At 42.8% G+C, this 115,343-nt stretch carries 98 protein-coding genes and 1 pseudogene (2 of these 99 cut by a window edge); 44 read left to right on the top strand and 55 right to left on the bottom strand.

Translation table 11 applies throughout. From position 1 onward, the window contains the following. From R8P61_19010 to R8P61_19110, 21 genes and pseudogenes are all read right to left on the bottom strand, one after another. On the bottom strand, positions 1–361 hold the 5' portion of the coding sequence (locus R8P61_19010; protein MDW3649166.1) for a pentapeptide repeat-containing protein. The gene continues 209 nt to the left of window position 1, outside the view; 361 of the gene's 570 nt are visible here — the first part of the coding sequence; the start codon lies at positions 359–361; its stop codon lies beyond the left edge, outside the window. Between the two features lie 85 nt (positions 362–446). Then, positions 447–1,919 (bottom strand): Gfo/Idh/MocA family oxidoreductase, encoded by a 1,473-nt coding sequence (locus tag R8P61_19015; protein ID MDW3649167.1) that lies wholly within the window; start codon positions 1,917–1,919, stop codon positions 447–449. 271 nt (positions 1,920–2,190) lie between these two features. After that, a complete protein-coding gene (locus R8P61_19020) occupies positions 2,191–3,426 on the bottom strand; it encodes a DEAD/DEAH box helicase (GenBank protein ID MDW3649168.1) in 1,236 nt (411 codons plus the stop codon). Positions 3,427–3,444: 18 nt separating this feature from the next. After that, positions 3,445–5,445 (bottom strand): thioredoxin domain-containing protein, encoded by a 2,001-nt coding sequence (locus tag R8P61_19025; GenBank protein ID MDW3649169.1) that lies wholly within the window; start codon positions 5,443–5,445, stop codon positions 3,445–3,447. A gap of 44 nt (positions 5,446–5,489) precedes the next feature. Beyond that, a complete protein-coding gene (locus R8P61_19030; protein ID MDW3649170.1) occupies positions 5,490–6,326 on the bottom strand; it encodes a hypothetical protein in 837 nt (278 codons plus the stop codon). Positions 6,327–6,428: 102 nt separating this feature from the next. Next, the gene (locus R8P61_19035) at positions 6,429–7,004 is read right to left on the bottom strand and encodes an OmpH family outer membrane protein (GenBank protein MDW3649171.1); all 576 of its coding nucleotides are present in this window, start codon (positions 7,002–7,004) and stop codon (positions 6,429–6,431) included. Positions 7,005–7,106: 102 nt separating this feature from the next. Next, a complete protein-coding gene (locus R8P61_19040) occupies positions 7,107–7,646 on the bottom strand; it encodes an OmpH family outer membrane protein (GenBank protein ID MDW3649172.1) in 540 nt (179 codons plus the stop codon). A 75-nt stretch (positions 7,647–7,721) separates the two neighbouring features. Continuing rightward, on the bottom strand, positions 7,722–8,246 hold the full coding sequence (locus tag R8P61_19045) for an OmpH family outer membrane protein (GenBank protein MDW3649173.1): 525 nt from the start codon (positions 8,244–8,246) through the stop codon (positions 7,722–7,724). Positions 8,247–8,474: 228 nt separating this feature from the next. Further along, positions 8,475–10,973 (bottom strand): outer membrane protein assembly factor BamA, encoded by a 2,499-nt coding sequence (bamA, locus tag R8P61_19050; protein MDW3649174.1) that lies wholly within the window; start codon positions 10,971–10,973, stop codon positions 8,475–8,477. A gap of 1 nt (position 10,974) precedes the next feature. Beyond that, positions 10,975–11,715 carry an isoprenyl transferase gene (locus R8P61_19055; GenBank protein ID MDW3649175.1) on the bottom strand — a complete coding sequence of 247 codons (741 nt, stop codon included), beginning with the start codon at positions 11,713–11,715 and terminating at the stop codon, positions 10,975–10,977. A gap of 214 nt (positions 11,716–11,929) precedes the next feature. Continuing rightward, on the bottom strand, positions 11,930–12,778 hold the full coding sequence (locus R8P61_19060; protein MDW3649176.1) for a DUF6089 family protein: 849 nt from the start codon (positions 12,776–12,778) through the stop codon (positions 11,930–11,932). Positions 12,779–13,094: 316 nt separating this feature from the next. Beyond that, positions 13,095–13,982 carry an NAD kinase gene (locus R8P61_19065; GenBank protein MDW3649177.1) on the bottom strand — a complete coding sequence of 296 codons (888 nt, stop codon included), beginning with the start codon at positions 13,980–13,982 and terminating at the stop codon, positions 13,095–13,097. After that, positions 13,979–15,427 (bottom strand): BamA/TamA family outer membrane protein, encoded by a 1,449-nt coding sequence (locus R8P61_19070; GenBank protein MDW3649178.1) that lies wholly within the window; start codon positions 15,425–15,427, stop codon positions 13,979–13,981. Before R8P61_19070 ends, R8P61_19065 begins: the two co-directional genes overlap by 4 nt. A gap of 56 nt (positions 15,428–15,483) precedes the next feature. Next, a complete protein-coding gene (locus R8P61_19075; protein ID MDW3649179.1) occupies positions 15,484–16,149 on the bottom strand; it encodes a CBS domain-containing protein in 666 nt (221 codons plus the stop codon). Next, entirely contained in the window at positions 16,149–16,919 is a 771-nt protein-coding gene (locus tag R8P61_19080; protein ID MDW3649180.1) for an alpha/beta fold hydrolase, read from the bottom strand. Before R8P61_19080 ends, R8P61_19075 begins: the two co-directional genes overlap by 1 nt. Before the next feature lie 334 nt (positions 16,920–17,253). Beyond that, positions 17,254–18,402 carry a DUF2855 family protein gene (locus R8P61_19085; protein ID MDW3649181.1) on the bottom strand — a complete coding sequence of 383 codons (1,149 nt, stop codon included), beginning with the start codon at positions 18,400–18,402 and terminating at the stop codon, positions 17,254–17,256. After that, positions 18,382–19,761, bottom strand: a pseudogene (locus R8P61_19090) (NAD(P)/FAD-dependent oxidoreductase). Before R8P61_19090 ends, R8P61_19085 begins: the two are co-directional and overlap by 21 nt. 118 nt (positions 19,762–19,879) lie before the next feature. Then, entirely contained in the window at positions 19,880–20,464 is a 585-nt protein-coding gene (locus tag R8P61_19095; GenBank protein ID MDW3649182.1) for a Crp/Fnr family transcriptional regulator, read from the bottom strand. A gap of 31 nt (positions 20,465–20,495) precedes the next feature. After that, positions 20,496–21,104, bottom strand: coding sequence for a CvpA family protein (locus R8P61_19100; protein ID MDW3649183.1), 609 nt, complete (start codon positions 21,102–21,104; stop codon positions 20,496–20,498). A gap of 8 nt (positions 21,105–21,112) precedes the next feature. After that, positions 21,113–21,565, bottom strand: coding sequence for a GatB/YqeY domain-containing protein (locus R8P61_19105; protein MDW3649184.1), 453 nt, complete (start codon positions 21,563–21,565; stop codon positions 21,113–21,115). 24 nt (positions 21,566–21,589) lie between these two features. Continuing rightward, complete coding sequence (locus tag R8P61_19110) at positions 21,590–22,060, bottom strand: hypothetical protein (GenBank protein ID MDW3649185.1); 471 nt, start codon at positions 22,058–22,060, stop codon at positions 21,590–21,592. Positions 22,061–22,295: 235 nt separating this feature from the next. On the opposite strand from R8P61_19110, the gene R8P61_19115 reads away from it, so the two are divergent. After that, positions 22,296–23,966, top strand: coding sequence for a family 10 glycosylhydrolase (locus R8P61_19115; protein MDW3649186.1), 1,671 nt, complete (start codon positions 22,296–22,298; stop codon positions 23,964–23,966). 147 nt (positions 23,967–24,113) lie between these two features. Here R8P61_19115 and R8P61_19120 read toward each other — a convergent pair whose 3' ends face one another. The 9 genes from R8P61_19120 to R8P61_19160 form a co-directional block, all read right to left on the bottom strand. Next, positions 24,114–24,479 carry a hypothetical protein gene (locus R8P61_19120; protein MDW3649187.1) on the bottom strand — a complete coding sequence of 122 codons (366 nt, stop codon included), beginning with the start codon at positions 24,477–24,479 and terminating at the stop codon, positions 24,114–24,116. Between the two features lie 17 nt (positions 24,480–24,496). Further along, on the bottom strand, positions 24,497–24,850 hold the full coding sequence (locus tag R8P61_19125) for a hypothetical protein (protein MDW3649188.1): 354 nt from the start codon (positions 24,848–24,850) through the stop codon (positions 24,497–24,499). A gap of 18 nt (positions 24,851–24,868) precedes the next feature. Beyond that, positions 24,869–25,210, bottom strand: a complete 342-nt coding sequence (locus R8P61_19130; protein MDW3649189.1) for a hypothetical protein — start codon at positions 25,208–25,210, stop codon at positions 24,869–24,871. Positions 25,211–25,226: 16 nt separating this feature from the next. Next, on the bottom strand, positions 25,227–25,568 hold the full coding sequence (locus tag R8P61_19135) for a hypothetical protein (protein MDW3649190.1): 342 nt from the start codon (positions 25,566–25,568) through the stop codon (positions 25,227–25,229). A gap of 13 nt (positions 25,569–25,581) precedes the next feature. Further along, positions 25,582–25,923 (bottom strand): hypothetical protein, encoded by a 342-nt coding sequence (locus R8P61_19140; protein ID MDW3649191.1) that lies wholly within the window; start codon positions 25,921–25,923, stop codon positions 25,582–25,584. Between the two features lie 114 nt (positions 25,924–26,037). Next, positions 26,038–26,655 carry a uridine kinase gene (gene udk, locus R8P61_19145; protein MDW3649192.1) on the bottom strand — a complete coding sequence of 206 codons (618 nt, stop codon included), beginning with the start codon at positions 26,653–26,655 and terminating at the stop codon, positions 26,038–26,040. After that, positions 26,648–27,238, bottom strand: coding sequence for an RdgB/HAM1 family non-canonical purine NTP pyrophosphatase (gene rdgB, locus R8P61_19150; GenBank protein ID MDW3649193.1), 591 nt, complete (start codon positions 27,236–27,238; stop codon positions 26,648–26,650). The genes udk and rdgB overlap by 8 nt, the downstream gene beginning before the upstream one ends. A gap of 137 nt (positions 27,239–27,375) precedes the next feature. Further along, a complete protein-coding gene (locus tag R8P61_19155; GenBank protein ID MDW3649194.1) occupies positions 27,376–27,945 on the bottom strand; it encodes a hypothetical protein in 570 nt (189 codons plus the stop codon). 122 nt (positions 27,946–28,067) lie between these two features. Further along, entirely contained in the window at positions 28,068–29,786 is a 1,719-nt protein-coding gene (locus R8P61_19160) for a 2Fe-2S iron-sulfur cluster-binding protein (GenBank protein MDW3649195.1), read from the bottom strand. Between the two features lie 112 nt (positions 29,787–29,898). Here R8P61_19160 and R8P61_19165 point away from each other — a divergent pair, with 112 nt between their 5' ends. Beyond that, positions 29,899–31,011: a hypothetical protein gene (locus R8P61_19165; GenBank protein ID MDW3649196.1), complete on the top strand. Its 1,113-nt coding sequence runs from the start codon at positions 29,899–29,901 to the stop codon at positions 31,009–31,011. Between the two features lie 15 nt (positions 31,012–31,026). After that, a complete protein-coding gene (locus tag R8P61_19170) occupies positions 31,027–31,632 on the top strand; it encodes an HAD family phosphatase (GenBank protein ID MDW3649197.1) in 606 nt (201 codons plus the stop codon). Between the two features lie 56 nt (positions 31,633–31,688). Here R8P61_19170 and R8P61_19175 read toward each other — a convergent pair whose 3' ends face one another. After that, positions 31,689–32,429 carry a tetratricopeptide repeat protein gene (locus R8P61_19175; GenBank protein MDW3649198.1) on the bottom strand — a complete coding sequence of 247 codons (741 nt, stop codon included), beginning with the start codon at positions 32,427–32,429 and terminating at the stop codon, positions 31,689–31,691. 224 nt (positions 32,430–32,653) lie between these two features. Here R8P61_19175 and R8P61_19180 point away from each other — a divergent pair, with 224 nt between their 5' ends. The 3 genes from R8P61_19180 to proC all read left to right on the top strand — a co-directional run bounded on the left by R8P61_19180 (position 32,654) and on the right by proC (position 35,563). Continuing rightward, positions 32,654–33,415 (top strand): FkbM family methyltransferase, encoded by a 762-nt coding sequence (locus tag R8P61_19180; GenBank protein ID MDW3649199.1) that lies wholly within the window; start codon positions 32,654–32,656, stop codon positions 33,413–33,415. A 34-nt stretch (positions 33,416–33,449) separates the two neighbouring features. Continuing rightward, positions 33,450–34,676 (top strand): 3-phosphoshikimate 1-carboxyvinyltransferase, encoded by a 1,227-nt coding sequence (aroA, locus tag R8P61_19185; protein MDW3649200.1) that lies wholly within the window; start codon positions 33,450–33,452, stop codon positions 34,674–34,676. A gap of 83 nt (positions 34,677–34,759) precedes the next feature. After that, positions 34,760–35,563: a pyrroline-5-carboxylate reductase gene (gene proC / locus R8P61_19190; protein MDW3649201.1), complete on the top strand. Its 804-nt coding sequence runs from the start codon at positions 34,760–34,762 to the stop codon at positions 35,561–35,563. A gap of 78 nt (positions 35,564–35,641) precedes the next feature. Here proC and R8P61_19195 read toward each other — a convergent pair whose 3' ends face one another. From R8P61_19195 to smc, 4 genes are all read right to left on the bottom strand, one after another. Next, positions 35,642–36,487: an FKBP-type peptidyl-prolyl cis-trans isomerase gene (locus tag R8P61_19195; GenBank protein MDW3649202.1), complete on the bottom strand. Its 846-nt coding sequence runs from the start codon at positions 36,485–36,487 to the stop codon at positions 35,642–35,644. Positions 36,488–36,572: 85 nt separating this feature from the next. Further along, positions 36,573–37,241: a DNA alkylation repair protein gene (locus R8P61_19200; protein MDW3649203.1), complete on the bottom strand. Its 669-nt coding sequence runs from the start codon at positions 37,239–37,241 to the stop codon at positions 36,573–36,575. Positions 37,242–37,399: 158 nt separating this feature from the next. Further along, the gene (locus R8P61_19205) at positions 37,400–38,017 is read right to left on the bottom strand and encodes a GNAT family N-acetyltransferase (protein ID MDW3649204.1); all 618 of its coding nucleotides are present in this window, start codon (positions 38,015–38,017) and stop codon (positions 37,400–37,402) included. Positions 38,018–38,225: 208 nt separating this feature from the next. Continuing rightward, entirely contained in the window at positions 38,226–41,771 is a 3,546-nt protein-coding gene (smc, locus tag R8P61_19210; GenBank protein MDW3649205.1) for a chromosome segregation protein SMC, read from the bottom strand. A gap of 29 nt (positions 41,772–41,800) precedes the next feature. On the opposite strand from smc, the gene R8P61_19215 reads away from it, so the two are divergent. From R8P61_19215 to R8P61_19225, 3 genes are all read left to right on the top strand, one after another. Next, the gene (locus R8P61_19215) at positions 41,801–42,169 is read left to right on the top strand and encodes a hypothetical protein (protein ID MDW3649206.1); all 369 of its coding nucleotides are present in this window, start codon (positions 41,801–41,803) and stop codon (positions 42,167–42,169) included. A gap of 101 nt (positions 42,170–42,270) precedes the next feature. Continuing rightward, the gene (locus R8P61_19220; protein ID MDW3649207.1) at positions 42,271–42,486 is read left to right on the top strand and encodes a hypothetical protein; all 216 of its coding nucleotides are present in this window, start codon (positions 42,271–42,273) and stop codon (positions 42,484–42,486) included. Positions 42,487–42,555: 69 nt separating this feature from the next. Then, positions 42,556–44,058 carry a S8 family serine peptidase gene (locus R8P61_19225; protein ID MDW3649208.1) on the top strand — a complete coding sequence of 501 codons (1,503 nt, stop codon included), beginning with the start codon at positions 42,556–42,558 and terminating at the stop codon, positions 44,056–44,058. 64 nt (positions 44,059–44,122) lie between these two features. On the opposite strand, the gene R8P61_19230 is transcribed toward R8P61_19225, so the two are convergent. Beyond that, on the bottom strand, positions 44,123–44,650 hold the full coding sequence (locus R8P61_19230; GenBank protein ID MDW3649209.1) for a cytochrome c oxidase subunit 3: 528 nt from the start codon (positions 44,648–44,650) through the stop codon (positions 44,123–44,125). A 264-nt stretch (positions 44,651–44,914) separates the two neighbouring features. Between R8P61_19230 and R8P61_19235 the strand changes: the two genes are divergently transcribed. From R8P61_19235 to R8P61_19265, 7 genes are all read left to right on the top strand, one after another. Further along, positions 44,915–45,760, top strand: a complete 846-nt coding sequence (locus R8P61_19235) for a transglutaminase family protein (GenBank protein MDW3649210.1) — start codon at positions 44,915–44,917, stop codon at positions 45,758–45,760. Positions 45,761–45,882: 122 nt separating this feature from the next. After that, positions 45,883–49,179 (top strand): DUF1553 domain-containing protein, encoded by a 3,297-nt coding sequence (locus tag R8P61_19240; protein ID MDW3649211.1) that lies wholly within the window; start codon positions 45,883–45,885, stop codon positions 49,177–49,179. A gap of 9 nt (positions 49,180–49,188) precedes the next feature. Next, positions 49,189–50,646, top strand: a complete 1,458-nt coding sequence (locus R8P61_19245) for a DUF1501 domain-containing protein (protein ID MDW3649212.1) — start codon at positions 49,189–49,191, stop codon at positions 50,644–50,646. 186 nt (positions 50,647–50,832) lie between these two features. Beyond that, a complete protein-coding gene (locus R8P61_19250; protein MDW3649213.1) occupies positions 50,833–51,933 on the top strand; it encodes a serine hydrolase domain-containing protein in 1,101 nt (366 codons plus the stop codon). A gap of 9 nt (positions 51,934–51,942) precedes the next feature. Next, positions 51,943–52,272 (top strand): hypothetical protein, encoded by a 330-nt coding sequence (locus R8P61_19255; protein ID MDW3649214.1) that lies wholly within the window; start codon positions 51,943–51,945, stop codon positions 52,270–52,272. Then, positions 52,262–52,837, top strand: a complete 576-nt coding sequence (locus tag R8P61_19260) for an RNA polymerase sigma factor (protein ID MDW3649215.1) — start codon at positions 52,262–52,264, stop codon at positions 52,835–52,837. Before R8P61_19255 ends, R8P61_19260 begins: the two co-directional genes overlap by 11 nt. Then, positions 52,834–53,142, top strand: coding sequence for a hypothetical protein (locus R8P61_19265; GenBank protein MDW3649216.1), 309 nt, complete (start codon positions 52,834–52,836; stop codon positions 53,140–53,142). The genes R8P61_19260 and R8P61_19265 overlap by 4 nt, the downstream gene beginning before the upstream one ends. A 16-nt stretch (positions 53,143–53,158) precedes the next feature. Here the strand turns inward: R8P61_19265 and R8P61_19270 are convergent, their stop codons facing one another. Beyond that, complete coding sequence (locus R8P61_19270) at positions 53,159–53,914, bottom strand: glycosyltransferase (GenBank protein MDW3649217.1); 756 nt, start codon at positions 53,912–53,914, stop codon at positions 53,159–53,161. Positions 53,915–53,988: 74 nt separating this feature from the next. On the opposite strand from R8P61_19270, the gene R8P61_19275 reads away from it, so the two are divergent. Next, positions 53,989–54,882, top strand: coding sequence for a Nif3-like dinuclear metal center hexameric protein (locus R8P61_19275; GenBank protein ID MDW3649218.1), 894 nt, complete (start codon positions 53,989–53,991; stop codon positions 54,880–54,882). Positions 54,883–54,956: 74 nt separating this feature from the next. Here the strand turns inward: R8P61_19275 and R8P61_19280 are convergent, their stop codons facing one another. Continuing rightward, positions 54,957–55,532, bottom strand: coding sequence for a DUF4136 domain-containing protein (locus R8P61_19280; protein ID MDW3649219.1), 576 nt, complete (start codon positions 55,530–55,532; stop codon positions 54,957–54,959). Between the two features lie 139 nt (positions 55,533–55,671). On the opposite strand from R8P61_19280, the gene R8P61_19285 reads away from it, so the two are divergent. Beyond that, positions 55,672–56,625 (top strand): sugar phosphate isomerase/epimerase, encoded by a 954-nt coding sequence (locus R8P61_19285; GenBank protein MDW3649220.1) that lies wholly within the window; start codon positions 55,672–55,674, stop codon positions 56,623–56,625. A 144-nt stretch (positions 56,626–56,769) separates the two neighbouring features. Then, positions 56,770–57,669: a DUF1080 domain-containing protein gene (locus R8P61_19290; protein MDW3649221.1), complete on the top strand. Its 900-nt coding sequence runs from the start codon at positions 56,770–56,772 to the stop codon at positions 57,667–57,669. Between the two features lie 148 nt (positions 57,670–57,817). Here R8P61_19290 and R8P61_19295 read toward each other — a convergent pair whose 3' ends face one another. Both R8P61_19295 and R8P61_19300 read right to left on the bottom strand, forming a co-directional pair. After that, on the bottom strand, positions 57,818–59,146 hold the full coding sequence (locus tag R8P61_19295; protein ID MDW3649222.1) for an AGE family epimerase/isomerase: 1,329 nt from the start codon (positions 59,144–59,146) through the stop codon (positions 57,818–57,820). A 168-nt stretch (positions 59,147–59,314) separates the two neighbouring features. Beyond that, complete coding sequence (locus R8P61_19300) at positions 59,315–61,522, bottom strand: transferrin receptor-like dimerization domain-containing protein (protein ID MDW3649223.1); 2,208 nt, start codon at positions 61,520–61,522, stop codon at positions 59,315–59,317. Between the two features lie 57 nt (positions 61,523–61,579). On the opposite strand from R8P61_19300, the gene R8P61_19305 reads away from it, so the two are divergent. Further along, the gene (locus R8P61_19305; protein ID MDW3649224.1) at positions 61,580–63,079 is read left to right on the top strand and encodes a BCCT family transporter; all 1,500 of its coding nucleotides are present in this window, start codon (positions 61,580–61,582) and stop codon (positions 63,077–63,079) included. On the opposite strand, the gene R8P61_19310 is transcribed toward R8P61_19305, so the two are convergent. Further along, positions 63,076–64,485: a sulfatase gene (locus R8P61_19310; protein ID MDW3649225.1), complete on the bottom strand. Its 1,410-nt coding sequence runs from the start codon at positions 64,483–64,485 to the stop codon at positions 63,076–63,078. The two genes, R8P61_19305 and R8P61_19310, sit on opposite strands and share 4 nt — an antisense overlap. Before the next feature lie 174 nt (positions 64,486–64,659). Continuing rightward, positions 64,660–66,330, bottom strand: a complete 1,671-nt coding sequence (locus R8P61_19315) for an L-lactate permease (protein MDW3649226.1) — start codon at positions 66,328–66,330, stop codon at positions 64,660–64,662. Positions 66,331–66,560: 230 nt separating this feature from the next. Here R8P61_19315 and R8P61_19320 point away from each other — a divergent pair, with 230 nt between their 5' ends. The 5 genes from R8P61_19320 to R8P61_19340 all read left to right on the top strand — a co-directional run bounded on the left by R8P61_19320 (position 66,561) and on the right by R8P61_19340 (position 74,269). Further along, positions 66,561–68,234: a glycosyltransferase family 39 protein gene (locus R8P61_19320; GenBank protein MDW3649227.1), complete on the top strand. Its 1,674-nt coding sequence runs from the start codon at positions 66,561–66,563 to the stop codon at positions 68,232–68,234. Positions 68,235–68,322: 88 nt separating this feature from the next. Further along, positions 68,323–69,405: a lysylphosphatidylglycerol synthase transmembrane domain-containing protein gene (locus R8P61_19325; GenBank protein ID MDW3649228.1), complete on the top strand. Its 1,083-nt coding sequence runs from the start codon at positions 68,323–68,325 to the stop codon at positions 69,403–69,405. Positions 69,406–69,548: 143 nt separating this feature from the next. Further along, positions 69,549–71,195, top strand: a complete 1,647-nt coding sequence (locus tag R8P61_19330) for a carboxyl transferase domain-containing protein (GenBank protein MDW3649229.1) — start codon at positions 69,549–69,551, stop codon at positions 71,193–71,195. Between the two features lie 113 nt (positions 71,196–71,308). Then, positions 71,309–72,145 (top strand): transglutaminase-like domain-containing protein, encoded by an 837-nt coding sequence (locus tag R8P61_19335; GenBank protein ID MDW3649230.1) that lies wholly within the window; start codon positions 71,309–71,311, stop codon positions 72,143–72,145. Between the two features lie 117 nt (positions 72,146–72,262). Continuing rightward, positions 72,263–74,269, top strand: a complete 2,007-nt coding sequence (locus R8P61_19340) for a CRTAC1 family protein (GenBank protein MDW3649231.1) — start codon at positions 72,263–72,265, stop codon at positions 74,267–74,269. 377 nt (positions 74,270–74,646) lie between these two features. Here R8P61_19340 and R8P61_19345 read toward each other — a convergent pair whose 3' ends face one another. Continuing rightward, a complete protein-coding gene (locus R8P61_19345) occupies positions 74,647–75,615 on the bottom strand; it encodes a peptidoglycan-binding domain-containing protein (GenBank protein ID MDW3649232.1) in 969 nt (322 codons plus the stop codon). Positions 75,616–75,904: 289 nt separating this feature from the next. Between R8P61_19345 and R8P61_19350 the strand changes: the two genes are divergently transcribed. The 4 genes from R8P61_19350 to R8P61_19365 all read left to right on the top strand — a co-directional run bounded on the left by R8P61_19350 (position 75,905) and on the right by R8P61_19365 (position 78,872). Next, a complete protein-coding gene (locus R8P61_19350) occupies positions 75,905–76,561 on the top strand; it encodes a DUF2959 family protein (GenBank protein ID MDW3649233.1) in 657 nt (218 codons plus the stop codon). A gap of 194 nt (positions 76,562–76,755) precedes the next feature. Then, positions 76,756–77,139, top strand: coding sequence for a hypothetical protein (locus R8P61_19355; protein ID MDW3649234.1), 384 nt, complete (start codon positions 76,756–76,758; stop codon positions 77,137–77,139). 48 nt (positions 77,140–77,187) lie between these two features. Continuing rightward, positions 77,188–77,862 (top strand): futalosine hydrolase, encoded by a 675-nt coding sequence (gene mqnB / locus R8P61_19360; GenBank protein MDW3649235.1) that lies wholly within the window; start codon positions 77,188–77,190, stop codon positions 77,860–77,862. An 86-nt stretch (positions 77,863–77,948) separates the two neighbouring features. Then, entirely contained in the window at positions 77,949–78,872 is a 924-nt protein-coding gene (locus R8P61_19365; protein ID MDW3649236.1) for a hypothetical protein, read from the top strand. A 93-nt stretch (positions 78,873–78,965) separates the two neighbouring features. On the opposite strand, the gene R8P61_19370 is transcribed toward R8P61_19365, so the two are convergent. The 3 genes from R8P61_19370 to R8P61_19380 all read right to left on the bottom strand — a co-directional run bounded on the left by R8P61_19370 (position 78,966) and on the right by R8P61_19380 (position 81,952). Then, positions 78,966–80,519, bottom strand: coding sequence for an Rne/Rng family ribonuclease (locus R8P61_19370; protein ID MDW3649237.1), 1,554 nt, complete (start codon positions 80,517–80,519; stop codon positions 78,966–78,968). Between the two features lie 270 nt (positions 80,520–80,789). Further along, positions 80,790–81,638, bottom strand: a complete 849-nt coding sequence (locus R8P61_19375; protein MDW3649238.1) for a tetratricopeptide repeat protein — start codon at positions 81,636–81,638, stop codon at positions 80,790–80,792. Positions 81,639–81,667: 29 nt separating this feature from the next. Continuing rightward, positions 81,668–81,952 (bottom strand): HU family DNA-binding protein, encoded by a 285-nt coding sequence (locus R8P61_19380; protein ID MDW3649239.1) that lies wholly within the window; start codon positions 81,950–81,952, stop codon positions 81,668–81,670. A gap of 227 nt (positions 81,953–82,179) precedes the next feature. Here R8P61_19380 and mutY point away from each other — a divergent pair, with 227 nt between their 5' ends. Genes mutY through R8P61_19400 form a run of 4 tightly spaced genes read left to right on the top strand, consistent with a single transcriptional unit; the run spans position 82,180 to position 85,685 of the window. Further along, complete coding sequence (gene mutY / locus R8P61_19385) at positions 82,180–83,184, top strand: A/G-specific adenine glycosylase (GenBank protein ID MDW3649240.1); 1,005 nt, start codon at positions 82,180–82,182, stop codon at positions 83,182–83,184. Beyond that, entirely contained in the window at positions 83,184–83,687 is a 504-nt protein-coding gene (gene ssb, locus R8P61_19390) for a single-stranded DNA-binding protein (protein ID MDW3649241.1), read from the top strand. Before mutY ends, ssb begins: the two co-directional genes overlap by 1 nt. Before the next feature lie 34 nt (positions 83,688–83,721). Further along, on the top strand, positions 83,722–85,092 hold the full coding sequence (gene gldE / locus R8P61_19395; protein MDW3649242.1) for a gliding motility-associated protein GldE: 1,371 nt from the start codon (positions 83,722–83,724) through the stop codon (positions 85,090–85,092). Then, positions 85,089–85,685, top strand: a complete 597-nt coding sequence (locus tag R8P61_19400) for a hypothetical protein (protein MDW3649243.1) — start codon at positions 85,089–85,091, stop codon at positions 85,683–85,685. The genes gldE and R8P61_19400 overlap by 4 nt, the downstream gene beginning before the upstream one ends. Positions 85,686–85,775: 90 nt before the next feature. On the opposite strand, the gene R8P61_19405 is transcribed toward R8P61_19400, so the two are convergent. Next, the gene (locus R8P61_19405; protein ID MDW3649244.1) at positions 85,776–85,949 is read right to left on the bottom strand and encodes a hypothetical protein; all 174 of its coding nucleotides are present in this window, start codon (positions 85,947–85,949) and stop codon (positions 85,776–85,778) included. 414 nt (positions 85,950–86,363) lie between these two features. Here R8P61_19405 and R8P61_19410 point away from each other — a divergent pair, with 414 nt between their 5' ends. The 5 genes from R8P61_19410 to R8P61_19430 all read left to right on the top strand — a co-directional run bounded on the left by R8P61_19410 (position 86,364) and on the right by R8P61_19430 (position 96,167). Beyond that, positions 86,364–89,411: a T9SS type A sorting domain-containing protein gene (locus R8P61_19410; GenBank protein MDW3649245.1), complete on the top strand. Its 3,048-nt coding sequence runs from the start codon at positions 86,364–86,366 to the stop codon at positions 89,409–89,411. Positions 89,412–89,738: 327 nt separating this feature from the next. Next, a complete protein-coding gene (gene dnaE, locus R8P61_19415; GenBank protein ID MDW3649246.1) occupies positions 89,739–93,257 on the top strand; it encodes a DNA polymerase III subunit alpha in 3,519 nt (1,172 codons plus the stop codon). 110 nt (positions 93,258–93,367) lie between these two features. Beyond that, positions 93,368–94,447 (top strand): phosphotransferase family protein, encoded by a 1,080-nt coding sequence (locus R8P61_19420; protein ID MDW3649247.1) that lies wholly within the window; start codon positions 93,368–93,370, stop codon positions 94,445–94,447. Between the two features lie 150 nt (positions 94,448–94,597). Continuing rightward, positions 94,598–95,908 (top strand): hypothetical protein, encoded by a 1,311-nt coding sequence (locus R8P61_19425; protein ID MDW3649248.1) that lies wholly within the window; start codon positions 94,598–94,600, stop codon positions 95,906–95,908. A 4-nt stretch (positions 95,909–95,912) separates the two neighbouring features. After that, positions 95,913–96,167, top strand: coding sequence for a DUF3820 family protein (locus tag R8P61_19430; protein MDW3649249.1), 255 nt, complete (start codon positions 95,913–95,915; stop codon positions 96,165–96,167). A 2-nt stretch (positions 96,168–96,169) separates the two neighbouring features. Here R8P61_19430 and arfB read toward each other — a convergent pair whose 3' ends face one another. Further along, entirely contained in the window at positions 96,170–96,583 is a 414-nt protein-coding gene (gene arfB / locus R8P61_19435) for an alternative ribosome rescue aminoacyl-tRNA hydrolase ArfB (GenBank protein MDW3649250.1), read from the bottom strand. Between the two features lie 99 nt (positions 96,584–96,682). Between arfB and R8P61_19440 the strand changes: the two genes are divergently transcribed. The 4 genes from R8P61_19440 (at position 96,683) to R8P61_19455 (ending at position 101,841) form a co-directional block, all read left to right on the top strand. Next, positions 96,683–97,324 carry a hypothetical protein gene (locus R8P61_19440; GenBank protein MDW3649251.1) on the top strand — a complete coding sequence of 214 codons (642 nt, stop codon included), beginning with the start codon at positions 96,683–96,685 and terminating at the stop codon, positions 97,322–97,324. A gap of 19 nt (positions 97,325–97,343) precedes the next feature. Continuing rightward, positions 97,344–98,639, top strand: coding sequence for a serine hydrolase domain-containing protein (locus tag R8P61_19445; GenBank protein MDW3649252.1), 1,296 nt, complete (start codon positions 97,344–97,346; stop codon positions 98,637–98,639). Between the two features lie 113 nt (positions 98,640–98,752). Continuing rightward, on the top strand, positions 98,753–99,976 hold the full coding sequence (locus R8P61_19450; protein MDW3649253.1) for an amidohydrolase family protein: 1,224 nt from the start codon (positions 98,753–98,755) through the stop codon (positions 99,974–99,976). Positions 99,977–99,990: 14 nt separating this feature from the next. Further along, on the top strand, positions 99,991–101,841 hold the full coding sequence (locus R8P61_19455; GenBank protein ID MDW3649254.1) for a gamma-glutamyltransferase: 1,851 nt from the start codon (positions 99,991–99,993) through the stop codon (positions 101,839–101,841). A gap of 182 nt (positions 101,842–102,023) precedes the next feature. On the opposite strand, the gene R8P61_19460 is transcribed toward R8P61_19455, so the two are convergent. The 4 genes from R8P61_19460 to R8P61_19475 all read right to left on the bottom strand — a co-directional run bounded on the left by R8P61_19460 (position 102,024) and on the right by R8P61_19475 (position 105,522). After that, positions 102,024–103,400 (bottom strand): M43 family zinc metalloprotease, encoded by a 1,377-nt coding sequence (locus R8P61_19460; protein MDW3649255.1) that lies wholly within the window; start codon positions 103,398–103,400, stop codon positions 102,024–102,026. A gap of 74 nt (positions 103,401–103,474) precedes the next feature. Next, positions 103,475–104,101, bottom strand: coding sequence for an outer membrane beta-barrel protein (locus tag R8P61_19465; protein MDW3649256.1), 627 nt, complete (start codon positions 104,099–104,101; stop codon positions 103,475–103,477). Between the two features lie 309 nt (positions 104,102–104,410). After that, positions 104,411–105,022, bottom strand: a complete 612-nt coding sequence (locus tag R8P61_19470) for a hypothetical protein (protein MDW3649257.1) — start codon at positions 105,020–105,022, stop codon at positions 104,411–104,413. A gap of 5 nt (positions 105,023–105,027) precedes the next feature. Then, complete coding sequence (locus R8P61_19475; protein ID MDW3649258.1) at positions 105,028–105,522, bottom strand: sigma-70 family RNA polymerase sigma factor; 495 nt, start codon at positions 105,520–105,522, stop codon at positions 105,028–105,030. Between the two features lie 245 nt (positions 105,523–105,767). On the opposite strand from R8P61_19475, the gene R8P61_19480 reads away from it, so the two are divergent. Beyond that, positions 105,768–111,305, top strand: a complete 5,538-nt coding sequence (locus R8P61_19480) for a hypothetical protein (GenBank protein MDW3649259.1) — start codon at positions 105,768–105,770, stop codon at positions 111,303–111,305. Positions 111,306–111,343: 38 nt separating this feature from the next. Beyond that, on the top strand, positions 111,344–112,135 hold the full coding sequence (locus tag R8P61_19485) for a DUF2520 domain-containing protein (GenBank protein ID MDW3649260.1): 792 nt from the start codon (positions 111,344–111,346) through the stop codon (positions 112,133–112,135). 345 nt (positions 112,136–112,480) lie between these two features. Here R8P61_19485 and R8P61_19490 read toward each other — a convergent pair whose 3' ends face one another. The 3 genes from R8P61_19490 to R8P61_19500 form a co-directional block, all read right to left on the bottom strand. After that, positions 112,481–113,470 (bottom strand): hypothetical protein, encoded by a 990-nt coding sequence (locus R8P61_19490; GenBank protein MDW3649261.1) that lies wholly within the window; start codon positions 113,468–113,470, stop codon positions 112,481–112,483. Then, a complete protein-coding gene (locus R8P61_19495) occupies positions 113,470–114,990 on the bottom strand; it encodes an MBOAT family O-acyltransferase (protein ID MDW3649262.1) in 1,521 nt (506 codons plus the stop codon). Before R8P61_19495 ends, R8P61_19490 begins: the two co-directional genes overlap by 1 nt. A 170-nt stretch (positions 114,991–115,160) precedes the next feature. Then, positions 115,161–115,343, bottom strand: the 3' portion of a protein-coding gene (locus R8P61_19500; GenBank protein ID MDW3649263.1) for an FG-GAP-like repeat-containing protein. Its footprint extends 4,962 nt past the window's final position; only the last 183 of its 5,145 coding nucleotides appear in the window; its start codon lies off the right edge, out of view; it ends in the stop codon at positions 115,161–115,163.

Here is a 115,343-nt window from a genome sequence, read left to right on the forward strand (position 1 = left end):
CTGCTTCTTCAATCAGGCAATCATAAAATGTAGAATCTCTCAGGTCCAATTTAAAAAAGGAGGCGAAGCTTAATTGAGACTTCTCAAAGCGAATGGCCATCCGAAAACTATTGCATTCATTGAAATGAACGCCCAGCATTTTGCAGTTCACCAATTCCACCTGACGAAAAGCCGTTTCGTCCAAGCGGATATTGCTAAAGTCACAATCTTCAAATCGACATTCCTCAAAACTGATTCCCGAGATATTCGCATCTACAAAATTACAGTTCAAAAAACTACAGTCATTGTATTCTTTGACTTCAATTTCCTGATTGGAAAAATCTTCTTTTTCGAAGGTTTGATCGTCAATGAATTTGGCCATGGGATATTTAATATGGTAGGGGCAGCTCATGAGGTAGGGGCAGCTCATGAGCTGCCCCTACATGAAATTCATTTAATCGGTATTTCTATATCAATTTCCATCCATCTCTGTACGGACGGCTAACAAACTGATTAGCATCATCAAAATTGGTGATTTTGGTATTCTCTCCATCCCATATCAGTTTCTTTCTTCCGTAGAAATTGCGCCCATTGCCTTCCTTTTTGGTGAGGGAATAGCTACGGATGGCGAGGTTACCCATCAGAACTGTTTCGGTCAAGGGTCCTGAGTAATCAAAGGAAGAAGTCAGGCCTTTATGTTCAGGGCTATCGAAACCAGCTTTACAAGCTTCTGTCCAGGAAACCTGATGGCCAAATTCTCTCATGCCCGAATTAGGAAGAAGATCGGTTTTGAAATTTTTAGGCATTTCGATGACTTCTCCGTCTGGCAGATACACCTTGGGTGAATTTCCATAGACATCACAAGTCATGATGCCTTTTTCTCCGATCATGATCACGCCATTGCTACTATTGTTTCCTCCCAAGGGATGATCAGCAGGAATAAGGTCTGGATGGAAAGGACGAATACCTCCATCGGACCAGATCATTTTGAGTGGAATTTTATTTTTTTCAGATGGACCAAAGGAAAGTTGCACTTGGGAAGAAGGAGGACATCCTTCTGGATTATGCTCAGGCACCCAGTCCCTTTTATATACCTGTCCTACACTACATTCAACCTCAGTTGGATATCCGAGGCCCAATACACGGAAGGGAGGATCAATAATATGGCAGCCCATATCGCCCAATGCTCCGGTTCCGAAGTTCCACCAACCTCTCCATTTGAAGGGATGGAAAAGGGGATGATATTCTACCGGCTCAGCAGGCCCTATAAAAAGATCCCAGTCTTCTTTAGATAGCTGTTCGGGCATTTTCACCTTATCAGTAGGAAATGGCTGTCCTTGCGGCCATACAGGACGGTCGGTCCAGCAATAGAGGGTATGAACATTGCCAATCATACCTTCGTCAAACCACTGCATCATTTGGACCTGTGCAGGATTGGAAGCGCCCTGATTTCCCATTTGGCTAACGACCTTGTATTTACGTGCTCCTTCGGTCAGTTGGCGAGCTTCATAAATATTGTGGGTCAGGGGTTTCTGGACGTATACGTGCATGCCCAATTGCATTGCACTCATGGCTGCGATACCATGCAGATGATCAGGAGTCGAAATGGTAACTGCATCAATTTCGTCCTTCATTTCTTCCAGCATGATGCGCCAATCTTTGTAGAATTTGGCCTTATTAAAGCTTTTCATAGAAGCTTTTGCCAGATTGGTATCAACATCGGCCAGAGCCACAACATTGTTTTTTCCACCATTGGCGGCATTGGCAATGTCGCTTCTTCCTTTTCCTCCCGCGCCAATAGCAGCCAGGTTGAGCTTATCACTCGGAGCCGTATATCCTCTGCCCAGGACATGGCGCGGAACAATCATAAATCCGGCGCCTGCCAGGGCTGAATTCTTGAGAAATTCCCGGCGTTTCTTTTGGTTTTTATTCTTTTGCATAGGGATTTTAGTAGTAAGTTCTTGGATTGAAACTTAAGTTAAGGATTTCGGGGAAAATCTATGAGGAGAGAAGGAATATTTCTGCGATTTAGGAGGGCGACTCGATAAAACCCACCGCCTCAGGCTCTCACTCCCTTATTCGCACGGAATAATGGCACGCGCGCAAAGCCATGTAGGGATAAGTGATTTACAGTAAGAGCAGCTTACAATTTGCCCCAAAAAGGATCAAACAGGAAACGGGGCCTGCAACGGAAGGGTTCCAGAGGAAGACTCACTTCTTCTTTCGTTTCTTACGCTTCTTGTCCTCTTGCTCGATTTCTTGCATCACCGTTCGCCAGTCCTGACTAGCATCAAGGCTCATTTCTTTGGTTTCAAGCTGATCTCCTTTGCCATATTCCAGAACCTTGATCCTATGGCCAAGAAATTCTTCAATCTTTACAAGCAATTCTTTTTCATGTTCGGAACAGAAGGATAGGGCCTGTCCCCTCTCTCGCCCACGACCGGTTCGTCCTACGCGGTGAACGTAGTTTTCGGCTTGCTCCGGGAGGTCATAATTGATAACATAAGCGATACCAGATATATCAATTCCCCGTGCACTTACATCGGTTGCAATTAAAACTCTTGTGCCGCCACCCTGGAAGGTTTTCATCACCTTCATCCGATCCTTCTGGTCTTTATCCCCATGCAAAGTCAGGGATTTAATGCCTACTCGTTCCATGGCTTTCATAACCCTTTCTGCCCGAACTTTGGTCCTGACAAAAACGAGAATCTTGCTACTTTCATGCTCTTTTACTATGCGCTCCAGGATAAAGCGTTTTTCATCCATATCCACATAGATCATCGCATGGTCTATATTTTTGGCAACCGGATTTTTAGGGGAAATCTGAATCCTGATCGCATTTTTCACCAATGAATACGCCAGCTTCTTGATCTTTTCATTGATAGTTGCTGAAAAGAAGAGTGTTTGTCTTTTTCGGGGTAAAAAACGGAGCAAGTCCTGGATGTCTTTGTAAAAGCCCAGATCCAGCATATGATCTGCCTCATCCAGCACCAGAATTTCTACTTTACCCAAATTCAGGTACCTCTGGCTCACCAGGTCAAACAAGCGGCCGGGAGTGGCAATCAAAACATCCAGCCCCGCCTGCAATTTTTGAATCTGTCGGTCCTGCTCAACCCCGCCAAAAATTGCATAGGTTTTTACAAGGGTATGCTGTCCAATCTCCTCAAATACCTCTTTGATTTGAATCGCCAGTTCATGGGTTGGAACCATAACTACACATTTCAGCCCCTCTGATCTTTTGGAGGTCTTATTCTCCTGGATCATGTCAATGATCGGAATGGCAAAAGCAGCCGTTTTACCGGTACCTGTTTGCGCAATAGCCAACACATCCTCTCCTTTTTGAATGGCAGGAATAGCCTTATACTGAATATCCGTAGGCTTTTTAAAATTCAGCTTCTCAAGGCTCCGAATGATCTCCGGTTGTATGCGAAATTTCTCGAATTTCATATTTCTATATGCCGCAATTTAGGCTTTCATTTGTTCCAATGCAGCTTCAACTTCAGAAACAGGCAATTGACAGCTATTTTGTTGACAGATATAGATCATACTTTGATCCGTAAATCTTTGATCCAGGATGGGAAGCTTACTTTCTGAAACTGCTCCTGCAAAGAGTCTATTGGGATTATAGCTTTTTCCAATTTCTTTTCTGAATGTCAGGGCTTTTTCTCCGGTTATAGCTACTTCGAAATGAGGGAAAAGATCTTTTAATGCCAACTGTCCCCAATGGGCAAACCAGGCCGGATACATCATCAAATCTTCTTTGATCGTAGCAAACATAGTTCGGGCTTTATCCTGGTAGTCCATCTTATGATAAAGCAAGCCTAAATTATAGAGGCTATGCGCTATGGCAGCATTAGAAGAAGGGATAACATCATCCTGGGTTTCGATCTTTCTATGGATTAATACCGGATCTTCGTCCGAGCTATAGAAATACAATTCGGAATCTGAATCATGAAAATGTTCCTCTACATATTCCATATGAACTTTCGCCTGCTCTAACCACTCCTCCTCAAAAGTCTGTTGATACAAACTGATATAGGCTTCGATCAGCATAGCATAGTCATCCAGGAAAGCGTTTATACTCCTCTTTCCATTCTTGTAATTTCTATATAGTTGAGGACCATCCGTCAATTTCTCCCGAATAAAGCGAGCATTTTTCAAGGCCGTTTGAAGAAAGGCTTCTTCTCCAAATACTCTATATGCATCCAGGTAGCCCTGAAGCATCAACGCATTCCAGGAACAAAGAATCTTATCATCCAATCCCGGACGGATGCGTTTGGCTCTGGCTTCAAGAAGTTTTGCTCTCCCCTCTGCCATTTTCTGACTAAAACTATCTGGGTTCAGGTTCCATCTCCTGGCAAATTCAGCTTCCGTTTCCAGGCTAAACAGGACATTGGTCTCTTCCCAATTTCCTTGTGGGATCACATTATAGAAATCAGAAAAAAGCTGGGCATCTTCTTCCAGAATTTCCTTTACTTCCTGATGAGACCATACATAAAATTTCCCTTCTACCCCCTCACTATCTGCGTCCAAAGAAGAATAGAAGCCTCCTTCTTCAGACATCAGTTCCCGCTCTATAAATTCGAGGCTACGATATACAACTTCTTTGTAAAGATCCTGAGGATCCTGTTCATAGGCTTCGGCATATAAACTCAGCAATTGCCCATTGTCGTAGAGCATCTTTTCAAAGTGGGGAATTTTCCAGTATTTGTCGACAGAATATCGGGCAAATCCTCCTCCCAATTGGTCATAAATTCCTCCGAACGCCATCCTTCTTAAGCTGACCCGAGCTGCTTCCAGCATCTCTTCATTCTGGAGGAAATGACCGGCTCTCAGCAACATGCGTAGGTTGGCAGGAACCGGAAATTTATTTTGCTCTACCTTTCTTCCTCCCCATTCAAAATCTATTCGCTCTTTCCAGGTTTCCCAGACCTTTTCCAATAAAGTCAGTGAAAAACTTCCGGGCATAGGAGGTTTAACCTGTACCATGCTCTTCATGGCCGTAACCATTTCATCAGCATAGGAGAGTACTTGTTGAGGATCATTTTGGTAAAGGCCGGCCAATTGTCTCAACACATCTATCCATTGGTCCTTGCGAAAATAGGTCCCACCATAGACGGGCCTTCCATCCGGCAAAGCGAAAGCATTTAGGGGCCAACCTCCCTGACGGGTCATCAACTGAACCGCATCCATATAAATCTTGTCTATATCCGGACGTTCTTCGCGATCGACCTTTATACAAACGAAATGTTCATTCATGATTTTGGCTACCTGCTCGTCCTCGAAAGATTCATGTTCCATCACATGACACCAATGACAAGCAGCATAGCCGATACTGACCAGGATCAACTTATTTTCCTCTTTGGCTTTCTTCAAAGCCTTCTCTCCCCAGGGATGCCAATCAACGGGATTGTTTGCATGCTGGAGTAAATAAGGACTGCTTTCATGAATCAGCTGATTGGGCATAGGGATATCTTTGGCGCAAAGATAACACCTATTTTATCATTGTTTCAGAAGGCCAGGTCAATCAGAAGTCCCAATGAGAGTAATTTGTCGCGGCTGAGACTTTGCTGGCCATCCTCCTGCCACTGCTGTCCATCCAGGAGGTCGTCGCCAAAGAAAAGGTAATTGCCTTCGAGGCCTAAACCCAGGGCATCTGTTAAGTGAAAGCGGATCCCTCCTCCGCTTTGGAAAAATGTTTTCAGGGTATAGGGTCCCAGGAAGGTACTATTGATCTGATCCTGATCGCCCATACTTTCGTAGGTATTATCCAGAAGATCATAGAGATTTTCCTGCCGAACAGAAATGCTGCTTGAATTAGCCCGGTCAAAATTATACAATTGCCCAAATTCATTGAGCGCATTGATACGGGTTTCATAACCATAAGCACCAAAACCTCCCAAAAGGTAGAGGTCCCACCTTTCTCCTCCCAGCACCGTAAATATTCGGTTAATATTTAGCTTAAAGGATACCCCAAGACTTCCATAGGTATGCTGGTAATTATGGAAATAAAGGGATGCACTATCGTATTGCACTTCCGGATTTAAGTTTCCATTGAGTGCTTGATTGTGGTAAGGAGAATTTGAAGCGAATAGATTCTGGCCAAAGGTCTGGCCAATATTGGCCTCTATTCTCACATCAATGATGCGAGATATGGTCTTTTCAAAAAAGAGGCTTCCCTGTTTCCCAAAATTTTGGGGGTCTACATCTCCGTCCAGCAGAGAGGCTGAGACTTTGATCCCCATGGACCAGGAAGAGGGAGTGGAAGTTTCTTCACCGAAATATTGAGCGTATGCAAGAGAAGGTAAGAGCAAGAAGCATAAAACTTCTGTGAGCTTACGAAGCATGAATATTTGCCTTAATTAAAATATTTACTAAAAATACATTTTGATAAGAGCAAAAAAAAAGCCCAGATTGCTCTGGGCTTTCATCGTTTGAAATATTTTTTACTATTGTCCTCCCTGACCTTCTGGAAGCTTAACTCCCAACTTAGTCATGAGTTTTTTAGTAACATCATTTTCTTCAGGTCCGTGAAGAACGATGGAGATTCCGTTTCCATCAACAGAGTTGATGATCACATCATATCCGTCTTCAGCAGCCAGTTCTTTGATAGCACCTTGCATTTTTTCAATGATAGGTTCCATCAGGGTTTGGCGTCTTTCGAGCAATTTCTGCTGAGACTCCTGCTGCTTGTTTTGAAGTTCTTTCTCAACTTCAATGATCTTCTCTTGCTTAGGCTTCAAAGTAGCCTCTTCCTGTGTTTCTGCAGCTAATTGCTGATATTCTTCAATCAGACTTTGGTAATATTGTTGACGGCTCTGAAGGTCTTGTGTCAATTTATCACTAAAAGTCTTCAGGTTCTGATTCATTGTCTGAGTTTCAGGCATATAAAGCAGAATTGCTTCAATATTAGCATATCCAATCTTCAAGTCCTGGGCCTGAATCGAAGTCAGCATTCCCAGAGAAATCACCAGGGCCAGAATTGTTGCTTTCAATTTCATAATGGTATTGTTAGTCTTTTTCATTTTAGATTGATGCGTTAAACAAAGGTAACCATATCAGGCTAGTTTTGCTTGTATTTAACGCTTTGTTAACTTTTTTGACAATTTATTATGAGTTGTCAATCCCTACTGCTTAGCCTCAGGGATTTTAACTCCTAATTTTGTCAATACGGCCTTGGTAATGTTATCTGTTTCTGTCCCGTGAAGGATGATGCTGGTACCGTTGGAGGAAGTATTGAGGATATATGTATACCCATTTGCATCCGCATATTCTTTCATCGCTGTTTCGAGCTTACCAAGGATAGGTCCCATCAATTCAGCCTGCTTGGATTGAAAGTTTTGTTGAGATTGAGATTGAGCCTGTTGAAGCTCAGCCTGCATATTACGGATTTGATCTTCCTTTGGCTTTAATTCTTCCTGAGTGATTCCCTCAGTTGCAGCAAGCTCCTGATATTCTGCAATCAGCGTTCTCAGGTAATTGTCTTTGGACTGAAGGTTTTGAGTTAATTTTTGGTTATAGGTCTGCAGATCTTGATTAGCCTTGGCCGTTTCAGGCATAAGGGCAATCGCAGCTTCCAGATCCATATAGCCAATCTTTTGGGCTTGAAGGCCGGAAAGGCTAAAGAAGAACGTAAAGAATACGAGTATAAAGGATATTTGTCTCATTGGTGGTTTGATTAAAAAGGGAGGGAGGAAAACTTAGTCATTACAGGTCCTCCCTCATTATTTTCCGCAAAGGTATTAATTTCTTTCGTCAGTTATACCCAATTCTTCCATAACATCATTAGAGAGGTCATAAACAGCATTGGTATATAACCAGGTAGTTTCTCCTGATTTATCGAATACAAAGTCGATTCTTTTTCTTTTGGCAATGGTTTCCACTGCACGGAAAACTTTGTCCTGAATAGGCTTCACTTTGTTTTCCTGCAGGTCAAACAGTTCACCGTTGTAGCCAAATTTCTTTTCACGATACTCTTTGGCTTCGCGCTCTGCCTGGAAGATTTCTTCCTGCTTTTCTTTTTTTACATCTTCAGACAACAAGACTTCACGAGCCTGGTATTCTGAATACATTTCTTCTATCTCTTGATATTTGGCCTCCAGTTCTTTTTGCCAACGCTCAGAGATCCTTTCAATATCCTCCTGGGCTTCTTTGTACTCAGGAATCTTTTCCATGATCATTTCAGTGTCTACATAACCTGTTTTTTGAGCTGTGGCAAAGCTCATGGCACTAATCAATATGATGGCGAGTGTGAATAATTTTTTCATGTTCTTGTATTTTGTCAATTATGAAGTGCTGTTCTAGCTTAGCACATGAATCTACCAATTAAACGTATTCTTTAGCTGAAATTCTGTGTATATGAAAAGCGAAGCTACACGAATATGCACAAAAATAACACCCTCAGGACTCTCCTATAAACTTTTTGGGCTTTTATTCGCCAGTTTGTCGAATAAAAGCCCAAAATATCTATGTCCTCAACTATAATCAGATTGCATCTAGAATTGCTGCCCAATTACAAAGTGGAATTGTCCAGCGCTGATCTCCTGATTATCTCCATCGAGGTCAAATCCGTAGGCCCAGTCAAGTCCGAGTAGACCTACCATTGGTAGCATTACCCGTAGACCTGCACCAGCAGCTCTTCTCAGCTTAAACGGATTGTATTCGCGGAATGTAGAATATCCATTACCCGCTTCCAGGAAGGCCTGCATCCAGATCGGTGCTGACTGATTCAAACTGATGGGGTAACGAAGCTCCATAATGAAGCGGTTATAGATCGGATATCCATTGTTGTTGTTATCAATGGTTGCGTCATCATATCCTCTTAGTGGCACGATATCACGTCCATCCAGTCCCCACAATCCATTTCCTACCATACCAGATCCACCGAGGAAGAAACGTTCGAAAGGAGAGATACCCAGGTTTTCATTATATGCACCAAGATAACCCGCTTCAATTTTCGCATTAAGAACCATATCTCCTACGATATTGAAGAACCAATTGCTATTGAATTGCCATTTGTGGAATTCAAGCAGGTTGAACTTCTCCTGTGGACTCAGGTCGGTAAAATCCTGATCACTTTTAAAGATAGACCAGGGAGGAGTTGCTTCAACAGAGAGGTTCATGATAGAACCGGAACGAGGATAGATAGGTGCATCCACACTACTACGATCCAGAGAGTAACGGAAAGAGAGTGAGTTTACATAAGCTACATCCTCTCCAATAAAGGCACGGAATACGTTTCCAGGCTGAAGGATGTCATAGTACTTATATGCGATGCTATATCTTGCAGTAAAGAAGTCATCAGGGAACTGCAATTGTTTACCAAGGTCAACAGATATGTTGAAGATGTTGTTTCGGTAATTGGTTCTAACGTTTTGGAACAAGAGATAAGAAGTACTAACTCCCAAAGAAGTTGGCTTTTTGCCTCCTAGCCATGGCTCCAGGAAGGAAACGGAGAAGTTTTTATAGCCAACTCCATTCATTTGGAATGACAGGCTCAACTTCTGTCCATCACCAGAAGGAACAGGTCTCCATGCTCCGGGTTGAAGGATACGCTTGGCGGCAAAGTTGTTGAAGGCAAGCTGTACGGTACCTACAAAACCTCCTGCAATAATCTGGTTGGTTTGTGGATCCCGAAGCTGACCTCCCCATCCTCCTTGCAATTGCAATTGGTCAGAAGGTCTTTCCTCTACGGTATATTTAATGTCTACTGTCCCTGTCGCTTGATTTGGAATGGGATCTACTCCCAGGGTTTCCTGATCAAAGTAATTCAAGGCCAGAATCTCACGTTGAGAACGAATGATGTCTCTTCTTCTGAATTTATCTCCAGGAGTAGTCCGTATCTCACGACGGATAACAAAATCACTGGTTTTGCTGTTTCCAATGATCGGAACTTTCCGTATAGTGGCCTGAGGTCCCTCAGAAATCCTCATTTCCAAATCAATAGAATCTCCTACAATGGCAACTTCTACCGGATCAAGGTTGAAGAAGAGGTATCCGTCATCCAAATAGAGAGAACTTACATCTCCTCCCTGTGGGTCTCCAAAGAGCCGACGGTCGATAGCGGCTTTGCTATAGATGTCTCCTTTTTTGATTCGGAGGAATTGTCCCAGGAGATCTGAATTATATTTAAAGTTTCCAGACCAGGATATGTTTCTATGATAGTAACGAATCCCCTCATACATATTCAGGGTAACATTCACATGCTTATCATCGACTCTATATACTGTATCTGTAAGAACAATCGCATCTCTGAAGCCATCTTCATTATAGAATTCGATTAGTCCTGCTTTAGATTCTTCAAACTGTTTTGGGAAATACTTGGATCTTGCCCAAACTCTCCACCAGGCTTTCTGGTGAATTTTCTTCAGCTTTTTGCGAAGTTTTGCATCATCAAATGCTGTATTATTTTCAAAAGTCAGCTCCTTGATTCGAATCTTGGGGCCTTTGTCAACTTTAATGTTAACGGTTACCCCGTTTTTCAGAATCTTATCAGCTTCGGAAATGATATCGACAGCTACATTGTAGTGTCCTTTTTCCACATAAAAGTTTCTGATGATCCTTTTTGCAGACTTTTCTTTTGATTCTGTAAGGATGGTACCCCGGATGAAGTTGATTTTTTCCCTCAAATCCTCTGCATGTCCTTTACTGATTCCCTCAAAGGAAAATTGAGAGATTCTTGGACGCTCTTTTACCTCAATAGTCAGGAAAATATTGGGGCCTTCAATTTTATCAACCCTAACTTTCACATCTGCGAAGAGGTTTTCTTTCCACAATCTTTTCAAAACCTCCGACACCTGCAAACCGGGCACAGTAATCTGTTCACCAACTACCAATCCACTAAGAGAGATAATTGCATTTTTGTCGCTATACTCAGAGCCTTCAACTTCCAGTCCCTTCAGTATGTAGGTTTTAGGATTTTCTCGATCGAGCTGAGCTTGAGTGATCCCAAAGCTCATGCCCAACATTAAGCAAAAAACTAGTAGTTTTTTCATTTCATTTAATTTGTTCACTAATCAGACCAAATCTACGTTCGCGTTGCTGATAGTCAAGTATGGCTTCATAGAGATCTTCCCTTCTAAAATCCGGCCACAACTTTGGTGTAAAATAGATCTCCGTATATGCGATCTCCCAGAGTAAAAAGTTACTGATCCTGTGTTCGCCCGATGTACGGATGAGCAATTCGGGATCAGGGATAGTTGCTGTGCTCAGGAAGCCGCTAATTGTTTCCTCGTTTATATCTTCTGTTTGTAATTCTCCATTTTTGATGGCATCTCCCATATTTTTCATGGCCTGCACGATATCACTTCTCGATCCATAACTCAGTGCCAATGTCAGGGTCATGCGCGTGTTATCTTGTGTAATCCTCATGGTTTCATTGAGACTTCTTACACAAGCTTTCGGCAAATCCTGGATGTTCCCAATAGCATTTAGCCTAATCTTGTTATCCATCAAGGTAGCTCGCTCCTTGGCGATTGTTTCTACCAGCAGGGTCATCAAGGCATCGACTTCCGCTTTTGGTCTTTTCCAGTTTTCGGTTGAAAAAGCATACAGGGTAAGATTCTCCACTCCTATCTCAGCAGCAGCCTCAGTCGTATCCCTTACTGCTTTGATCGCATTTCTATGTCCAAAAACCCGCATGTTCCCACGCTTGCGCGCCCATCTCCCATTTCCGTCCATAATGACCGCAATGTGTTTGGGAATCTCGTTGGGGTTTAATTGATCTGCTAGACTCATTGATGTATGCTCCGGAAAATGTAGCCTAATAACGGCACACACTTTAATTGGTTGCTTTTTAAAAGCAGCTACAAAGGTAATAAATAGCACATTGTCTAAAAAGAGAAATTTAAGCATACACCCTTCAAGATGAAAAATCTGTCAAGCAGGTTGCATAACGTAAAAAAGGCCCCCTAAAAGGCGGCCTTTTTTTATAATTCATCAGGTTTTTTACTTAGAAGGACGGACATTTCACCCAATCGATGATGAAATTGATCCTGACATTGGTATAGATATACCAGTCTTGTTGGGTATTATCTCCCCTAATTCCGTTGGTTACTGCTGCACCATCAGGAAATTGGGTGAGGTCTATTCTGTCAGATAATAGAGCGGCGACGGGATTCTGAGCCCTCAATTCATCCAGATTGGGATAAGTTCCGCTCACATCATCCAGATAATCTGTAAATATTTTTCTAAATCCGGTTTCTATTTCCAGGTCCCAGCGTTTTGCAATCGCAAAGCGAACTCCGGCTCCCATTGGGATGGCCAATTGAGTCAGGGCATAAGGCGCAGGATTGGTATCATTAGGGTCGATCAGGAATTGACCTTCTGTACCCAGGGGCTGAAGATCGATCAATTCACCACCCAGTTCGGCCTGAGGCCTAAAGGTAAATACCCCCACTCCCCCAAACACATAAGGTGTATATCGAGGTCTGTAAATATAGCTCCTGTCAGATGGCAGGAAGTCGAATGATACAGTTGCGCTAAATTCTGTAATGGGGCTCCGAAAGCTCAAGTTCCTTCTTTGACGCACTTCATTGGTCGAATTAGCATCAGTTGCGCTAATCCAGCCTTTGAAGAAACCCAGACGGGCAGTCATAAAAGGATTGAAACGGTAAGAGCCGGTAATACCTACACCCGGACGGGTGAATTTAAAGGTAAAGTCGTCATCCAGGTCACCCAAATAGTGCGTAGTACCTGCGGATACACCTACGCGGAAATAATCGTATCTGTATTGGGCAGAAAGGTCGGTGCCAAAGAAGAGAACCAATACCAAAAAGAAGAAAATCCTCAAGTCCCTCATGCTGAGTCTTATGATTAAAGCTTGACGTTAAAACTATAAACCTTTTTTCTTAACGTGCGGTAATAAAGAATAATTATATATGCAGGTTCATTATTTGCCTGCCAAAATTACCCCAAGTCAATCAAAATAAAAATTGTAAAATTTTCTTCATTCAGTTGCTATTTACGGGTATTATTTGGCTCTTCAAAGTTTCTATTTCAATCTCACTTACATCCTCAGGCCTTCTTGCATGTGAATGTAATAGTTTCGTGAATACCCTACTAAATGAAGGATAAATCCGGCATGTCAAAAGACAATTTTTCAGCCGTAAAGTTGCCTAATTGCGTACATCACTTCCCCACATCAGACTTCTCCTCAGGTTATCGACATGTTTACTTCCAGGTAGTTTTATCAATTTAACCTTGAAATTAGCCTTCCTGACCGCAATTGCAGTACCTGCTTCTACCAATTCTGTACGTGTATCCAGAGCGACCATTGCTCCTTTGGATCGGGACTCAATTTCAAAAGAAACTACCCAGTCTTCAGGGATTACTACCGGGCGCACTGTCAAGGAATGACTCGCAACAGGCGTGATCACAAAAGCGGAGGAACTTGGGAAAATAATAGGACCTCCACAGGAGAGGCTATAGGCTGTCGATCCGGTAGGGGTAGCAACGATCAAGCCATCCCCCCAATAAGAATTTAAAAACTCTCCATTGATATAAGTGTGGACCGTAATCATCTCATTGGAATAACTCTTCAGAATGGAAAGATCATTGATCCCATAAGGATTGTCCTTGAAGATACCCGGAGGATCGGAGATCACGCTAAGCAGGCTCCGTTTATCTATCCGGTACATATCTTTCATCAGCTCTTCGGTAGTAGGAATAAGCTCATGCTGAGAGATACTGGTCAGATAGCCCATTCGTCCGAAGTTTACTCCCAGAATCGGCTTTCCCAATTGGCCACAAAACCGTACCGCTTCTAATACAGTCCCATCCCCTCCAAAACAAAACAGAAATTTAGCTGATTCAACCTCCTCTTGTGTATCAAAGATTTCAGCTTTCTTCAGAGCTTTATGCGTAGGCAAATGTTTCTGTAAGGCCTCGGCATAAGGCTTATACAAACTGTACTGGATTCCTACTTCCTCCAGATAATCGAAAAAATGTACCAGGACATTTAATTCCGTATTATCTGTGATTCTTCCGAAGATTGCTATTCTCATTTTATTGGTACACTTCCGTGCAAATATACGCCTCCCTGATTTAAATGATTGCGGGCATATTCTAATCGGAGGAGAATATCGTAAAATCCTACAATATTTAAGCCGACTCCATAGCCATGAAGCAATTGATTTTTCAGAAAATCGTCGTTATTATTAAAACTATCGTCCCGTACAAAGCCCAATTCGTAAAAGGCGGTTACATATAAGGCTGAAGGAGATTGCTTCCATTTTTTGGGAAGAAAACCGACACCACTCAAATCCGCGATATGATAGGGAATGATTCCATATTTGATTTCAGCCTTGTTCATATTCACTGCAGAACCTGCAATTACAAAAGGCTGGTATCCTCTTAAATTAGTACTAATTCCCAGAAATTCTCTTCGCTTTACCCCAATAAAATTTTTCTCAAAGTAAGGAATAGAATCTCCTATAGAAAGTACCAAATGAGTTCCGTATGCAAAGTTCCATCTTTTACTCAGGGGGATATGATGGGCAAAAGTCAGGCCCAGTTTGCCAAACTGCGAAGAAGAGATTCCTTTGATCCCGGTAAATCTCCCAAAGAATTGATACTTAAATCCTTTTAACGGAAATCGCCTGATATCTCTACGATCTACAGTATACTGAAGAATAAAGGAGGGATAGGCTTCTTTTCCATCCAATTCAGTAATAAAATTGTTACGGCTGGGATCAATTTCCAGGACATACAAGCTATCGGAAAAACTCAGCCATTTATAGTTCATCTCAAAATAGAGATTTTCATAGAGGCTTATTCGCTTGCGAATTGCAATAAAAGGTTCATGGGATACTTGAAAAGGTTCTGTCTCAGTTCCTCTCCACTGAACGGCTCCTTCATTTGTACCCACAATGATTTCTTTCTCATTGATAAATCTATATCCGAACCTCAGATCCACATTGCTTTTTCTAAACATGGCCGGGCGAAGGAAGTCTATACGTAAGCGTTTTGAGAAACCCAGTTGACCAGAAAATGTCAGGGTTTCATTGCGACCCGTTATATTTCGCCAACTCACATTTAAGCCATAGACCAATCTTCTGAAATTGCGCTCCCGAATGGTGTTTACAATGTCGTAGGTATTCCTTTCTTCCAATCGTAGAATAGGCGCACCAAAAACAAACCATCTTTCTTTGACTTCAATGATTACATGCAACTGATCTCCGATCACCTGCGCCTTCATTTGTACATCATTAAAGAGCCCCAGATTGTAGATGTTTTGCCGACTCTTTTCTAATCTGGCTTCTACTTCCTCCAACTCTATCATATCCCCACGCTTGAAATTCAGCTCTCTGAGGACTACCCAGGATTTGGTTTTATCTGCCCCGATAATTGCCAGAGTCATGACTTTAACCGGATGATCGGCCATAGCAAATTCAGCCTTCATGAGGCAAAAGAGCATCAGGAGGAAAATACGAAGGTGGCTTTTAGGCATTTACACGCGAAAGAATTTGGGTTTGCTTCTTTCAGGCCAATAACAGGAATTACAGCCTACATATCAAGGTATTTTAGAAGACCTTCAAGGTTTTGGTTAAAATTGTCTCTGCTGGCTCCTCTGTGGTAGAGTTGGATGATCTTATATCCGAAACGCTCCATACTGGCGGTAATACGATCCAGGTCCTCAACATTGATCTTCAAGGTAAGCAGCATATCCTGGGTATTTCGGATCGGCGCGAGGTACATACTCAAAATAATGGCATTTTCCTCTTCCACCCTTCTGGCAATCTCCGACAAAACAAAGCTCTTGCTGGGAATTTCCATTACCATGATACTCCCCGGTTCCTGAATGGCAAATAGTTGCCCCAGATAAAGTGCCAGATCGCGCAAGGTAATTACTCCCAGGTATTTGTTTTCTTCATCAAGCACTGGCAACATCTCCAATTTGAAATTGCTCATGAGCTCGATGGCTTCATAGACATGGCTCTCCTCATAGAGGAAAGCACTTTCCATCATAGCAGATTTGATCTGTCCGACAGTCATACTCAGATCAGCAGCATCCATGATCTGATCCTCACTGATCATCCCGACATATCTTCCGGAATCTACGATGGGGAGTTGGTGTAGCTTGAACTCATTCATCCAGTTTAGGGCCCGCCCTGCCTGATCGGAGGACTTGGCCGAAGGAAAGATGTCTGATATGAGTTCTCTTGCTATCATTATGCAGTTACTTCTATGTGGGTGGCCAGAAAATTGGCCAATAATTTATTGAATTCTTCGGGCTGCTCCATCATGGGTGCATGCCCACATTTATCTATAAACCTTAACTCCGAATTGGGCAAGAGCTTGTTAAACTCATGTGCCACATGAGGAGGAGTAATATTATCGTTTAGTCCCCATATCAGTAGTACGGGTGCTTTGATTTCATGGAGGTCATCAGCCATATTATGTCTTTGAGCTGAACGAGCGACTTTTATAATTCGTAAAGTCTTGTAATTGTCCATGAATATCTCAAAGACCTCATCAACCAGCTCTTTGGTTGCAGTCTTAGGATCATAAAAGGTATATCCTACCCTTTCTTCTATAAAATCATAATTACTTCTGCGTGGAAAACCTGTACCCATGCCCGATTCAAAAAGTCCGGAACTGCCCGTTAAAACCACAGAGCTTACAATCTCAGGTCTCCGCAAAGAGAATACCAAAGCAATGTGTCCCCCCAGGGAATTACCCACAATTGAGCATTTTTTAATTCCTTTATAATCCAGGAAGTCTTCAACATAGCTGGTAAGACCATTGACAGATGCTTCTACTTCAGTTTCAGAGTAGATAGGTAAAATGGGAATCAGAACCTTATAGTCTTTGGAGAAAGTCTCAAAGAGATCTTTAAAATTGCTCAGTGCACCAAAAAGTCCGTGTAACAGCAATAATATAGGGCCTTCGCCCCTTTCTACATATTCAAATCCCTTCTCTTTTAGTATCTGTGGGTCCATTGAGACAATTTAATCATCTGTAATAGGGGATATAGGTTCGTCCGGGCAGTTATCCCCTGAAGTTTGTATAAAGAAAGATCTCTCGTAAAGAAATTAGTCTTGGCCCGCAAATTATACATTTTCAGGAGAATATCCATGCGAAATGCATACTCCCTCTATATGTTTCCTGGCTTAACAGACGATCTCTTTTGTTTTACATAGATCCCTATATAAACTAACGACCAAAAGTGGGAAATAGTTGGAAAGGGGCTTGGGAAAAATATCTACCCAAAGAGGAAGGCTATTCCTCCTCTCCGGGCAGTTTCCTTCTCAGAAAAAAATTCTCTTTCTCTGCCTATTTCAGCTTGACAATCAAGCCTTCACTAGGGGGTATCTTTCCTTCACATACAGCGGGATGTATCTTGGCCAATTCTTCCAGCCCATCTATTTCCTTAAAAGTGAGCCATTCTTTGGTTTTGGCTGCTGTCTCGCGCATAAAGCTGGAAGTCTTTGCTTCGAATCCTGCAGGACCCCATTCTTTCATGCGTTTCTGTATATGACCGGGTGCAAAAAAGAATTCGCTTCTTTCCTTTATAATGCCTTTTTGAGGGAGAGCATCCGTCCAATGGGTGAGGCCTACATTGATGGTGAATTTCATCTGATCTCCCAATAGGCTATGGAGTTTCACCAAAAGGCTGGAGTTCCCGGACATATCTACGATAACAGTAGCTTTTGTCAGGTCAAGACTTTCTACAGCATCATAACTGGTACTTTCGTCATAAATCTCCAATCCTTTCACCATCTCTAAATTGCGGGCAGAAGTCAGTCCTATGGTTTTAGGAGCTTTTTCATCAGCCTCCAAAGCATATCCCAGTCCAATACTGGTTTTACTCGAAGCACTCAAAACAAGGATCTGCTCTGCTCCATACCAGTCTTTATCCTGTAAAGCATCCCACAAGCAAAAAGAAGTCAGATGCAAAGGGGTAAGCAGCATACGCTCCCGATCATAAGCAGGATTGTATCCCTTTTCATGCTGAACACGCGTATAGTAATTATAACCGGATGGTAATTTGCTGCGGTGCTCTGAGGCGTCGAGGAATCTTTGTTCGCTAATCCTGTCCGGAAGCATTTTGAGAAAACGAGCCGGGGGAAAATATCCAAACAAACGCTCTCCTACCGGTATAGCTCCATGGCGGGATTCCGTAACTTCTGCAAATCCCCAAACCGGAATCACTCCCCATCCATCTTTATCATTTCCTTGTGGGGGAAAGAATTGCCAGTACCCAATCATATCTCCGGCTACTGCATAGGTGATATTATTAGCGGTATAGGCAAATTGATCTACTTTCAGCAAAATCTCTCCTTCCTCCAGGCTCAAGGCAGACTCATCCATTTCTACCAGGCGATTTTGGAAGAAGGCTTTCTTCTTTACCTGCAACTGAGGATTTTCCAATGAAGCTTGTTCTGATTTATCCAGTTCTTTCATGAATTGCTGGAGCTTCATGATGGCTGGAAAAGCACTGTCTCTCATTCTCTTCAGAATGGACATTTTCTTTTCGTCATGTCGATCAATTCCTGCAACCAGTTTTCCAAACCCATCCAGTCGGTTATTCCTCACCCAGCGTCGCAAAGGCTTATCCTGGGACCAGGTAAACTGATTTTGCATCTGCGCAGCTGTCATGGGTATCCAGTCTACATCATGATTGGGCAATTGAACTACCTGACAGAGTTCATTCTTCTTTTTATCATCTTCATAATTTGCCTCCACATAGGCAACCACAGAAGCACTAAATACGGGCTGATAGGCGCGTACAGTCTGTGGCGTGATCAAATCTCCCTGAAAGATCGGCTTGATTTCGAGATTGGGAATAGCACTGGCAGAACAGTCCACATGGATATAGCGATTGCTTGTAGGAACTTTGCCTTGATCCAATTCTATAAAATCCTGGCTTATGTGTGAGACTCTGCCCATCCGAATCACCTGTTTTATTTTTCTCAGCTCTTCCAGTTCCATCTCACTTACCGTCGCTCCATGAAACATTTTCGGACGTACAGATTTGTCAAGCCTCACAAAGACTCCTGCAGCTTCCAATCGGTCAAACATATTCTCTACAGAATCGGCCTGAGCAATGGCCTCCATTTGAGCTGCCTGATTATTGAAAGTTTGCTCAAAAAAATCTTCGGTCGGCTGGGTATTCTTTCGGTCAATCAACCAGGCATCGCGCGATACAATCCAGCTGATTTTATCCGGCTCCACCTGATTCTCCAATAACCAAAGACAGGCATCAATCCCGGTTTTCCCTCCTCCAATGACGACAAAGCCTTCCGGAGATTCTTTTAGTTTAGGTAAGTCATTTAGGGGCATAAAGGGAACGCCCTCTTCCACACTAAAACTGGGAGTATGAGTAGCAGGCACGCTGGTGTTTAAATAAGTGCAGTCTACCACTTTCCTATTCACCTTTACCCTATATGCTTTGCCCGTCAGAATGGAACTAAAAGAATGCTCTCCTTTATAATCATGCAAGGGGAAATATTGTACGCGGCCAGATGGGAGGAAGTGATCCCGCATGACTTCATCAAAATAAGCACTTACTTCTGCACCTGAAGCCAAATCTGAAAGGCCTTTATTCAAGCCTGTTTTATCAATCCTACCTTTGCTCAATTCTCGTGAGCTGACTCCATAAAATTGAGAAGGTTGATGCAGGCTAACGAAGGGATAGGCATGGTTCCAGTGTCCTCCGGGTTTTCCGTAGCGATCCACCATAATAATTTGGGCATCTGTTTCTTCCAATAAGGTATCTACAAAAGCCATTCCCATGGCACCACTTCCAATTACCAGGTAGTCCGTTTCGAGGGTAGTCATCGCGTTGTCTATTTTATTGAGTAAAAGGAACAGATCTGTGCTTCTATCTGTTCAGAATTTGAAAGATATACGAATTAAACATACTTATCCAAGAATACACTTGATGTAGGTTAATTAATCAGGATTCGGCGAGTTGTTTGCGAATGCGGCTCAGGGATTCTGGCTGTATGCCCAGATAGGAGGCGATGTATTTGAGGGGAATGTTTTGAATCAGTCGAGGATAGCGATCGTTCAGCTCCTTATACCTCTCCGTTGCAGAGAGGGTGAGCAGGGCGATTTCACGTTCTTCTTTCCTCCGATAAATTCGCTCGGCATTCAAGCGCCCAATTCTCTCTGCATTTTTGTAGCGATCGCAGAGATCATCCAGTCCTGTCTTGCTGATAGATATCAGGGTAGTCGAACTCAGGGCTTCTATCCCCATCAGAGAAGGACGCTGGGTCAGGAATGAATAATATGCACTTACATAATCGCCAGGGAACATGAAGGCTACAGAAATTTCTTCTCCTTTTTTCTGGTAAAAAGCACGACAAACTCCTTCGTAGATGATGGAGAGGTATTGCTCAGCCTCTCCGATCTTACAAAGGAGTTCGCCTTTCTGGAAGGTTCTTTCAATTAAACAGGATTTTGTAGCCTGCCATTCTTCCTCACTCAGAGGAACCAGCTGATTGAAAGCGTTTCGAAGGATTTCCGTTTTATCTATCAAAGCAAAGTATCATGGGCTTTGAAAGACATCGCTACCTAATAGCTTTTGGTTTTTCGCTACTGGTAGGTGGTGGGCCGGGATTAGGTGCATCGCGAGAAGCCGGAGGGGCTCCCAATCCATGCTTATTGATCTGGATATTTGCCTCTTTCAAGGCACTAGCTCCCAGGCCTACGGCATAACGGGAAAAATTTCGTACATGAGGATAGAGATATGAATCCTGCGAATGCACCCGGGAGGGGAAATTCGCATAAGACAATATGATAAAGGCTACGCTCAGACCCAATGTATAAATAAGTCCTCCCAGCACAGCTCCCAGAGCATCGTCAATATTTACATTTACCTTATCCAGGCTTTTTGTAAGAAATCCCAGTACAGAGGAAACGACGATATAAGCGATCGCGAAAGCTGTAGCAAAACCAAGGACTGCTACCACCTCTCCCGAGATATTTACATTGAGGTAATCCTGGTACATACTTTCGGCAAAAGGCCTGAACCTCCAACCCAGTATAACACCAGCTCCAATTGCTACAATACGATTGATGTTTCCGGAGAAACCTTTTTTGGCACCCCTTACCATGCCAAATATGATGATACCGGCTATGATTAGATCAAGTGGGTTGAGTACTATGGGATCTTCCATGGGAGAATTTAGCTGAGAATTTGCTTGACAATCTGGGAAATCGCTTTGCCATCGGCTTTTCCGGCCATGGCTTTACTTGCCATGCCCATGACCTTGCCCATATCTTTCATGGAACTGGCCCCGGTCTGTTCGATTATCTTTTTTACCTCAGCTTCAATTTCTTCGGTCGAAAGGGCTTTCGGCAGGTATTTTTCAATTACCTCCAATTCCTCTTTTTCCTTTTCAGCGAGGTCATCTCTTCCGTTGTCTTTGAATTGCTGCCAGGAGTCTTTTCTTTGTTTCGCCTGCTTGGCAAGCAGTTTCATCTCTTCTGCTTCTGACAAAGCTTCCTCTTTTCGTCCTCCGGCAGTTTCTGCTAATAAAATTTGAGATTTTATCGCACGCAAAGCCCTCAGACTCACCTGGTCTTTGGATCTCATTGCATCCTTAATGTCCTGATCAATAGTAGATTTAAGGCTCATACTTAAAGTGTTGGTTCAACAAATCTACAAATATTTTAATAAAACTTCAGCTTTTTGTTCACTGCCGAAATATTTTGGCTGTTTTTTCCCCGGTTTATAGAGATAAATGTTGACTGCGTCATCGGTATAGCCAAAATAGTCCTCAAATTTGAAGTTAAGATCCTGTAAGAAATGCAGGTTAGGAAGATCGACTTCACTAAAGTGTCTTTCTTTGAAGGCCTTGATGGGTTCCTTCTCTGGCTCAATGGTAATGAAGACAAATTGTATATGCTTCATTTCCTGAGCCGCTCCGGCGATCCACTCGGCCTGTTTATCACAATGATCACAATAAGGATCAAAAAGCATGATCATGGTTGGAATATCCTGAACAAGATTTGCATTGGTAAATCCTTTCCCCTCCATATCAGTGAAATAAAAAGAAGGAACATAGATCTGTGCTTGCAGACTTGCCAGACTAAGGCTAAAAAACAGTAGAATCAAAGATGATAACTTCATGTAAGGTCAATTTTTTCGTTTATTCCGCTTAATTAAACGAGAAATCTATGAATTTGATTGGTTTTTACTACCAAATTTTTATTCTAATGGTTAAATTGTTCAGCTCATAGGATCATCTCATATCGAATCTCCCCCAAAATTAGAATTTGCTTCGTTCTTTTTAACTTGTATTTTAAGAACCAAATCTATCAGCTTCTGTGTACAGGCATTTATCTTGTAAAATAAAGCCGACAAATTGGGCGTATTAACTCGACTCTTCTTACTTGCTTCACTTTGTTTCCTGCTCAGTTCATCTGTGCCGGAAAGTCCATTTGCTACTGTCAAACGCGAATTCAGAGCCGTTTGGGTAGCTACCTTCCATAATATAGACTGGCCATCTGGAAAAGGTCTCTCTGCCGATCAACAAAAACGGGAATATGAGGATTTGTTGAACAAACAACAGAGAAATGGCATGAATGCCGTCATTGTTCAAGTCAGACCCAGCGGGGATGCTTTCTATGAAAGCAAATTTGCTCCCTGGTCTGAATACCTAACAGGCACACAGGGAGAATCTCCCTATCCATATTACGATCCTTTGGGATTTATGGTAAAGGCTACCCATGATAGAAACATGGAATTTCATGCCTGGTTCAATCCTTTTCGGGCCGTATCTCATGTTCGCTTTAGTAGCGTGGCTTACAATAATATCAGTAAGCGACAACCTGATTGGGTGTTTCAATATGGGGATCGCCTCTATCTGAATCCGGGTTTACCTGCTGTAAGAAAATATCTCGTGGCTACGGTCATGGAGCTAGTGAACAATTACGACATTGATGGGCTTCATTTCGATGATTATTTCTACCCTTATACCAAAGATGGGATTCCATTGCCGGACAGATCAACTTTCCGCAGATATGGACAGGGGTTTTCCAATATAGATGACTGGAGGCGGAATAATATAGATAGCTTTGTCAAAGAGCTTTCCGACTCCCTCAAAATCGTAGCACCTCATATCAAATTTGGAATCAGTCCGGTGGGCATTTGGAGAAATAAATCCAAAGACCAAAGAGGTAGTAATACCCGGGTTTCCCATACGTCATATGATATGTTATATGCGGATGTGCGGAAATGGCTGGAGTTGGGCTGGATTGACTATGTTGCACCTCAGTTGTATTGGAGTACGCGACATCCTTCCGCCAATTACGAGGCACTTCTCCCCTGGTGGGCTGATAATAGTTTCGGCAGACATTGTTATATCGGTCATGCCATGTTTAAGGTAAAGAAGGACGCCTCCCGTCACTGGGACAATCCTACGCAATTGCCTTTGCAACTGGACATGAAGAAAAAACATCGTTCTTCTATCCAGGGCAGTGTTTTCTATAGTGCGAATTCTTTCGATGGCAATCCCCATCGCATGGAGGATGCCTTACAAAATAAATATCACAAGTTTCCTGCCCTGATCCCGAGTATGCCGTGGAAAGATAATATCGCGCCCCTCGCCCCGGAGCAACTCCAGGTGTATCGGGATCAGGAGAAAGTTCACCTTCATTGGAATATGCCCAAGCGTGCTTCGGATGGAGATCTTCCTCGCTATTTCGTGGTGTACAGATACCTTGCCTCTGAGCGCATCGATCTGGAAAATCCCCAAAAGATCATTCATATAGGAAGAGAAACTGCTTTCACTGACCTGAGAACAGATCGAAAGGAGAACTACACTTATGCAGTCACCTCCGTTGACAGGCTTCACAATGAAAGTAAAACCCTGGCAGCAGCAATGCTGAGAAGGACCGATTATACCCGTCCAGCTTTTAATGCGGATACCTTAAGATCGGATAATAAAGTTTATCCCAGGTATTGGGACAATCGGGGACAGAACCTCAGAAGAGATACCAATAATAAAAGTCGCTTTAAGAAAAGCGGGAATTAAAAAGGCTTCAAAACATTTATCATCCCGGATTCCTAATAGGTTTCGGGATGACAATTTTTTCAGGACTGATAATAGGCGATTTTAAAGACAGAACTCATTTCGCGTTGCATATCAAAAAAGGGAAACGGGCTTTGTGTGGACGGATTGCTACAGCTCCACCCAGCCTTCATTCAATTCGAGCAAATTCCTCCCGTTTCTGTTATTCAATTTTAACAAATACTCAGCTCCTGAAGGACAGCTGCAGGCTGGAGTTCCCCTACAATCTATATCAAAAGGGCTGTGTTTATAATCTATTGCCAAGACCTTTATTCCCTGTTCATTGAGATAGCTTTCTAAATTCACAAGTTCCTGTACAAGATTAGGGCCCCTTTCCCAGGGATAGGTACAATTGGTTTGATAGAGGGTATGGGTATAATCTTCTCGCTCCGGTTCAAATTCAGCTTCAGAGCATGAAGAAGTTGACAAGCCCAAGAGGCAGATGAAGCATAAGAATTTACTGTAGTAGTTTTTCATGGTTTATAGCTTAAGGATTATAATTCGTACCAGTTTTCCTCCAGGCCCAGAATCTTCTGCCCATTTCCTTCATCAGTCAAAACCTTAATCATTAAACCCGAAGGACAGTCGCAGGGATTGGCACATCGAATAAAACCTACTAAATAGGAGTATACCTTGATGGCTTCAATCTCAATATCTTCATCTTTCAGGTAATTCTTGACGTCCCGGGCAAGCCTTCGGTCATCGCTTTCATCTCCCCAGGGATCGGAGCAATTGGTTTGGTAATAGACATGGGTGAAGTCTTCAGGCAAGATTTCTTCTTCGCAGCCGCCTGTAAAAAGAACGCTAAGAGAAAAAATGCTTGCAAGAAACGTGGATTGTGATTTCATGGTGTATACGTTAAAGCTTTATCGGGACTTCCAACCTTCGTTCAAGTCCAGAAGTTTTTGTCCATCCTGATCGCTTAGATTGATCACAATACTCCTCCCGGTAACACAGGTACAAGCTCGACAACTGGCTATTTCTCCTCCTTCTACCTGACTTGCTAATACTTCTATTTCTTTAGCTGCCAAATAGTCGCTTACCAGAGAATCCAGTTCAGCAGCTTCGTTTGTATTTCCCCAAGGATCGCTACAATGCGTTTGTTCATACGCATATTGACTGGAGAGTAAGAGCGGATCCTCTCCATCGCAAGCGACAAAGAGGATAGCTGAAATAAGAATCAGGTAAAGGCCTTTAATATTCTTCATCTACTAACAAATATACTTAATCTGAATTCCAGCCTTCATTCAGGCCCAGGAGTTTCTGCCCATCCGCTTCACTGAGCTTTACATAGATCGTCTTTCCACTTGGGCAATTACAGGCGCTACAGAAAGTTCCATCTGCAACGAGTACGGTACTTTCTATTACAGAAATGCTTTGGCCATCCAGGTAATCAGCAACCAGGGTCTCGAGTTCAGAACTGCTATTTGTATTGCCCCAGGGATCAGAGCATTGTGTTTGTTCATAGGTATAAAAGGAAGCTTCAGGTAAAACTTCCTGCGTACATCCCACAGCCAAAAAGAAGAAGGCCAGAGGAATCAGATATATAAATTTATAGGACTTCATGGGTTCAGGGTTTTTAGTTTTCTATCCAACCTTCATTTAAATCTATCAACTTTTGACCGTCTTCTTCAGACAATTTAATCAAAATGGTACTACCTGTGAGGCAGTTACAGGCTTCGCAGCTTTGGCCATTTTCGCTTTCAATATCCGATTCTAAAACTGTAATCAATTTATCATTCAAATACTGGATCACTGCCTGAGTAAAGGCATTTGCCTCCCGGTCATTTCCCCAGGGATCGCTACATTTGGTCTGCTCATATTTGTGGGTAAACTCGGCAGGCGATAAATCCTCTTCGCAGGAGGTCCCTGCAAGGCTAAGGAATATTGCCAAAGCCATCATTAAATGCTTCAATTTCATATTTTACGTATTTACTGTGTTTGCTTTATATCTATTAAGACGTAGCAAAAGAAAGCTTCGCTGCGTATCAGGCGACACGCATATTCAAAATTCAGACACAGTAAAAGAAGATTGTTAGGGGAGTTTTGATTCCAGATGATTGCTGAGAACTTCTACCGATTTGTCCACTTTGTCTACATTCAATACGATCATATCACAGTACTTCTTGGTAGGCTCGACAAACTCAGTATACATAGGTGCAACAAAGCGCTCATAGTCTCGAAGAACTGCCGAATTGGAATATCCCCTTTCTATCTCATCTCTTTTCAAGCGTCGATAAAGTCTCAGATATTCCGGAGCATCTACAAAAACTTTCAAGTCTATAAGATCTCTGAGTTTGGGGAGGTGGTATATAAAAAGGCCTTCCAGGATAAGAATAGGCGCGGGTGCCATGATAATATCATTGGCAGTATGTGCGGGATTGTTGAAGGTGTATTCTTTGATTCTGACCGTTTCGCCTCCCAGGATACGCATCATATCCACATGAAGCAGTTCGAGGTCAATAGATTTGGGATGGTCGAAATTTACGAGACCTTCTGCGTCCTGGTCTTGTTTTTCGTAAGGGAGGTAATAATTGTCCTGAGAAACCAGCGTCAAATGGCTGGCTGGCAATTTTGATAGTAACTGATTGAGTAAATAGGTCTTTCCGGAGCCACTTCCTCCGCAAATCCCCATCACATAAGGTTTAATCATTGATCTGTTCATTTAGAAAAGCAGCGAACTCACGCACAGCTTTACCACGATGTGAAATGGCATTCTTCTCCTCAGGGCTCATTTCTGCAAAACTCTTGTCATGTTCCAACGGAACAAAAAGAGGGTCATATCCAAAACCTCCCTTTCCCTTCTCTTCCCGGCTGATCTCACCTTCCACTTTGCCCTCAAAGGTATGCAAGTTTTCTCCATCGAAAAAAGATATAACCGTTCGAAAGCGCGCAGTCCGTTCTGATTTGTCAGCCATTTCTCGAAGCATCTTATCTACATTGTCCTGATAGGAACAATTCTCTCCCGCATAACGCGCGCTATAAACACCAGGTCTGCCATCCAGGGCATCCACTTCTAAACCTGTATCATCAGAAAAACAAGGAATACCAGCAGCGGCATAAAAACTTTTCGCCTTTAAGGTCGCATTGCCTTCGAGGGTATCTTCGGTTTCCTCCACATCCATATCAAGTTCTATGTCTCTCAAACTCAGGATATGAAATTTTTGTCCTACTAGTTCCTGGATTTCTTTTAGCTTGTCTTTATTGTTGGTTCCGAAAAGGATTTTTGTTGGCATAATAAATAAGTGTTCTGGTGTTCTCGGGTTCTTGTGTTTAGGGGGATATGCATGAAGTGTTATAGTGTTGTGGTTTTGTAGTTTTTCAGTAATCCTAAAATAACACGAGAACATAAGCGCACTACAACACCTCCCCTTTACATCTCCCCTGCTACTTCTTTCATAATTGTTTCCAACTCAGTCTTTGCTGAAACCTCTTTTATTGCTTCAGCCAGATGAGGACTCAGCCAGATCTTTTTTCCTTCCATTTCTACAGGCGAACTTAAGCTGCTATCCAATTTATCACAAAGTACTGCAAAGGGCACGCCCATATCTCTCAAATCCAAAGTCCTGGCATCATCTTCAATTACTCCAAAGCCGATTTGCGTAAGATCGATAGCTGCTGTTAGCATAGAGGCTTTCAATAAGCCAGTGAATTCTTTATTGCTGAATTCGGATTTATGGAGAATGAGGGCAAGGCGTGCACCCGGTTTCATCTTCCAGACAGGCTGCTGACCGCTTTGCAAAGGACTTAGGTCTATCACAGGAACTACTTCCTCTTTCACTTCCTCAACGATAGCTTCAACTGTAGGAACAGCGGCTACCTCCAGCGTTTCTTCCTTTGCTTCCTGAACGGGTTCCTCAGCGAGCTGAGACTTTTCTGGTTCAGGGAGAATGAAGAGTTTATCTCCATAAAGACGTTTGATATCTGAGGGACTGAGTTTCATAATTCTTTTGCTTCTGCAAAGATATTAAGCTTTGGATAAATTACGATTGCTTCTAACAAAAGATCCGAACAAATTTCTTTGCCCGGATCCACCTATGTTTTTCCTGTATTAAACAGAAGGTATTACCATTTTGCGGCGCGCTCCAGCTGTGTCATTTTAAATGCATGCTTGGGCGCTTTATAAGAGACTTTGAGGTCCTTAAGTTCCTCATGTTTGGCCTGCATATCTTTGAATACATCCGCATGACTTCCATAGGCCATTTCGTTTTCTGTATGAGCAGAAACTTTGGCGATTAGTTGCCAGCTTGGAAGCACATCAAAAATATTGTCCAGATTTCTCCAACGGTCTACGGCCACAGCTCCTTTGTCCAGGCGGCTTTTGGGCAATTGCATCCATTGCTCAGGACTCATTTGACGAATTTGCTTGGCAAGACTGGAAACCTGAGCCATGCCTTTTCCATTGATGTAAGTTCCTTCACCCTCGATGGAGGTGGCAGCGGGAAGTACCACAGCGGCCAAATCCAGGGCATCAGTATTGTGCAGGGAGTGAACTACAGCATTTGTTTTGCCAAGTTCTGAACCCAGTTTTGAAAAGCTTTGATCATCTTCAAGGGCATAGAGGTTCTTGATCTTTCCTCCGGCCAATTGCTTTTGGAAATCTTCAAAACTCATGGCTTTGAATCCCAGAAGTTCACAGGCAGCTGCATTGGGTGTCTTATCATCAGATAAGAGCCATTCATCACCTGAACCTTTTTCCACATGGGTGATATAGTGAATGCTACGTTTCCCGAAGGAAGCAGCCAGTTTCTTCAGGGCGAAATTGCTTTCCATAGAAGCGGAAGCAGATCCCAGGAAGAAAATATCTTTATCAGCATTGTTCAATAGCTGGGCAGCTCTTTCCAGGCCTTCTTCAAAGTTTACCGGAATACCGCCCTTAATCTTTGTACCAGAAGTACGGTTCTCATTGTAGTAAGCTACATTGAGGCGATAGGCATCTGGCATCCAGTGGCCATTTACAGCTTCATTTTCGCGAGGCGTGATTCTCATCACTTCATTATCCCGAATCCAAACATAAATATTGGTTCCGGTGCTATCATTCATATCTATGCCAGGTGCATAAGCCATTTCCCAGGGTCTCGCTTTAAAACGATGGGCTCTGGAAGTAAGGGCTCCTACCGGACAGATATCTATGGTATTCATGGAATAAGGATCGTCGAAGGTCTCTCCGGGAGGAGTTGCCGGGCAATTTTTATCTCCACGACCTACGATACTCAATTGATGAGAACCTGATATTTCACTGGTGAAACGCGTACAACGAGTACAGTTGATACAGCGTTCTTCATCCAACATAACTCTGGGTCCTAATTCTACACGCTTGTTTTTATGCCCTTTTTGTACCTCAAAACGAGAACCTTCTGGTCCATATTTATAGGTCCAAACCTGTAAAGGACATTCACCTGCCTGATCACAAATCGGACAATCCAGGGGATGGTTTACCAACATGTATTCCAGTACACCTGCCTGCGCTTTTTTGATCTCAGGAGAAGTACGATGGGTTTTGACAAACATTTTATCTCCAACAGGTGTATTACAAGCTGTATTGGGCTTGCGTCCCCATTGAATAACCGGATTGCCTTCCTCGTCGTATTGATACTCACCCGAAGCACGGTCTCGCGCATGATATCCAACTTCTACCAGACACATCCGGCAGTTGGTGGGAATACTCATAGTAGGGTGGTAACAGAAGTAGGGAATTTCGATTCCGTTGTCGAGTGCGAATTGCAGTAGTTTGTGGCTGCCCTCAAATTCGATTTCTTTCCCGTCAATATTTACAGTTGGCATGCGTTAGTAATTTTTCGATCCTTTTACTAAGGAAATAAAGCAACTAAAATTAGGAATAAATTTCAATTATTTTGGATAAAATTGGAATTTGGAACTGATTACCAAATAATTCATGCATTTACACATTGTCTCCTTTGAAATTCCGTTTCCAGCCAATTATGGAGGGGTCATAGATGTATATGCCAAAATTGAGGCTCTATTTGAAGCAGGAGCGAAAATCCATTTGCATTGTTTTTATAAAGACAGAGCACGAGCAGATGAGCTAAATCTCTTTTGTGAGGAGGTCATTTACTATCCCCGCAAGGCCATTGCACGCTCCCTTCCCCTCAATTATCCTTACATCGTTCAGTCTCGAAATTCCGGCAAATTGCTCAAACGCCTCAAGCAAGATGATTATCCCATCTTATTTGAAGGCATCCATACGACCTATTATCTGGGTCATCCTCGTTTTGAAGGAAGAAAGCAGTTTGTCCGCATGCACAATGTCGAGTGGGAGTATTATTATCAATTGGCTCAACGGGAGGAAAATTTTGTCAAGAAACAATACTACCAGGTAGAATCCCGCCAACTACAGCATTTTGAAGGCATATTGGCACATGCAGACAAAATTCTCTGCATTTCCCCCAAGGATACCGACTATTATGCAAATGCCTTTGATCAGGTAGAATATTTACCTGCATTCCATAAAAACCTCTCGGTGAGTAGTAAAAGCGGCAAAGGAGAATACTGCTTATATCATGGCAATCTGAGTGTTTCCGAAAATCATGAGGCAGTCATGTTCCTGATTCATGAGGTATTTTCTCAGATGGAAATCCCCTTCTTTATAGCGGGGAAAGATCCCAGACCGGAACTGATCGCCCTGATCAATGAATTTGATCATATCACCCTTAGACACAATCCGGGAGATGGGGAGATGCTGGATCTGATGCGAGATGCCCATGTTCATGTTTTACCAACCTTCCAAAGCACAGGCATCAAACTAAAGTTGATCAATAGCCTTTACAATGGTAGATTCGTCCTCGTCAATCCACAGATGGTTCACAAAACAGGTCTGGAATTTGGCTGCATCATTGCGCACGAAGGAGAAGAGTTTCGCGAGATATTGAAAGAGCTCATGGATGTACCTTTCTCGGAAATAGACTTGGCTCAGCGGAAAGCTTCTTTAGGAGATATGTTTTCCAATAAGGCCAATGCAGAGAAACTACTCAACTGGTTTCAAGAATAAGCTATACACAAATACATGCCCATTAAAAACATGCTGATCGACCTCGGAGGCGTACTCCTTGAGATCGATATCGATTCTACCTTGCAAAAATATCGTGCATTGAGAGCTCCTGAAGCAGGCCAATTGGACTATGGCAAAGAAGGACAGGATCTCTGGTTTTCCAAACTGGACAAAGGCGAAGTAAGTATAGAGGAGTTTGCTGATGGATTAAAAGAAAGTTTCCAACTACATGCCAGCCAGGAGGAAATCATCCAGATTTGGGCTGACCTGCTCAAGCCTGTCTTTCCCGGCAGAATAGAAGCAATCCAGCAATTGAGTGAGAAATACAATCTCGCCCTTCTCAGCAACACCAGCGAATATCACTTTGGTATCTATGAACCAGCGTGCAGACCCATGTTTGAACAAATGGATCATATCTTCACTTCTTTCGAAATGGGAGTAAGCAAACCCGATGCGGTCATTTATGAACAAGCTTTGGAAAAAAGTGGATGGAAGGCTGAGGAGACTATTTTTCTGGATGATTCAAAACAAAATATTGAGGGGGCGAAAGCAGTGGGATTACATACCTTCTGGATAGAAACTCCAGATCACTTCCTAAAGATGATGGAGGAATATGGATAAAAACAGTAGGGACAGATAATAATCTGTCCCTACTCAATATGTATTTTAAGATATCTTTATTCTTCTCCATTGCAATGCTTGCGGATGCGATCATAGGCACTTACATCTCCTAATTCTCCCGCTTTACTCCAATCCAGACAGGCGCCATTTACATCTCCTCCCTGCATTTTGATGGTAGCTCTTGCATTGTAGGCTTGCGGATCGCGAGGACGAATTTTCACCAATCTATCCAAATCCTTTACGGCAGAAGGAAAATCTCGCAAAGCAATAAAGGCTTCTGCGCGGTCAAAAATAATACTCAGGTCTTTACCTTTGGTCAACTTGATCGCATGGTTCAAGTCAGAAATAGAACCTCTATAGTCTTGTAGTCCCTGCTTGGCTTTGGCTCGGGCCCGGTAATATTTACTGGATTTTGGCTTCCCCTTGATGGCAATATTGAAATCCTGCATGGCAGCCAGGTGATTTCCCAGGCCTATTTTTGCATTTCCACGCTGATAATACGCTTCCGCATTGATGGGATTTATATCGAGAGAAAGGCTAAAGTCCTGAACGGCTTTACTGTATTCACCCAATTTCAAACGAGTGAAGCCCCGATTAAAATAGGCAGCATCATTCCTTGGATTCAGTTTGAGTACCATACTGAAATCAACAAAAGCGCCCCGGTAATCGTGAATCTCCATTTTTGAGATACCTCGTTTAAATAACTCCTTCTCCGTTTGAGCCTGTCCGGAAAAAAGAAAGCATATCAACAAGATATGTAAGCTGAAGAAAGTCTTCATGATCGGATTATTTCGCATACCTTCAAATTTAGAGAATCGAGCTTTATATGCAAAAGATTCCCTTTTGCGACTCTTACACATGTTATCATAACGATTTTTACTTGCATTATTTTCTTTTTGAAGGATTTTTTCGCCGAAAGTAACCCAAGCTATTGATTAAGCTACTACCTTTGGGCCTTCCTTATAACTCAGATAGAATTTCCCTATAAACTTTCTGAGGAAAAAGGAAGCAAAACAGCTATATGAAAAAAGGTATTCAGGCATTTTTACAAGCTCTTCTGGGTTTTGAAAATTATCTGGTAGTTTTCTCACTCTTTAAGATCTATACCCTTCGTTGGGATAGTCAAAACAAAGAAGGGGATTTCAACTACTTCCTGAAATTTCTCAAACCCGAGGACCATGTACTGGATATTGGTGCGAATATTGGGATTATGGCTGCCTTAATGGCCAAAAAGTGTAAGGATGGACGTGTCCTGGCTTTTGAGCCTATTCCGGAAAATTGCCGGGCCTTGCTCAGGGTCAAAAAGTTCCTGGCCCTAAAAAACATAGAACTATATCCTATTGCTTTAGGGGAAGATGAAGGTGAAATAAAGATGGAAATGCCCATCATGAAAGGGGTAAGGATGCAGGGATTGAGCCATGTCAACCATTCGAGCATAAAAGGTTATCAGGAAAATGGCGTAACATTTACTGTTCGCCAAAAGTGCCTGGACAAGATGGAGGAGCTTCAGGATTTGAACATTTCGGCCATAAAAATGGATGTAGAAAACTATGAACAATTTGTCCTAAAAGGAGGCCTTGAGCTCTTCAGAAAGCATAAACCCGTATTATATTGTGAGCTCTGGGACAACGAAAATCGGCAGGAATGTTTCCGCCTTTTAGGAGATTTGGACTACGAATTTTTTGTTCTCTCAGAGCTTGGATTGAAAGTCTTTGAGGCGGGTAAAGATTTACAGCATAATTTTTTCTTCATTCCCGCTGAAAGGAAAAAAGAATTTCTTTAACTTTGGGCGCTTTAAAAACAGGCAATCCTTATCCATGGTTTCACTTAGTTACAAAGATCAATCTCTCAAGGCTACCATTCCTTTGCCCTCTTCCAAAAGTGAGAGCAACCGAGCTCTTATCATCCAGGCATTGAGTCAGGGTAAGGTGGAGTTGGACAATTTGTCCTCCGCGAGAGACACCCAAACCATGATTCGCCTGCTCAGCTCTGAGGGGCATGTACTGGATGTAATTGATGCCGGTACCACTATGCGCTTCCTCACAGCTTATTTTTCTGCTGTGAGCCGCGATCAGATCCTCACAGGCACCCCACGCATGTGCAAGCGTCCTATTGGGATACTTGTTGAGGCGCTTCGTGAACTTGGTGCAGAAATAGAATACTGGAAACAGGAAGGATTCCCTCCTTTGCATATCATCAGCAAAGGGAGTCATATGGAAGGCGGAGAGATCAGCATGAAGGGGAATGTTAGTAGCCAGTACATAACAGCCCTTTTGATGATCGGACCGACCTTGAAAGGAGGTTTGAGGATCAATTTGGAAGGAGAAATCAGTTCTCGACCTTACATAGAGATGACACGTGGCTTGATGGCTCATTTTGGAGTGGAGAGTCATTGGGAGAATCAGAGCATCATTGTTAAAGAGCAAGCCTACCAAAAAAACAACTATACCATAGAGTCCGATTGGTCAGCAGCCAGCTATTGGTATGCGATGGTGGCCATTGCGGAGGATGCAGAAGTAAGCCTTGAGGGTTTGAGGAAAGATTCTATGCAAGGAGATAGAGGGATCGTTGAGTTGATGAAGAAATTTGGCGTAGGCTCCCGCTTCAATAAGGATGGAGTAATCCTCACGAAGATCAAACCTCAGGCTGGCAAAGGCTTATTGGAAATTGATTTCAGCGATATGCCAGATATGGCGCAGACGGTTGCCGTAGTAAGTGCTGCCAAAGGTATTCCGGTTCGCATGACAGGTCTCCACACCCTCAGGATAAAAGAAACAGATCGCATTGACGCTATTTACAATGAACTCGCAAAATTTGGCGTGGAAGTTCAGGTAGATGGCAACATTTGCACCATAGATGGAACGGTCGGAAAAAGCAGTTCTATCATCAAGACTTATGACGACCATCGCATGGCGATGGCCTTTGCCCCCCTCTTATTCACCCAAAACTCCCTGATGATCGATGATCCGGAAGTTGTTCAGAAATCTTATCCAGAGTTCTGGCAGCACCTCAAACTCGCAGGGGTTAAGGTGGATGAATATTAAACCGTAGGCGGGTGTTGGTGTGTTAGCGTGTTAGTGTTTACCTCTCTAACACCCATCCAGCCTGAAACGCTAACACTTTTTTTATGAAAGTACTCATCATTGGAGCAGGAAACATGGGGATGACCTATGGGCAAAGTTTCGTCAATGCCAGTATCCTCAGCAGTACGGACCTGCACGTATTAGAAAAACATGGAGGGAAAGAGGAACAGATCAAAGGGATCAGTTCGCATACCATAGAAACTAGTCCGGGTGAATTTATCCGGGACATGGATTTGATCATTTTGAGTGTAAAACCTCAGGATTTTCAGGAATTGGCAAAAGCGATACGCCCCTACCTTCGTCCAGATCACCTGATTTTGTCGATAATGGCAGGAATCAAGGTTTCGGGGATAGAGCGGCAGTTGGGCATCAAAAAGATCGTAAGAGCTATGCCAAATCTTCCCGCTCAAGTAGGTCTGGGGATGACGGTTTTTACGACTTCATTGGAAGTAAGTCGTCTGGAGATATTTACTGTCCAGAACCTTCTTAATACAACGGGGAAAACCCTCTATGTAGAAAATGAAGATCTGCTTGATAGTGCAACCGCCGTTTCAGGTAGTGGGCCAGCCTATGTATTCTACTTCATGGAGTCTATGATGAAAACGGCACGGGGAATGGGATTTTCAGACGCAGAGGCCCAATTGTTGGTCAAGCAAACTTTCCTCGGTTCTATCAATCTCCTCAATAAAAACAACCTCTCCTGCAGCGAATGGATCACCAAAGTTTCCTCTAAAGGAGGAACCACAGAAGCTGCCATCCGGCAATTTGGACAGATCGAGTTGGAAGCTGGAATAAAAGCAGGACTCCTAGCCGCTGAAAATCGCGCTCAGGAGTTGAGTGAAGGCTAGGGGAAGTGTTCACGTTTTCTGGTGTTCTTGTGTTTTGGTTATACTCCAACGTGAACACAAGAACACCAGAATACGTCTCTACTCCACCTCCATCAATTCAATATCGAATATCAATATCGAATTTGGAGGAATGCTGCCCATGTTTTGAGGGCCGTATCCGAGATAGGAAGGGATGACAAGTTTTCCTTTACCGCCGACTTTGAATAAAGCGATGCCTTCATCCCATCCGGCGATGACTCTACCACCTCCTAATGGAAAAGCGATGGGTTGATTGCGGTCATAAGAAGAATCGAACTTGCCACCGTCTATCAAACGACCGGTATAATGTACGCTTACTGTTTTGCCAGCTTCAGCCTGTGCGCCTGTCCCTTCTTTCTCCATCACATAATGCAAACCGGAAACGGTTCTTTGCAATTCCAGGCCTTCCTGTTCAGCATAAGCCATGATTTTTGGCATTTCTTCTGTCATTTGCTTCTCAACATACTCCTGCATCATGCGCTGCTGTTCTTCCATCTTTTCGGCCTCATGTGCCTGATAAGCTGCCTCATCCAGAATCCCCAGTAGTTCTATTTCGAACATCAAAGTTGCATTGGGAGGAATCACCCCTCCTGCTCCCTGCTCGCCATAGGCAAATTCAGGGGCGAGGTATAAAATTCCTTTCGAACCTTCTTTAAAAAGAGAAAGTCCAAGGTCCCATCCTTTGATCACATTTCCCTGCCCGAGTTTGAATACAAAAGGAGCTCTGCCTTCAGAGGTATCAAACATCTGCCCGTTCAAAAACTTTCCGGTATAATTTACTTTTACATATTCTCCTGCCAGCGGTTTGCGACCTTCTCCCTGCTTTTCGATATGGTAATATATCCCCTCAGGACTAATGAGGAAAGGAAGTGCATTTTTCTGCAAGAAGGATTCGAGGAAGTTCATATAAAGGTGTTAAAGTGTTATTGTGTTCAAGTGTTCTTGTAAGACGGAAGATCAAGAACAGCTGAACACTCGCGCACTTGAACACTTACAAATATTTACTCGCTTCACGTACACTCAGGGGGGATAATTTTTCTTTGGACAGAAAATCCCGCACAGCATCTGCATCGAAGCGACTATATTGCCGAAGGGCCCAGCCTATGGCTTTTCTGATAAAGAACTCATTTGAATGGCTGAGCCGCCGGATGAAGGCGCAAAGTAAGTCAAAATCTGTCTCATTCCCGTACTTTAATTGAAAAAGCAAAGAAGTTCGCTGCAGCCAGATATTTTCCGAATCCATCCACCTACGCAAGTAACCCTCTTTCAGTTCTGGATACTTCTTCAAAGATTTCCCTACCGAATTGCTTGCGATAAGGTCCACAGTATCCCACCAGGATTTTGTAGTTATCAGAGTCTCATAGAGGTCGAGATAATCAGCTGGTGCATATTTATCATACTTTCGCACCAAATCTACCGCCGTTAATTGGTATTCTCTTTCCGGTAGATCCCATAGGGCAAGCACTATTTCCTTAGGTGCGCTTTTATCCGGATTCTTAACGGATTGAAGGAAGGATTTGGAAAGTTCTGAACGAAGAGGTCGTTTTAATCCAAAAAATTCATACTGACCACGCATATAATCCTTCATGGCTTGGGCATTTTCCGGATGTCTATGCGCCTGATAGGCCGCTTTTAGTTCTTCCAATTCTTTTTCAAACATATAGCTATGATCGAAAAATCCTGTAAAAGAAAAAAGCAGCAAGTCAAAACTCACTGCTAACCCGTAAATACGTATGCTATGAAAACAAAAAAACCCTAATTGCGATAAGCTAATTATTTCGCTTATGCACCTTTAAGACCTGACAAATGATATACAGGTCACAGCTTTTTGTGATTTTTTTTCAAATTTTCAAGATAAACCCCTCTCTTTGAGCTCCATACACTTTTCCGCAATTCCATAACTCGCCACTCAATTCCATTATTTACATAGGTATAGGCCCAGATAAAGCCTGCTTTTTGATAAGCACGAAATGCCCGAGGATTCCGGCTGAGCACCTCTATCACACATTTCCTTAAAGACATATACTCAAAGAGATGATCAGAAAGTAGCTTGATAGCTTCCGTCCCATAGCCTTTGCCATGATGCCCTGCCTGTCCGATGATGATATCCATATCGGATCGCCCTTCTACAGGATCAATTTCATTGTAGTTTACCTGCCCAATAAGTTCCTGCTCTAAATAAATCCCAAAACACCTTCCTTTATCAGGATCTTCATCCTTGAAATAATGATCAGGCCATTCATGCTTAAAAATAGTATAGGAAGGAATCGTATCTCCATACAAATCCCCATACCAAAAAGGAGTAGAATCCGATTCGGTTGCCATCAGGAAGAACTTATAGCGCTCTTTCATAGAAAGAGGTCGGAGTTCAATATGTGGCCCCTTCAATGTCATAATAACAACTTCTGCCTGGAGGATCTCATCCCAAATTCTCACATCAGTTTCAAAGCTTAGGCTAAGCGAAATCAGGAAAAATCACTCCATTTTTCCGAAATAAAGGAAGCTAGATGTGCAGATAATCATATATCTTAATAAGATAATATGTTGATTATCAAGGAAATACTACGATGAAATTGCCAGAAAAACAAATAGGCTTTTGTGTATATAGGCCCTAAGAATTGGGAATCGATGTTTTAACAAAGAATTAATTCAGATTAAGGGCTTGCAAGTCGACGGGAAGTACCCGGGAGACTCCCATATTCTCCATGGTTACCCCGTACATGACATTGGTAGATGCCATGGTCCGCTTGTTGTGAGTAACGATGATAAACTGGGAAGTTTCGGAGAAACGTCGGATGATATTATTGAATTTATCAATATTGGCATCATCCAGGGGTGCATCGACCTCATCAAAAATACAGAAGGGGGCAGGCTTGATCAAGTAGATGGAAAAAAGTAAGGCCACAGCCGTAAGGGTCTTTTCTCCACCGGAAAGCTGCTTGATGGTAAGCGGTCGTTTGCCTTTAGGCCTTGCAATGATAGAGATCTCGGATTCGAGAGGATTGTCCTCATCGAGTAGCATCAGGTCACAGGAATCGTCCTCTGAGAAAAGGCTGCGGAAAACCACCATAAAATGATCCCGAACCTGAACGAAGGTTTCCAGGAATTTTTCTTTAGCTGTCTGGTCAATCTCAGCAATGGTTTCCAGCAGGGACTTTTTCGCGCTGAGGAGGTCTTCTTTCTGGCTGGTAATGAAATCAAATCTTTCTTTCATCTCATTATAAGCCTCAACTGCCATGGGATTGATTTCACCATATCCCTGCACCCGACTCCTGATGCTCATCATTTTATTTTCCAGCTCACTGACATCATATTTATCAATGCCTTTGCTAAAGATTTCTTCCTCATTCAAATCCTGCACCTCTATCTGGAATTCTACCGACATCCGTTCTCTCAATCCATTGAGTTCTATTCGAATTTCAGTAGCGTTTTCTTTCAGTTCGCTTTGCTTTCGCAGGATATCCTCTCTCTTTCTCCGCTCTGAACCCAGACTTTCTTCCACTTGATAAATGGAGTTCTTGGTTTGAGCGACCTTTTCTTCCCGAATCCCAACCGCACGTTCCAATTCTTTCTTCTGGTTGTACATACCTACGATCACCTCATCATTCTGCAAATTGCTATTGATCAGATTCTCGGTATCCTCCCGAACCTGATTAAGCTCTTCCCGCATTTGCTCATTCTGCTCTCCATAGCGCACAATGGCTTCATTCTTCTGCCCAAGTTCTCTGGATAAATTCTCAACCTGGTTGCGTAGATGAATCAGTCGAATATTCTCCTGGTTATAGATTTGATTATGAGAAGAAAGTTTCTGGGCGGAATCCTGAGCATCTCCTCTCATTTGAGCCAGTTTGGCGGTATGTTGCTGCAGCTCTTCCAATTTGATCCGGATGCTTGGGTCAATCTCCAGGATTGCTTTCTGCAGAGTCTCCAACTCATCATTCAAACTCTCTGTTCTTTGCCCAACGCGCATCATAAATTCCCGATGCTCTTTCTCTCGGGATTGTAAGACAGATAAATCTCTCTGTTTTTCGAGGAGTTGTTTGCGTAAAGGCTCCAGATCTTTGAGGTGATCGATCTTTTTCAGGTTTTCCAGCTTGGCAATACTTCTATCCAGCTCCACCTTTTCACCCGTCAGCTGTTTTTGAAGCTTCCCAATCTCTTTGTCCAGCTTTTCCAGGTTCTTGGCCCGCCCCAATCGTTTCCCTTCAAACAGCCCCAATGATCCTCCACTAAGCATAAATCTCCTTCTGGAAAGATTGCCTATTCTTGTCAGGAATATAATGCCTTCAGGCACCTCATCAGGGATATCGATTTCATCATTGACGATGTAAACCTTATCCAGTAGATAAGCCGCCAGTTTTTTGTAAGCATCCGCAAATTCAATTGCGTCTATCGCTGCTTTGGCCTGTGTAAATAATAAAGGGGTCGAAGGTTTATAGGCCTCCAGTTCCTCCAGAATAAAGAAGTTTGCACGTCCCTTTGCTGCTTCTGCCAACATATGGACAGAGAGGATGGCATCCTGACGGGTCTTTACCACATAATAACTAAGGTAGGGCTCCAGGTAATTCTCAAAAGCTACTTTGTACTCCTCAGGAACTGAGAACACATCTGAAAGCAAAGGAGCGTCCTTGATCCAACGGGCATTCTTCTTCAAAAATTTCACACTGGCAGGAAAGCCTTCCAGGTTCTCCACCAAACTCTTGGTCAGATTGTATTCATTTTGACGAGCATCCAGACTCCGATTGGTCTTGTAGACTTTATCCTTTAGCTCATTGAGGATTTTTTCTGTTGTATCCAGTTCAATGATATGGGAATCTCTTTTGGCAGCGATCTCATTGACCTGTTTTTCCAAATTGCTGCATTCAGCCTGCAACTGAATATCCTTTTCCTCAAAGGCATCGAGGTCAAAGGAACGGTTGGATTTATCTTCTTCTGCACGATTCAGCTCAGCTCCCAGACTTTCAATCTGGACTTTCTTCACTTCTTTCTCACGCGTCAGTTCCTGTAAAGTTTGCTCGGTCTCTTTATGTAATTCGTTGAGTTCTTCTACTGCCTGGGAAAGTTCATTGGAGGTTTTGGAAAGCGAACTTTGTTCAGCGAGCAAAGCTTCAACCTTTTTTTCCTGCTCCCCCTGCTCTTTTTGCAAGCCTTCTTGCTGGATTTTCAGTTCCGAAACCGATTCTTCATTTCGGCTCAATTGCCGTCTTTCAGATTCCATCTGGTTTTGCAAGGCAATCTCTCGCTGTTGCAAATACTTGAGTCTCTCGTTTTTGATGGATTTTTCTGTCTCCACCGATTGAATCTTGCGGCTGTGGTTGTTGAGGTCTACCTGACCTTGAGAAAGGTTTTTCTCTTCATCCAGCAGGTTTTTCTTCAACTCCATGATCCGGGCCTCGCGCTGGGCCATTTCGGATTGCATAGACCCTATCTGATCTTGCAGACTTTGGTCCAATACCTGAATCTGCCTTTGCCTCTCGCGAATATTGCGCATGCTTAGGTAGGCATACTGAGAACTGATCTCTTTGTATTGTTCTTTCAGTTCGAAATAGCGTTGAGTCCTCCGGGCCTGCTTCTCCAGACTTTTGAGGTTCTTTTCGATTTCAAACAGCAGATCTTCTACCCTCTCGAGGTCGGCATCTGTATCTTTTAGTCTGTTGAGGGTTTGTTTCTTGCGAATCTTGTATTTGGAAATACCGGAAGCTTCTTCCAGGAATTTTCGTCTTTCATTATTCTTATTGGTCAGTATCTCATCCACCATTTTCAACTCGATGATGGCATAAGAATCAGAACTCACCCCTGTATCCATAAAAAGGTTCTGGATATCTTTCAATCGGCAGGTCACTCCATTTATCTGGTACTCTGAATCTCCGCTTCTGTACAACTTGCGGGTGATGCTGACCGTAGAGTATTCTGTAGGAAGTATATTTTTGGTATTTTCAAAAGTCAGAGATACTTCGGCAAAATTGGATTTACGACGGGATTTGGTACCATTAAAGATGATGTTCTCCATCTTATCCGAGCGAAGATTTTTTGTTTTCTGCTCTCCCAGTACCCAGCGGATCGAATCAACAATATTCGATTTTCCGCAGCCATTAGGGCCTACAATGCCCGTAATTCCATCATCAAAGACGAATTTTGTTCTCTCTGCAAAGCTCTTAAAGCCAAATATTTCCAGACTTTTTAATTGCATAGTTCCTTTCCGAGGATTATTTTTCCGATATGAGCACCTTAAATATACTTGTAACAATAGCAGCCATTGTCGTTTTTGGCCTGCTGTTCTTGTTAATCCGGTCGCTAAGAATCAGATTTGGGCTCAAAGATAATAATTCCGGAGCAGTTCAGCATCTTCGTAAATTACTTCCTCCCCCATCTGCTGAGGATTTGTTTCTTCCAGGTAGTCATATGGAGGTTAGTGGGAGTGATCTCCTGAAGCAACACATAAATGAAACCCCTGAAATTGAAATCCTTTCGCCCAAGAAAAAAAGAAAGAGATTATTTCAAAGCAAACAGGATATACTCAGGGCTTATATTGCGGATACGGTTTTGGATAAGCCGAAATGGAAGGACAACAAGAAAGGGGGTTCATAAGTCCTTTATAACCGTTGAGGCAGGAATACAGCCAATAATGTAAGTCTTGTAACCGTATTGAGTTTGAGTCGTAAGTTATAGAAGATATATTTAAGATAAATATGCAAATAACAGGTACCGTATCTTATATAGACCTATCCGGAGGATTCTGGGGCATTATTGGAGATGATGGCATGAAATATAATCCGCTGAGTGGTCTGCCTATCCAAATGCGAAAGGAAGGAACCAAGATCAGGGCAAATTGTAAGCCTTCAACTGATTTTAGTATCCATATGTGGGGTAAGAACGTTGACCTTGAAAATATAGAACAGATCTAAAGCAGGTATTTCCAACTGAAATAGCTGTTTTTTCTTTTAAAAAAACATTCTCGAAAAAGTCCCAAACCTATGTTATCTCACGTCATTGGTATAGCACTCACAGCTCTGGCTTTTCTGGTCTTTGGCCATGGAATTGTAAAGCGCGTTAATGGAAAAGCGTTCAATCCTCTACCAGCATTCATATTGATTCTGGTGGCATTGGCTTATGAACTGTTTTTCAGCTCAGGTAGCTTTTTTGCCCGCCTCCCTCATATCCTGACCGACTTCGGTATAGGCATGATCATCGCATCGCTTTACCTCGCAGTGAGAAATGCTAATTCCAAGCTCCTTTGGGTGCCTGGAGCTTTGGCACTTATTGTAGGTTCAGTCATGTATGTGGTCTCCTTTGGGTACGACTGGGTTTCCAAAACCATGAATAACGATCAGCAACTGCTGGTTGAATTGGGACCAGATGATGAAATATCAGAAATTGAAGATATCCTCAATCGCCATGGTGCAGAATGGGAGAAAGCCTTCCCTGAAGTTGATCTTTCAGAGGATGAGGATTTGGCGCAGTATTATTTGGTGAATGTTTGCGAAGAGCAATTAGAAAATCTGAAAGCAGCTCTTTCCCTGGATGGAGAGAATGTGGATCAATGGGAAATGAACAATCCCGTATATTTAATTGAGCCTCTATCTGTAGAGAATAGCAGAGATGGTAAAACCGGCTTTCTGGCCAATGACCCTCAATTAGGAAAACAGTGGTTTGCAGATAAACTCGATTATAATGATGTGTACAAATTTCTCGCACATCACCAACCCAAGAAAAAAGTTAAACTAGCTATTGTAGATACCGGAGTGGATAAAGACCATGAAGACCTCAATAGCATTTATCAGAAAAGCGGTACAGACGGAGATTATGATAAGCATAGTCATGGTAGCCATTGTGCGGGTATCGCTGGTGCAGCCACAAATAATGGAAAAGGCGTAGGCTCCCTTAACTGGGAAGGTCGCCATATCACCATCAGTGGTTATGCAGCATTGGATGATAATGGCAGGGGGACAGACCAAAGAGTTTCCAGAGCCATCATCAAAGCAGCCGAGGACGGTGCAGATGTAATTTCTATGTCTTTGGGAGGATTTTCACCCTTCCCGCCAAAAGCTCAAAAAGATGCGATCAATTACGCCATCAAAAAAGGAGCAACTGTGGTAGTCGCTGCAGGTAATAGCAATGACGATTCTCGTCGCTATTCTCCAGCTAATATCCCAGGGGTAATTGTAGTATCCGCTGCTGACCAAAATCTCAACAAAGCAAGTTTCTCAAATATCAATACTAAATTGAAAATGCCTATCGCAGCTCCCGGTGTAGATATCCTTTCTACTATCCCCGGAGGTTCTTATCAGGCCTACAGTGGTACCTCAATGGCAACTCCACTTGTAGCCGGACTTATAGGCATGATGAAATCCTACAAACCCGATCTGACCAATAAAGAGGTATATGATATCCTCAAGAATACCGGAAGAGAGGTAAAAGACTCTGGAAAGATTGGTAAAGTAGTTGATCCTTTGAAAGCAATCGAAGCCGTTCAATAGGCTAAAAAGATAATGTATAAGCGAGAGGCATTCCAATGGAATGCCTTTTTGCTTTTATAGAAACTTAAATGAGTAATAAACCTATCAGATAGATCCACAGAAGACCCAGGAAGTGCCAGAAGAACAATGCACTCTCCAGATAGCTTTTTCCTTTCCCCTCATAAGCCACATATACATAGGCCAGAAAGCCCAGCCCTCCAACAATATGCAAGGCATGTAGGCCAGTCAGGACATATAAGTAGGAAGCCATCTGACCGCTGTTCGCCAAATCAATCCCACTGCCATACAATTGTCCCCAGGCGATCCCTTGACTAATCAGGAAGCCCAGGCCCATGATCACAGCCAGACTTACATAGAAACGAGCTTTGGGTGCATCTTTTCCCATCCAGGCCAGATGAAGGAAAACACTACTTCCCAGCAGCATGAGGGTATTGATATAAAAAAGGACAGGGAGTTCGAATTGTATATGCTTGTTTGCTCTAACAAATGCAGCACCCAAAGTGCTAAAGAGAACGATGATCGTCAGCATCAATAATGCTATCCCTAGTTTGGATACCCCTTTAGACGCATTATCTCCCTGTATATTATCCATATATATGCCTTGAATTGCTTACTACCATTAACTCATAAGAAAGGCACGAAGTTCAGTTTTAGGGCCTAAATTTTAAAATTCGATCAATAAATTTCAAAAATTCGATTGAAAGTTTTTGGATATATAGGTCAAAAAATAGCCTTTAATGAACCTAAAGCATGATTTTAGGACAAAAAATTCATGTTAAAGATTCGTAATTTTTAATTGGTGTACTATTTAGACTTTCCTTAATCTTATATTCTCATTTCGGACAAACTAAATTGAATGACGAATAAAGCAGATCTACCTTTTTTACTTAGCCTTCTGGATGATGATAGCGCGGTGGTACAAAAGGAGGTGCAAAAAGCGCTCCTTGCCTACGGTACTTCTCTGGAAAGAGTGATTGAACCCTTTAAAGCTCAGTTGTCAGATTTGCAAAACGAGATCCTGTCTTTTCTTTGTGCGCAAGCTTTTGAAGAAAAATATGGGCAAGATTGGTTGGGCTGGCTGGACATGCAAAATGATAAAGAAGCGCTCGAACATGCTTTGGTCCAATTGGCATATCTGGATTATAGCAAAGATGCCTATCTGATCAGTGAAAGTCTGGATGAACTGGCGGCAGAATATAGTGCCCACAGTGAGAATAAATCTGCTTCTGACCTGATGGAATTCCTCTTTCAGGTGAAAGGCTTTACTTCCCCAAGCGGAGAAACAGATTTGCCCATTCATAACAATTTGCTTTATGTCATAGATAATCAGAGAGGCAGTCAGATCGCATTATCCTGTCTGGCAATTCTGGTAGGTTCCAGAGCTGGCCTTGATCTGCACGGCATCAATATCCAGGGAAACTTCATTGCCATCTCTTTTGGAGAACAGGAAATGCAGATGTACAATTCCTTCAATCAGGGAAAACCTTTGGCCAGAGCTTCGGTCATCTACATTGAAGAGGCTTTCCGAAGAAATCAAATCGCTCCCTACAACATCAAAGCCAAGACCCATGAGATTGTCCTGGATATATTGACAACAGGGATAGAGGAAAGTTACAGACAAGAGGATGAATTTGAGGCAGAGAGATATAAAGAACTGCATGCAGACCTCAGCGATGAGCTTAAAAGGAGAGGTCTCTTATAAAGGAAAGCTAAAAGAAAGAGTATATCTGCCAGAGAAGCACTGCTTCTTTGGCATTTTAATTTTAGGGAAAGGCACAAAATTCTGTAATTTAAAGATAAGATACTGAAATACGATTTTCCAATATGAAGTTTCTACCTACTACGAGATATCTCATCCTGGGAGCTATTCCCATTTCCATATTCATTTTTTTATTCTCCTGCCAAAGTTCCTATACCCCCAGTCAGGAAATAAGTGAACGATTGCCTGAAATAGTTGATTTCAATTATCATATCAAACCGATCCTCTCAGACCGCTGCTTTAAATGCCATGGCCCAGACGCCAATCAGCGTAAAGCAGAACTCCGTCTCGACAATGCCTCTCAGGCTTTTGAGAAACGAGAAAGAGAAGATGGCTCCGGTTTTTATCCTTTGGTAGCTGGCAATGCGACAAATAGTGATGTTTTTCAGCGGATCATGTCTGAGGATGCAGAGTATATGATGCCACCTCCAGAGGCCAATTTAAGCCTGACAGAATTTGAAAAGGCCATGATTGCCAAATGGATTGACCAGGGCGCAGAATACAAGGATCACTGGTCATTTGTAAGTCCTAACAAACCCGAGCTACCCGAAAGTAGTTTTGAAGCGTGGAGCAGAAATCCTATCGATCATTTTATTGGGAATGAAATTCAGAAAAGAGGTCTGAGTCCTTCTGAAGAAGCACAAAAAGAAAACCTCCTGAGAAGAATTACCCTCGACCTTAGCGGCCTTCCTCCTACTCCGGAAGAAATCCAGACATTTATGGCGGATAAGCGTGAGGATGCCTACGAAAAAGCCATAGATCGTTTATTGGAAAGCCCGCACTATGGCGAACGCATGGCGCTGGAATGGTTGGATGTAGCGCGCTATGCAGATTCCCATGGCTACCAGGATGATGGCATGCGCAATACCTGGCCCTGGCGCGATTGGGTAATTCGCATGTTCAATGAAAATATGCCCTATGATCAATTTCTGGTCGAACAATTAGCTGGAGACCTTCTTCCGGATCCCAGCAAAGATCAATTGCTGGCAACCTGTTTCAACCGAAATCATCCCCAGTCTCAGGAAGGGGGAGTAGTTGATGAAGAATATCGAGTTGAATACGTAGTGGACCGAACCAATACCTTTGGGAAAGCCCTTATGGGAATCACCGTAGAATGTGCTCAATGTCATGATCATAAATACGACCCCATTAGCCAGGAGGACTATTATTCCCTCTACGCATACTTCAACAACAACAATGATGCAGGCATAGTTCCCTATAATGGAGAAGCTGCTCCCACCGTTATGCTGCCCACCGAAGAAGAAGAACAGAAATTGGCTGAACTAAAAAATAAAATGGGGCCTTTGGAGGCGGCTATTGAAAAAGAGAACTATGTAGATGATCTCAAGAAATGGCTAGGTAATCGCAGTCCAAAAATTGCGAAACCCAAAGGTTTGAAAGCTGAGTTTTCCTTCGAAAAAGAAATGACGGTACAGCGAGCAGCTCTCAATCTGGACGGGAAGAAAAGTCCGGGTTGGGCGGGTATTGGCAAACAGGGTACAGTTACCTCCTACTTCAATAAAGCCAAAGGCAAAGCTGATGCTGCCATCCTGGGAGATAAAGACCGCAAACCGGAATTGGTGGAAGGAGTACAAGGTAAGGGCCTGAAATTTCTGGGAGATGCAGGTATTCGCTTCAATCGGGATATGGATTTCGACAGGCATCAGCCTTTTTCTGTGAGCATTTGGGTGAAAGTTCTTAAGGAAGGAGAAAAAGGGCCCATTTTCAACAATACCAATGGTGATTTCGAAGGTTATCGAGGTTGGATTTGCAAACTCAATCCTGATGGCAGCCTTTCCTTTCAGTTAAACTATGTATGGCCGGACAACTGCATTGATTATAAAACGACAGATAAGATTGAGGTAGGTGAATGGACGCATATTGCGATGACTTATGATGGCAGTAGCAAAGCCTCTGGCCTGAAATTCTTTGTCAATGGAAAAGTGCCTGCTCATAAATTGATCAAGGATAATCTGAATAAAAGTCTGCAACATGGAGTAAAAGGCTCCAATTGGTCCAGCTTTCCTTTTATGCTCGGCAGAGAAAAAGAGCGTTCTATTGAAAATATCGTCATGGACGAACTCAAAGTTTATGAACGACAATTATCAGAACTGGAAGTAGCTTATCTATTTGATCCTAAGATCAAAGTCGAGCCGACCCAATCCCAATGGCTGGAATATTATGTTCTCAGTGGAAAGAATAAATCCTTTAATCAAAACCTGAAAACTCTTACGAATTTACGTGAGGAAGAAAATCAAATCAGTACTGATGTCCTGGAAGTCATGGTCATGAATGATCGGGAAGAGGTTCGACCTACTTTTATTTTGGACAGAGGTCAATATGATGCTCCTACATCAGAAGTAAGTCCCAGAATACCCTCTGTATTTGCTACTAATGCTTCTGAAGACATTCCTAAAAACAGATTGGGTCTGGCGAAATGGCTGGTTTCCGCTGAACATCCTCTTACCGCTCGAGTTGCCGTCAATCGTTTCTGGATCATGTTATTTGGGAAAGGTTTGGTCGAAAGCCAGGGAGATTTCGGTAATCAGGGACGCTTGCCAAGCCATCCGGAGTTGCTGGATTGGTTGGCCATGGATTTTGTAGAAAATGGCTGGGACATCAAGGCTTTTATGAAACAAGTCATGATGAGTGCTACCTATCGACAACAATCTATCCCCAGTGCAAAAGCATTGGAGATCGATCCTCAGAATGACTGGTATTCCCACTTCCCTTCCTATCGACTGCCTGCTGAGACCATCCGAGACAATGCACTGGCGGCAAGTGGCCTGCTTTCCACAAAAATTGGAGGTCCTAGTGTATATCCCTATCAACCGGATGGCATATGGGCGGCTCTTGCTACCCGAAATGCTACAAAATATGTACAGGGAGAAGGAGATGAATTGTACCGGAGGAGTATGTACACCATATGGAAAAGAAGTTCGCCTCCGCCCTCTATGATGAATTTCGATGCACCTGACAGATATTATTGCGTGGTTAGGAGGCAGAAAACGGCTACCCCTCTTCAGTCTTTGGTCTTGATGAATGATCCTCAGTTTTTGGAAGCTTCAAAAATGCTGGCTTCAAGAAGTATGAAAGAGATCGGAGGAGAACTAAAGGAAAGAGTAGAATTTATGTACATGAGTCTCCTGGGGCGCTCGGCCAGAGAAGAAGAGCAAAAGCTCCTGGCAGATTTATACCAGGCAGAATACGAGGCTTTCTCCAATGAGCCTGAGCGCATAGAAAAGTTACTGGCGGTTGGGGAAATGAAAATCGATCCAAAACTTGCCCAGGACGATCTTGCAGCCCATACCATCCTCGCTTCTACCATTATGAATTTCGACGAATTTGTCATCAAAAGATAGCCCTCGATTATGAGCAAAATGAAAAAAAATATAGATCATATTGTTGGCGGGATGAACCGTAGGGTCTTTATGCGTAACAGCCTTCTCGGGCTAGGTGGATTAGCAGTCTCTTCTTTGCAAAATCCTCTTGCAGCTTCTCCGATGATGGGAGGTATACCAGACCTTCCACATTTCCCTGCCAAGGTAAAACGCATCATTTACCTCTTTCAAAGTGGTGCACCTTCTCAGATGGAGCTTTTCGACTACAAACCCAAATTGAAAGAGATGTTTGGGCAGGAGTTACCCGAATCTGTACGAGGAAATCAACGGGTGACCGGGATGACAGCTAATCAAAGAACCTTCCCTATTGCCATGGGAGATTTTGAATTTAAGCAACATGGAGAAAGTGGGATTTGGCTGAGCGAGTTTTTGCCTCATCATCAGAAAATTGTTGATGACATTACTGTCATCAAAAGTATGCATACCGAAGCCATCAATCACGACCCGGCTGTTACCTTCATACAGACCGGTTCACAGATTGCGGGCCGCCCCAGCTTTGGTTCCTGGTTGAGCTATGGCCTGGGTAGTGAGAATGAAAACCTCCCAAATTTTGTGGTGCTTTTGTCCAGAGCCAGAAAAGATGGCGGAGGCCAACCACTCTACGCAAAACTTTGGGGCAATGGCTTCCTCCCTTCCGAAAATCAAGGCGTACTTTTCCGCTCGGGAGATGAGCCTGTACTCTACCTTAATGATCCGGAGGGTATGGACAGGGCCAGTCGCCGTCGTATGTTGAGTACATTGGAAAAATTGCATGAAAGCCAATACGACCATACCCAGGACGAAAGCGTTAGATCTCGCATCGCACAATATGAAATGGCTTTTCGCATGCAGATGTCCGTACCCGAAACCCTGGACCTCAGCAAAGAGCCGGATCATGTGATCGATATGTATGGTCCAGATGCCCGTATTCCGGGCACATTCGCCTACAACTGTCTCCTCGCCCGCAAACTATCTGAAGATGGAGTACGCTTTGTCCAGCTATACCACCAGGACTGGGACATGCACGGCAATCTCCCCAACCTCATGAAAGGTATGGCCAAATCTGTAGATCAACCCTCAGCAGCCCTGGTTCAGGACCTCAAGCAAAGAGGCATGTTGGATGATACCCTTGTTATCTGGGGCGGAGAATTTGGTCGCGGCGCTTACTCCCAAGGCAAACTTACTCCCACCAACTATGGACGAGACCATCATCCTCGCTGTTTCTCCATCTGGATGGCAGGGGCAGGAATCAAACAGGGATTTAGTTATGGAGAAACTGATGACTTCAGCTACAATATCGTCAAGGATCCGGTTCATGTACATGACTTCCAGGCCACAGTTATGCATCTGATGGGCATAGACCATGAACGATTTACTTTCAAACATCAGGGCAGACGATATCGACTCACAGACGTGCATGGGCATGTGGTGAAGGATGTCTTGAGTTAAGAGGTGTTCTGGTGTTCATGTTTTCTCGTGTTATAGAGATTTTTCCTTTGTCGGAACACGAGAACACCAGAACACTGTATCTCCCCCTCATTTTCAAAAAAATCCTCTTTTCTGAAACCGCTGTGTTCTGAGAGATGTCTAAGGCTTGTCAATTAAGACGCATTAGATCATCTCAAGAAAAAACCCATGAACCTATTCAGCATCTTTCGATTCATTACCCTGGGCATCATAGCTCTTTTCTTTGTACCATCCCTTTCTGCCCAAAAGATCAAAACAGTCTCAGGGGAAAGTATCAAATCAGATAAACTCAATCAGGAAATCGAGGCCATTATGGAAGGCCTTGATATGCCCGGCTTATCCATAGGCATTATAAACAATAATGAACTCGTCTATCACGAAGCTTTTGGGGTATCTAATTCGGAGACCCGGGTTCCCCTGAATAAAGAAAGCATATTTGAGGCCGCTTCTTTATCTAAACCCATCTTCGCATACTTCGCCCTGAAACTGGTGGAAACAGGAAAGCTGGATTTGGATAAACCCCTTTACGAATACTTTCCCCATCCAGCTATAGAAGAAAAAGACCAGGAAAACTATAAACTCATTACGCCTCGAATGGTCCTTTCTCACAGCACAGGTTTTCCCAATCACAGCAATGGGGCCAAGATTCAACTGGCTTTTGAACCGGGTAAAGGATTCTCCTATTCTGGTGAGGCCTATCAATACCTGGCAGCCATTATCGGTATGCAACATGGCGTGGGTTGGAAAGCGGGCCTCAATGATATTTTTCGCAAAAATGTAAGCCTAGCCTTGAAAATGGAGCACAGCTCTTTCCTTTGGACCGACTACCTCGCCCAACACAAAGTCTATGGCCATAATGCAGAAGGTAAACCTACTCACAATGATACAGGTGGATGGAGCGGAGAGACATTCAATGCCTTTTCCAGTCTGCATAGTGAGGCCGCAGAATACGCAAAGTTTATCATCGCCATGCTCAAACAGGAAGGTCTCACTAAGAATTCCTTTAAAGAAATGCTGGCCGAACAAAACCATTTTCAGGAAAGCGAACAGCTTTATCTGGATACTGGACAAACGGGCTGGGGACTGGGATTTGCTCAAAAACCTACTCCATATGGCCTGATGCACCTACATACCGGAAACAATCACACATTTCAAGCCTATACCATGTTCATCCCTGAGCAAAAATATGGCCTGGTTGTCTTTACAAATAGTGACAAACTTCTCGACTTTTTAGCTGAGTTGGGGTCTGTAATAGGAGAACAATTTTAAGAAAGAGATATGGAAGCATTAAATGAAACCTTAGGAGGACTCATCATCATGGCTGGAATGATAGCCATCGTGTACATCCTCGCCAAATACAATTATCTGATCCGAAAGATGCTGATTGAAAAAGGGATTCCTGCCCCTAGCCTGTTTAGTAAAAACAGACTGATCGATTTCGCCTGCATTTTCCTCTTCCTTGGGATCGGCGTTCTCATCTCGGCTTTCTATACAAGCTTACAATTAGAAGAAGATACGATGGATCTCCTCATTTGGGGAACCATCCTGATCGTTGGAAGCTTTGGGCCGGCATTGGCATATACAATTCGAAGAAAGAGTGGGGAATAAGCCATCAGCAAAAGAATCGGATTACCTAAAAAAAATAAAGGATGGAGATCTCCATGCCTTCCGATTTCTGGTGGATGAAAATAAAGACATTTTATTGAGTCTGGCTCAATCCATTCTCAAAGACAAAAGTTGGGCGGAAGATGTATTGCAGGATGCTTTGATAAAGGTATTTCACAAAATTGGGAGCTTTCGGGAGAACTCTTCTTTCAAAACCTGGCTATATCGGATCGTCATCAATACCGCCTATAACGAATTGAAAAAGCGGAAAAGTTATCAGACACATAAATTGGCGGCCCAGGAAAATCAGCCGGAAAACATAGAGCGTAAACATCCCCTCAGAGCAGAAGAACGAAAATTATTCATTCAATCGACTCTGGATAAATTGAAAGCAGATGAGGCCCTGCTATTGCGCCTTTACTATTTATGCGAAATGAATATTGCCGAGATTTCAGCCAGTACCGGATTTAAAAAAGCCAAGATCAAAACTGCCCTTTACAGAGGGAGGATCAATTTTAAAATAGAATTAGAAAGAATATTGGGAACTGAAATAAAAGAGATTTTATGACAGAAAAAGAGATAAAACAGCTAATTCAGCATAGCGGCCTGCAGACCTCCCAGGACTTCACGGAGCGCTTGATGGAAAATATTGAAGTTGTAGACCTGGAAAAACAAAAAGATATCAAGCTACAGTTAAGTCGGCCAGTCTGGCTCATTCTAAGTTTGACTGTACTACTTAGCTTTTGCTTTGCCTTATTCTTTCTGGAAATAATGCCCCTGTTTATATTTGCTATGGGCTTCCTGATGTTTGCCTTGAATCGGATGCTTCAGTTAAAACTGCAATATGAACAGCTAAAAAGCATGAATTATTGAAGGCCTTTCATCACACTTATTCCCTACGCCCATACCAAAAGCTGAATAAGCTACTTTTCGCTTTAGGCCTCAGGGATCTTGGGAGAATTATGTGCAGAAGTAAAAAAATCACCGCCAGGCTATGGGAGAAGAATAGCTGCAAAATCGCCTTCAGGCTCAATTCATCTTTTCTACCTGCCGTAAAGAGTGGAGTCTTTAGCATGTAAAATTTTAATCCCTTTTTTCGAGCTGCCTTTTTCAATCTTCTCACGAATTCGATTTCTTCCAGAGCAAAAAGATCTTCGCTAAAGCCTCCTATTTCTTCGAAAATATCTCTTCGACACAAAACAAAAGCTCCCCAGGTATAAGAAAACAAACGCATGAAGGGATTCAGTCGCTCCATCTGCAATTTACTCCACAGCCTTCCTCCCTGAACATCAATTGTTGTTCCAGCTCCCACAGAATTTTTCAGTGTTATATTTTCTTTCACTTCTAAAAGAAGTTCCTTTTGAGGATAAGAATCGGCATCTACAAATAAGAAATATGTTCCCTGGGCTATGCTAGCTCCCCGATTTCTGACTCGCGAGATTTGGTGGATAGGTTCCAGGACTACTTTCGCTCCCAAAGCTTTCGCGATTTTAGCACTATCATCGGTAGAAGCATTATCTGCAAGAATCAATTCCCAGTCAAAATTCTCTTCAAATACTTCCTGCATTCCAGACTGAATCCGCTCGATCGTGTCAGCGATCAGTTTTTCCTCATTAAAGGCAGGTATGATGATGGATAGGTCCATCCTTGAATTTACAGAAAGTCTATTTCTTTCAGGCTTTTTCCGTAGCTTTTATCTCTAAAGCATTAAACCCCTTTATGGAACCTACTACACCCAACCGCCGCGCCTTTATCAAACAAACAGGCATCACCCTTTCAGCAACTGCTTTCCTGGGGCTTTCCCCCTTAGCTTGCCAATCTCAGGAAGAACTCAGCGTGCAGGGAGCCATCGACCTTATCATGGCCCAGGTACCCGGAGAACGTAACCCTGATACTGTTGATACAATCAAATCCAGTTCGGGCGATCAGAAACTGACGGGCATTGTTAGCACCTTTCTGGCAACTGTTGAAGTTATCCGTGAAGCCATCGATAAAAATGCCAACCTTATCATCACCCATGAACCTACTTATTACAATCACAGAGATGAAGTAGACTGGTTGAAAGAGGATGCGGTTTACGAATACAAGCGGAAGCTGCTGGAGGAACATAATATCGTTGTCTGGCGTTTTCATGATTATTGGCATCAAGTTGAGCCGGATGGAATTTTGCAAGGCTTCATCAATGCGCTCGGATGGCAGGGTTTTCTCAATACCAAAATTGAAAATGCCTGCTTTATCCCCAAAACAACTATGAAGGAATTGGCCGCCTTCCTGAAAAGACAATTGAAACTGGACCGCTGTTTCTTTGTGGGCGATGGAGATTTGGAATGCTCCAGTGTAGGCTTGCTGCCCGGAGCCTGGGGCAAAGACAAACACATAGATTTACTCCGAGAGGATATCGAAGTACTGATTATCGGCGAAGCAGCCGAATGGGAAACGGTAGAATATGTTCGGGATGCCTCTCTGGCCGGCATGAAAAAGGGCCTGATCATCCTCGGCCATGCCATGAGTGAAGAACCGGGCATGCTCTATCTGGTCGAATGGCTGGGTCGCTTTTTGCCTCAGGTTCCGACTTTTCATGTGCCTGCGAAAGATCCTTTTACTCCGGTATAGGGAGAGGGAGTGTTCTGGTGTTCATGTGTTCTGGTTTTTGAAATCTACAAGAACACAAGAACACTTGAGCACGTCTACTTTTCTTCCCCCGTCTCGAATCCAACGATCAATTTTTGGATGGCCATTTCGAGACGCTCTATTCGCTTGTCGATTTTTCCTATAAGTCGGGTTTCTGCAACACCCTTCCAGAGTTTGCGTTCCTGAATGCTGGAGGCAAATAACAGGTCAATGCTGGCAATGATGTTGCTTTCGGTTACAAAGCGTTCCTGACGCAGGTCATAATAATTGTATCGCCCATAGAAGGTCCGGGAATAAGGCCCATTGTTATACGGACCATTATTGTAGCGGGAACGATTGCGATCGGTACGTATGTAATTGATGCGTAGGTCCAGCAAAAGATCCGGATCTTCTGCAGAATATACGTATCCCGCATCTTCCATTTCCTTTACTACGGCCTGTTCCAGTACTGCTCGGGTCTTTTCGGTATCCACCCGATTTACTTTTACCTTTTTCTCAATCTCTGCAAAAGCAAAGGTTTCAAAGTCATTTTTGTTGCTTCTATTTATCTGATCTGCGGAAACCAATACAACACTTTTACAAGCACCCAATAAGAGGGCCATTCCACATACCATCCAGAGTATATTCCTCATATTCAATTTGTTATTTTCTACTTAGAGGAGGAACTTATAGTCCTTCTCCCTAATCAAGTATAAAAATTTTTTGGCATCCATTCCATGAGAAAGGGAAATTTTGCATATTCATTTATAATCCCTTCCAACTTTAAGCTATATGAACTACTACAAAAAAGCCTCTCAATTAAACAGACGTAAATTTTTACAAAAAGCCTCTGCCCTGGGCATAATTTCTATGTTGCCCGGCAGTATGTATAGCAGCAATACGACACTTAGCAAAAAACTGGGTGTCAATCTTGGCGTGATCACCTACAGTTTCAGGAGCATGCCGGGAAGTGCTGAAGAACTCCTTGCGTATATGGCTGAATTAGGCTTGAATAGTACGGAATTGATGGGAGATCCTGCAGAAGCTTTTGCCGGTGCTCCTATTCGCCCCAAAGTCAAAAACTGGCGTAAGCAGACTGATAAAGAGAAGGAGTCCATGCAAGCCTGGCAGAAAGCCCTCCACAACTGGCGCATGAACGCTCCTATGGAAAAATTCAAGGACTTAAGAAAGATGTATACGAAAGAAGGGGTTGCCATAGACATCGTTAAGTTCAATTTGGCGCGTATGGATGATGATGAGGTAAATTACGCTTTCAAAGCCGCGAAGGCCCTGGGAGCAAAAGGAATCACCCTGGAAAGAAGTGATGCTGCTATGCAAAGACTCGCTCCTTTCGCCAGTGAACACAAACTCAATATTGGCTACCACAATCATGCGAAAGTCGATTTTGAAAGCTGGGACAAAGGCCTGGAGTTATCTGACTTCAATGCAGTCAATCTGGACATTGGCCATTATGTAGCTGGAACCAATGAATCTCCCATTCCTTTAATCAAAAAATATCATAATCGAATTACCAATCTTCACCTCAAGGATCGCAAAAAAGATAATGGGCCCAATATGCCCTGGGGAGAAGGAGATACGCCGATTGGAGAGGTGATGAGGCTACTACGAGATGAAAAGTATGATTTTCTCGCTGCCATTGAACTCGAATACAAAATTCCCAAAGGTTCGGATGCGGTGAAAGAAGTCAAAAATTGCATCGACTTTGTCAAGGATGCTTTGGCTTAAATGAGTAATCAAGCATTCGTTTAATTCTCAGTCTTACTCTCATTGGGAGCCGGAAGTTCCGGCAAAGCAATCTCCTTGACTAAGAATTAGGGGATTGCTTTCAGCATTAGTAAACAGCATGACAAACTCTATAATACCTAAGCAATGATTCGCACTTTACTCCTACTTCCTCTCAGCCTCTTCCTTTGGAGCTGCAATCCTACATCTCAAACAACTACTCAAGTAGAAAAAGAGGAGTGGATATCCCTTTTCAATGGCAAGGACCTAAGCGGTTGGGACATAAAGATCGCCGGAAAGGAATTGAATGATAATTACCTCAATACCTTTGTGGTTGAAGAGGATATGCTTCGAATCAAGTATGATGAATACGATGAGTTCGGAACTTTTTTTGGCCATTTGTATTATGAGAAGCCTTATTCTTATTATAAGTTTCGTTTTGAATACCGCTTTCTGGGGGAGCAAACCAAAGGCGGCGCTTCCTGGAATGTTCGCAATAGTGGGGTGATGTTTCATTCCCAATCCGCACAAAGCCTCAGTTTCAACCAGCATTTTCCGGTTTCCATCGAATTACAGACCCTGGGAGGCCTAAACAAAGGAGATCGAACTACGGCCAATCTGTGTACGCCCGGAACTATGGTCGAGTATAAAGGAAAATTGGATCAAACGCATTGTATCAGTTCTTCCTCACAGACTTATCACGGAGATCAATGGGTGGCTGTTGAAGCAGTGGTATTGGGGGATTCTGTCGTTCACCATATCATAGAGACCGACACGGTTTTGACCTTTATGAAACCCATGATAGATAGCAGTTTTATCGCGCCGGGAAATGGGAGTTGGGAATCTTTCGGAATAGATAATGGAGATTACTGGCGAAAAAAGCATGGAGAGCTATTGGCTTCTGGTCATATCGCTTTGCAGGCAGAAAGTCATCCTATTGATTTTCGCAATATTGAATTATTGGATTTGGAAGGCTGCATGGATAAAAAGGCGAAGAATTATCGCAGCTATTATGTGAAGCATAAGGAGGAGGATTGTAAATATTAAGGATTAAACCTCTTTCATCAGAATAAAAACAGTCTGTCATCCCGGAATCCATAAGATATCCGGGATCTCTAGCTACTTAATTGAGCTTGCAAGAGATCCCGGCTCTTGGGATTAGGCCGGGATGACAATTTTAGTAATGGTAAAATCCTCACTTCTCCATCCGCTCCACCACATTCAAGAGCGAACGAGCCGTATGATAGGCCCCTTTCCAAATCCCACTTTTATTCCCTTCCTTCCGTTCAGGCTCCTTATCCAATCCACCCGCATAAAAGCCTCCCTGTTCATGGTCAATGAGATAGGTATCGATGTAGTCCCATTGTTTCAGGAACTTATCTCCATATTTCATGGAATCATTCGGATAAAGACCCTCCATAAGTTGCAAAGTATTCAAGGTCTCCACCTGCGCCCACCAATTTTTAGAATCACGAACAATTTCAAGTGGGGCATCCTCTTCCAAATAATAGCCTCCATCATAGAGTCCTCCCAAAGAATCATCAAAGCCAAACCTTAAAGCATGATCCACCATTTTTTTTGCGACCTCATGGGTGCGCTCACTTTCTTCCCCTATCACCTCCTCAGCTTCTAATAATAAATAAGCCGTTTCGATATCATGCCCAAAGGAAACATGATCCAGGTAGTGATTATTTTCACGGCTCTCTTGCGTTGAATCGCGATAAGAAAGCGGTGTCCAATCTTCCCAAAAATGCAGGCGCATATATCCTTTCTCATGGGTGATGGTATCTCTAATGATGCTAATGAGTTCTTCAATACGACTTTTCAACAAATCATCCCGCCAGACACCATACAACTCACTGAAAGCCTCCAATAAATGAATGCTGCTATTTTGATCTTTGGGAGGAGTCCGACCTGATCCTTGCCTAAGCAGCCTGCCGTCCCTTTCCATAAACTGAAAATATCCTCCCAAGTCAGAATCATGGCTATACTCTTCCAACCAATAGAATCCGGACTTGGCATAGTCCAGGGCTTTTTCCTCATCAGAAATCTTTGAAAAGGCTGCTAAGGCATAAATCGCAAAGGCATTTCCATAGGCTTCTTTGATGATTCGTTTTTCCTGGCTGTTGTCCAGAACTTCCCCCTCTTGATTCACCAAATTGAGAAAACCCCCATATTCCGCATCCCACATGACATCCTTGAGAAATTTCACGCCATGCCTGGCCATTGCTTTGTATCCCTCATCCCCGCTTCGATTGTAAGCTTTTGAAGTGGTCCAAACATGTCGTGCCTGGGTAACGATCATCTTGTTTTGCTTGCCCGTCCTTTCCCATGCATAATCAAAGTCACTTAGATAACCTCCATGCAGACTATCAATCACCCGAGGATACCAGGGTTCCAGCACCTTTTTCATCAGGACTTGCTCTACAGTTGAACTAAGGAGCATTTCCTCGGGTGGCTCTTCTTTGCAGCCAAAAAGGAGGGCGATGAGGAGAAATGGGAAAAGAATGCTAAGATTTTTCATAGCGGAATACCTTGTTTCAGATAAAAGAGAAATACAAAAAAATTGTCATCCCGACCCAAGCGAAGGGACCTAAATCTGGCCCCTTAATCTCTAATGAATTAAGTAAATTCAATTCATATGAGATGCTTCGACTCCGCTCAGCATGACAATTTCTGTAAAGCTGTGTTTCTACAAAGTCTTCATGATCTCTTCCAGCCCTGCTGTATATTCATTCAGAATATCTGCCAGCAAATCAATCTGCTCCTGGGCCAATTCATAATTTCTTTGCTCAATGGCTTCACGCACTCCCGGCAAAGTCTTTACACCATAACCTGTATAGAATCCCGGTGCATAAATATGATGGCGGAACCATGAACGACCCGGCAAACCTTTCTCACGAGTCAAAGCTCTCTCCATGCGAAACAGTTGATCATTTACCTTTTCAGTTATTGCTTTATTACTACTCCCTTTTATCAGGGCTTTATCAATTTCTGCTGATTTCATTTTTAGTTGGGAAACGGCATTTTGCAAGGGAGCAAAATTGAGGAAAGGCACTTCTGCTTTGGTTTCCGGCACCACCCAATTTTCACGAGGGTCCGCTGTCATTTTATACATCCCTTTTTCAATCAGCATATTTTCATGACGGGTATCCTTCCGCATTTTTTCTGTGCCTTTCATGATATCACTTAGGTAGCCATCGATGGTTTTGGATAAAGCAGTAAATCGGAAAGGAAGAATATCTGCTTCTGAAAAACGAAGACTAGCCCTACCACATACTTCTGTCAAGGTTTGGAGATAGTGGAAACCCGGATTTTTGAATCGCTTGTAATGGTAATAGGTATCATAAATGGTGTGGTATTCTCCCCCCCCATTTTCTCCTCCAAAACCCAGATTCATGGCTGGTATACCCAAATGCTGAATAAAAGGCGTATAATCCGACCCTGATCCTAAAGCAGATAAGGGAAATTCTCCAAAATTTGTATTGCCTTGCACAGCTGCCAAAGCTTTTCTTCGATCATAAACCGACTGCTGAGTTTGCGGATCGATCACATCTCGTGTGATCTGATCAAACCAGCTCTGCAAGCTATGCGAACCACCCCCGAAGAGAAAACCTCTTCCGCTTCCATCGGTATTGATGTAGATAACTGCTTTTTGCTTCAGCTCCTCTGCATGATCTTCTACCCATTCCGTCGATCCCAAGAGTCCGGGTTCTTCAGCATCCCACCCACAATAGACCAGGGTGCGTTTGGGTCTCCAGCCCGTTTTCGCCAGTTCTCCTACCGCTCTTGCCTCCTCCATCAAGGCGATCATACCACTGATAGGATCATTCGCTCCATGTACCCAGGCATCATGATGATTCCCACGGATTACCCACTGATCGGGATAGGTACTTCCTTTCATTTTGGCAATGACATTGTATGCAGGCTTAAGCTCCCAATTGAATTCGAGCTTCAGGCGAACCTTTGCTGGCCCAGGACCAATATGGTAAGTGATAGGCAATCCACCTCGCCAATTCCCGGGAGCGACGGGTCCTTCCAGAGCTTCCAGCAAAGGTTGAGCATCTGAATAAGAAATCGGAAGAACAGGAATCTGTGTCAGGGTAGGTGCATCTTCCTTATCAATGCGTTTGGCATCTTTGGTAGCTCCATATCCGGGAGTAAGGGGATCACCGGGATAAAGCGGCATATCCAGTACGGAACCTCTCTGCACCCCAAATTCGCTTTTATAGGCCCCCTTTGGATACACATCTCCCTGTACAAAACCATCATCTTTGGGATCGGAATAAATGATACATCCTATCGCTCCTTTTTCAGCTGCGACTTTGGGTTTGATTCCCCGCCAGCTACCGTAATATTTGGCAATGACAATTTTCCCTTTCACATCTATCCCCCGCTTTTCCAGTTCTTCATAATCCGCGGGTACTCCATAGTTCACATATACCAGTTCGGCCGTAACATCTCCATCCACAGAAAAGCAATTATAAGAGGGCAGTATTTCTTTGGCCTGATCAGAAGAAGGATCCCCTTCTACCGGAGGTTCAGTGAGTCCGGCTTTGTAGGTTCCGGGAGAAAGTAACTCCAGCAATCTCACTTTGGGTGTAGGAAAGAGTACCTGATATTCTTCCAATTCTGCCTCAAAGCCCCAGCTTCGAAATTTGTCCACCATAAAATCTGCCACTTTTTTTCCATAAGGCGAACCTACATGGTGAGGTCGGGCAGACATGTATTTCATCCACTCATCATAATTCTCAATATTGATGTTAGCATCAAAGTCCTTTTCCAGTTGTTTTTGGCTTTTGGCATTCTCTGCGGTGAAGCCTATGAGATTTTGTGCAGAAAGTTGAGAAAAGAGGAATCCACTCAGGAGAAAGATTCCCAGTAGCGTAGTTTTATGCATTGTTCGGATTTTTGATTAGGTTAATTTCTATCTGAATATAATCAATCGTTGAGATTCATGTGGAAAAGCTCGGACATAGATCCGAAAATATTTTATCCCTCTATACTACTACTCTTTCTGGTTTCTATTCCCTTGTTGATCTGGCCTGAGCAAAGTTTTGTATACCTGGATTCGCTAAAAGTCTGGATCGAGAATTACTTCGGCCTAGGCTATATCTGGCTGGCCATAGCGGTTTTAATCTTTGTGGCCTATCTGTCTTATGGAGAAAAGGGAAAACTCAGATTAGGGAAAATGAAACCTCGTTATTCTGATTACAGTTGGGCATCTATGCTCTTTTGTGCGGGAGTAGCTACGGGTATTCTTTATTGGGGGATTATCGAATGGGCCTATTACTATGACTTACCTCCTTTGGGGGTGGAAGCCAGGTCTACAAAAGCTATTGAATGGGCGGCAACTTATGGCATGTTTCATTGGGGAGTTTTGGGCTGGGCATTTTATGCATTGCCGGGAGTCGCGATTGGCTATTTCTATTATGTTCGAAAGATTCCTCGCTTGAGGATGAGTACCGCTTGCGCTGAGGTATTGGGAGATAAAAGAGAAGGCTGGCTGGGAAAAAGCATGGATACCTTTTTTATGATAGGGCTTTTGGGGGCTTCCGGGACTTCTCTCGGGCTGGGAACGCCTATGGTCGCTTCAGGTTTGGCAGAAATCCTGGGCATGGAGGAAAGTTTCTTTTTTCAGGTCATTGTTATCTGTTTTTGCACCCTCATTTTTGCTACTTCAGTATCTCTGGGTTTGGATAAAGGGATCAAAAGATTGAGCAATTTCAATACAGCTTTTGCCTTCATCTTCCTCACCTTCATTCTCATTGCTGGTCCTGGTGCTTTTATTCTGAAAATGACGACCAATAGTGTCGGGCTCATGCTCCAAAATTTCATCCGTATGAGTACCTGGACCGAGCCCCTGGCAAATACAAGATTTGTGGAAGATTGGTCAATATTCTATTGGGCCTGGTGGACAGCAGTCGGGCCTTTTATGGGGATTTTTATAGCCCGTATATCTGAAGGGAGAAGTATTCGGCAGATTATAGGAGGGACGATTCTCTTCGGTAGTCTGGGCTCTATCCTCTTTTTCGGGATTTTGGGGAATTATTCCTTGCATCAGGAATTGTCGGGGGGTGTTTCTTTGACGGAATACATAGCAGCTGGTCAGGCACCCCAGGGAATTATAGCCATTATTCAATCCCTCCCTTTTGGTAAATTTGTTTTGGTCTTGTTTTGCTTTATGGCTGTCGTTTTCATGGCGACCTCTTTTGATTCGACCTCCTATATCCTGGCCAGCAATTCCAGTCCTGATTTGAGCGAAAATGAGGAACCAGCCCGCTGGCATAGACTCTTTTGGGCAATTGCCCTGGTTTTGCTTCCCATAGCCCTGATGTGGGTAGGAGGATTGGATGCCCTGAAAACCATCGTTCTGATTTCGGCTTTGCCTTTGGTTCTTGTCTATGTCCTGATGATGATTTCTTTGCTTCGTGCGCTGAAAAAGTCGGAGCCTTAATTTCGATAAGGAACCGTTTCCCATTCATTCAATTCCGGGTATCCATATTGTTTCACATAGCTAAGACCAGGGAGAAATTCATCTCTGTACGCTTTTAGTTTTTGGCTGAGCAAATCATCCAATTTATCGACCAGCTCCTGATGCTCACTTTCGCCTACCAAATTGTGAAGCTGATAGGGATCTTCATGATTGTCAAATAACAACCAGGGGCCTTCCAAATCACGGGCAAACGTATATCTTAGGGTTCTCAATCCTCGATACTCCCTTCCTCCGTATTTTTGTCGGTTCCATTGGCCGAAAGGTTGTATGCAACTAATGACCGTAGCCGTATCAATCGGCCCTTCGCCACCTTTCATCAAATCCCCATAGTTATAGCCCTCCACGAAGTCCGGCACATCAACTCCAGCCAGGCCCAAAAGGCTAGGCATAATATCCTCCGAATTGAACAATGCTTTATACTCCCCTACTTCTATTCCGGGTCCAGCAATCAACATTGGAACTCGTATAGATTCCTCATAGGCTTGTTGTTTTTTATAGGCATCCTGAGAACCAATCAGATCTCCATGATCTGAAGTAAAAAGTACATAGGTATCTTTATCCAGTCCGTTTTCTTTGAGGGTTTGCAGAATCTCCTGAAGCATATCATCGATGGCCGTACAATGGGCATAATATCCAGCAAGGTCTTTGCGCGCCTTTCCCTGGCGAGATTCCGGGACATTGGGACGTAGGATGATTTCTGCTGAATCATACAAAGCTCTGTAGGACTCTGGAGCAGTATGATAAGGCGCATGCGGAGTTCCCCAGGAAAGCATCAGAAAGAAGGGGACTTCTGAATGAGCCTGGTCTTTTAAAAATGCTTGAGCATCCTTTGTTTGGGAAAAAGTGTCGTAACCTTCCCAAAATTTCTTTTCAGGATCATCTCCCTCATAGTAGGCCGATTTATTATAGTTGTGGGTGCATTCCAATGCCTTCCAGTACTGGAATCCTTGTCGTCGGGCTCCAGGTGGGATAAAATCACTTCTACCCATTCCATCCAGATGCCATTTGCCGATGTATCCGGTTTTGTATCCTTCCTTTGCCAATACTTCAGCCAGGCTTACAGCATTGGTATCGAGTTGCACATCATTCATAAAAATGCCATTGGTGAGGGAGCGCTGACCCGTGAGGAGAGATGCCCGATGAGGCGTACAAACCGGCATACCAGAAACGGCCAGGGGGAAATTTGCACTCCGAGCAGCAAAAGCATCAAAATTGGGGGTTTTGACATTGGGATCACCCGCATAGCCAAAAGCCTGTGCCCTCCATTGATCTGCATGAAGAATCAGAATATTGGGCGCTTTCTTTTGGGGAGCTTGCTGGCATGCAAACATTCCCAGAATTAGGAAAAGGAAAGACAGCTTTTTCATAGTGTATAATTGAGCGGACCATTTTCTTAAGCAAAAACAAAGGTCATTTCGAGCCTTGGATGCGAGCTGGATGCTGCGCCGTGAAAGCTTGTATTGAGCCAAGCATAAGTACAAGGTCTCTCAGTACTGCAAGCCATACACTAGCCAAACTTCGAGATGACGGGGAGATTGAACTCAGCTGAATTGAAGGAAAACCAATCCCATCAAGCCAACAAAGAGCACATAGTAGAGCGTAGGAATGATGGTTTTGCGCAGAATATTCCCTTCCTGCCCCAGCAGACCCACAGTTGCAGAAGCCGCTACCACATTGTGTATGGCAATCATATTTCCCGCAGCCGCTCCTACTGCTTGCATCGCAACAATAATATTACTTGGCATAGCCAGCCTTTCGGCTACCCCAAACTGAAACAAACTAAACATGAGATTACTGACGGTATTACTTCCCGCTATAAAAGCTCCCAAGGCACCAATTGAAGGAGCAAATAGGGGATAAATAGCCCCTACACTAGCCGCAACCCATTCTGCCATTGCTATCGGCATGGCGGGTAGCTCTGAAGCATTGAGGCCGGAGTTTATATAAATCCGAACCATAGGCACGGTAAATACAAGGACAAATCCTGCTCCCAGCAACATCTTTGCACTTTCGCCCAAAGCCTTCTTGAAATCCTCTGCAGACATCTTATGCAGGTAATAGGTAATAATACAGACGACCACCAAAATGGCCCCTGGCAGGTAAAGCGGAGCCGTAGCAGCATTTATTCCTGTTCCCAATATGCCTTCCCAGCTAATTTTGAGATTGGAGAGGAAAGCTTTGATCGGCAATTGCGAAAGCCGAGTTAAAACCAGCAATAGACCTACCAGCACATAGGGAATCCAGGCCTGGAGCAAAGTCGGATCCTTTCCCTGATTTTCATTTCCCAAACTGATGTCAATTTTTCCAAACCAATCCCCAGCCCAATCCTGTTTGGGAGGAAAATCCCAACTTTCTTTCGGCAATAAAAATCCTCGTCTGGCTGCGAAGGTTACAATCAATAAGCCAATAGGTGCGCCAAGTAAGGAGGGGAATTCGGGTCCCAGGAAGAGCCCATTTAGCAAATAAGGAATGGTGAAAGCCAAGCCTCCGAACAGGGCAAAAGGAAAAATCTGTAGGCCTTCTTTCCAGGATTTATTGGCCCCGAAAAAACGGGTCATAACTGATACCATAAATAATGGCATCAGCGTTCCGGCTATGGCGTGGAAGATGGCAATATTTCCAGTTATGAGTTGGAGATATTCGGGGAAAGAAGAACCGGCTGCTACTAAATCAGCTTCCAGGCCTTCACTAAACAAACCTCCTCTCAATCCAACCAATACCGGAGTTCCAACAGCTCCAAATGTTACAGCTGTACTTTGAACCATCATACCCATTACTACAGCAGCTAAAGCGGGAAAGCCTAAAGCGACCATTAAAGGAGCTACGATAGCCGCAGGTGTTCCAAATCCGGCGGCCCCTTCAATAAAGGAACCAAATAGCCAGGCGATGATTACGACTTGTACCCTTCTATCCGGACTGATGTCAGTAAATCCCTGTCGGATCACGCGTACAGCTCCCGAGTATTTGAGCACATTGAGCAGAAGGATAGCTCCAAAGATGATGAAGAGAATGTCGAAAGTGATGAAAAGTCCCTGTATGGTCGAGGCAGCTATATCTGTAAAGGAAAGTTCCCAGCCGAAAAAGGCAATGATTGCAGTCAGAACAAAGGCCAGGGGCATAACGGTTTTGGCAGGCATGCGAAATCCAACCAATAAGATGGCTGCAGCCAAAATGGGAAGTACGGCCAATAAGGCCAGCAAGGAGAGGCTCATGAGTAGTAGTTTGAATAAGAAGCTTGTGCTTCTTTTTTAAGGTATTGGAAAAATGGGAGATTTAAAAGTGATGCGATTCCCATCCCGAGCCAGGATAGAGGTCTGCCTGCTGAACTGAAGGATCTTCTAGCTTAGCCGAATCCAAATCGAGATGACAAACCTTTTATATTATCTCATCTATTTTCCCTCCTCTTTGAAAAAAACACCTGAGCATTCCTATCTTTGCAGCTATGTTAAAACAGAAGATCGATAGAGGAGAAGCATTGTTCTTTGCAGGCATAGCAGCTGTGGCCTTTATCCTCTTTTTGGGGGCACCTCCCCTTTTTGATTGGGATGAGATCAATTTTGCTGAGTCGGCCCGTGAAATGATCGTTACCGGCGATTACTTTCAGGTGCAGATCAATTATCAGCCCTTTTGGGAAAAGCCGCCTTTATTCTTCTGGCTGCAAGTACTTTCCATGAAGCTTTTTGGCATCAATGAATTTGCTGCACGTTTCCCCAATGCGCTTATAGGAATCATTACCATTGTCGCACTTTATTATCATGGAACCAAACTCAAAGATCGACTATTTGGTAAGCTCCTGACCGGCTTTTATCTGGCCACTCTTCTACCAGTAGCGTATTTCAAATCGGGAATCATCGATCCCACCTTCAATTTTCTGATCTTTTTGGGACTGATACAGATCTTCTATTTTGAACAAATCAGAAAAAGCGATCCCGATAATGAAGACAATAAACAAAGACCCTGGGGAGCAGGATTCTGGATTGGATTGGCGACTTTGACAAAAGGGCCAGTTGCACTGCTGGTTGCAGGGCTCGCTTATGGCGTATACAAAGCCATTTTCGATAAGTTTCGCATTCCGCTAATGGCGAGTCTCAAATTTTTTGCAGCCTGGTTGATTCTGGTTTTAGGTTGGTATGGATTGGAAACCTTTGTTCACGGCCCCAACTTTATAACCGAATTCATTGAATATCAAATCGAGCTTTTTAGTCAGGACGTAGCGGGCCATGCACAGCCATTCTATTACCATTTCCTCGTCTTTTGTTTGGGTTGCTTCCCTATGTCAGCTTTTGCTTTCAGGGGTATGTTTATCAAACAGCAAACAGAATCAGACAAAGACCTTTGGGCCTTTATGTTGGTCTGGTTCTGGGTGGTCATGGTTCTCTTCTCAGTCGTTACTACCAAGATCGTTCACTATTCTTCCCTTCTTTATTTCCCTGGATCCTTTCTGGCAGCTTTTTGTTTGCTAAGCTTTATCAAGGGGGAACAAAAACCCAAATGGGATACCTATCTTCTCTTAGGGATAGGAATAATTATTTGGGGCTTGATCCCAAGTATGATCAATTGGATCGAACGGAATCTGGACGCATGGGCAGCTGATGCAGACGAATTTACGGCAGCGCTGATGCGAGCAGACGTCTCCTGGACCGGTTGGGAATGGATGATAGGAGCCTTCTTCCTATTGGGATCCTTATTCGGGATAAGTCTCTTAATCCGTCAAAAATATATGCCTTTCCTGTGGACACAGGTTTTGGTCAGCCTCTTATTTATCAATCTCTTTTATAAAGTTGTAGTGCCCAAAATAAGCCTTTATTCACAGGGAGCCCCTCAGGAATTTTTTGAAGAGCGTGCGGGTGAGGATGCCTATTATATTACAGCTGGATATAAAAGCTATTTACCCTATTTTTATGGAGAGGTAAAACCGATCAGTAGAGAAGAGGCCCATGAGAAAGAATGGTTGATCAGTGGACCGGTCGATAAAACCGTCTATTTATCTGTCAAAAAGTCGCGCATTAACGATGCCTTCCATGAGAGATTCCGTAATTTCGAACTCCTGTATAGCAAGGGCGGCTTTTCTTTTTACCGGAGAAAGCCCAGTACTCCTTTACGAGCAGGAAAATAATTCCTACGTAGAAAAATATTGCGGATGAATTAATATTTTTACAATAGTTGCGACCCATATGAAATAAGGGTCTATCCAATAATAATACATGAGTTCCTCCCCAGACACAAGTCCTTCCAATGAACGCGACGAAGTCCTCCAGCGATTTCAGATGAGGCGTATCATTTGGCCTGTTCTCATTGGTGTCCTTGTTCTGATTTATACGATATACCGAATATCTAAAGAAGAAGTCAGTATTTCGGATCTGATGGCTCATACCACAGCCGGAAATGTTGCCGTTTGGATGCTGGCAGGTTTTGCCTGTATGGTGATGCGAGATTTGGGCTATATCATTCGGCTCTACCTGCTCTGTGATGGAAAGCTGACTTTTCGGGCAGCAATAGAAGTTACCCTGCTTTGGGAGTTTGTATCCGCACTTTCGCCCTCAGTAGTTGGAGGATCTCCCGTTGCTATATGGATGTTGATGAAAGAAAAAATATCTGTAGGTCGTGGCACGGCAATCATTTTCATCACCATTTTCCTTGACGAGATTTTCTATTTACTCATGCTCCCTACCGTTCTGTTAAGTGTAGGTTCTGAAGTGGTTTTCAGGCCTGTCATAGAAGGGAGTGGTGCTATAGGGACCGGTTTCTATACCAGTTTTTGGATCGCTTACGTAGTCATATTCCTCTATACCGTATTTCTCGCCTTCGCTATTTTCATTCGTCCACAAGGAACCAAAAAGGTTTTCAAAAAACTCTTTAAGACCAAACTCTTGAAAAGATGGGAAGAGAAAGGGAATAAGATGGCCGATGATTTGGAGGTGGCTTCCAGGGAATTCAGGCATAAAGGGATCGTATATTGGCTGAAAGCGAGTGCAGCGACCATTATGTCCTGGACGGGAAGATATCTCGTCCTCAATTGTGTCCTGTCAGCCTTTACCAATCTAAGTCTTTATGAGCATACAGTAGCTTTCGCCCGACAAGCCATCATGTTTGTCCTTATGCTGGTTTCCCCTACTCCCGGGAGTGCTGGCATAGCAGAAACAGCCTTTGAAGTACTCTTCTCAGAGTTCACCCCTGTCGGACTGGCACTTGCCTTGGCGATCGTCTGGCGCTTTATCACCTATTATCCCTATGTCTTTATCGGGATCCCCTTGTTACCTCGTTGGGTTTCCAGAGTCTTCAAATAAAACGTATGGAAGTATTGGTCTATTGAGCCTGGAGCTTTGTTAGCTGGACGACGGATTATATGCATAGTAAAAAGTCATTTTTAAAAACCTCGATCGGCACGTAAATTTGCGAGCCACTTACAAACAAAACACAAGTAAATATTATGTCCGCATACGCAAAGGATGACCTTGTATTTAATAGCAATGAAGATCACAACCTCGAACTCCTGAGAAAGCTTAATGGAAAGCTTCAGAAAATTGCTCAGGGAGGAGGCGAACGTTCTGTTGCCAAACATAAGGCCAGAGGAAAAATGACTGCCCGTGAGCGTATTCAGGCACTGCTTGATGACAAGGAAGCTTTTCTCGAAATAGGAGCTTTAGCTGCAGATGGTATGTATGAGGAATACGGAGGTTGTCCATCTGCCGGAGTGGTAACGGGTATAGGCAGAGTGTCCGGAAAATTGTGCATGATCGTAGCCAATGATGCTACTGTAAAGGCCGGAGCCTGGTTTCCCATGGCTGGCAAAAAGAATCTTCGTGCCCAGGAAATTTCCATTGAGAATCATCTCCCCATCATTTATCTCGTAGATAGTGCTGGTGTTTTCCTACCCATGCAAGATGAGATTTTTCCAGATAAGGAAAACTTTGGAAGGATCTTCCGAAACAATGCTGTCATGAGCAGTATGGGAATCCCTCAAATAGCTGCAATCATGGGACCATGTGTTGCTGGAGGAGCCTATCTGCCAATCATGAGTGATGAAGCCCTGATCGTAGATGGAACGGGCTCTGTATTTCTGGCGGGTCCTTTCCTCGTAAAATCAGCCATTGGAGAAGATGTAGATATAGAAACCCTGGGAGGGGCAACCACCCATAGCGAAATCTCAGGAGTTACAGATTATAAAATGCCTGATGATGCGACTTGTCTGGAAACCATCCGTTCGCTGATTGCCAAACAAGGAGAAAAGCCCAGAGCAGGTTATAATCGGGTAAAGCCTATTTCCCCTAAATACCCAGAAAAAGAATTACTCGGTATCCTTCCCTCCGACCGCGCCAAACCCTATGATATGCGCAAACTGATAGAGCGTATGGTGGATAAGGATAGTATGGATGAATACAAAACCGATTATGGTCAGTCCATCATTTGTACCTATGCCCGAATTGATGGCTGGGCTGTAGGAATTGTCGCAAATCAGAGAAAAGTACTCAAATCTGCCAAAGGAGAAATGAAGTTTGGGGGGGTAATATATTCTGATTCGGCAGATAAGGCTGCCCGCTTTATCATGAACTGCAATCAGAAATTGATTCCTCTGGTTTTTCTACAAGATGTAACTGGTTTTATGGTAGGTTCCAGGTCCGAACATGGAGGGATCATCAAAGACGGGGCTAAAATGGTGAATGCTGTCTCTAATTCTGTTGTACCCAAGTTCACCTTCATAATAGGTAATTCCTATGGAGCTGGAAATTATGCCATGTGTGGAAAAGCGTATGATCCTCGCCTGATTTTTGCATGGCCATCAGCAAGGATCGCCGTAATGGGAGGGGCACAGGCAGCAAAAACACTCTTACAGATAGAAAAAGCATCAGCCAAGAAAAAAGGAGAAGAAATTTCGGCTGAAAAGGAAGCAGAGATGCTCAAAGTCATAACAGATAAGTATGATGCACAAACTTCCCCCTATTATGGTGCAGCCCGATTATGGGTGGATGGAATCATAGATCCCAGACGGACGAGAGAGATCATTTCGACCGGAATTGAGATGGCAAGTCTAAATCCTGACATTCCCGCATTTAATCCGGGAGTAATTCAAACTTGATTTGCAATTTTACGTTTAACACTTTTAGGGTTAATCCGGTTAATTTATGAGGGATGACCCAATGTTCTTGATGAAAAATGTGCGGGTAAACCCATTAATTTTGCAGTGAAGAAATGAAGGAAACGGAATTTAAGGCACTCATAAGCTTACTTGAAGACGACGATCCGACTATCGGAAAACATATAGAGGGGAAATTGTTGTCTTTGGGGGAAGGTATTATCCCTCGGCTAGAAGCAGCCTGGGAGGAAGAAGCAGACACAGATATCCAGCAAAGGCTGGAAGACATTATATACCTGATCCAGAGTAAAGGAACCATTGAAGAATTACAGGCATGGATGGAAGAAGATGATCCTTCCCTTTTGAAAGCCTGGTTCCTTATTTCCCAATACCAATATCCGGAACTCGACTATGAAGAGTTTCGTCATCATATCAGCAGACTCAGCAATCGGATTTGGTTGCGGATCAGGACGCAAATGAATATTCCTGAGAAACTTGTATTGGTGAAAAACATGCTTTTTAAAGATGAAGCCTATGTTCCCAATCGCAAGCGGGTCTATGATATCCAAAACTATCTCATCAATGGTTTCTTCGAAACCAAAAAAGGAGGTCCCATCTCTTTGGGAATCCTTTACCTGATCTTATGTGAAGAATTGGAGATTCCTATCAATGGAATCATCCTTCCCGGATACTTTGTACTAAGATATAAAGATGAGAAAAATGAATTCTTTGTAGATGTCTTTAATAAAGGGGCTTTCTTTAAAAGGGAAGACCTCAAGCGCTTTCTCAAGGAAGTAAATGCTGATGACTCCAGTAAATACTATGAGCCCAGCACCAAAAAGGACATCATCCTGAATTTAATCAAAACGCTAACAGAGATTTCAAAAAGGAAAAAGAAATCTGAACAGGCAGAAGCCTGGAACAGTCTCCTGAGAAATCTCCAGATTGATTAGCCTAAACATTCTTTCTCTTGAGCTCGCAGTAGAAAACATACAGCTCATAAAAACTACCTTGTATCTCTTATAGAATAAGGAGATATTGGTATGCCGAATCAGGATTAGGACATGTGCATGAAGAACTCCCTGCTTATTGTTTCCTTGCTGCTATTTTCCTCTTTTGTTTCTGCTCAAATTGGCTTTGGGGATTCGACCCATCTTTTGCCTAGTGCTCCCAATTACAGTGGCGTTTGTATAGGTATAGCAGACATGAATGCAGATCGTAAAGACGATATCATTCACCTGCAAAACGGCACCATCCTCTACATAGAGTATCAGAACAAAAAAAATGAAGAATTTATCAGCGAACGCATTGATACAGTCAGTGAGGAAAGTGAGTGGGCCCTCTGTATTGCGGACGTAGATAACAATGGATTCAATGACATCCTGGTAGGTGGGCAGTATGATGGTTTGAAATTGTACAAAGGCAATGTGGCCAAATCATTCGAAAAGTCTCTGCTTCCCCTCGATTTACTGGAACTCTTCGCACAAGGAACAAATTTCGCAGACATAAATAATGACGGTTGGTTGGATGTCTTTTCTTGCCATGATGAGGCAGACAATCAAAAGTTTCGAAACCTCGGAAATGGCAGCTTTATACATGATAATAGCTTAGTCAATACAGTTACTGCCATCCCCAGTGATAATTCCGGTAATTATTCTTCGATCTGGACCGACTATGACAACGATGGTGATCTGGATATGTACCTCTCTAAATGTCGCCAGGGAGTAACTTCTGATACAGACCCTCGGAGGGTAAATATGCTCTTGCAAAATGATGGCAATAATAACTTTACGGAAGTAGCTGCTGCTGCTGGATTAGCAATAGGTGCCCAAAGTTGGGCTGCTGATTTCGCGGATATAGATAATGATGGCGACCTCGATGTTTTTGTCATCAATCATTTTGATGATAGCCAGCTCCTTGAAAACAATGGGGACGGAACCTTTACTGATATCAGTAGTTCTTCCGGTTTTTTCCCGACACTCAGAGGAGTATTTGGTGTGCAGGCTATTTTTCGAGACTTTGATAATGACGGTTTTGTTGATCTTCTATTCTCCGGGAATCAACATCATCTCTTCCTCAATAATGGAGACAAAAGCTTTGCTCATCAGGACAATCCTTTCACCGATACACAAATTGAATCTTTTGCTATTGGAGACCTGAATCAGGATGGTTTTCTGGATGTATATGCCGGCTATGCTTATTTCTTCACCGATCCCAGTCAAAGACCAGACAAGCTCTTTCTCAATGATGGCAACAACAATCACTTTCTCAATGTGATACTGGAAGGAGATAGCAGCAATAGAAGTGCAGTAGGCGCTCGGCTTTCTCTCTATGGCTCCTGGGGCGTACAAGTTCGCGAGTTGCGATCAGGGGAAGGCTATGGAATCATGAACAGCCTGACGCAGCATTTTGGTTTGGGACAAGCGACTAGTATCGATTCTCTGGTAGTAAACTGGCCTTCGGGGATAAAGGATAAAGTTAGCTTTCCAGCAATAGATCAAAGCTTAAGAGTGCTTGAAAACTCAACCAAGCCGATCAGTTACGACTTCTTTGTGGTACAAGAAAGTTTGGGGAATGCCAACGTTCTCTGGCAAACTTTCGATGAAAAGGATATCGATTTCTTTACAGTTCAAAGAAGCCGAGACAAAATCAGTTGGCAATCTCTCATAGATATCGGTGCCAAAGGAAATGCGAATAATCGAGCGAATTATTTCTTTCTGGATAAAGCCTCGCTTTCGGGCACTAGCTATTATCGCCTCAAACAAACCAATGAGAATGGCAATTTCTATTTCTCTGATACCCGTGAAATCACCCTGGATCCCAGAGAAAACGCCTGGATACTCGCACCTAATCCCGCTTCAACCCTTACAGAAGCCTATTCTCTCAATGGAGAATTATCAGATTTTCGATGGGAACTCTTGAGTCCGGATAGTAGGATTCTGGATGAAGGGGAAATTGGAGAAGCGGTAGATAGAGTAGAAATTGAACTAACAGGATTGAGTCCCGGTTATTATTTCGTGAGGATATATGCCCTGGATGAAAGTTGGACTCAGACTTTGATTCTTGTTAAGCCCTAAGGCATAGCCTATATTCTGATTTCCTTTTTTCCATATATGGTTTTGGCATTTTCTTCTTTTCCTTAGATAAATCCTTCATAAATTATTCAGGACGGGCATCGCAAAAATCAAGCTACTGCAAAGCCTTGGAGTGTTAGGGTGTTAGGGTGTTGGCGTTTGATCAAAATATAGACTCCATCCAACTACCAACTCCTACCCAAGCGCGATGGCCTGGCAGAGCCCATCGGGAGACGGGGCGGCTTGTGAGGCTGGATTTGGGCTCTGCGATTTTGGCTCCACCTTTTTAAAAAAGGTGGAAAAACAAGCCAAAACATAAAAAGAAAAAACCGAACTCTTTTCAGAGTCCGGCTTCTCATTTGGTTCAATTCTAATTATTCTTAACCCTGAACTCCCAAAGACTGTAGCGTCTGTAGGTTCAGGTTTCCTTGAGGTAGTTCTTTGTCTTTTTGGTACTGACGAAGAGCAGCCTGAGTTTGAACACCCATTACTCCGTCAACAGGACCAGGATTGTATCCTTTTCCCTGAAGAGCACGCTGAACGTCTCTTACGATAGTGGTGGTAGTTTTGGCAGCACAGAGAATCTCTGTCCACTCAGTATACCCACCTTTGGAGATCAATCTTTTTTCTTTTGAAGTTTTGTAAACCGCAGGGATTACAATTTCGCGCTTCTGAGCCGGAGTAACCAATACACGCTTCGATACTGTTTTGTACTCAGCAGGAATTTCTTCCGTTCTCACCGAAGCAGGAGTCTTAAGCACGCGCTTGGTGATAGTTTTGTAATCCGCAGGAATGTCAACGGTCTGTGTTTCTGCCGCTTTCACCAGTACTTGCTTTTGAACCGTGCGATAAACAGCAGGCTTTTCTTCCCAACAAAGGATGTAGCAATCTTCTGGATTATCAGAAAAACAGTTTTGGTCTTTCTTTTTGCGAACCCACTCACCACGGGGAGCTTCTACCATTTCACGATTCGAAGCTGTACGATATACTGCAGGAACTTCTACTACTTTGGTTGAGGCTTCTTTAACTACTACTTGTTCAGTCACGGTTTCATATACTGCAGGGACAGGAATCTGGCGAGTCGAGGCCTCTTTCACCAATACTCTTTCGGTGCGAGTCTCATAAACTGCAGGAATAATCTCATATTTTGAAGAGGCTTCCTTTACCAGTTCTTGTTTGTCTACGTATTCGTAGCGATCAGGCATCTTACATTTGGCAAAACACTTACCAAATTCTGGAGTTGGAGGAAGATCGTCAAATGGAATCTCCTCACTGGAGTTTTGTGCGAAGGAAAAGTTCATGACGCCCAAAACCATGATCAAGGTGTAAAAATATTTCACTGCTTTCATAAATGAATAATGCGTTAGTGATTTTTGGATTTGATGATATATAATTGAGATATTAAATACTTGCCAAAACAGTCCTCGTCCCTCTCCCGTAGGAGTTTGGAATAACCTTGGACTCATAAGCAAGGGCGTTAATCTGGAAATTAGCTGTGATTTGCCTTTAGGACATGAATTCCTAATTGAAGTCACAAGGCAAATCAGAAAAGTGACTTTTAGCGATTATTATCTCTAATATATACACACAAATAAATCTGCAATTCCTGTTATATTGCAACGAACTAGAAGCTTTTTTATGAAAAATATCAATATCAGCCTGATAATCACCGCAATTCTTTTGCCAAGCTTGCTTTTTGTAGGCTGTAAAGGCAAATCTCCTGAAGACCTTCCCAAGTATAAAAAACGTTTTCGGACACAAATTGCCAGTTTCGAAAACCAAAAAGAGAAAGCTGACGAAAGGGTGGAAGATGGAGTAAGTACCCTGACCGGAATCCAAAAAGCACTCGAAAATGCCAAGAATGTGGATGCCGAATTTGCCAAAGTCTATGGAAAATGGGAAAAGGTGGATAAAGAGGTAGAAGATCTCAATAAGGAATACGAAAAACTAAAATCTGATGCGGAAAACCTCTTCGCAGCCATGGAGCGACAAACCGCCAGTCTCAATGACGAGAAGGCGAGAACGGAATTAAACAGAGGAATAAAAACCAATAAGGATACCTATAATCAGACCCTGTCCAAGACTTCTGAAGCTATCGGAAAACTCCGGACCCTCCATGATGAGGCCAAGGATGTGATTAAGGCGCTGGAAGTAGCAGTAGCTTTGGGAGAGATTTCCGGAGTAAATGAAGGATTGAAAAGTATCCAGGACAAAGTCACAGTCATCATGGCTGACCTCAACGAAAGTATCAAAGAGAGTAAAGAAATGTATGAGCAAAAGATGGGCGGCGTCTAATTAAGCTCCATTTTTGCCAATAATTAGGGCAGCGGAATCTATCAAAGGTTCCTCTGCCCTTTGTTTTTTCCCACGTTTGCTAGAGAAAGATAGACGCTTATTCAAGGCAGGCAAACAAATACTATGAGTGGAACCGTAATTGAAGAGACCATTGTGAAGACAAACTCCCAATGTTTAACTCAAATACAGAAATTATGAAATTATCGAAGCTTTTATACTTATCCATTCTTCCCTTCCTGATCACTCCTTCACTGAATGCAAGTAAGGATAGTCAGGTCGAAACCAATGTTCAGTCTGTTTTCTTTGAAGAGTCTTTTGACCATGACAAAAACAAGAAACGCTCAAGAGCCTTGAGGGAATGTGAATCAGCAAACAGATATCTTGAAAAAGAGCTCTATGTCATGGAAGACAATTTGACCAGAACTCAAAGAAGGATGAAACGCATGCAAGCCAAAATCAGAGATTATGAGGCGCAGCTGGAATATTACCAGAAAAGAGCTCCCCGCCGACCAAGAGCTGCCGGTTATGGAGACGGTAGAAACAGAAGCCGAAACGGATATAAATACAGAAATTATTAGCATCCGTCCCTGAATTTGTGCAAAGCCCCACTTTCGCTAACTTGAAGTATGAAAATACTCCTGGTTGCAGCCACACCACCTGAGACAGCACAAATTCGAGAGCAATTAGGGATCGAAATGAAGCAGAGCCATATCGGGTCTGCTCATTTCGATCCTTATTTTATTGAAGTTTTGCACACAGGTATCGGTATGGTAAATACCGCCTTTCATCTCGGAAAATACTTCAGCCAGGAAAAACCGGATCTCGCTATAAACCTGGGGATCGCTGGAAGCTTTAGCAGAGATTTTGCGCTGGGAGAAGTAGTAGAAGTCGTAAGGGATCAATTCAGTGAACTAGGTGCAGAAGATGGAGAGGACTTTCTCGATCTGAAAGCCATGGGATTCCCTCTGTTTGAAAAAGGAGGCAAAAAATACTACAACAGCCTTTCCAATCCTCATAATTCTTCTTTGGGATTGAAAAAAGTTTCGGGAATTACCATCAATACTGTCCACGGCAATGAACAGTCCATAAAAAAATTACTCAAGCGCTATGAAGTAGTGGTAGAAAGCATGGAAGGCGCTGCTTTTTTTCAGGCCTGCCTGCAGGAAGAAGTGAAATTTTATGCCATTAGAAGCATTTCAAACTACGTTGAACGCAGGGATCGATCAAAATGGAATATTCCCCTCGCCTTATCTACGGTACAGAACTTGCTGTTTCAGATGTTCAGGGAATCAGTCCTTTAATTGGTTTATTCAGACAAATCGTATAGATTAGTAAAAAAACGACAACTTTTTATAAAGCAATGGCTTCCAATAAAAATTCCTCCAACATGAGAAACAGATTGATTCTTGTGGTCGCCGGTATGTTGGTTTTATCAGCACTTGCGTATTTTTCCATAAAGTATTTTTCAGAAAAAAGTGAGAACGAGAAGAAAGAGAATCGGATCGCAGAGCTAAGCACAGAGATTCTGGATCTGGAAGAAGATATCTTCGAGCTCAACAATGATCTGGAAGAAAAAGACATGGATCTGGCAGAGAAGGAAAAGAAGATTGATGAGAACAAAGCTCAGATCAAAGACCTCTTAGCCCGATTAAATACGGCCAAGCAAAAGGATAAAACTCAAACCGATAAAATCAGGGGTTATGAAACCCGATTGAAAGAGTTAGAAGGTTTATTGGAGAACTACGAGAACCAAATTGCCTTCTTGAAAGACCAGAATATGCTCCTGACGGGGCAAGTAGATAGCCTGCAGGTTACCCAAATCAAAATGCAGGAAGAATACCTTACCCTCAAAGCCAGCAATGACGATAACTTGGCTCAGTTGGAAGAGACGGTAAAGAAAGCCTCGGTACTTAAGGCAGCAAATTATCAATACTACAGCATCAGTAAAAAAGGCAAAGCAAAACTGGAAGCAGAGTTCAGAAGACGCTCTCTCAAGGATTTGCGCGTATGCGTAACCATCCTGGAAAACCAGGTAGCTGAGTCTGGTAGAAAAGACCTTTATCTGGTATTGGAAAATCCGGACGGTAGTCCGCTAACGAATTTCGGAGACGGATTTAGCGGTACATTTTTAGCCGAAGGAAGAGAAATTTCCTATAGCGCAAAAACCCTCATCGATTATAACAAAAGTTCCGCTCTGGCCTGTATAGACTTTAGCCCGGAAGTCAATATCAAATGGCAGAAAGGAGTTCAGAATGTCTACGTCTATACCGAAGGTAGAATGATTGGAAAGAGTAGCTTTTTGGTGAAATAGGAGATGTGTTATAGTGCGCCAGGGTTGTAGTGTTATTGTTCCTTATTAAAAATCCAACTATAACACTACAACACCATAATAGCTGCGCACTTCTTATAACTTAATCTCCTCCCCCTGGGAGTTATAATACTTCACCTCAGTGAAAGGCATGGAATGATCTTCCTTGATTTTGATCCATTTCCAGTAGGTATGGAACCAGGAAAAGATAATGCTTTTCAAGCCCCCTTTTTTCAAATAGGCAGCTACATAAGGATTGACCTTGATGGTCAGCTTTGATTCTTTATTCTGACGAATGAGGAAATCGATATTATTGGAAATATCGTCTGCGATCAGGATAGAAGCCTGAATTTTACCGCTGCCATTACAACTAGGACAAACTTCTGAGGTCTGGATATCGATCTGTGGTCTGACTCGCTGACGAGTGATTTGAACCAATCCAAATTTGCTTATCGGCAAAATAGAATGCTTGGCCCTATCAGCTTTCATAACCTTTTTCAGATGATCGTTCAGGATTTTGCGATTTTCCGACTTTTTCAAATCGATGAAATCAACTACAATAATCCCTCCCATATCTCTCAACCTCAATTGACGGGCAATCTCATTGGCTGCCTCCATATTGGTTTTGAGTGCTGTTTCCTCCAGGGTGGCATTGTTGAGGTTCTTGCTTCCACTGTTTACATCAATGACATGCATGGCCTCGGTATGCTCAATGACCAGATAAGCGCCATTGGGCATAGAAGCGATCTTCCCAAAGGAAGCTTTGATCTGCTTCTCAATTCCCAAAGACTGAAAAAGCGGAATCTTCCGTTTGTGCATTTTGAGCACTTTCAGAAAATCAGGCTGATGTTCTTTCAGGTAACTGGATATGTCATTATAGGCCTGCTTGTCATCTGTATAGATGGCATCAAAGCCCTGACTCAACATATCCCGCAAAATGCTGGTTGTGCGATTATTCTCGCTCAGCACTTTCATAGGAGCTTTTCCTTTACCCAGAGAACGAGCCATGTCCCACCATTTGCTGAGAATATCAGAGATATCCTTGCTTAGGGTAGCAGCATCTTTCCCATCAGCCGCGGTCCGTACAATTACTCCAAAGTTTTGCGGACAGAGGCTTTCAGCCAAGACTTTGAGTCTACGGCGCTCTTCGGCACTCCTTACTTTTTTAGAGACAGAGATGACTTTGGAGAAAGGTACCAGTACCACATACTGGCCGGGCAGGGATAATTCACTGGAAAGTCTGGGACCTTTGGTAGAAATAGGTTCTTTGACTACCTGCACCAGAACTTCCTGATTGGGTTTAAGTACCTCACCCATTTTGCCGTGTTTATTGATGTCCGGCAGGGTTTTGAGGTTGACCAAATGGTCTATCTTCCCATTCCTGCTGGAACGGGCCGATTTAATAAATTTTAAAAGTGATCTGACCTGAGGCCCCAGGTCGAAATAGTGTAAAAAAGCATCCCTTGGATGGCCCACATCTACAAATGCGGCATTTAATCCTGGAACAATTTTCCGTACTTTTCCCAGTACAAGGTCTCCTACAGCAAATCCTTCATCTAACTTCTCGTGATGAAGTTCGACAATTTTTTTGTCCTGTAAAATACCAATTCTGAGGCCGTCATCACTCTTGCTGACGATTAGTTCATTCACTTGCTTTCGATTGTTGCTCACTTCCCCTTAGGGGATATAGAAGCTGAAGAAGGACTGGCTGGTACCAAGGTGTAGCAAGCAGGTGATAGACAAAATGTTTAGCTGGCTCAAAAGAGCCAGCTCTGAATCGCATTAAGTTAGTAAGAACAAAAATTTATTTGTTCTTCTTCTTATGACGGTTTTTTCTCAGACGTTTCTTACGCTTATGCGTAGCGATTTTGTGTCTTTTTCTCTTTTTTCCACAAGGCATAAAAATATCCTCTTATTATTTTATAATGATCTCTTAAGCGAGTTTGCCAGGTTCACCATCTGCGCATTTGCATTTCTATTGATGATTTCATCCAGCAGGCGTCTCGCCTTTTCTTTTTCTCCAATTTGTGCGGAAGCATATGCCAATTGATATCGGGCATTGTCATTATCTTCTTCCAGGCTTAATACCTTTTCAAAGCGTTGGACTGCCCGGGCAAATTGACCGGTTTGTAAAGAAAACAATCCCAGTTGATAGCTGGCATCTACATTATCCGGATTAATCTCAAGGATTTTTCGGATTGTAAGAATTCCCTGCATACTGTTCTGTCCTTTTTGGGATTCGATGAGAGCCATACCCAAATTCATCAGGACTTCCTGATTTTCGGGCTCCACAAGGGAAGCTCGTCTCAGCATATCTACCCTGCGATCTGCGTGTCTCCTAAAAAGACTGGTATCCTGCTGCACCTTTTCCATTTTCACCGCCTCTGTACTCAGATCGGCTATTTTCCGCAAACTTGATAAAGAACTGTCAGATTCAATCCGCTGAATAGCATAATCAGAAGCTAAAGCGAACTTTTTTCTGGCTTGCAAATTTACAACAATTGAATCTAAATATGGTAATTTTTCTTTGCCTTTTCTCAAATTCAAAGAATCTACCCAGGGCTGTATGATAGAATCTTTCTCTAATTCAGCCGAAGCAGCCACTTGAGTAGCATTTCCTCCGGCACTTACAGCCAGTTCATCCTTATTATTCAGATTTGTCTTGTCAGCAAAGAAAACCCCTGCAAAAACCAGTAATCCCAGTACGACAACTATAATTTGTAAGCTAGAGTTGGAGATTTTTTGGGGGCGTTTTGCTTCTTCGCTCATGTATTTAGATTATCCTTGGCAGGCCTTATCTACATGGAAGAGTTTTTCACCTTCTCTACAAATACTTTTGCTGGTTTAAAGCTAGGTACATTGTGAGCAGGAATTACGATGGACTTGTTCTGAGAGATAATTCGACCAATTTTTTCTTTACGATGCTTCACTATAAAGCTACCGAATCCTCTTACATAGACATTTTCTCCACTGGCGAGGGCGTGCTTTACCACAGTAAAAAATCCCTCAAGGGATGCAGATACATCTGCCTTGTCTATACCCGTCTTTTGAGAGATCTCAACAATTACGTCTGCCTTAGTCACGTTTATCTAAATTACTTGTTCCGAAATACTTAGCTTAAAAAGCTGATTGGCAAATTTAGCACAATCGTTTAAATCACAAAACTTTTATCCTAAAAACCCTATGAATTTTTTCTGCCAATAATGCTTTTTCTTTTAGTCCTACAAATGAACTACAATTTTGTTGCGAAAATCCCAACAAAATCCCTCTTTAGCTCTTAATAAAAGAGAAAAATTAACCCAAGCTAATATTGAAACTCGGAGAAAAAGTAATTGACTGGTATAAGGAGCAAGGTAGAAAAATGGCCTGGCGAGACACTTTTGATCCTTATAAAATCTGGATCGCAGAGATCATTTTGCAGCAAACCCGAATCGCCCAGGGGGAAGCGTATTTTTATCGTTTCATCGAGCGTTTTCCAAATGCGAAGGCATTGGCGGAGGCTGAGCAGGATGAAGTTCTCAAGTATTGGGAAGGACTAGGCTATTATAGCCGCGCGAGAAATCTCCACGCTGCCGCTCACCAATTACAGGAAAATTTTGGAGGAACTTTCCCCGAAGATCATGAGACGCTGCTTTCCTTAAAAGGCATTGGTCCTTATACTGCCCGGGCCATTGCATCTTTTGCTTTCGGAGAAAGAGTAGCCGTTCTGGATGGCAATGTTTTACGGGTATTGAGTAGAGTGCTGGGGGATTTTTCACCCATTGACCAACAAAAATCCCGAAAAAACTACCAAAAGATCATCGATAGCTGGGTAAAAGATCTGGATTCCCGCTCTTTCAATCATGGCATGATGGACATTGGTTCTGTCATTTGCACTCCCAGCAAACCCGGCTGCCTCATTTGCCCTTTACAGGATCACTGTAAAGCGTATCAAGAAGGCATCACACATTTACTTCCCGTTAAAGCAGGCAAACTCAAACGCAAAATCAGACACTTCAATTTTCTCCTTATATATAATGAAGCGGGGGAAGTCCTCGTTAGACAAAGGCCTGAGAATGTCTTTTGGGGCGGGCTGTGGGAAATCCCCAATGAGGAGATCAAAGCGGAAGACTGGATCCAAAAGAAAAGAGAGAAGGATAGCTATCTCGGAGAAATGAAACACGTTTTCACACATTTCGACATGCTGATTCACATCTTCAAAGTCTCCCCTGAAAGCAGGGAGGAAAGGGCTGTGGGTCAATTCATTCCTATAGAGAAAATTCCTATATTTGCTTTTTCACGCGCAGTTTTAAACATATTTGATCGTTATATCTGATGGCAAAATACGGCCTTAATAAAGTTACCTTAATTGGAAATTTGGGAAGGGATCCAGAACTTAAATACCTGGATCAGGGTGTGGCTTTAACCAATTTATGGATGGCCTGTACAGAGTCTTATCGAGATAAAAATGGTCAGAATGTTGACCGCACAGAATGGGTAAGTGTAAACCTCTGGCGGTCTCAGGCAGAAATCGCAGCTAAATATTGTCGAAAGGGATCAACGGTTTGTATAGAAGGTCGCCTGAGTTCTCGTTCCTGGGAAACTCCCCAGGGAGAAAAAAGAAGAGTGATGGAAGTTGAAGGTCGAAGAATCATTCTCCTCGACAGCCGTCCCGCCGATCCCGCTACTGCCGTTCCCGTAGTAGAGACCCAATCGACAACAAATCCACCTGCAAGTAATCCCATTAGTAGCAATCCTACTGCATCGCCAGTCTCACCTGATACCACATCTGAAAAAGCTGCCGATGCTGACAACGAGCTGGACGATTTGCCGTTCTAATAATTACTTCAATCGTTAACTTAATTCCCTCCACGTGGATCCTGATCCTGAGCTTAGTCAAACCTCTGTCCTCCTTCTGGAGCAATTGGTCTGGTGGCCGGATTTGACCTTACAGTTTTTTCTGTTCGTTATTTTGATCTTTATTTCCTTTTTGGCTTCGGGTTCAGAAATCGCATTTTTCTCCCTGACAAAAAAGGATTTGGATAAACTGGAGGAGGAAGATACGCCCTCCGGCAGACGAATTTTACGTTTACTTTCCCATCCGGATAAGATCAGTGCCTCAAAAAAACTGCTGGCAACGATCCTTATTACCAATAATTTCATGAATGTCGCTGCCATTTTGGTAGCCTCTCAAATACTCAAAGAGTTTCAGCAGGTATATCTGTGGAATGATACCGTCAATTTCTTACTCAATGTAGTAGTGATTACCAGTGTCCTTCTATTTTTTGGCGAAATCATTCCCAAAGTTTATGCTTCTAAGTACAGCAAAACCCTGGTCCATTTACTTGCCGGACCATTTGAAGGGCTCAAATACTTCCTCTCCCCTTTCTCCAGACTCCTTATAAAAGGGACACGATTCATTGATAACCGAATCAAACTAAAAGAAACACATACCTCTTTGGAAGACCTCAAACATGCCATCGAATTGACGACAGATGATGTGGCAGATAAAGAGGAAAAAGGGATTCTGAAAAGTATTGTCAATTTCAGCAACATCCCGGTCAAAAGTATCATGCGAGCAAGGGTAGATGTCATTGCTTTTGAGCTCAATGAACCTCTGGATGAAATCCTGAATTTAATCAATAAGAACACCTACTCTCGGCTTCCGGTCTATGAGGAAAATCTGGATAATATAAAAGGAATCCTTCACATCAAGGATCTCTTACCCTACATAAAACAAGACAGCAAAAAACTGGTCCTCAAGGATATTTTACGAGAAGTCTATTATGTTCCGGAAAGCAAAAAAATTGATGATTTGCTGGAAGATTTCAAGACCAATTATCTCCATATGGCAGTAATTGTTGATGAGTTTGGAGGAACGGCAGGGATTGTTACCCTGGAGGATGTGATAGAAGAGATTTTTGGAGAAATCAATGACGAATTTGACAGCATGGATTGGGTGTACACCAAAAAATCGGAAGACACCTATATCTTCGAAGGCCGCATTTCTCTGATAGACGTTAGAAAGATTCTCAACCTTGACGATCAGATTTTTGAAGACGCCCGGGGGGATAGTGATAGCCTCGGTGGTCTTATATTGGAGCTGCATGGTAAGATTCCTGAAAAAGGCGATTTGATCTCTTACCAAAATTTCGACTTTATTATCGAAGCTATTAGCAGGAATCGGATTTCTCAGATCAAAATGGTCATCAAAGAGGAAGAAGAACTGGAAGAAAAATCATGAAAAAAACCACCCATCTGATACCAGGCTTTATTTTCGTCTTGCTTGGACTTTCCATTTTTATCACTTCTTGCGAAGAACCGATCAATCAACCTCGTAAATATGGTTTTCCTCGTATGGAACTCCCCGAAGGATTTGGCTATAAGACTTTCAGGAATGAAAGTTGTCCCTTTACCTTCGAATATCCGGACTATGGAGAGGTAAGCAGAGATATGGGAGATTCCTGTTGGGTAGATATCAACTTCCCATCCTATGATCTTACCTGGCATTTCACCTATCGCAATACAGAAGAAAGCAACAAAAGTCGCGGGCAACATTTTGAAGAGTACCGAAGACTGATATATAAACATTCCTCCAAAGCCTCCCATATAGAAGCCAATCCCATGGAAACTCCTTCAGGAAAAGGGACCTTATTTGAGATATATGGCGAAGTGGGTACCCCTCAACAAATCTTTCTATACGATCCGGCAGAAACAGACATCATGATGATGTCCTTCTATTACCAAACCGCCACAGAAAATGATTCCCTGGCCCCTCTCACCATTTATATGAAAGAAGAGGTGCAAAAGATGTTGAATACGTTTAGATGGAAATAGGTACGTGTTCTGGTGTTTAAGTATTCTGGTGTTCTTGTATAATTTTCGAGAGCACAAGAACACTGGCGAACGAGAACACGCAGCAGTTACCTACGGTAACAATGGATTTGAAATTTCCGGTAGTTTGTCGATATCCACCTCAGCGATATCTCCGATAGAAGTTTGAAGCTCATTTAAAAACTCAAAGTCTACCAAAGCATCCACTGTCAGTACAATTAGTACTAGAGAGATCAGGATGACTAGTATGTTTCGTAGACGTTTCATGGTCAGATCAGATCATTCGTTTGTTGTAATAGTGTCTAAAAGATAATTGAGCGTTGGTTTGTGTTTGTTAGTAAGACAATCTAATTGCCGTTTTCCATACTTCCCCTCAAAGAAAAAGAAAATTAAAATCAATCGCTCTAAGGGTTTTCCGGTAATTATTTCTCTTATGACGATTCACAAAGGCAAATTGCTGCAAGGAAGTATAAAAAATATCACAAAAGTATAATCAAGTGTAATAATTCTATCCCTTCTAAATGATATAAAAACCACAATACCATTAAAATGGTTTAAACATGGCATTTTTTGCATATAAAAAATGTAAGCCTTTTGTGATATTCGATCATCCTTTTGTGATCATCTTGTGATCTCCCAAATCGAAATTCGTCTTGATACTTAACACATTTAGCATTTAAGATGAATAGACGAATTCTACCAACTGTATTTCTACTGAACCTATTGCTCTTAACCAACCTCTCATGGGGCCAATCCTGTGATGGAGGAACGGTGACTACAGCTTCAGGAAACACAAGCGCCTACACCTGTCCGGGTGATGGCAATGCCGATGCCATTGATTTCGCAGTAAGCGGAAACTCTGCCGACAATTTTATTTATGTAGTAACAGATGCCAGTGGCATCATTTTAGGTTTGCCACCTGGCAATACCGTAAACTTCGAAGGAGCAGGCGTAGGAAACTGCCTTGTTTGGGGGCTTTCCTATACCGGAAACCTCACCGCTCAAATGGGAGACAATGCTTTGACTACTGCCTTGAGTGATGATTGCTTTGATCTTTCAGACAATTCGGTAAGTGTGCAAAGAGACAATCCGGATGGAGGTCATGTAACTACCGTTGATGGTGCAACAACTGCTTATACTTGCCCTGGAGATGGAAATGCGGATGAAATTTCTTTCGCAGTTACAGGAAACTCCAATTCTAACTTCCAGTGGGTAGTTACCGATGATCAGGGTACGATCCTTGGACTGCCTCCTGGCAATACTGTAAACTTCGAAGGAGCAGGTGTAGGAAACTGTCTCGTTTGGGGACTGGCTTATACCGGAAACCTTACCGCTCAAATGGGAGACAATGCCTTGCAGATTGCCCTGAGTGACGATTGCTTTGATCTCTCGGATGTGCCTGTTAGCGTACAAAGAGATAATCCAGATGGAGGAGTAGTAACCACTGTTGATGGTGCGACTACTGCCTACACTTGCCCTGGAGATGGAAATGCGGATGAAATTTCTTTCGCAGTTAGCGGAAATTCTAATTCTAACTTCCAGTGGGTAGTTACTGATGATCAAGGTACGATCCTTGGACTGCCTCCTGGCAATACTGTAAACTTCGAAGGAGCAGGTGTAGGAAACTGTCTCGTTTGGGGACTGGCTTATACCGGAAACCTTACCGCTCAAATGGGAGACAATGCCTTGCAGATTGCCCTGAGTGACGATTGCTTTGATCTCTCGGATGTGCCTGTTAGCGTACAAAGAGATAATCCGGATGGAGGAGTAGTAACCACTGTTGATGGTGCAACAACTGCTTATACTTGCCCTGGAGATGGAAATGCGGATGAGATTTCTTTCGCAGTTAGCGGAAATTCTAATTCTAACTTCCAGTGGGTAGTTACTGATGATCAAGGTACGATCCTTGGACTGCCTCCTGGCAATACTGTAAACTTCGAAGGAGCAGGTGTAGGGAATTGCCTCGTTTGGGGACTTTCTTATACCGGAAACCTTACCGCTCAAATGGGAGACAATGCTTTACAAATTGCCTTGAGTGATGATTGCTTTGATCTCTCGGATGTGCCTGTTAGCGTACAAAGAGATAATCCCGATGGAGGAGTAGTAACCACTGTTGATGGTGCGACTACTGCCTACACTTGCCCTGGAGATGGAAATGCGGATGAAATTTCTTTCGCAGTTACAGGAAATTCAAATTCTAACTTCCAGTGGGTAGTTACCGATGATCAGGGAACTATCCTTGGACTGCCTCCTGGCAATACTGTAAACTTCGAAGGAGCAGGCGTAGGAAACTGCCTCGTTTGGGGACTGGCTTATACTGGAAACCTCACGGCACAAATGGGAGACAATGCTTTACAAATTGCGTTGAGTGATGATTGCTTTGATCTTTCTGATACACCTGTAAGTGTGCAAAGAGACAATCCGGATGGAGGCCATGTAGCAACTGTAGATGGAGATTCAAGAGTTTATACTTGCCCAGGAGATGGAATTGCAGATGAAATTTCTTTCGCAGTAAGTGGACAATCCAATTCCAACTTCCAATGGGTAGTTACTGATGATCAGGGAACCATCCTCGGTTTGCCTCCCGGCAACACTGTGAATTTTGAAGGAGCTGGCGTAGGAAATTGCCTCGTTTGGGGACTTTCTTATACCGGAAACCTTACTGCTCAAATGGGAGACAATGCATTACAAATTGCGTTGAGCGATGATTGCTTCGATCTTTCTGACAACTATGTAGAAGTGGTGAGAAGTTCAAATTGTGTGAATGGCTTTACCCTTATCAATGCTCGCACTGATTCAGACATCCAACCGATAAATGACGGAGATGTGATTGTATTGAATCAACTCCCAACGAGTCGTATCAATATCAGAGCTGACGTATTTGGAAACGGAATCGGTAGCGTAGTATTCAAATTAAATGGATACAGAGTACGTACCGAAAACTATGCTCCTTATGCATTAGCAGGAGACAGAAATGGAGATTACTTCCACATTCCAGTCGTTCGTCCTGGTACCTATACGCTCATGGCGACTCCTTACAGCCAAAGAAATGGCAGAGGAATGATGGGGTCTCCCTATATGGTTACCTTCACCATCGTGAGATCCATGAATAGAGTTACCGGCTTCACCCTGATTGATGCAGATACGGATCAGGATATAGGGCCATTGAATGATGGAGATGTGGTAGATCCTGCCGCTCTGGGAGTAAGAAGACTGAGCGTGAGAGCCAATACAAATCCTGGCGTAGTCGGTAGTCTGGTGTTTAGCATAAATGGAAGACGTCGTACAGAAAATTTTGCTCCTTATGCTTTAGGCGGGGACAGAAATGGAAATTACTATCCGGTAAACTTCCGTCCCGGCAGTATTACCCTTTCAGCTACACCCTATGACAAGAGAAATGCAATGGGAGATGTCGGTCCTACCGAAACGATCACTTTTACCTATGTGCGCCCAAGTGGGTACAAAGAATTTGAGCAGGAAGTAGCGCTGAATGTGTATCCAAATCCTGGCCAGGGAAAAATCAATCTGGAGATCACAGAAGTAGAAGCAGGAAATGTACAAATCGAAGTATTGAGCCTTCAGGGAGCCCGTGTATTTAGCGAAAGTCTGGAAAGCAATGGTGGTCCATTCCTTCATAAACTCAATCTGGAGCAACTACCGGCAGGTACATATCTTCTCAATTTGAAAGCTGGCGGACAAGTTTTCAGAGAAAAGATCATTAAACAGTAGTTCTTTTATGAAACAACACTCAGTTTCATAATCTTTTATAATTCAGATGAACCCTCTGGCCCTGGTCAGAGGGTTTGCTTTTGGGAGAACAAAAGATCAAGTGCAAGTCTCAAGTCAAATTTACACTTGAACTTGAACTTGCACTTGATACTTGATACTTGATACTTGATACTTGAACGTTATATTCAATTCTTTCTACAAAAATCTGGAGCTTCTAATTGCTTCTAACTACTATTTTCTTTTCCACAAACTGTGGATATGATCTTCCCTTTTGCCCCCAAATCTTTTGTAATTTTAGGCTTGAGGTAATAGAATTAGAAGTAGACCATGCCGGATTTCGTACACTTACACAATCACACCGAATTTTCTCTTCTTGATGGAGCTGCCAAAATCAATGATATGGTAGCCAAAGCTGCAGATTGCGGAATGTCCCATATCGCCATTACAGACCATGGCAATATGTACGGGATTCCCAAATTTGTCCTTGCAGCTAGAAAAAAAGGGGTCAAACCTATTGTCGGATGTGAATTTTACATCGTAGCTGGCAATGCTACTGAACGGATCAAGGGGACCAAGCGCTATCATCAGATCATGTGGGCCAAAGACAAAACCGGATACGACAATCTGGTTAAGCTTTGCTCGTATGGCTACACCGATGGCTACTATTACAAACCTCGGATCGATAAACAGATACTCGCTCAACATGTAGAGGGTTTGATGGCTTCTACTTGTTGCCTGGCGGGAGAAGTAAATCGCACCCTCATCGACAAAGGGGAGGAAGAAGCTGAGCAAAAGCTCATCGAGTATATCGATCTTTTTGGTAAGGAAAACTATTATGTAGAAATCCAGCGCCATACGCTGGGGGATATGGAAAAGTGCAATGAGTGGTTGATTCGCATGGCGAAAAAACATGAGCTCATTGTCATTGCCACCAATGATGTTCACTATGTAAATGAGGAGGATAGCGAGGCACATGACCTGCTTTTGGCACTTCAAACCCAATCCGATTATAGTGATCCCAATCGCTTTCGCTTTACCGATGATAAAGGCCGGCTGAATCCTCGTTTCTACTTCAAGACCCAGGATGAAATGCTGGAACTTTTCCAGGATATTCCGGAGTCATTGGACAATACCCTTCACCTCGCCGATCGCTGCAACTTTGAGCTCAACCTGGCTGGAGATATGATCCTCCCGCAATACCAGGTTCCTGAGCAATACAAGGATATGGATGATTTCCTGGCAGCGATGGTCTGGGAACGAGCTCCCAAGCGCTATCCGGACATGACCACGGAGATTCGGGAGCGTATTGAACATGAGCTCAAGATCATGAAGAAAATGGGCTATGCCGGGTACTTCCTCATTGTACAGTCCTTTACAACCGAGGCTAGAAATCGAGGGGTATATGTCGGTCCGGGTCGTGGATCTGCCGCAGGATCAGTGGTGGCCTATGTATTGGGGATCATAGATATAGATCCCTTGCAGTATGATCTGCTGTTTGAGAGATTTCTCAATCCGGAGCGTGTTTCTCCTCCGGATATTGATATAGATTTTGATGATGAAGGTCGCCAGGAGGTGATCGATTATGTAGTAGGTGAATATGGGCGAAAGTCCGTTTCACAGGTGATCACCTATGGAACGATGGGAGCCAAGACAGCTCTCAGAGATGTAGGTCGTACCCTGAATATTTCCCTTCAGGAAGTAAACCGCATTGCCAAACTGGTTCCGGATCGTCCGGGCATTAACTTTAAAAAAGCCCTTGACCCCGATCACAATCCTGATAGCTATGAAGAATTGGGCAAACTCTTCGAGAGCAAAGATCCGCTGATCAATAAGATGATGCGCTTTGCCAAAACCCTCGAAGGAACTGCTCGCCATACCGGAGTACATGCCTGTGCAGTAATTATAGCACCGGGAGATGTCTCCAATTATGCTCCCGTCGCAACTGCCAAGGACAATACCCTGATCACCCAATACGATGGGCCTATGGCAGAGATGTGTGGATTGCTGAAAATGGACTTCCTCGGATTGAGGACTCTCTCCATTCTCAAAACAGCCATCAAACTCACCAAACAAAATCATGGAGTCGTGATCGATCCGGATACGATTGACCTTACCGACACCAAAACCTACGAACTTTACCAGAGGGGAGATACGGTAGCTACCTTCCAGTTTGAGTCCGATGGTATGCGTAAATACCTCCGCCAACTCAAACCCACCAATATAGAGGACCTCATCGCGATGAACGCCCTGTATCGTCCGGGACCGATGGATAATATCCCTTCTTTCGTCAATAGAAAGCATGGAAGAGAGCCCATCCACTATCCCCACGATATGTTGGAACCCATTCTCCAAAACACCTATGGGATCATGGTTTACCAGGAGCAGATCATGCAGGTAGCCCGAACGATGGGTGGATATACCATGGGAGGTGCGGATTTGCTGAGACGTGCCATGGGTAAAAAGAAGATGGAGATCATGGCCAAAGAAAAGGTCAACTTCATCAAAGGTGCGGAGGAAAAGGGGGTTGATACAAAAGTATCTGAAGAGGTATTCGCCCTTATGGAGAAATTTGCCTCTTATGGCTTCAACAAAAGCCATAGTGCAGCCTATTCGGTGCTTGCTTTTAAAACGGCCTTCATGAAGGCACATTACCCTGCCGAATATATGGCTGCCGTTTTAACCCACAACATCAACGACATTAAAAAGATCACCTTCTTCATTGAAGAATGTAGAAGGATGGGCATAGACGTTTTACCTCCGGATATAAATGAGTCTCAGGCTTTATTTAGTGTAGATAAGCAGGGACAAATCCGATTTGGAATGGCAGCAATCAAGGGAGTGGGACATGCGGTAGTAGAATCCATCATTAGCCAAAGAGATAAAGAAGGACCCTTTTCCAGTCTATTCGATATGACCACGCGCATGCCAGCCCGATCTATCAATAGAAAAACCCTGGAATCTCTTGCCTATGCAGGAGCCCTGGATGGTTTTGGGCTGCAACGCTGGCAGTATTTCCTTTCTCCTACAGAAAAAGAAAACGGACACCTGCTGGATCGGGCATTGAGTTATGGAGTTAAAGTTCAGATGGAAAGAAACTCTCCACAGGTCAGTCTGTTTGGAGACGCCAATGGAAATGGTAGTTCTCATCAGGAACCTCCCATTCCTATGGGAACCAATAAGGAGGGAAAGATTCTCGAAGCCTGGACAGAGCTCGAAAAACTTAATTATGAAAAAGAAGTAATTGGTTTCTTCCTGTCTGGCCATCCCCTGGATAAATATAAATGGCAACTTGATGCTTTCACCAATACAAAATTCTCCGAACTTGAAGAAGGAAGTAATAGAAAGGACATCAAATGTGCAGGGATCGTTACGAGTGTTAGAGAAAGAGTCTCCCGCCGGGGCAATAGATTTCTCTCCTTTACCATAGAAGATTTTTCAGACTCCTATGAAATTGCGTTATTTGGAGAACATTACGAAAAATATCGGGGACTGATCCGCCAGGATGAAATGTTATTTATCATGGCGGGATTCCAACCCAGACGCTATGATCCGACGCTCACGGATTTCAGAATCAAGGAAATGCGATTATTGAGTAACGAATTATTTGATAAAATGATTCGCCATCTTTGCGTTGAGATACACAATAGCGAGCTGACTGAAGAATTGCTGGAAGAATTGCAGCGATTGTTCAACGAACACAAAGGAAGCAAGGACCTGAAATTTAAGTTGAAAGATGATTCTATTGCCGCTAATATTCAGATGATTAGCTCTGAATGGCAAATAGATCCGAACGGGGAATTAGTGAATCAGTTGAGTGAACTAGGGCTTACATATAGTCTGACCTAAGAAAATTGCTCAATTAAATACGTAAAGTCTAACCTGAAAAAAGCTTTGTTTCAAGGCGGTTTTGAGGTCTTATATATTTTATACTTCTGCTACCTCTCATATCAAGCAACATGCCCGAATTAAGTCAAGACCAAGCCGTACCCATCAGAAAAGGAGAAGAATTGGATATACAGAAACTGGAAGGCTATCTCCAGGAAAAGCTCGGTTCTACGGGTAATTTGGAGGTCCAACAATTCCCCGGTGGATATTCCAATCTCACCTATCTGCTCAAGATGGGAGATCGGGAAATGGTCTTGCGAAGACCCCCTTTCGGCGCCAACATTAAAAGCGGTCATGATATGTCCAGGGAATATAAAATCCTTTCAAAACTCCAGGGACATTATGATAAAGTTCCTGAAGCTTTGGCCTTTGATGAAGCGGGCGATTTACTTGGGGCTCCTTTTTATGTAATGGAAAGGGTAAATGGTATCATCATTCGTCCGAAAATGTCTTTGGAAGATGCGCCGAGTGAAGCTCAGATGAAAAAGATTTCAACGGCTCTTGTAGATACCTTTGTGGAGTTGCACAATGTTGATTACGAAGCGGCAGACTTGAATGATCTGGGAAGGCCAGCGGGCTATAATGAGCGTCAGATTACGGGCTGGATCAAGCGTTATAACAATGCCCAAACCGATGAGATCCCGGAAATGGAAAAAACGGCTTCCTGGCTGATGAAAAACATTCCGGCTGAAAGTAAACATGCCCTCATTCACAATGATTTCAAATACGACAACATGATCCTGGATCCACAGGATTTGGGTAAAGTAAAAGCTATCCTCGACTGGGAAATGGCTACTCTCGGTGATCCCCTCATGGATTTGGGCACCTCTATTGGGTATTGGGTAAATCAGGATGATCCCGATTTCATGAAACAATTGCAACTTAGCCCTACTACCCTGCCCGGCAATCCTTCCCGTGGAGAATTTGTCAACCTGTATGCAGAAAAAAGTGGGCTGGAAGTAGGAGACTTTGTTTTCTATTTCGTGTATGGCTTATTCAAGATTGCTGTCATTGTCCAGCAGATTTATTACCGTTACAAAAAAGGACATACGCAAGATGAAAGATTCGCTTCTCTGGGGATGGCTGTAAAAGGTTGTGGAATGGTAGCTCAGCAAGCTATCCAACGTAAAAAAATTGACAATTTGTTTTAAATCCTGATTTTCCTGTCAGCAGGAGTCCGATTTTTGTATCCGTAATCGCTGAAATATGTCTATTTTGTGATCACAATCACAGAAGGGGAAAAATGTTTGCTATAATTTTAGTTAGCATTTTGACAGTTAGTTAAAGAAGGTACAAACTGAATGACTCACATAGGGCCTGAAGACATACGGGCAAGACTGGTTTTTACACAATTACCAAAGTTCCTCACTTTGGTGCTTCTTCTTTGTATCCCCTTCTTAAGCTTTAGTCAATCTCGCATCCTTTCTCTCGAAATCCAGGGACTCAAAAAGACCAAGCCTGCCTACCTTAAATATTTTATAGATACCGAAGAAGGCATGGAACTGGATTCAGCCAGGCTCCAACAGGACATGCAGCGGCTTAAAAACCTCAATTCCATCGCCAATGCCTGGAGTAGCATTGATACCCTGGAAGAGGGATACAAAGTTAACGTCCAGCTCGAAGAAGCCTTGACTTTTTTTCCCATCATCAATTTCGGAGGCGTTCAGGGTAATTTCTGGTATCAGCTAGGTTTTACGGATACCAATTGGCTGGGTCGGGGAAAACAGCTTTCAATGTACTACCAGAACAATGACCGCAGAAGCAATTTCAACATCTATTATCGCGATCCTTTTCTGAATGGAAGCAAATGGGGCTATTCTGTTGGAGCTTTTCGTTTCGCTTCTGTAGAACCGCTATTTTTTGATGATGATGTCGTTTTTTATGACTATACAAACTGGAGTTTCGGAGCAACAGGGATTTATAATATTGATCGCACCCAATATGTGGAAGCGGGGCTGACCTATTTCATCGAGGATTATGAAAAGAATTCCCGACACAGAGAAGAGATCACTCCGGGACCGGATGCATTGCGGGAGCCCAAAACCTTAGCCAAATTTTTCTACCAGACCAATAAGGTCAATTACCACTTTTTCTATCGAGGAGGAATCCAGTTTACGGCCAATTTCCAGACAGTTTACTCCTTTGAAACCCATAGCTGGTTCAATATTTTTCTGGGAGATTATCGATTGTATAGACGAGTGGGCCAAAAGGGAAACTTTGCTTCCCGATTCAGACTCGGTATAGCTACCAACAGAGATAGTCCTTTTGCTCCTTTCGTAGTAGACAGTTATGTCAATATCCGAGGTTCAGGAAACCGCATCGATAGAGGAACGGGCCAATTGATTCTAAATCTTGAATATCTGCATACCTTTTATGAAAGAGAAAAGTTTGCAGCACAGATAGTGGGTTTTTCTGATATTGGTACCTGGCGAAATCCCGGAGGAACCTTCGCTGATCTATGGAACCCGGACAACTTTCGTCATTTTGCAGGTGGAGGATTTCGCCTGATATACAAAAAGGCCTATAATGCCATTTTGAGAATTGATTACGGAATCGACATTTACAATACCCAGCAAAGAGGATTTGTATTAGGTTTGGGACAATATTTTTAAGCAAATGAAACCACCTGAAAATCTACCTCCTATAGGCGATCGTCAAATTCTGATTGATTTGGTGACAAAGAAAATGCCATTTGGGAAATATAGCGGACGTCTTCTTTGCGATTTGCCTGTACATTATTTGGAGTGGTTTCAGCGGAAAGGTTTTCCTGAAGGAAAATTGGGGATGCAGCTTTCGACCCTGTATGAAATCAAGATCAATGGCCTGGGAGAAATCCTTTATAAACTTAAAGCTATAATGCGCAGGTCCTGATCTTAATAGCTAATTTTTTTGCGATTCTTTTTGACCTCGCTTCTCTTCTTCTTATTCTTTTTAATCTTTTCTTTGGCAGATCTGCTCATTTTGGTGGGAATGCGTTTCTTCTTCTTTTTTGTCGCTTTTTCGATGAGTTCATGCAATCTCTCCACAGCTTCCTCTCGATTTCTGGATTGACTTCTGTTCGAAGCAACCAGGAGCATGATTACTCCATCTTTGCCGATACGCTTATCTCTGTAATTTTTGAGCTTGTGCTTCTGGTAGGCATTCAGGCTAGTGCTTTTCTCTATGTCAAAACTCAATCGAACCGCAGAGGAAACTTTATTCACATGCTGACCTCCCGGCCCTGAAGCTAGTTGGAATTTGATCTCATATTCATTGGCAGGGATCGATATGTTTTCTGCTTTTGCCATAGATGACTGAGATACGCAAATAACGGGAATTTGTTTTTCTTTAATATTTGGATTGGCTCATAGCCGGGGAAAGAATTATCTTCATAAGAAAATATCCCTATGGATACTTGCTGTAATACATCCTATCAGGCTACCTTTGATCATAAAAGAGCTCAAAAGGAACTCAAAGCCTATGAGAAATCAGGAGTGAAGGCAAATTCACGTCCCTTGATGGAACTGATTAGTTCTTTGGACCTGAATGAAGCTTCCATGTTGGAAATTGGTGGCGGAATTGGTTCCCTGATTTTCGAATCATTTAAACTGGGTTTGTCAAAAGCCAATTATGTAGATATCTCTCAGGCCTACTCAGACACTTTTATTGCTGCATTGGAAGAGAAAGGCCTATCGGAGAAAGTAGAGCCAAGGCGCGGAGATTTTGTAGACTTATCCCAGGAAATTTCTCAGGTAGATCTGGTGGTATTGGATAAGGTGATTTGTTGCTATGAGAACTATGCAGAATTGATCAGAGCCTCTACATCGAAAAGCAGAAAGTGGTATGCCATTACCATCCCCAGAGATAAGTGGTGGGTAAAAATGGTCCATGGCTTTGACAATATCCTCCGCAATCTCAAAAAGAATCCCTTTCAAAGTTTCATCCATGATCATGAGGATATATTTGAGGTATTGGAAAAAGAAGGCTTTAGCATTCGAAAAGAAACAAAACGACGGGAGTGGCAAAGCTTCCTCCTGGAAAGAATATAATGTTTAACTCTATTCACACATGAGATTTTTACTACTACTATTACTAATCCTGGGGCCTTATAGCCTGGGGGCTCAAACTTCCACCCTTCAGGATCCCTCTTCCCTGCTCAATGCGAGAAATCCAGAAGCTGAAGGTATGTCTTCAGAACGCCTCGCCAGACTGGATAAGATGTTTGAGGAAGCTATCGAAAAGCAGGAAATTCCAGGTGCAGTTGCGCTCATCGCAAGAAATGGGAAGATCGTTTATCACAAATCTTTTGGGATGGTGGATAATGAAGCCGGAAGGAAAGCAAAAAATAATGACATCTTTCGCATTGCCTCTCAAACAAAAGCCATTACCTCAACTGCCGTTATGATGTTGTGGGAAGAAGGCCACTTCCGTTTGGACGATCCCATTTCAAAATGGATTCCAGAGTTTAAAAATCCCAAAGTCCTCAAAAACTACAATTACACCAATAAGAGCTACACCACCGAGCCCGCTAAAAGCGAGATTACGATTCGCCAATTGCTCAACCATACCTCAGGCATTGGATATGGAGTCATCGATGCGGACGAGAGGATAAAACTTATTTATGAGAAAGCAGGAATTACTGACCTCTACACAACAGAAGATATTAGCATTGAGCAAAGCGTAAAGAAGTTGGCAAAACTTCCTTTACATCATCATCCGGGTGAAAACTTTGTCTACAGTGAAGGCCTGGATGTACTGGGTTATTTCATTGAGATTGTATCCGGCATGAGTTTCTCTGAATTCCTCGAAAGCAGATTATTCAAACCTTTGGGAATGAATGACACCTATTTTTATCTCCCCGATAGCAAAGCCGATCGTTTGGTAAAAGTTCAGCATAAGCGAGAAGGCCAATGGAAAAACTTCCCGGTTACCTTTTATGATCCGGCCTATCCTATCAAAGGTGCCAAACGATTTTATTCGGGAGGTGCAGGCCTGAGTAGTACGGCAAAGGATTATGCAAGCTTCCTCCAAATGTACCTCAATGGGGGCCATCTCAATGGAGTCCGCATTCTCAGCAGAACCACCGTCAATTCCATTATGGGAAATTCTCTGGGAGACTTAAAAGTATGGGGAGGCAATGGTTCGCATTATGGATTGGCATTTGGAGTTGTCAATAAGATTGGAGAGACACAAGGAGGCAATGGAAGTGAAGGCACCTTTAGTTGGGGCGGCTATTTCAACACCCAATACTTTGCTGATCCTAAAGAGAATGTTATCGGTGTGCTGATGAAGCAAACCCAACAAAGCGTAGATAATACCGGCTGGAAATTCAGGCAAATGGTATTTACGGCCATAGATGACTGAGCTTCCTGGAACTCACCCCCAGCTTAATAAGCCTTTCCCATCTCTTTAAAAGAGAGGGGGACCGAGGGGGTGAGTTGACCAAACACAAATGATTCATTTATGACTTTACTCTTATGAAAGCAAACATCAAATACATAATCATCAGCCTTCTACTCTTAGGAGGGCAGAATCTTTTAGCCCAAAACCTCATTTTTAATAATGTCTCACTAGTAGACGGACTTTCTTCAACTGCTCAACCCAATATGAGCCTCAAAGTGCAGGATGGGAAAATAGTTTCTATCCAGTCCGGAAAAATGGATGATGAAGAGGGATTTACCCTCATTGATCTGAGAGGCAAATATATGATGCCCGGCATGATAGATTCCCATGTCCATTTGAGAAATTTCTCGGCTGCAAAGACAGCTCTATATTCCGGCGTTACTACCGTTCGTAGTATGGGCGTATCTCATTTTATGGATGTAGGGATGCGGGAGTTGGCGAAAGAAGGTGCGATAGAATCGCCGGAAGTTTTGGCTGCAGGCTATCATGTAAGGCCCACAATGGCAGATGGATTTTATATGGATAGACCTGATTTGGCATATTTGAAAAAAGACGGCATACATGGAATCAAAGTTATCAGTTTGACAGGACAGGCCATGATCGATAGAAAGGTGGATTGGATCAAGACCAATGCCACAGCCCGTGCAGGTCTCCCTAATACAGATCCACGTGAGCCCTATTTTGATGTGGATGAATTGAAAGCTTTGGTAGAGACCGGCCAAAAAGCAGGTGTACCTGTTGCCGCTCATGCTCATGGAGATGAAGGGGGTTTTGCGGCGGTTGCAGCTGGAGTAAAAAGCATAGAACATGGAACCTATCTAAGTCCCAAAACGCTGGATTTAATGAAAGAAAAAGGGACCTATCTGGTTCCTACCATTGCCATTGTTTCTGACCTCAAAGAACCGGGAGGAGACTATGATATCCCCTTGCTGGCTGTCAGAGGCCGTCATATGCTACCACGAATCAGAGAGACAGCTAAAATGGCCTATGAGAAAGGAGTAAAGATCATTGCGGCTACGGATACGGGATATGATCCCAATAGTGTTATGAGGCTGGGGCTTGAACTGGAAGAATTTGTAGCCCTGGGAATGAGTCCTTTCGAAGCAATCCAGGCAGCAACTTCTAAAGCCGCTAAATTTCTCGAAGTCGATGACCATACAGGTAGTATCCAAAAAGGCCTGGAGGCAGATCTTTTAATCATGGAAAACAATCCACTGGAAAATATTGGAGCCATTCATGACCCCTTGATGGTGGTGAACAATGGCAAGATCGTTGTAGACCGAATTTTTACTAAATAAAGAACCTATATCCAATGAGAGCTATTCTAATCACGCTATTAGTTTCATTGCTCCTTCCCGGGAGTCTTTTCAGCCAAAGAACTCAAAAACCCGTTCTCCATGCGAAGCATTGGTTAGCCATTACAGGAAAGCCTTTAGGAGCCAGTGCGGGAGCCAAAATATTCAATGATGGCGGAAATGCTGTCGATGCAGCCTGTGCCATGCTAGGAGCGACAGCGACTATGTGGGATGTATTGAGTTGGGGAGGAGAAACCCAGGCCCTGATTTATAATCCGAAAACCAAAAAGGTAATAGGAATAAATGCTTTGGGAGTTGCTCCTTCAGGTGCTACTCCTGAGTTTTTCCTGGAAAAGGATATGAAGTATCCTCCGGCCTTTGGTCCGCTTGCAGCAGTAACCCCCGGAACGCCCGGAGGCCTGATGACTATGTTGGCCGAGTATGGTACGATGAGCCTGAAAGAAATTCTGGCACCGGCCATGGAAATGGCAGAAGGCTATCCCATCGAAGGGCAAACGGCCGACAATATCGAAAGGAACAAGGAGCGCATCAAAGAGTGGCCCTATTCAAAAAAGGTATTTCTTACGCATTTGGGAGAAGAAAGAGAAGCTCCGAATGCTGGAGAAATTTTCGTCCAAAAAGATCTACTAAATACTTTGCAAAAACTGGTAGATGCGGAAGCAGATGCACTCAAAAAAGGTAAATCTCGCAAAGAAGCCATCTATGCAGCTTACAATCGTTTTTACAAGGGAGATATAGCGGAGGAATTGGTGAGGGGGACACAAGAACAAGGTGGGCTTATCACAAAAGAAGATCTTGCAAATTGGAAGGTATATATCGAAGAGCCGGATATGACGACTTATAAGGGAATCGAAGTATATAAGCTCACCTCCTGGGTGCAAGGCCCTGTATTGCTCCAGGCCCTAAATATGGTTGAGCAACTGGATATGTCTTGTATGGACTATAATACAGCTCGCTATGTACATGCCTTGTATCAGGTCATGAATATGAGTTTTGCGGATAGAGATTTTTATTATGGAGATCCTTACTACGCTCCGGCAGAACCGATGAAAGGACTTTTGTCGAAAGAATATGCAAAAGAACGGGTGGAGCAGATCAATTGGGAGAAAAATGAGAAAGATGTAAAGCCCGGTGATCCTTATAAATTTCAGGAAGGTGAGAATCCTTATCTCGATTACCTCAAAGATTGGAACAATGACATTTCCGATTTGGGTCCCATCCGTTTTCAGGAAAATCAGGAATTCCCGCAGGATGAATCCTTTTATTATGGCACAACTTCGATTCAGGCTGCCGATGAAGAAGGCTGGGTCGTTTCGATTACGCCGAGTGGAGGCTGGGTTCCTGCTACCATTGCCGGAAATACGGGAGTCGGTTTGAGTCAGCGTATGCAAAGCTTTGTGTTGAAGAAAGAAGAGAATCCCTATAATGTAGTTGAGCCCGGCAAAAGACCGCGAGCTACTCTTACCCCCAGTATGGCTTTGAAAGACGGCAAGCCGTATATCTCATTTGCGGTACAGGGCGGAGATAGCCAGGATCAAAACCAATTGCAATTCTTTCTCAATATGGTGGAGTTCGATATGAATGTACAGGAAGCTGTAGAAGCCGCCAATATCAACAGCTTTCAAATGCGAGGATCATTTGGTGCGCATCCGATCCGACCCGGCGTGATGCTTATTCACGAATCTACTCCTCCCTGGACAAGAAAAAAGCTTAGAGAAATGGGCTACAAACTTGAAGTCCAGCCCAGAACTTCTGGCCCTATCAATGCCATCTTTTTCGACTGGCTGAATGGATCGATGTGGGGTGGCTCCAGCAATCATGGTGAGGATTATGGGATTGGGTGGTAGTGGCAAACAGGTGTTATGATTTATTGAGGGGCAGCTTATAAGCTGCCCCTACTGTTTTCTTCACAGAAAATTATCTATAACACTATCACTCCAACACTTTTATTAGCCTTTCTTTTGAGAAAGGCTAATAAAAAAAGCCCGGACAAATCGCCCGAGCTTTTATTTAGTGAATATAGCAATGCCTACTCAATAGGCTTATTCGTCTCAATCAGTCTATTCGGATCCATCACCTTCTTTTTCCCTTTGAGGATATTGCTAGGAGTTGGAATAAAGAGTCCGTGTTCAATCACCAGACGTATCCTTTCTCTTTGTCCATATGTATAAACACGCTCGCTGCCTCCGTAATCCATCAAATTATCCTTGGAAAAGGAATTACCCAGGCAATCTTCCGTAACATTCAGGAAGGCTCCATTGGGATTGTTGTAGGCATAGGTATCAGTAACATAATCCCCGTCCAGACTACAACCTACTTCAAACATATGATGCAGCCCCAAAAGGTGTCCCAATTCATGTGCAAGCGTTCCCACTGACATTCCTCCTCCATTTGGATTTAGGAAGACCCGATTATAAATAGGATCATTAGGTTCTGTATCTACAGAAGGAGCTCCCGGTAAATCTACCCCTAATAAAGTTGCCAGTTGAGCATTACCTGCAAAAGACCATCCATTGCCCGATCCCACAAAAATGTTGATGTATTTATTGGGATTCCAGTAATTTTCTCTGGCCAATTGTTCCATGCGGCCGAGGGTTATGGTTCCATTTCCTGCCTCAATCACGTGAATACCAGGTCCATCCAGGTTTTCTCCTGCCGGTGCAGTAGAAGCCATAGAGAATTTCACATAGGTATTGACCTTATTGGCATTATCTCCTGCTCTTAATACATCATCCGGTGAAATACCTGTATTGGAAAATAGGCGGTTGGTAGCCGAAATGAGGCTGGGAGCCAAAGACTTGAAATTATCGGTATTGATGAAGTGGAAAACTACAGGGAGATCAACTTCATCGAATTGTTTCTTCTCACGTACATACAATTTCTCGATGTTACTGGTCAGGCTTCCAAGTTTGAAGCTGAAATCGTATTCTCCTGCCTGATCAAACTGAAATCCTTCTTTTTTATCCTGAGCCACTCCGTCCAGCAACAACTTGATATCTTCATTCTGGGTCAGTTCAAACTCCTTCCCGTCAATAACCACCAACTGGCGAAAATCACCCGAGTAGGACCATGCATTATTGGTCAGGTAATTCACTCCATTATGTTGAAGCTTCAAACGTTCAACATCACTCTCATCAAAAGCCTCTACACGAAGAATGTTTGAGATAACTCCATTAGGAAGTACTCCTTTGATGGTATATCGCCCTTTATTAGCTGGGGCAAATATATTGTCTGCAAGGGTATCATTATTGGCGATATAGGTTACCGGCACATAACGAAGGGTATCAAAGAAGGTAGTTAATACTTCACTGCTCAATGAGATGGGCGCATCATTGGCGACATAGAAATCCTTGTCAGCATAGATATTGAGATAGCGGGCAGAAAGATTCTCGTAGATGTCTTCCATTCCACGAGGATTTTGATTGTTGCACGCAGCCAGCAGGAAAAGCGAGACGACTAGACTAAAATATTTTTTCATCTTTAGAACATATAAGAGACTGTCAGAGAACTTCCTTTAGACTTGATTACTGCAGGTCCAATGAAGGCTTCAGCGACATTGTTTAGGGAATTGTAGAGATTTAGGTTGAGAATGTAGCGCTGGTACCGAAGGCCCAGCTGCAATTGCAAGCCATAATTCAGGCTACTGAAAAGATCTTCTTCAAAAAATACATCATCTGGTGTCGAAGATACGCTTTCATTCAAATTATAAGCAGCATATCCTCCAATACCCGCTGAGACTTTAAATTTGTCAACATCAAAAGTATAAATGGCTGGAATGGCTGCCAGACGAAGGGCGTTGAAGCTCACTTTGGTTTCAACGCTTTGGGCATCATCAGCAAAGGTTTCATTTGCTCCATAAATGCTGTATCCCAGATACAGACGGGACTCAAAGTTTCCATTTTGAACAAGAGGAAAATCAATGCCTGCTTCAAAGCCAAAAAGGGAACCAGAATCAAAAGGGAGGGAGGGAAATCCAGTGCGATAGAATGTAGACTGTGTGAGACCGGCATAAACACCGATCTTTGATACTTTTTCCTGTTCTTGATCTTGAGAGAAACTTAGGGAAACCAAAGACAGGAAAAGCACCGATAGGATTACTTTTTTCATTCTTCGAAGATAATTGCTAGTTAGATTAAGTTGCAAAAAAATTGTACGAATTTTCGTCCCTTAGGGGACAATCCAACATATAAATCAGGTTTTAGCGGGGAGTGCTTACTTAATAACTTTATGTAGTAGACAATGTTCTTTATGAATACCCGAACACTCGTTAGCCTAAATTTACGACCTTCAGTAATTCTTATCAATTTTTTAGCAATAAAGCATTCATTTTTTAGGGTTTCCAGACCAAAAAAAAGCCCCTCTTTGTTAAGAAAGGGACCAGTAAGTTTTTTCGCAACTGCCTTAAAAAGGCTGGAATTATCCTTTTTCTAATTCTTTAATCTCGGAAAGGAGTATTTCTGTATTTCCCATCTTTCTTCGGTAAAATCTCCCATACCATATCCCAACAGGAATGCCAATCAGGGCACATGCCCCCACCGTAATCCCCAGTAGCCAGCTACTCTCATACAAATCTACTCCAAATCCCGTCCATAGAATGATGGGCCAAATAGCGAGTAACAGAATCGCTCCCAATACAATCTCCCATCTTCCAACCAGGCTGCGATAGTGTTGGAGTGCATAAAAACGTTTCTGGAGTTCCAGTACGGAGGCGCTTCTTTCGTCCAAGCGCTTGATCTTGCTGATCCTAAGCACCGCAAAATATATCAGGAAAGCTGCACTTCCAGCTGCGATAAATCCAGGCAAGCTAAACCTGAATTCATCAAGCAAAGCAAAAGATACTGCCCCTAAGTATATAACAAACATTGCAGTCAATATGCTACTTAATATTTCTGAGAAAAGGGGTCTGCTTAACTCCCTTTTTGCCTGGGTCAATTTCAGTTCACGGAGCAGTTCTTCCTGCAACTTGAGGTTCTGCTCTAATTTTGTATTGTGTTGAGCCCAAAGGCTTTCCATTTTTTCTAAATCCATGATCTTCACTTGAATAATTTTACACGATCTTTCAATTTCTTTTTGATACGGCTAATCTTGCTGGACACATTGGTTTCTGTAATGCCCAGAATCTCGGCGATCTCTTTTTGTTTGATCCCATCCAGATACAATAAGATCAAGGCCTTCTCATTGTCATTTAGCTGATTGATAAATCTATATAAGAGGCTTATTTGCTCTTCATATGCTTCATCTTTCTCCTCGTTCTGAATGGATAAGAGCGAATGATCCCAAAAGCTCCGGTTTACTCTATGACGGGAATGGTTTCGGTAAAACATAATCGCTGTATTCAAAGCCACCTTATACATCCAGGTCGAAATCTTTACCCGCCCATCAAAACGCCCCATCGACTTCCACAGTTGCAAGAAGATTTCCTGCTCAAGGTCCTTTCTATCTGTTGGGTCCGAACAGTAGGAATGGCAGATCTTATAAATCAGGCTTCGATGCTGCTTAATGATTTCTATGAACGTTTCCTTTTCCAAATCTTAGAATAAGTCTTTTGCTTCATTATTAGAGAAATTAGAGATTTCCTCACAGGCAAAGAGGATTTTTTTTCTTTCTATGACCAACTACTGAAATAAGTCCTTAATTTTCTTGTTATATTAGCATATAAGCTATATGCTGCTCTTCCCTAATCAGGCAGATATTTTGAAACATTCTTTTGAGTTCCTATTCTTTTATGTTTAGGGGTACTCTTCATGGCTTTATAAGATCATAAGGAATAGTAATGAGCGGAAGAAAGCGAAAATCAAAAAAAAGAAGAAAAACTCGTCATAAAGGGAAAAAAGGGGTCCAACATCCCGAGATTCTGGAAAGCCAAGATTCGAACAAAGTCAACTTTGCCAAACCGAATGGCGATAGAAATACCATAATTCAAGATGTTGAAGATTCAGAAATTCACATTTCTGAAAATACCTACAATTACAATGCTCCTATTTCTTTTCGAGCAGATGCGATTCAGGCAGAAATTCTTCAGTATCAACAAAAAATCGAGATAAAATACGATACTGGGGCGGTAGTTCAAGTACCTAACATTAGCGAATTTTTTGCTGCTAGATTTACCAAGGACAAATCCAAAAGAAGGTACCAGGATTATCTGGATCATAGAATTCTAAAATATGTATCTCGGGTAGAATTTAAGAAAAGAGATATGACTCCTGAATCTTTTATAGATGAGGAAAATATTTACTCAGGATTAGAAAAAAAGTTAGGCAGTATCATAATAGGTAAAGGAGGAACCGGAAAAACAAGGACGATGTATGAAGTAGGTTTGTATGCCGAACGAAAAGGCTGGACTACTTTAGCTATTAAGTCAGACTTTAAACATATAGAAGCTTTATTGGCTTCTTTAAGTCCAGACCCCCAAAAGAAGTATCTGCTGGTGTTTGATTATATCGAAGAAAGTGAATGCTTTGAGAAAGCAGTGAAACATATAATCGAAGAAAAAAGAGACGACTCTATAAAAATTTTAGCGAACTGCAGAAAATCTTTTGAAACTACTCTAAGATCAATTTTCTACTCTGGTCGACAATTATTTGATTTCTTCGACTTTACGGATCCCCAAAACAAAGAAAGCGAATATTATTACCATCGCTATGTCGCAAGCCGGATTACTTACCCGGTAATAAATAAACTTAACCTAAATCATACAAACGAGAAGAAAAAGCTTTTTTATAAACTTAGACCCTCCTTCGCGGTATTTTTGAGATTCTTATCTGATATTGGGAGTGACGAAATAAATCTTACTGAATTTAATAGTTTTGAAGACTGGCTGATTAAAAGATTCAGATTAACTGCAAAAAACCAAGATTATTCTGTAGATAGTTTGACCCGTCAGTTATCTTTGCTTCCGGTCTTTGAGGAGAACATTGATAGTTTTTTAGACCGATTTTCAGTAAGCGAAAAATTTTTGACTGATGGTTGGTTACAAGAAATCAAATTATATGGAAAAGACCGTCTCGATGCCGTTCATGATACGGTTAAAGATGTCTTACTATTACATTTTCTAAAATCAAATACCAATCAGGAAAGAGCACTTGTTAGAAAAATAAGTCATCATCTAGATTTCTCTCTAGAAAATGGCGGAATTAAAAACTGGTTCAGATCATATGAAAGAATTTTAGATGACCCTATCTGGGAAAACTATTCCAATTTCTTTCACTCTTTTTTTAGCAAGTATTTAAAAAAATCTGGTTCTGACTTATTAAATCCTTATTACCTTATAAATTCAGCCTTATTAAACGAACAAGAGAAATTCGAACTAATAACAAATAATGAAAAATTCTTTTCTGACTATGTTCTTACTGAGTCGTTCGGGATGCAACTTCAGTTTGCATTAAATTATTATAGCAAATCGACAAATAAAGAAAGGACTCCTACAAATTTGCAGGATATAGCGCAAAATTGGGTACAGCAAAACACTCACATTCTTAAATCAGGTATACTGGCTGACAAAATTATTTCAACCTATTTAAACAAGTTTGGGATTGATGAATTTATTCTTCCAATATTTCAAGATTTTATAACTAATGGGGACCATGAATTTGGAAACTTTACCATAAACTCGTGGTTAAGACATGGAGGAGAGCCCGATTCAATAAAAACATTTCTATTTAAGTACTTGGAATTACATGACAAAGAAGAAGGTGCCAATTATGTGATAGGTTCGTGGATTAAATATGGCGGAGATTCTTTAAAAATTAAGCGCCATATTGAGAATCATTTCTTAGAGAATATCCAAAAACCAAACAGCAAATTCATTTTATTTGCATGGCTAGAAAAAAAATATGCCCCTGAATTCATCAACACTTTTTTAGGGCAGTATTTTGAATCAAATAAAGCTGAGTCCGGGATCATTCAGCTCTTACAAAAATCAGAACATCCACAAAAAAACGACTGGATCTCAAATGTAAAACAAGAGCTAGGGCACAGCCTTGAAAAGGTAGACCAAGTAGATTCATTTTATATCCAAAGTTACCTTGGTCAAGGAGGGGATATAGCCAAAATTCGAGAGTTCGTTATTGCTTACCTCGAGAAAAACGCTCAGGAAAAAGAAGCTCAATTTGTTTTTAAAGCGTGGCTGGATAATGGGGGTGATACACAAAGCATTCGAGCATTCCTCATTGCTTACCTCGAGAAAAACGCTCAGGAAAAAGAAGCTCAATTTGTTTTTAAAGCGTGGCTGGATAATGGGGGTGATACACAAAGCATTCGAGCATTCCTCATCGCTTACCTCGAGAAAAACGCTCAGGAAAAAGAAGCTCAATTTGCTATCAATGCATGGTTGAATAATGGAGGGGATACGGCCGGAATTCAAGAGTTCGTCATTACTTACCTCGAGAAAAACGCTCAGGAAAAAGAAGCTCAATTTGTTTTTAAAGCGTGGCTGGATAATGGGGGTGATACACAAAGCATTCGAGCATTCCTCATTGCTTACCTCGAGAAAAACGCTCAGGAAAAAGAAGCTCCCTTTGTTATCCAACCTTGGTTAGATAATGGGGGTGATACACAAAGCATTCGAGCATTCCTCATTGCTTACCTCGAGAAAAACGCTCAGGAAAAAGAAGCTCAATTTGTTTTTAAAGCGTGGCTGGATAATGGGGGTGATACACAAAGCATTCGAGCATTTCTCATTGCTTACCTCGAGAAAAACGCTCAGGAAAAAGAAGCTCAATTTGTTTTTAAAGCGTGGCTGGATAATGGGGGTAATACACAAAGCATTCGAGCATTCCTCATTGCTTACCTCGAGAAAAACGCTCAGGAAAAAGAAGCTCAATTTGTTTTTAAAGCGTGGCTGGATAATGGGGGTAATACACAAAGCATTCGAGCATTCCTCATTGCTTACCTCGAGAAATACGCTCAGGAAAAAGAAGCTCCCTTTGTTATACAACCTTGGTTGAATAATGGAGGAGATATTGAAAGCATTCGAGCATTCCTCATTGCTTACCTCGAGAAAAACGCTCAGGAAAAAGAAGCTCAATTTGTTTTTAAAGCGTGGCTGGATAATGGGGGTGATACACAAAGCATTCGAGCATTCCTCATTGCTTACCTCAAGAAAAACGCTCAGGAAAAAGAAGCTCAATTTGCTATCAATGCATGGTTGAATAATGGAGGGGATACGGCCGGAATTCAAGAGTTCCTCATTGCTTACCTCGAGAAAAACGCTCAGGAAAAAGAAGCTCAATTTGTTTTTAAAGCGTGGCTGGATAATGAGGGTGATACACAAAGCATTCGAGCATTTCTTATTTCTTACCTCGAGAAAAACGCTCAGGAAAAAGAAGCTCAATTTGTTTTTAAAGCGTGGCTGGATAATGGGGGTAATACACAAAGCATTCGAGCATTCCTCATTGCTTACCTCGAGAAATACGCTCAGGAAAAAGAAGCTCCCTTTGTTATACAACCTTGGTTGAATAATGGAGGAGATATTGAAAGCATTCGAGCATTCCTCATTGCTTACCTCGAGAAATACGCTCAGGAAAAAGAAGCTCGATTTGTTATACAACCTTGGTTGAATAATGGAGGAGATATTGAAAGCATTCGAGCATTCCTCATTGCTTACCTCGAGAAAAACGCTCAGGAAAAAGAAGCTCGATTTGTTTTTAAAGCGTGGCTGGATAATGGGGGTGATACACAAAGCATTCGAGCATTCCTCATTGCTTACCTCGAGAAAAACGCTCAGGAAAAAGAAGCTCCCTTTGTTATACAACCTTGGTTAGATAATGGGGGTGATACACAAAGCATTCGAGCATTCCTCATTGCTTACCTCGAGAAAAACGCTCAGGAAAAAGAAGCTCAATTTGTTTTTAAAGCGTGGCTGGATAATGGGGGTGATACACAAAGCATTCGAGCATTCCTCATTGCTTACCTCGAGAAAAACGCTCAGGAAAAAGAAGCTCAATTTGTTTTTAAAGCGTGGCTGGATAATGGGGGTAATACACAAAGCATTCGAGCATTCCTCATTGCTTACCTCGAGAAAAACGCTCAGGAAAAAGAAGCTCAATTTGTTTTTAAAGCGTGGCTGGATAATGGGGGTAATACACAAAGCATTCGAGCATTCCTCATTGCTTACCTCGAGAAAAACGCTCAGGAAAAAGAAGCTCAATTTGTTTTTAAAGCGTGGCTGGATAATGGGGGTAATACACAAAGCATTCGAGCATTCCTCATTGCTTACCTCGAGAAAAACGCTCAGGAAAAAGAAGCTCAATTTGCTATCAATGCATGGTTGAATAATGGAGGGGATACGGCCGGAATTCAAGAGTTCGTCATTACTTACCTCGAGAAAAACGCTCAGGAAAAAGAAGCTCCCTTTGTTATACAACCTTGGTTGAATAATGGGGGTGATACACAAAGCATTCGAGCATTCCTCATTGCTTACCTCGAGAAAAACGCTCAGGAAAAAGAAGCTCAATTTGTTTTTAAAGCGTGGCTGGATAATGGGGGTGATACACAAAGCATTCGAGCATTCCTCATTGCTTACCTCGAGAAAAACGCTCAGGAAAAAGAAGCTCAATTTGCTATCAATGCATGGTTGAATAATGGAGGGGATACGGCCGGAATTCAAGAGTTCGTCATTACTTACCTCGAGAAAAACGCTCAGGAAAAAGAAGCTCAATTTGCTATCAATGCATGGTTGAATAATGGAGGGGATACGGCCGGAATTCAAGAGTTCGTCATTACTTACCTCGAGAAAAACGCTCAGGAAAAAGAAGCTCAATTTGTTTTTAAAGCGTGGCTGGATAATGGGGGTAATATACAAAGCATTCGAGCATTCCTCATTGCTTACCTCGAGAAAAACGCTCAGGAAAAAGAAGCTCAATTTGTTTTTAAAGCGTGGCTGGATAATGGGGGTAATATACAAAGCATTCGAGCATTCCTCATTGCTTACCTCGAGAAAAACGCTCAGGAAAAAGAAGCTCCCTTTGTTATACAACCTTGGTTAGATAATGGGGGTGATACACAAAGCATTCGAGCATTCCTCATTGCTTACCTCGAGAAAAACGCTCAGGAAAAAGAAGCTCAATTCGCTATTAATGCATGGCTGAATCAGAGTGGGGATAAAGAATGTATCCAGGAGTTTCTCATTCAATACCTCGAGAATTACGCTCAGGAAAAAGAAGCACAATTTGTTTTTAAGGCATGGTTAGGAGCAGGTGGTTCATCCGAAATTATTTATCCATTTATTAAGATTCATTTAGAAATGAATTCCCTTGACTATATAGATTCTAAATACAGAGATTGGATTCTGGCAATTTATGATAGTCAATAGAGGTATTATTGAACAAGATTATCTACTAGGTTAATCTTATGAAAAACCGTAGAAAAGTAGCTCTCATCGGCATAGGAAATCTGGCGCATAGCCTTCTCCCGGCTCTCAGAAACTCAACTTGTGAGCTTCTCCAGCTTATCTCCAGAGATGAAGAGAAGCTCAAACGCTACCAAAAAGAGTATGATGTCCCGGAGATTACTAGCAAGCTTTCAGAGCTTCATCCTAATGCCGAATTGGTTTTTCTTTGCCTGCCTGACTCTCTCATTGAGCCTACAGCAATAGAACTGGCAAAGCTCAATAGGAAGCACAGTATCTTCCTCCACACATCGGGCAGTATTTCCCTACAAGCTTTGGAGAGTTTGGGCGAAAGAAGAGGGGTTTTCTATCCCATGCAGATCTTTACCAAAGACCGCATTACCCCTTTTGATGACTTGCCTTTATTTTTAGAAGGGAATGAGGAAGTTTTTCCAGTCATAGATGCCCTGGCGAAAACTATGTCACGCAAAGTCTTTCCCCTGGACTCGGAAGATCGACTCCGTCTCCACATGGGAGCCGTCATGGTCTGCAATTTCACCAATTACCTCTATCGCATGGCTGAGGAAAATTTACCGAAAAAGGAAGGCGTTCATTTTAATATCTACGAGCCCCTCATCAAAGAACATATCGATAAGGTCTTCAACTTTGGTCCCCAAAAAACACAAACCGGTCCTGCCATTAGAAAAGACCTTCCTACTATTCTTAAACATTTACAGCTATTAGAGGAAAAGGAATTTCAGCAGGATTTGTATTGGGAGATGAGTAAGTTGATTAGGCCTGATCTTGAGATCTAATTTTAGATTTTCTTTTTCTTTAGATGGTGTTTCTTCTTCTTTTCCCTTAGATGGAAAAGAAGCAAAAGATCAAGCTGCTGCAAAGCCTCCCGCATTCCAGCCCCCGCACCCGATGCAGCAGCCTGGCCCCGTCGCGCTCGGGTAGTTGGTTGGGATTGAGCTTGAGTTTAGGGGAATTCAGACAATAACGATCGCTAACACCCTGACACACTAATCCCCAAACACCTTTGCTTCTCCCAAGCGCGCCAGCTCGGAAGTGCCGATCGGGAAATGACGCGGCTATTGCGGCTGGACCCTGGCGCTGCGATTTTGGCTCTACCTTTTCTAAAAAGCTGGAAAGAAGCCCTAAGACCCCGCAAAATTCCGATCCTTCTTAACTACAAACTTCCCAAAATCAGCCAACTCAGCAGCTCCATTTAATTTACCTACAATCATGTCTCCTACTTTTGCCCGAAAATGCACCTGCTCAAACCAGTATTGCCGTTCGTCAATGATCGGTCGCACCTCACTAAAGTCCCAATAGTCTGTAATCTCAGCAAGCCGGGATTTGTATTCCTCAAACTTATTGGTCCTGACATCGGCGAGCTTCTTATGGTAGACAGGTAGATAAACGACTTGCAGCTCAATCCCTTGTTCCTCACAAAACTGTTTAATTTCCTTGATCGCGTAGAGAGATTCATCCATGCGAGGGAGTTTGAGCGGCCAGTCGATATCAAATTTCCAATCCGTCAGGTGGAGGTCCAGATTTTCCTCCACATAGTTTTCTCTTTCTGTTTTAAAGGGTATGCCTGTACCCTGGATGTCGTAGTTGACTAGAAAAGCTTTGTCTTTGTTGAGCGGATACCAGGCTTTCTTCAAGACGGAAAAATTGGGCATACGTAAGAGATATTTCGCCTGAAACTCTGTTCTTTTCAGCCAGGATTCTGAATAGGGTTTCCGTAAAAAGGAACTGTTCTGGTCATGGGTGCGGGTATAGCTAAATTCATCGAGACAGATGACTATGTTTTTGATCCGGTATCCCGTATTCGCTAATTGTTTCATGTCCTCCATCCACTCATAAGGCAAGCCCATAGAATAGGTCATATTGTAATACTTCCCGCTACGCATCTTTCGGCTATCTATATTCCCTACTTTCGAAGAACCAAAAATGAAGGAATCAAAGTCCCGCTTCTCTTCACTCAACCATTTCATTTTTGTAAAACGTTGATTGGGCTCTATTACCTGTTGGCTAAAGTCTTCCCGGAATATTCCAAAGGGATCAACCACATAGATCATCACAGGCATCAGCAGTAATGGCAGGGTGAACAACAATATGGATCGGAGAAATGCTTTCATTAGAATTGGAAATAGATAAAGGATTGTGGACTGGCGCCGTAGTTGAAAATGAGGTAAATCACCGTATAATAGAACATCCACCTACCCAGCCTCGGCAAGAAACTGAGTTCGAGAATGTATGCTCGATTTCGTTGTAACCATTCAAATACAAAGAATGCCAATACCCAGGGCATAAATTTGGCCTGAGCCAAAGGATCGGGTAAAGCAAATAGATCAGCACTGAACATGGCCCCGATGTATTGAGCGGCATGGCCAATAGATTCTGCCCGGAAAAATATATCTGTCAGTACGACAAAAGCGAATGTGATACAACCGCTGACTCCTGTCCACAGCAAAGGATGAAATTTCTTCTTCAACTTCCTCCGCCTTTTCTTTGTCAGGGTCTCGTAAGCCAGTGCAAGCGCATGTAAGAAGCCCCACATGACAAAGGTATAATTAGCTCCATGCCACAATCCACTGGTCGTAAAGGTGAATAGAATCGCAAAGAGGATCCCATAAGTGCCCCAGTTACGTCTCTTCAAAGCGATAGGAGTATAGATGTAGTCGATAAACCAGGTATTGAGAGAGATGTGCCAACGTCTCCAGAATTCGGAGATGGAAGAAGAGAAATAAGGCAACTTAAAATTATCAAGCAGCTTAAAGCCCAAGAGCCTCGCAGTACCTATGGCTATATCCGAATAGCCACTGAAGTCACCATATACCTGTACAGCAAAATAGATTCCTCCCAGCAACAATACACTCCCGGATAGTTCTTCACTGGAGCCAAAGATCTGATTGGCATAAATCGCACAATTGTCTGCGATTACGATCTTTTTGAATAAGCCCCATAAGATTTGTTTCAAAGCTCCGCGTGAAGCTTCATAATCAAATTTCCTTCTTTTGGAAAATTGAGGAAGCAGATTGGACGCCCGTTCGATAGGCCCGGCCACCAATTGCGGAAAGAAACTCACGAAGGTGAAAAAGGAAACCGGATCTTTGGAGGGTTCCAATTTTCTCCGGTAAATATCCAGGGTATAGGAAAGGGTCTGAAAAGTATAAAAACTGATCCCTACCGGAAGGATCAATTGCAAGCTGCTGTAATGCAGATTTAATCCAAAAACAGAGAAAGCATCAATAAAAGACTCGATGAAAAAATTGAAATATTTGAAGAGTCCCAACATGCCGAGGTTCAGCCCCAGACTTATATATAGCAAACTCTTTCTCCGCTTCGCCTCTTCTGTCTTTCCCAATTGCAGGCCGACCCAATAGTCTGTAATACTGCTCAATGCGATCAGGCCCAGAAAGCGCCAATCCCACCAACCATAAAAAGTATAGCTGGCAATGAGTAATAGGATATTCTGGCTTTGGATGCTTCGGCTCCCTTCAAATGGGCTCGAAACAGCTCCAGATAGCTTCTGGCCTGTATCAGCCGCTATGAGCTGTTTGCCTGTAAACCAAAGACGGACATCTTTCCAGGTAAACCAATAGAGCAGAAAGACTATTGGGAAAAATATGGCAAAGGTTAGTGAATTGAATAACATAAATTCAGTTTGGCTGAATATTCATACCAGACTCAAATTTATTTCATTAACCGAAATTTACAATTCAATAATTATACAATTTAATACATCGATTATTAAACGCTTTCCATAAAGAATAAGCCAGCTTGAAAAGAATTCAAACTGGCTCAGGAAGGTATGGTATTAAATTTTTATTCCGGAATCTGAATGGTAAAGGAGTTATTAAACCTCCAGTAAAAATTGAGATCAATCGCATTGATAACTCCATCCAAATTGAAATCTGCGCCACTGGAGCCATATTGAAAGATCGATCCATTTTGCACTTTCCAAAAGAGGTTCTTATCAATGGCATTGATATTTCCATCTCCATTGGC

This window comes from Bacteroidia bacterium (assembly GCA_033391075.1).
Lineage (GTDB): Bacteria > Bacteroidota > Bacteroidia > J057 > J057 > JAWPMV01.

Bases quoted from the DNA above. Each gene is read 5' to 3' on its own strand.
- R8P61_19015 (MDW3649167.1), bottom strand. From the start codon at position 1,919: ATGCAAAAGAATAAAAACCAAAAGAAACGCCGGGAATTTCTCAAGAAT.
- R8P61_19020 (MDW3649168.1), bottom strand. From the start codon at position 3,426: ATGAAATTCGAGAAATTTCGCATACAACCGGAGATCATTCGGAGCCTT.
- R8P61_19025 (MDW3649169.1), bottom strand. From the start codon at position 5,445: ATGCCCAATCAGCTGATTCATGAAAGCAGTCCTTATTTACTCCAGCAT.
- R8P61_19030 (MDW3649170.1), bottom strand. From the start codon at position 6,326: ATGCTTCGTAAGCTCACAGAAGTTTTATGCTTCTTGCTCTTACCTTCT.
- R8P61_19035 (MDW3649171.1), bottom strand. From the start codon at position 7,004: ATGAAAAAGACTAACAATACCATTATGAAATTGAAAGCAACAATTCTG.
- R8P61_19040 (MDW3649172.1), bottom strand. From the start codon at position 7,646: ATGAGACAAATATCCTTTATACTCGTATTCTTTACGTTCTTCTTTAGC.
- R8P61_19045 (MDW3649173.1), bottom strand. From the start codon at position 8,246: ATGAAAAAATTATTCACACTCGCCATCATATTGATTAGTGCCATGAGC.
- bamA (MDW3649174.1), bottom strand. From the start codon at position 10,973: ATGAAAAAACTACTAGTTTTTTGCTTAATGTTGGGCATGAGCTTTGGG.
- R8P61_19055 (MDW3649175.1), bottom strand. From the start codon at position 11,715: ATGAGTCTAGCAGATCAATTAAACCCCAACGAGATTCCCAAACACATT.
- R8P61_19060 (MDW3649176.1), bottom strand. From the start codon at position 12,778: ATGAGGGACTTGAGGATTTTCTTCTTTTTGGTATTGGTTCTCTTCTTT.
- R8P61_19065 (MDW3649177.1), bottom strand. From the start codon at position 13,982: ATGAGAATAGCAATCTTCGGAAGAATCACAGATAATACGGAATTAAAT.
- R8P61_19070 (MDW3649178.1), bottom strand. From the start codon at position 15,427: ATGCCTAAAAGCCACCTTCGTATTTTCCTCCTGATGCTCTTTTGCCTC.
- R8P61_19075 (MDW3649179.1), bottom strand. From the start codon at position 16,149: ATGATAGCAAGAGAACTCATATCAGACATCTTTCCTTCGGCCAAGTCC.
- R8P61_19080 (MDW3649180.1), bottom strand. From the start codon at position 16,919: ATGGACCCACAGATACTAAAAGAGAAGGGATTTGAATATGTAGAAAGG.
- R8P61_19085 (MDW3649181.1), bottom strand. From the start codon at position 18,402: ATGAAGCTCCAGCAATTCATGAAAGAACTGGATAAATCAGAACAAGCT.
- R8P61_19100 (MDW3649183.1), bottom strand. From the start codon at position 21,104: ATGGAAGATCCCATAGTACTCAACCCACTTGATCTAATCATAGCCGGT.
- R8P61_19105 (MDW3649184.1), bottom strand. From the start codon at position 21,565: ATGAGCCTTAAATCTACTATTGATCAGGACATTAAGGATGCAATGAGA.
- R8P61_19110 (MDW3649185.1), bottom strand. From the start codon at position 22,060: ATGAAGTTATCATCTTTGATTCTACTGTTTTTTAGCCTTAGTCTGGCA.
- R8P61_19120 (MDW3649187.1), bottom strand. From the start codon at position 24,479: ATGAAAAACTACTACAGTAAATTCTTATGCTTCATCTGCCTCTTGGGC.
- R8P61_19125 (MDW3649188.1), bottom strand. From the start codon at position 24,850: ATGAAATCACAATCCACGTTTCTTGCAAGCATTTTTTCTCTTAGCGTT.
- R8P61_19130 (MDW3649189.1), bottom strand. From the start codon at position 25,210: ATGAAGAATATTAAAGGCCTTTACCTGATTCTTATTTCAGCTATCCTC.
- R8P61_19135 (MDW3649190.1), bottom strand. From the start codon at position 25,568: ATGAAGTCCTATAAATTTATATATCTGATTCCTCTGGCCTTCTTCTTT.
- R8P61_19140 (MDW3649191.1), bottom strand. From the start codon at position 25,923: ATGAAATTGAAGCATTTAATGATGGCTTTGGCAATATTCCTTAGCCTT.
- udk (MDW3649192.1), bottom strand. From the start codon at position 26,655: ATGATTAAACCTTATGTGATGGGGATTTGCGGAGGAAGTGGCTCCGGA.
- rdgB (MDW3649193.1), bottom strand. From the start codon at position 27,238: ATGCCAACAAAAATCCTTTTCGGAACCAACAATAAAGACAAGCTAAAA.
- R8P61_19155 (MDW3649194.1), bottom strand. From the start codon at position 27,945: ATGAAACTCAGTCCCTCAGATATCAAACGTCTTTATGGAGATAAACTC.
- R8P61_19160 (MDW3649195.1), bottom strand. From the start codon at position 29,786: ATGCCAACTGTAAATATTGACGGGAAAGAAATCGAATTTGAGGGCAGC.
- R8P61_19165 (MDW3649196.1), top strand. From the start codon at position 29,899: ATGCATTTACACATTGTCTCCTTTGAAATTCCGTTTCCAGCCAATTAT.
- R8P61_19170 (MDW3649197.1), top strand. From the start codon at position 31,027: ATGCCCATTAAAAACATGCTGATCGACCTCGGAGGCGTACTCCTTGAG.
- R8P61_19175 (MDW3649198.1), bottom strand. From the start codon at position 32,429: ATGCGAAATAATCCGATCATGAAGACTTTCTTCAGCTTACATATCTTG.
- R8P61_19180 (MDW3649199.1), top strand. From the start codon at position 32,654: ATGAAAAAAGGTATTCAGGCATTTTTACAAGCTCTTCTGGGTTTTGAA.
- aroA (MDW3649200.1), top strand. From the start codon at position 33,450: ATGGTTTCACTTAGTTACAAAGATCAATCTCTCAAGGCTACCATTCCT.
- proC (MDW3649201.1), top strand. From the start codon at position 34,760: ATGAAAGTACTCATCATTGGAGCAGGAAACATGGGGATGACCTATGGG.
- R8P61_19195 (MDW3649202.1), bottom strand. From the start codon at position 36,487: ATGAACTTCCTCGAATCCTTCTTGCAGAAAAATGCACTTCCTTTCCTC.
- R8P61_19200 (MDW3649203.1), bottom strand. From the start codon at position 37,241: ATGTTTGAAAAAGAATTGGAAGAACTAAAAGCGGCCTATCAGGCGCAT.
- smc (MDW3649205.1), bottom strand. From the start codon at position 41,771: ATGCAATTAAAAAGTCTGGAAATATTTGGCTTTAAGAGCTTTGCAGAG.
- R8P61_19215 (MDW3649206.1), top strand. From the start codon at position 41,801: ATGAGCACCTTAAATATACTTGTAACAATAGCAGCCATTGTCGTTTTT.
- R8P61_19220 (MDW3649207.1), top strand. From the start codon at position 42,271: ATGCAAATAACAGGTACCGTATCTTATATAGACCTATCCGGAGGATTC.
- R8P61_19225 (MDW3649208.1), top strand. From the start codon at position 42,556: ATGTTATCTCACGTCATTGGTATAGCACTCACAGCTCTGGCTTTTCTG.
- R8P61_19230 (MDW3649209.1), bottom strand. From the start codon at position 44,650: ATGGATAATATACAGGGAGATAATGCGTCTAAAGGGGTATCCAAACTA.
- R8P61_19235 (MDW3649210.1), top strand. From the start codon at position 44,915: ATGACGAATAAAGCAGATCTACCTTTTTTACTTAGCCTTCTGGATGAT.
- R8P61_19240 (MDW3649211.1), top strand. From the start codon at position 45,883: ATGAAGTTTCTACCTACTACGAGATATCTCATCCTGGGAGCTATTCCC.
- R8P61_19245 (MDW3649212.1), top strand. From the start codon at position 49,189: ATGAGCAAAATGAAAAAAAATATAGATCATATTGTTGGCGGGATGAAC.
- R8P61_19250 (MDW3649213.1), top strand. From the start codon at position 50,833: ATGAACCTATTCAGCATCTTTCGATTCATTACCCTGGGCATCATAGCT.
- R8P61_19255 (MDW3649214.1), top strand. From the start codon at position 51,943: ATGGAAGCATTAAATGAAACCTTAGGAGGACTCATCATCATGGCTGGA.
- R8P61_19265 (MDW3649216.1), top strand. From the start codon at position 52,834: ATGACAGAAAAAGAGATAAAACAGCTAATTCAGCATAGCGGCCTGCAG.
- R8P61_19270 (MDW3649217.1), bottom strand. From the start codon at position 53,914: ATGGACCTATCCATCATCATACCTGCCTTTAATGAGGAAAAACTGATC.
- R8P61_19275 (MDW3649218.1), top strand. From the start codon at position 53,989: ATGGAACCTACTACACCCAACCGCCGCGCCTTTATCAAACAAACAGGC.
- R8P61_19280 (MDW3649219.1), bottom strand. From the start codon at position 55,532: ATGAGGAATATACTCTGGATGGTATGTGGAATGGCCCTCTTATTGGGT.
- R8P61_19285 (MDW3649220.1), top strand. From the start codon at position 55,672: ATGAACTACTACAAAAAAGCCTCTCAATTAAACAGACGTAAATTTTTA.
- R8P61_19290 (MDW3649221.1), top strand. From the start codon at position 56,770: ATGATTCGCACTTTACTCCTACTTCCTCTCAGCCTCTTCCTTTGGAGC.
- R8P61_19295 (MDW3649222.1), bottom strand. From the start codon at position 59,146: ATGAAAAATCTTAGCATTCTTTTCCCATTTCTCCTCATCGCCCTCCTT.
- R8P61_19300 (MDW3649223.1), bottom strand. From the start codon at position 61,522: ATGCATAAAACTACGCTACTGGGAATCTTTCTCCTGAGTGGATTCCTC.
- R8P61_19305 (MDW3649224.1), top strand. From the start codon at position 61,580: ATGTGGAAAAGCTCGGACATAGATCCGAAAATATTTTATCCCTCTATA.
- R8P61_19310 (MDW3649225.1), bottom strand. From the start codon at position 64,485: ATGAAAAAGCTGTCTTTCCTTTTCCTAATTCTGGGAATGTTTGCATGC.
- R8P61_19315 (MDW3649226.1), bottom strand. From the start codon at position 66,330: ATGAGCCTCTCCTTGCTGGCCTTATTGGCCGTACTTCCCATTTTGGCT.
- R8P61_19320 (MDW3649227.1), top strand. From the start codon at position 66,561: ATGTTAAAACAGAAGATCGATAGAGGAGAAGCATTGTTCTTTGCAGGC.
- R8P61_19325 (MDW3649228.1), top strand. From the start codon at position 68,323: ATGAGTTCCTCCCCAGACACAAGTCCTTCCAATGAACGCGACGAAGTC.
- R8P61_19330 (MDW3649229.1), top strand. From the start codon at position 69,549: ATGTCCGCATACGCAAAGGATGACCTTGTATTTAATAGCAATGAAGAT.
- R8P61_19335 (MDW3649230.1), top strand. From the start codon at position 71,309: ATGAAGGAAACGGAATTTAAGGCACTCATAAGCTTACTTGAAGACGAC.
- R8P61_19340 (MDW3649231.1), top strand. From the start codon at position 72,263: ATGAAGAACTCCCTGCTTATTGTTTCCTTGCTGCTATTTTCCTCTTTT.
- R8P61_19345 (MDW3649232.1), bottom strand. From the start codon at position 75,615: ATGAAAGCAGTGAAATATTTTTACACCTTGATCATGGTTTTGGGCGTC.
- R8P61_19350 (MDW3649233.1), top strand. From the start codon at position 75,905: ATGAAAAATATCAATATCAGCCTGATAATCACCGCAATTCTTTTGCCA.
- R8P61_19355 (MDW3649234.1), top strand. From the start codon at position 76,756: ATGAAATTATCGAAGCTTTTATACTTATCCATTCTTCCCTTCCTGATC.
- mqnB (MDW3649235.1), top strand. From the start codon at position 77,188: ATGAAAATACTCCTGGTTGCAGCCACACCACCTGAGACAGCACAAATT.
- R8P61_19365 (MDW3649236.1), top strand. From the start codon at position 77,949: ATGAGAAACAGATTGATTCTTGTGGTCGCCGGTATGTTGGTTTTATCA.
- R8P61_19375 (MDW3649238.1), bottom strand. From the start codon at position 81,638: ATGAGCGAAGAAGCAAAACGCCCCCAAAAAATCTCCAACTCTAGCTTA.
- ssb (MDW3649241.1), top strand. From the start codon at position 83,184: ATGGCAAAATACGGCCTTAATAAAGTTACCTTAATTGGAAATTTGGGA.
- R8P61_19400 (MDW3649243.1), top strand. From the start codon at position 85,089: ATGAAAAAAACCACCCATCTGATACCAGGCTTTATTTTCGTCTTGCTT.
- R8P61_19405 (MDW3649244.1), bottom strand. From the start codon at position 85,949: ATGAAACGTCTACGAAACATACTAGTCATCCTGATCTCTCTAGTACTA.
- R8P61_19410 (MDW3649245.1), top strand. From the start codon at position 86,364: ATGAATAGACGAATTCTACCAACTGTATTTCTACTGAACCTATTGCTC.
- dnaE (MDW3649246.1), top strand. From the start codon at position 89,739: ATGCCGGATTTCGTACACTTACACAATCACACCGAATTTTCTCTTCTT.
- R8P61_19420 (MDW3649247.1), top strand. From the start codon at position 93,368: ATGCCCGAATTAAGTCAAGACCAAGCCGTACCCATCAGAAAAGGAGAA.
- R8P61_19425 (MDW3649248.1), top strand. From the start codon at position 94,598: ATGACTCACATAGGGCCTGAAGACATACGGGCAAGACTGGTTTTTACA.
- R8P61_19430 (MDW3649249.1), top strand. From the start codon at position 95,913: ATGAAACCACCTGAAAATCTACCTCCTATAGGCGATCGTCAAATTCTG.
- arfB (MDW3649250.1), bottom strand. From the start codon at position 96,583: ATGGCAAAAGCAGAAAACATATCGATCCCTGCCAATGAATATGAGATC.
- R8P61_19440 (MDW3649251.1), top strand. From the start codon at position 96,683: ATGGATACTTGCTGTAATACATCCTATCAGGCTACCTTTGATCATAAA.
- R8P61_19445 (MDW3649252.1), top strand. From the start codon at position 97,344: ATGAGATTTTTACTACTACTATTACTAATCCTGGGGCCTTATAGCCTG.
- R8P61_19450 (MDW3649253.1), top strand. From the start codon at position 98,753: ATGAAAGCAAACATCAAATACATAATCATCAGCCTTCTACTCTTAGGA.
- R8P61_19455 (MDW3649254.1), top strand. From the start codon at position 99,991: ATGAGAGCTATTCTAATCACGCTATTAGTTTCATTGCTCCTTCCCGGG.
- R8P61_19460 (MDW3649255.1), bottom strand. From the start codon at position 103,400: ATGGAAGACATCTACGAGAATCTTTCTGCCCGCTATCTCAATATCTAT.
- R8P61_19465 (MDW3649256.1), bottom strand. From the start codon at position 104,101: ATGAAAAAAGTAATCCTATCGGTGCTTTTCCTGTCTTTGGTTTCCCTA.
- R8P61_19470 (MDW3649257.1), bottom strand. From the start codon at position 105,022: ATGGATTTAGAAAAAATGGAAAGCCTTTGGGCTCAACACAATACAAAA.
- R8P61_19480 (MDW3649259.1), top strand. From the start codon at position 105,768: ATGAGCGGAAGAAAGCGAAAATCAAAAAAAAGAAGAAAAACTCGTCAT.
- R8P61_19485 (MDW3649260.1), top strand. From the start codon at position 111,344: ATGAAAAACCGTAGAAAAGTAGCTCTCATCGGCATAGGAAATCTGGCG.
- R8P61_19490 (MDW3649261.1), bottom strand. From the start codon at position 113,470: ATGAAAGCATTTCTCCGATCCATATTGTTGTTCACCCTGCCATTACTG.
- R8P61_19495 (MDW3649262.1), bottom strand. From the start codon at position 114,990: ATGTTATTCAATTCACTAACCTTTGCCATATTTTTCCCAATAGTCTTT.